This window comes from Sphingomonas prati (assembly GCF_014643515.1).
GTDB classification, from domain to species: Bacteria; Pseudomonadota; Alphaproteobacteria; order Sphingomonadales; family Sphingomonadaceae; genus Sphingomonas_R; species Sphingomonas_R prati.
This window is the reverse complement of the sequence record NZ_BMJP01000001.1, coordinates 1296421-1411763: the sequence shown is the minus strand read 5'-3', so window position 1 is coordinate 1411763 and position 115343 is coordinate 1296421. Positions and strand designations below refer to the sequence as shown.

Here is a 115343-nt window from a genome sequence, read left to right as displayed (position 1 = left end):
TCAGATCGCTGATGACGGCCTGCGTGCACAGGACGAGCATACCAAGCTGACCGACCCGGTTGATCAGCATGAATGGCTCGGTTCGTCGCTCGGTCGCAGCCAGGCCGCGATCAACTCGAAGCTGGGTAACGGTCTCGCCGTCCTCGCGACGGTCGGTTCGACCTCGCCGTTCATCGGCCTGTTCGGTACCGTGATCGGCATCTACCGCGCACTGATCAAGATCGGCGCGTCGGGTCAGGCATCGATCGACGCCGTTGCCGGCCCGGTGGGTGAGGCACTGATCATGACCGCCCTCGGTTTGGCCGTCGCGGTTCCAGCCGTGCTTGCCTACAACTGGCTGATCCGTCGCAACAAGGTGATCGCCGAGCAGCTCGGGTCGTTCTCGACCGATCTTCACGGGTACATGGTGTCGAACGGCGCGCTGAAGCCGGCAATCGCTTCGGCTCGCACCGCCCCGGTCGCTCCGGTTAAGACCGGCACGGCCACCATCACCAAATCCTGATCCCGAGGATACGACCCCGTCCCCTTCGCCGGTGCCAAGTGGCGCGGCGGCGGGGCGGGACCCTTCGGGCGGCGACATGCCGGCCATGACCCAGCTGATAGGATAATAGCCCATGGCCATGAGTGCAGGCCCAACCGAAGACGGCGCACCGCTGTCGGACATCAACACCACCCCGCTCGTGGACGTGATGCTGGTGCTCCTCATCATCTTCCTGATCACCGTCCCCGCGGCGATCCAGAGCATTCCGGTGCAGTTGCCCAAGGTCGTGTTCGAACCGACCGTGACGAAGCCCGAGAATGTGTCGCTGTCGATCCGCGGGAGCGGTGACAACTGTGAGATCTACTGGGGTAAGACCCAGGTCAACGCGCAGGAACTGATCGACCGTGCGGTCGTGAAGCTGAAAGCGGAAATCGACAAGCAGGGTGGCCCGAACGCTGCCGGCCTCGAGCTTCCCGAGGCGCACATCCGCGGTGACAGCAACACGCCTTACCGCTGCATCGGCGGCGCGATCTACCAGATGCAGCGTGCGGGTTTTGCCCGTGTCGGCTTCATCTCCGAACCGGCGCCCGGAACGGCACGCCCGCCGCGGCTGTAACCAGGCCGTTGAACGAACCAGTCCAGGAGTAAATTCGATGGCAATGGCCGCAGGCACCGCCGAAGGCGAGCCCATGATGGACGTTAACACCACGCCGTTGATCGACGTGATGTTGGTGTTGCTCATAATGTTCATCATCACCATCCCGATCCAGACGCACGCCGTGAAGCTGGATCTGCCGCAGGACTCGAATGATTCGACCCCGCCGCCGATCAACCCGGTCAAGAACAAGATCGTGATCACGCCGACCGGGCAGACGCTTTGGAACGGCGCGCCGCTCGATCTGGTGACGCTGCGTCAGTATCTGGACCAGACCCAGACGATGTCGCCGATCCCCGAGCTTCATCTCCAGCCCGACCCGCAGGCGAAGTACGCACTGGTCGACGAAGTGCTCGCAGTTACCAAGCGCGCCAAGGTCGAGAAGATGGGTTTCGTGGGGAACGAGGCTTATTCGAACTTCTGAGTTCCGACACGTGATCAATCTCAAGGCGGGCCGAAAGGTCCGCCTTTTTCTGTTGCGGCAGCGCTGGACCAAGGGCTGCCGTTCGATAAAAATTGAACTTTGGAGACTTCGAGCTTTCGAACAGCCGACCCGTGGGTGAATTGGCGTACATCTGCTGGACGCCAAGGACGCGAGGACGGGAGGATCCCGCTCGATGGTTCGAGTGATGTTTCCAATGAAGGATGCAACGGTTCGCACGCGGAGCGGCGTCAAACAACTGGCGCCTAAGTGTCACCGGTCTACATTTGCCTCTGACCGTGCCGCGGCGCGGCACGGTCAAAGGGGCTATGGTCAGGCCGCGGCGATCGAGCGTTCGATGTCGGCGGTGTCGTGACCGGTGAGGTCCTTGGAGATCTCGCCCAGCAATATGGCGCTCAGCGTCTTGTGGTAGTGCTTGCGTAGTTCGCCGAGTGTGCGGGGCGCGGCGATCACGATCAGCTTCTGCACTTTGTGGTCGAGGACCTGCTTGTTCAGCAGCGCCGCGATGCCGGCGGCAAAGGCGTCTTCGTTCTGCTGGCTGTCAGATGGGTTCGCCGAACTGCTCTGATGGCGGCCGCCCGAACCCATATTGTCGTCGTCGACCTTAACCTTCGGCAGACCGGTGAGGCTCGGGCTGCCGGCGTCGCCGTCGTTCCGGAAAAGGCGCAGCGTTTCGCCGTCCGCGACTGCGACCATGGTGCCCTTGGGAATATCCATCCTGATGTCCTCTGATGGTTGTGGAAGCCGCCTCAACGACCCACCGGCCGGTTCGGGCTCGTATCAACCGTCGCTGCTGGTCGGCCGGAGCACGGGCATCCTTTCGCCCGAATAGGCCGGCCGGCCTCCTGTTCCCCGGTGACGACTGAAGACTGGCCGGAGCCGACAATCGACGATGCGGTACTGTCCGCCCTCGCTACACTGTGATTTGAGGATAGGCAGCGCTTTCGCGCAAACTTGAAGCGCTGCGGAACCCCGGTCTGTGATGTCGTTGATCAAAGCCGGTCCAGAATGCACCCGAGTGCACAACCAATATGTCGCGAGCAAAGCGATCGTAGATCATCGTACAAGGGCAGCGTGGGACAATCACGTCGCTGCTCCATCATCACCCTGCGCGAAAAGCGGGCCAGGCTTTGCGGCGGATCGGCACATCGGTGTTGCATGGAAGCCGCGGTTGGCACCGTTACGCGGCGTGACGGAACCCTGTACGGCGCGGCGGGGGGTGTGGTAGCGCCGACGGCAGCAAAGTCGGGGGAACCGCGCTGCAGGCGTCCGATCCAGATCGGTGCGCAGGGCGGTGTTGCGGTTCGCGAGGGGGGGATGATGGAACACTGGCTGGAAAGCCTGGGGCAGGCGCTGTCCGGTGCGCTCGGTCCGCATGGGCCGGCGACGACGGCGATGGTGCAAAGCTATGCGCCGGGTGATTTCAGCATTCATTTCTTTCTGCAGCTGGCGGTGATCCTGGTCGCGTGCCGGGTCGTCGGATGGCTGGGGCAGCGGTTGCTCGGCCAGCCGCAGGTGGTGGGGGAAATGATCGCGGGCGTCGTGCTCGGGCCGTCGCTGCTCGGGTTGCTGGCGCCGGATGTGCAGGCGGCGATCTTCCCGGCGGCGACGCGCAACATTCTGTATAGCGGGGCGCAGCTGGGCGTCGGGCTTTACATGTTCCTGGTCGGCACCACGCTGCGTATCGATCATTTCCGCGCCAAGGCGAAGAGCGCGGTGGTGGTGTCGATAGCCGGGATCGCGGCGCCGTTCGCGATTGCCGTGCTGATCGCGCCGTGGCTGATGGGGGTGCCGGGGCTGTTCGCGGTCGGCATTTCGCAGTTCAACGCGTCGCTGTTCCTGGGGGCGTGCATCGCGCTGACCGCGTTTCCGATGCTGGCGCGGATCATCAACGAGCGCGGGCTGGCGGGGTCATCGCTCGGCACGTTGTCGCTGACTGCGGGCGCGTTCGACGACGCTGTTTCCTGGTGCGTGCTGGCGATCGTGCTGGCGACGTTCGGCGGTGGGCCGGGCGTGGCGATCCTGGCGATCGGTGGCGGTATCCTGTGGACGCTGGTCGTGCTGATCGTGGGCCCACGGCTGTTCGCGCCGCTGGGGCGGCAGGTGGAGCTCGAGGGGCAGTTGAGCCATGGCAGCCTGGCGCTGGTGCTGATCGCGTTTTGCGTGTCGGCGTTCGTGATGGACGCGATCGGCATTCACGCGATCTTCGGCGGGTTCATCATGGGTGTGGTGATGCCGCGCGGGCTGCTCGCGACGGAGGTGAAGCGGCTGGTGGAACCGGTAGCGGTCGTGCTGCTGCTGCCGATGTTCTTCACCTATTCCGGCCTGAATACGCGGATGGACATGGTCAATTCGGGGCCGCTGCTGCTGATCGCGATTGGCATCCTGGTCGCGTCTATCCTGGCGAAGGGGGGCGCATGTTATCTCGCGGCGCGCCTGACCGGGGAGGATCACCGGACCGCCATCGGGATCGGCGCGCTGATGAACTCGCGCGGGCTGATGGAGCTGATCATCATCAACATCGGGCTGCAGAAGGGGATCATCGGGCCGACATTGTTCGCGATGCTGGTGCTGATGGCGATCGTGACGACGATGATGGCGTCGCCGATGCTCAAGCTGTTCTACGATCGGCCGGAACCGGCGCTCTAATTACGCGTCAGGCCGCGGATGGTGCTTGCCATGGTCGGGGTGGCGGGGCGATGATGCGGCGAAGGCGCGAACCAAGCGCCACGTGCAGGGGGATGAGACCGATGACGCTGCTGGAAACCAATCGTCGCGAGATGTTGCTGGGAATCGGCGCGGGGGCCGCGTTGTCGGTGGGCAGCGCCGCGGTGGCGCAGGCCGGCGGCGGTGGGCGGAAGCTCGGCTATGCGATCGTCGGGCTGGGCAGCTATGCCACGAAGCAGATCATGCCGCGCTTCAAGGAATGCACGTCGTCGCAGTTGGTCGCGCTGGTCAGCGGGACGCCGGAGAAACTGACGCGTTATGCCGCGGAGTACGGCGTGCCGGCCGCGAACTGCTACAGCTACAAGGATTTCGACCGGATCCGCGACAATCCGGCGATCGACATCGTCTACATCGTGCTGCCCAACAGCATGCATGCTGAATACAGCATCCGCGCGGCGCGGGCGGGCAAGCATGTGATGTGCGAGAAGCCGATGGCGGTGAGTGTGGCCGAGTGCGAGGCGATGATCGCCGCGTCGCGCAAGGCGAACCGCAAGCTGATGATCGGATATCGCAGCCGGTTCGAGCCGTATAACCGCGAGGCGATCGCGCTGGCCCGCGGCGGCCATGTCGGGCCGACGAAGATCATCAACGCGGAACATGGGTTCACCGCAAAGCCGGACCAGTGGCGGCTGGACCGCGCCATGTCGGGCGGCGGGTCGCTGATGGATATCGGGATCTACAGCCTGAACGCGGCGCGCTACCTGACGGGTGAGGAGCCGATGACGGTGACCGCGGTGGAGTCGACCGACAAGAGCGATCCGCGATTCAAGACCGTCGAGGACCGGATCGATTTCATGCTGAAGTTCCCGTCGGGGATCATCGCGAACTGCGTTTCGAGCTACAACTCGAACCACAACCGCTACCGCATCGTCGGGCCGAACGGCTACATCGATGCGGAACCGGCCACGGCCTATGAGGGTCAGCGCATGACGATCCGCAAGGGTGACGCCACCATGCCGCGCGTGCTGCCCGCCGGGCAGAAGTCGCAGTTTGCGGGGCAGCTCGATCATCTGTCGGAATGCGTGTTGGCCGATCGCCAGCCGATCGTGGCGGGCGAGGAGGGGCTGGCGGACATGCGCGTGATCGAGGCGATCTACCGATCCGCGCGCGAGGGCCGGACCGTGCGGATGGACCGGGCATGACGTCGATGTGGTCGCGGCGGGCGCTGTGCGGGGCGGCGCTGGCGGTGCCGTTCGCGGGGCCGGCGCTGGGGCAGGCTGCGAAGCCGGATCGCGTGCTGCGCGTGACGGGGGGTGTGCGGCGGTTCGCGCCGGGGCTGGATGCGGTGATCGATGCCAAGGCGCCGGTCGAGGTGCTGGGCGAGGGCTATCGCTGGGCCGAGGGGCCGGTGTGGGTGCCGCAGCGCAACTGGCTGCTGTTCGCGGACGTGCCGGGCAACACGGTGTGGCGCTGGCGCGAGGGGGCGGGGATCGACCGGTTCCTGAAGCCGTCCGGGCTGGCCGAACCGGTACCGGCCGCATTCAACGAAGCAGGGCTGAACGGAATGGCGCTGGACGCCGCCGGGCGGCTGATCGCGGCGGACAGCGGGACGCGCGCGGTCGTGCGGGTCGACCTCTACACGAAGCGCAAGACGATCCTGGCGACGGGCTATCAGGGCAAGCGGTTCAACAGCCCCAATACGGTGGCGGTGGCGCAGAACGGCGCGATCTTCTTCACCGATCCGCCTTACGGGTTGAAGGAGCAGGACACGTCGCCGTTGCGCGAACTGACGTTCCAGGGGCTGTTCCGGCTCGATCCGGACGGCAGCGTGCATCTGCTCGATGCGCGGCAGCGGCGGCCGAACGGGCTGGGCCTGTCGCCGGACGGGCGGACGCTCTACCTCGCGCTGTCGGACGAGACGATGCCGCAGGTGCTGGCCTATCCGCTCGATGCGCGCGGCGACGTGGGGCCGGCGCGGGTGTTCCGGGACATGCGGCCGGAGCAGGCGGCGGGCGGCAGCGGATTGCCGGACGGGATCGCCGTGGATCGCGCCGGGCGGCTGTTCGCCACCGGGCCGGGCGGGGTGCATGTGCTGACGCCGAGCGGGGATCTGCTCGGCATCATCGCGACGGGCAAGACGATCGCGAACTGCTGCTTCGGCGGTCCGGATGGGCGGACGTTGTTCATGACGTCGAGCGACATGCTGGCGCGGGTGCGGACGCGGACTGCGGGATTGTAGCCGCGCGGACCGATCCGCGTTTGCCGGGGCGGTGCGGCGTGCTAGCCTTGGTATCAGCAGTGGGCGGCGGTCTGTCTAACAACGATAACGATACGCCAGGGGTAGGGTGACATGGGGAAGATCTTGAAGCGCACGGTAACGTTGCGTCCGATGCGGACTGCGGTCGGGGTCGCGGCCTTGTGCGGCGTGGTCGCGGCGGGCGCGGCTTCGGCACAGGGCCCGGCAGGCGTGGCCCATTCGGCGGAGTGGCCGGCGCAGGCGTCGCCGATCGCGCTCGATCCCGCGATGGAGGCGAAGATCACCGCGCTGATGGCGCGGATGTCGCTGGAGCAGAAGGTCGGCCAGGTGGTGCAGGGCGACATCGCGTCGACCACGCCGGCGGACCTGAAGAAATATCATCTCGGGTCGGTATTCAACGGCGGCAATTCCGATCCGGGCGGGCGGTACAATGCGCCTGCGGCGGACTGGCTGAAGCTGGCCGACGACTATTGGGATGCGTCGATCAGCGACGATCCGAAGCTGCCGCGGATTCCGTCGATCTGGGGGATCGATGCGGTGCATGGCCATTCGAACGTGGTCGGCGCGACGCTGTTTCCGCACAATATCGGGCTGGGCGCGATGCGCGACCCGGCGATCATGCGGCAGATCGGCGCGATCACCGCGATCGAGATGCGCGTGACGGGCATCGACTGGACGTTCGCGCCGACCATCGCGGTGGTGCGCGACGATCGCTGGGGACGGACCTATGAAGGGTTCGGCGAGACGGCGGAGATCGCGACGGGCTATGCCGGGCCGCTGGTCGAGGGGTTGCAGGGCAAGATCGGCGACCGAGACTGGTTGAAGGGGCCGCATATCATCGCAACCGCCAAGCATTTCCTGGGTGACGGCGGGACGGCCGGCGGCAAGGATCAGGGCGATGCGCAGATGAGCGAGGCGCAGCTGCGATCGCTGTTCGCGCCGCCATATTATGCCGCGCTGAAGGCCGGCGTGCAGTCGGTGATGGCCAGCTTCTCGAGCTGGAACGGCGTGAAGATGACGGGCAATCGCAGCCTGCTGACCGGTGTGCTTAAGGAGCGGATGGGCTTCGACGGGTTCGTGGTGGGCGACTGGAACGCCCATGGGCAGGTCGAGGGGTGCACCAACACGCGCTGTCCGCAGGCGCTGGCCGCCGGGCTGGACGTGTATATGGCGCCGGACAGCTGGAAGGGGATCTGGGAGTCCACGCTGGCGGGGGTGAAGGCCGGGACGATCCCGATGAACCAGCTGGACGATGCAGTCCGGCGGTTGCTGCGCGTGAAATATCGGGCGGGGATTTTCGATACGGTCAAGCCGTCGGCGCGGCCGCTGGCGGGGCGTTACGCCTTGCTAGGCGCGCCGGCCCACCGCGCGGTGGCGCGGGCGGCGGTGGCGGAATCACTGGTGCTGCTGAAGAATAGCGGGTCGGTGCTGCCGTTGAAGCCGGGGATGCGCATCCTGGTGGCGGGCGACGCGGCGGACGATGTCGCGCGGCAGGCGGGCGGTTGGACGCTGTCGTGGCAGGGGACGGGTACGAAGCCGACCGATTTTCCGAACGCGACGAGCATCTGGCGCGGGATCGCGGCGCAGGTGCAGGATGCGCGCGGGACGGCGACTTTGTCCGTCGACGGCAAGTACGAGACGAAGCCCGATGCGGCGATCGTGGTGTTCGGCGAGACGCCCTATGCGGAGTTCCAGGGCGACAAGCCCGACGTGGCGTTCGACGATACGGCCGACAATCTGGCGACGATGCAGCGCCTGCGCGCGGCGGGTATCCCGGTGGTGGCGGTGTTCCTGTCGGGCCGGCCGCTGTGGGTGAACCCGTATCTGAATGCGTCCGACGCGTTCGTCGCGGCGTGGCTGCCGGGGTCCGAGGGGGCGGGCGTCGCGGACGTGCTGTTCGGGGCGAAGCCGTTCCGGGGCAAGTTGCCCTATAGCTGGCCGGCGCGCTCGGACCAGACGCCGCTCAACGTGGGCGATGCGAATTATGCGCCGCTGTTTGCTTATGGATATGGGCTGACGGCGCGTGACAAGGGGGCGCTGGGGCCGTTGTCCGAGGTCCGCGCTGGGGCAGGGGGCAATCGCAACCTGCTGTTCGCGCGGGGCAAGGTGACCAACGGGCGGCGGTTGCTGCTCGGGTCCGGCACCACGCTGGCCGCCAATCCGGGGCCGGAACTGATCAGCCAGCGCGCGGCGGACCGCGTGGCGCAGGAGGATGCGGTGCAGATCGCATGGACCGGGCGCGGTGCGGCGAGCGCGGTGCTTGACGGCGATCCGGTCGACCTGACGCGCGAGGCGAATGGCGACGTCGCGCTGATCGTGGACGTGAAGGTGGATGCGGGGCCTGCGGGTCCGGTGACGCTGGGTGGGCGGAACGTGACGAATCGGCTGCGCGCGATCGCCAAGGCCGGTGGCTGGGGGCAGGTGGCGGTGCCGTTGCGCTGTCTGGTGGGCGCGGATCTGGCGAAGGTGCGGCAGCCGTTCGTGATGACCACGGCGGGGGCGCTGACGGTGACCGTGTCGCGGGTGCAGTTCGGGTCGGCTTCCGGGGGGTTGGTGGATTGTCGGTGAGGGGTGGTTGAAAGACCAACCCCCGTGCTGAGTAGAGACCGAGTAGCGCCGTTTGGCGCGTAACGAGGGCTCGTATCGAAGCACGGCCTCGCGGGCGGGGCTGATCCTTCGATACGGGTCTTCGACTTCGCTCAGTCCCTACTCAGGACGAACGGTTGGGGGTGGGCCGACAGGCTGACAGCCCTGCTCACGATGAACGGGCCGCTCAAACCCTCCATGCTGAGCGACGGTGAAGCACTTTCTCCGGAGGTCAGCCCAGGGGTGCTGTCGGCTTTTCGACTTCGCTCGAAGGGGCCCTCAACTTCGCTCGGGATGGGCGTGTCGGTGTTCGTGCGTCGGCGTTGTGGGTTGAGGCACGTTATATGCGAGCTTGGCTATCGCCCAGTAACGATAGGCCAGTGTCGCCCTGAAGCATAACAGCTCTTGTTTGTTTCCACCCCACCCCCGTTTGGTTCGAGCCTGTCGAGAACGCCGCGCGGGGTTCTCGACAGGCTCGAACTGAACGGGGTGGGGCGGGTGACCGGGTAAAATCATCCTACCCTGGGACCGCGCAATACGCTGCCGTTCGGTGCGTGAGAACGCGTAACAAACAAAACGGGCCCGGCTCGCTTATGCGTGCCGGGCCCGTCATGACGGCCGGGAGGTGCCCGGCCGGGAGTGATGCCGCTTACAGGAAGCGGTTGATCAGGTTTTCGAGGCGCTCCTGGCCGCCCGAGCGGGGCTGGGGGGCGATGTTGCGTTCGATGGCGAGGTCGGCGATGCCGGCGAGGTCGCGGGTGGCGATGGCTTCGCCGAATTCACCGTTCCAGCCGGCGTAGCGTTCCGTCTTGAACTGGTCGAGGCGACCGTCCTCGATCAGCGCGGCGGCGTTCAGCAGGCCCTTGGCGACGACGTCGATGCCGCCGACATGGCCGTGGAACAGATCGGCCGGGTCCATCGACTGGCGGCGGACCTTAGAGTCGAAGTTGAACCCGCCGGTGGTGAAGCCGCCTGCGCGGATGATCTCCAGATTGGCGAGCGTCAGTTCCTCGACCGAGTTCGGGAACTGGTCGGTATCCCAACCATTCTGCGGATCGCCGCGGTTGGCGTCGATCGAGCCGAAGATGCTGAGTGCCGCGGCCGTCGCGATCTCGTGTTCGAACGTGTGGCTGGCCAGCGTGGCGTGGTTCGCCTCGATGTTCACCTTCACCTCGTTTTCGAGACCGTAGCGCTTCAGGAAACCGTACACCGTGGCGGTGTCGAAGTCGTACTGGTGCTTGGTCGGCTCCATCGGCTTCGGCTCGATCAGGATCGTGCCCTTGAACCCGATCTTGTGCTTGTGCTCGACGACCAGGCTGAGGAAGCGGCCGAGATTGTCGAGTTCGCGCTTGAGATCGGTGTTGAGGAGCGTCTCGTAACCCTCGCGACCGCCCCACAGGACGTAGTTCGCGCCGCCGAGACGATGCGTCGCCTCGAGCGCGTCGCGGACCTGGACCGCGCCGAACGCGAACACTTCCGGATCGGGGTTCGTCGCGCCGCCGGCGGCGAAGCGCGGGTGGCTGAACAGGTTGGCGGTGCCCCAGAGGAGCTTGCGGCCGGACGATGCCTGGAGCTGTTCGAGATGATCGACAGCCTCGGCGAAGAAGCGGCGATGGTCGGTCAGGTTGTCGGCGTCGGCCATCACGTCGGCGTCGTGGAAGCAGTAATACGGCACGTCGAGCTTCTGGAAGAATTCGAACGCGACCTCGCGCTTCATTGCGGCGGCGGCGCTGTCATGCGGGCCGCGGTGCCACGGGCGATCGAACGTGCCGCCGCCGAACACGTCGGACCCCGGCCAGCAGAAGGTGTGCCAGAAGCAGGCGGCGAAGCGGAGATGATCCTCCATGCTCTTGCCGAGGACCATCCGGTCCTTGTCGTAGAAGCGGTAGGCGAGTTCGTTCTGGCTTTCGGGGCCTTCGAACTTGATTTGGGGAATGGCGTTGAAGAAATCTGACATCAGTGGTTCCTGCCGTCGGTTTCGAGGGGGGTGATACGGGAATAGGCCGCGCGGAACGCAGCCTTCTTCTCCGCAAGGGCATCCATGAGCGCGGCGTCGGGCGCCTGCGTGCGGGCGACGGGCGGCGCGGTGCAGACGCTGGCGACGTCGCCGCCGTCGACCGCGAGCTGCGCCAGCCGGGCCGCGCCGAGTGCAGGGCCAACCTCGCCACCCTGAAGGTAGACGAGTTCGACGCCCATCGCCGCGGCGAGCACGCGACCCCAGTAGCTGGATCGCGCGCCACCGCCGATGACGGATAGCCGTTCGACCGTCGTGCCGGCTTCGCGCAGCACGTCGAGCCCGTCGGCCAGCGCGAACGCGACGCCTTCGAGCACGGCCTGCGACAGGCGGGCGGCGTCGGTATCGTTGTCGAGCCGGAGGAACGCGCCGCGGACCTTTGCGTCGTTGTGCGGGGTCCGCTCGCCGGACAGGTAGGGCAGGAACAGCTCTGGGCCGCTCGCGGGACCTGCGGTTTCGGCACGCGCGAAGAGTTCGGCGGCACCGCTCGCGCCGGTGATCCGCGCGACCCAGTCGATGCAGGAAGCGGCGGAGAGGTGGACCGCCATCTGGTGCCACATGTTGGGCAGCGCGTGGCAGAAGGCGTGGACGGCGCGTGCCGGGTTGGGGCGGAAGTCCGCGGTGGCGACGAAGATGACGCCCGACGTGCCGAGCGAGAGCAGCGCATCGCCATCCGCCACGACGCCGACGCCGACCGCGCCCGCGGCATTGTCGCTGCCGCCCGCGGCGACGGGCACGCGTGGCATGCCCCAGGCTTCGGCGACGTCGGCGCCGAGCGTGCCGGTGATTTCCGACCCCTCGTAAAGCCGCGGCATCGCGCTTTCGTCCAGCCCGCTGGTGGCGAGCAGTTCGGGGCTCCAGTTACGCTTGGCCACGTCGAGCCAGAGCGTGCCGGCGGAATCGGACATGTCCGACGCCTTGTCGCCCGTCATGCGCAACCGGACATAGTCCTTGGGCAGCAGCACCGTCGCGATCTTGTCGAACGTTTCGCGCTCATGATCGCGGACCCAGCGAAGCTTGGGCGCGGTGAAGCCGGGCATCGCGATGTTGCCTGAGATATCGCGCAGCCGCGGTTCCTCGGCCTCCATCGCGGTGCATTCGGCGGCGCTGCGGCCGTCGTTCCACAGGATCGCGGGGCGCAGCGGGCGGTCGTCCGCGCCAAGCAGGGTCGCGCCGTGCATCTGTCCGGCGAGGCCAACGCCGCGGACGGCGCGGCGGACGGCCGGGTCGATCGCGAGGACCGCGGCGCTTGTCGCGCGCCACCAGGCCTCCGGATCCTGTTCCGACCAGAGCGGGTGCGGGCGCTGGACGGTCAGGGCGGCGGTGCCCTGTCCGGCGATCGCGCCGGCTTCGTCGAGGACGACCGCCTTGACGCCCGAGGTGCCGATATCGATGCCGAGAAACATGCTGCGATCAGTCCTGGAACGGGCTGATCGGACGGATGGTGCCGTCGGCGTTGAAGAACATCTCGGTCACCTTGGCGGAACGCAGGTGGTTCTTATTCGACAGCTGGGTGTCGGCGTAGAACAGGTACCAGCGGTTCTGGAACTGGATGATCGAGTGATGCGTGGTCCAGCCCTGCACCGGCGACAGGATGCGTCCGGTGTAGCGGAACGGGCCGGTCGGCTTGTCGCCAACGGCATAGGCGATGAAGTGCGTGTCGCCGGTCGAGTAGGTGAAGTAGTATTTGCCCTGGCGCTTGAAGACCCAGGACGCCTCGAAGAAGCGCCGGTCGTGATCGCCACCGAGGATCGGCTTGCCGGCCTCGTCGGTGATGACGACGTCGCGCGGGGGGGCGGCGAACTGCTTCATGTCGGCGGTCATCGGCGCCATCTTGGGCGCGAGTGCGGGCTTGTCGTCCTGACGCAGGTCGGTGTCGCCGGCGTTGGGGTCGAACTTGCCCTTCGCCCAGCGCTGGAGCTGGCCGCCCCATATGCCGCCGAAATACATGTAGCTCTTGCCGTCGTCGTCGGTGAACACCGCCGGATCGATCGAGAAGCTGCCGCGGATCGGGGCGGCCTCGGACTTGAACGGACCCATCGGTGACTTGGACGTAGCCACGCCGATGCGAAAGATGCCCTGCTTGTCGCGCACGGGCATGAAGAGAAAATAGGTGCCGTTCTCGTACGCGGCGTCGGGCGCCCAGGCTTGCTTGGAGGCCCAGGGGATGTCCTTCACGTCGATCGCGACGGGGCCGATCGTGACCGGGCCGCCGATGCGGTCCATGCTGAGTACGCGGTAATCGTGCATCGCATATTGGTTGCCGAGATCGTCGTCCGGGATGCCCGCGTCGACATCGTGGCTGGGGTAGACGTAGATCTTGCCGTTGAAGACGTGGGCGGAGGGGTCCGCGGCGAAGATCTGGGTCACGAGCGGGGCGGAGAGGTACCGCTTGCCCTCTGGGCTGCGCGCGTTGGGGCCCACATTCAGTGTGCCGGTGCCGGTGCCGGTCGTTGCGGCCGGGGTCGGCGGCGTCGTCGGAGCCTGGGCCAGCGCGACGGAGGCGAGCAGTGCCAGCGGCACGGCGGCGAGGGCGGAAGAGCGGGTGCCCATGATCATGATCCTTCCTGAAGCGATCTTCTGCGAGACCTGTGGCGGTGGCGAAGTGGTTAGCGCTCTCATAATCGAATGCCGGGGGGAGGCAAGTCCAACTCGCCTCCGCGCGAGGCGGGGCGCCGTCTTGCCACGACGGGCGCGTCAAAGCGGGACCGCGCGGAATGGACCGGAGCGATGCCCTCTTGCCGCGGGGGCCGTTTGCGATAAACCTACATCATGAGCCTCGACGGACCCGGTAAGACAAGAGCCTCCCGCCGCGCAGGCGGCGCCCCGACAATCAGCGATGTGGCGAAGCGTGCCGGCGTATCGCCGATGACCGTTTCGCGCGTCATCAACGGGGTGAACAACGTCCGGTTGGTGACGCGCGACGAGGTCAACAAGGCGATCTCAGCGCTGAACTACGCGCCCAACCCGGCGGCGCGGAGCCTGGCCGGGGCGGGGCAGACGCGGATCGGGCTGTTGTACAGCAACCCGAGTGCGGGGTTCCTGAGCGAGTTCCTGCTTGGTAGCCTGGACCAGGCCGCGCGCAGCGACGTGCAGATCATCGTCGAGAAATGCGAACTGGGCGACCACGAGATCGAGGTGACGCGCCATTTGATCGAGGGGGGGATCGACGGCGTGATCCTGCCACCGCCGCTCTGCGAGACGGACTCGATCCTCGACCTGCTGTCCGCCGCGGGCGTGCCGACAGTTTCGGTCGCGAGCGGCCTGCCGGCCGACGAACTGCTCGCGATCCGGATCGACGATCGCGAGGCGGCGCGGACGATGGTGCGGCACATCCTGGCGCTGGGCCACAGGCGGATCGGGTTCATCACCGGCAACCCGAACCTGTCGGCCAGCGCGCGGCGGCTGGAGGGCTATTCGGCCGCGCTCGAGGAGTCGCGGATCCCGCTCGACGAGAAGCTGATCGCGCATGGGCTCTATACCTACCGGTCGGGGCTGGACGCGGCGGAGCAGCTGCTGGAGCTGGACGATCCGCCGACCGCGATCTTCGCATCCAACGACGACATGGCGGCGGCGACCGTCGCGGCGGCGCATCGTCGCGGGCTAGACGTGCCGGGCGACCTGACGGTGTGCGGGTTCGACGATACGACGCTGTCGACCGCGATCTGGCCGGAACTGACGACGATCCATCAGCCGATCGCCGACATGTCGCGCGCGGCGGTGGCGCTGCTCGTCTCTACCATCCGCCAGCAGCGCGGCGGGGAAGTGATGGAGCGGCACCGCACGCTCGACTTCACGCTGATCCGTCGGCAGTCGGATGCGCCGCCGCGGCGCCGGCCGCGCGTCGGCGTGTCGCAGTAGCGACCGCCGCTTGACGATGGTCCTGTATCTGGTAGCGTTATCAGCGATACGGCAGGCCCGATGCGGGCGATGCCGGACGGGAGAGTAAAGAGTGCAACGTCAACCGGTTCGTCCCTTCCGTTCGCGGGACTGGTTCGCGGACCCGGCGCGGTCGGACATGACCGCGCTCTACCTCGAACGCTTCATGAATTACGGCCTGACGCCGGCCGAGCTCCGGTCCGGGCGGCCGATCATCGGTATCGCGCAGACCGGGTCGGACCTGAGCCCGTGCAACCGCATCCATCTGGACCTGGCGCGGCGCGTGCGCGACGGCATCCGCGACGCGGGCGGGATCGCGATGGAGTTCCCGGTCCACCCGATCTTCGAAAATTGCCGGCGGCCGACCGCGGCGCTCGATCGCAACCTGGCCTATCTCGGGCTCGTCGAGACGCTGTACGGCTATCCGATCGACGCGGTCGTGCTGACCACCGGGTGCGACAAGACGACGCCGTCGGGGATCATGGCGGCATCGACTGTCGATATTCCGGCGATCGTGCTGTCGGGCGGGCCGATGCTGGACGGCTGGCACGACGGCGAATTGGTCGGGTCGGGTACCGTCATCTGGCGGTCGCGGCGCAAGCTGGCGGCGGGCGAGATCGACGAGGAGGAGTTCCTCCAGCGCGCGACGGACAGCGCGCCGTCGGCGGGGCATTGCAACACGATGGGCACCGCATCGACGATGAACGCGGTGGCCGAGGCGCTTGGCCTGTCGCTGCCCGGGTGCGCGGCGATTCCCGCGCCGTATCGCGAGCGCGGCCAATATGCGTATGAGACCGGCCGGCGGATCGTCGAGATGGCGTATGAGGACCTGCGCCCGTCGAACATCCTGACGCGCGAAAGCTTCCTGAACGCGATCCGCGTGGTCACCGCGATCGGCGGATCGTCCAATGCGCAGCCGCATATCCACGCGATGGCCAAGCATGCCGGGGTCGAGATCGCGGCGTCCGACTGGTCCGAGTTTGGCTACGATTTGCCGCTGCTGGTGGACGTGCAGCCGGCCGGGCGGTTCCTGGGCGAGCGGTTCCACCGCGCGGGCGGCGTGCCGGCGGTGATGACTGAACTGCTCGGTGCGGGCAAGCTGGACGGCGCGTGCGCGACCGTGACTGGCCGGACGGTGGCGGAGAATATCCAGGGCCGCGGCGCGACCGACCGCGAGGTGATCCGCGCGTTCGACACCCCGCTGAAGGAGCAGGCCGGGTTCCTCGTGCTGACCGGCAACCTGTTCGATGTCGCGATCATGAAGACCAGCGTGATCTCGCCGGCGTTCCGCGAACGGTATCTCGAGCGGACCGGCATGGAGAATGTGTTCGAAGCGCGGGCGATCGTGTTCGAGGGATCGGACGATTATCACCACCGGATCAACGACCCGGCGCTCGATATCGACGAGAACTGCATCCTGGTGATCCGCGGCGCGGGACCGATCGGCTGGCCCGGTTCGGCCGAGGTCGTGAACATGCAGCCGCCGGATCACCTGATCCAGCGCGGGATCCTGGCGTTGCCGACGCTGGGTGACGGTCGTCAGTCCGGCACGTCGGACAGCCCGTCGATCCTGAACGCCAGCCCCGAAAGCGCGGTCGGCGGCGGTCTGTCCTGGCTGCACACCGGCGACATCATCCGGATCGACCTTTCCGCCGGGCGTTGCGACGCGCTGGTTGACGAGGCGGAGATCGCGCGCCGCCGCGGTGAGCCCGCCCCGCCGATCCCGGCGAGCAATACGCCGTGGGAAGAATTGTATCGCGAAAAGACCGGGCAATTGAGCGAGGGTGGGGTATTGGACTTCGCAGTCAAATATCGCGGCATCGCGGCCCGTACGCCGCGCCACAATCACTGACGCTACGACGACCAGGGACGATGAAGTCGGCAAAGCCGGCATGAGGAGAGAGAGACGATGAGCGAAACGACGCGGGGCCTCGCCGGGGACGGCGGCATGGTCAACCACGGGTTCATTGCCGCGATCGTCGCGGTGGCGACGATCGGTGGTTTCATGTTCGGCTATGACTCGGGGGTCATCAACGGCACCCAGAAGGGGCTGGAGGCCGCGTTCGGGCTCGGACGGTTGGGGATCGGCGTCAATGTTGGCGCGATCCTGGTCGGGTCGGCGATCGGCGCGTTCGGGGCGGGGCGGCTGTCCGACCGCATCGGCCGTCGCAACGTCATGATGATCTCCGCCGGGCTGTTCCTGTTCAGCGCATTGCTGGCCGGGGCGGCGACGGGCTCGGCGATCTTCATTTTCGCACGCATTATCGGTGGCCTCGGCGTCGGTGCGGCCAGCGTGATCTCGCCGGTCTACATCTCCGAAGTGACGCCCGCCTCGATCCGTGGGCGACTGTCCAGCGTGCAGCAGGTGATGATCATCACCGGGCTGACCGGTGCGTTCGTCGCGAACTTCGCGCTGGCACGTTATGCCGGCGGGTCGACCGCCGACTTCTGGCTCGGCTATCCGGCCTGGCGCTGGATGTTCTGGCTGCAGGCGATCCCGGCGGCGATCTACTTCTTCGCGCTGCTCGTGATTCCGGAAAGCCCGCGCTTCTTGGTCGCCAAGGGCCGCGACGCCGAGGCGCACACGGTACTGACCCGGCTGTTCGGCAAGGCCGAGGCGGACCGCAAGGTCGTCGAGATCCGCAACTCGCTCGCCGCCGATCACCACAAGCCGAAGCTGTCCGACCTGCGCGACAAGACCACCGGCAAGATCCGTCCCATCCTGTGGGCGGGTATCGGCCTGGCGATCTTCCAGCAGCTCGTCGGCATCAACGTCGTGTTCTATTACGGCGCGGTGTTGTGGGAAGCGGTCGGGTTCACGGAGGACAACGCGCTGCAGATCAACATCCTGTCGGGTGTCCTGTCGATCGCGGCGTGCATCTTCACGATCGGCACGGTCGATCGGATCGGGCGCAAGCCGCTGCTGCTCGTCGGTTCGGCCGGCATGGCGGTGACGCTGGCGACGGTGGCCTACGCCTTCTCGACCGCGGTGACCGGGGCGGATGGCGCGGTGTCGCTGCCCGGCAATTCGGGCATGATCGCGCTGATCGCGGCCAATCTGTACGTCATCTTCTTCAACGCCAGCTGGGGCCCCGTGATGTGGGTGATGCTGGGCGAGATGTTCCCGAACCAGATCCGCGGGTCGGGCTTGGCGGTGGCCGGTTTCGCGCAGTGGATTGCCAACGCGGCGATTTCGGTCAGCTTCCCGGCGCTGTCGGTCTCGCCGGGTCTGGCGGTCACCTACACGGGCTACGCGATCTTCGCGGCGCTCTCGTTCTTCTTCGTCAAGGCGATGATCAACGAAACGCGCGGACGCGAACTGGAAGACATGGAGGGCTGAGGCTTTTCTCTTCAGGCGACGAGGGGCGGGGGCATCCGGTGGGTGCCCCCGCTTTTTTTATGCCTGGGTGCGATTGGTTGGGGGCGTTCTTCAAGCGCAGGGACTACGCGGGGCCGTATCGGCCTACCTTTCCACATGACGGTTTGGGGGGAGGGGCTTGGGGTCGAAGCTGTTCGGTGTTCCGAGCCCTCAGGGTCGCAGACCGTAGACACAAAAACAGCCGGCGATGGGGATCGCCGGCTGTCGTTGTTTTGGTCGTTCAGCGGCCGGGCTTGATCCCCGACCGCTCACCACATCAGCGCCAGCCAGCGTCGACCCAGTAATTGTGGGCGGTGCACATGCGGGCGTCGTCGGAGGCGAGGAACATGGCCATGGCGGCGATGTCGTAGGGCTGGATGCGGCCGTCCATGCACTGCGACGAGACGATCTCGGCTTCGCCCTCCGGCGTGTACCATTTTTCCTGGCGGGGGGTCTGGACGTTGCCGGGGACGATGCAGTTGACGCGGATCTGGTCGCGACCGAGATCGCGGGCGAGGCTGCGCGTCAGGCCCTCGATCGCGGCCTTGGCGGTCTGGTAAAGGACCAGATCGGGCAACGCGAGGTGCCAGCTGATCGAGCCGAAGTTGATGATCGCGCCGCCCGCGGCCTTCATCGCCGGAACGACGGCCTGCGACGCGAAGAAGGCGTGGCGCAGGTTCACGTTCATGCGGCGATCCCAATAGTCGGGCGTCACCTCGGCCACCGTGTGACGATCGTCGTTCGCGGCGTTGTTGAGCAAGACGTCGCAGCCGCCCAGCTGCTCGATCATCGTGGCGAAGACGGTCGCCAGCGCATCGAGATCGGTCAGGTCGAGCCGGTGGAAGATCGGCACATGCGCCGCGTTGGGCGAAAGCCGTGCGATCAGCGCCTCCGCATCCGCCTCGACGATGTCGATGAACGCAACGCGCGCGCCCTGCCGGACGAAGCCTTCGACCAGGCCGGCACCGATGCCGGACGCGCCACCGGTGATGATGACGCGCTTGTCACGGAGCGAGGGATAGACGGCGGCCTGTGCCGGGTCGGGATGGGTCTGGGGCATGGGATCTTTCATCAGGTGCGTTTCGACAGCAGCCCGCGGGCCGCCAGGTTGCGGACCAGCGCGGTGACGCCGAACGTCCATTCGGGCGCCGCCTTGGACGTGGTGACCGGGTTAAGCAAGCGGCCGAGCCGCGGCGACGCGATCGAGACGGTGTCGCCGACCTTGTGCGTGAAGCCGCGGCCGGGTTCGTCACGGTCCTTGGTCGGCGCGAACAGCGTGCCGAGAAACAGGACGAAGCCGTCGGGATATTGATGCTCGCTCATCGTCTGACGGACCAGTTCCTCCGGGTCGCGGCTGATCTGGTCCATCGCGCTGGCGCCGTCGAGGACATAGCCGTCCTCACCCTCGATCCGCAGCGCGACGCTGGCGGAGCGGACGTCGTCCATCGTGAAGCTGTCGTCGAACAGCCGGACGAACGCGCCGAGCGAGCAGGAGGCGTTGTTGTCCTTCGCCTTACCGAGCAGGAGTGCCGAGCGCCCTTCGAAATCGCGCAGGTTGACGTCGTTGCCGAGCGTCGCGCCGACCGTGCGGCCGGTGGGGTCGACCAGCAGCACGACCTCCGGTTCCGGGTTGTTCCAGGTGGAGTCGGAGCGCACGCCGACGGCGCTGCCCCAGCCGACGGTCGAGAGCGACGCGGCCTTGGTGAACACTTCGGCATCGGGGCCGATCGCGACCTCGAGATATTGCGACCAGAGCCCTTCCTCGATCAGCGCAACCTTGAGCGCGGCGGCTTCTTCGGTACCCGGAACGACGGCGGCAAGACCGCCACCGACGCGCGTTTCGAGCCGTTCGCGGACCGCGGTCGCGGCACCGGGATCGCCGCGCGCCAGTTCCTCGATCACGCGTTCCAGCGCGGAGACGGCGAAGGTGACGCCGGCCGCCTTGACGCACTGGAAATCAATCGGGCTGAGCAGGCGCGGCGTGCCGTCGGGCGACAGGCCGAGTTTGGCGAGATCGCCGATTGGTTCGCCCGCGGTGTGATCGAGCAGGCCGTCGGCGACCAGTTCGGCGACGGTGGGGGCGACGCGGGACATGTCATGGACGATGCCGCCCACGACGAGCACGGGCGAGGGGCCGTCGCCGCGGTCGATACGGCCGAGCCAGCGGCCTTCGCGCCATTCGGTGCCGAGGGCGTCGGCGGGGTCGAAGATTGGGGTCACTGAAGCGATCTCCGTTGTCAGGTGCACAGGCCGGCAGGCGGCCTTGCGGGGGGCATGGTGGACGGGCCGGCCAGCGACAGGGTCGGACCGGGCAGGGAAAGGTCGTTCGCCGCGGCGTAATAAGGATCGGCCTGCGCCGCGGCGAGCGTGGTGAAGCGGAACCCCATCGAGCGGTAGAGCGCGAGCAGGCGTGGCAGCATGCGCGCGTCCATCGCACCGACGTGCATCAACAGGACGTAGGGCACGTCGCGCCCGAGCTGCGTCTGCGCGCGCGCACGGGCGGAGAGTGCCGCCGTACGAGCGCCGGCGAGGAAGCTGGCGTCGAGCTTCGCGATCGCGGCGCTGTCGTGACGGGTGGCGCAGGCGGCGTAGGGCGCGTTCCACGCATAGTCATCGAAGCTCATCGTCACGGCCGCGGCGCGGTAGCCGCGGGTGCGAAGGTCGGTGCGGATCGCGTCGCGAACGGCGGGCGTCGCGCCTTCCGACAGGAACGGGTAGCGGAACCAGTGCCAGTCGGTGGTGCCGGCCGCCGCCGCGAGCGGTGCCTCGTTCTGCGCGATGTCCGCGGCGAACCTGACGGGCCCGACCGCGTCGAGGTTCGGATGGGAATAGCTGTGATTGCCGAGCGGCAGGCCGGCGGCGCGCCAGGCGGCGGTGGCGCTCGCCGTGTCCGCATCGCGGTTGCTGGCGGCGTTGAGGAAACCGAAGGCCGGTGCCTTGGCGCGGGACAGTGCGGCGGTGATCGCGCGGATCACGCCGACGCGGGTTTCGCCGGGCGGGAGCGGGCCGTGCGAGGGGATGTCGTCGAAGGTCAGCGCGATGCTGGGGGGCGATGCCTTGGTGCGCGTTGCGGACACGGATGTGGCGAACAGCGTCAGCGGCACGGCCTCACCCATCGCGCGGTAGCCGGCGGGGGAGGGGTGGAGATGGTCGCCGGAGTCGAAGGCGGGGGCGAGCCGGTCGGGACGCACCGGATCGCGGACGATACGGTCGAAATCGATCACCGCGTCGAACGTGTCGGAGGTGCGGATGAAGCGGTTGATCGCCTGGCGGTCTGCCTCCGTTTCGGGGCCGGGATGGTAATACTCGTTGCCCATCAGCGGCGTGATCGTGCCGCCGATCAGGCGGATGCCGTGGGCGTGCGCGCGATCGGCCATCTGGCGATAGGCGGCGGTGACGCCGGCGACGAGCGCGGCATGCTGTGCCGGGGTGGCGGGTGCCTCGCGCGTCAGGACGCCGAGGTCGTTCACCCCCTCCAGCACGATCGCCCAGCGGACGCCGGTGCGGGCGATGACGTCGCGGTCGAACCGCGCGAGGAGGTTCGGGCCGAGCCCGTCGAGCAGCACACGGTTGCCGCCGATGCCGGCGTTGACGACGCCGATCGTGCGGGTCGACGCGTTGCCGCGCAGCCGCTGGGCCAGGACGTCGGACCAGCGCGCGTTGGTGTTGGGCAAAACCCCATAGCCGTCGGTGATCGAGTCGCCGATCGTGACGACGGTGCCCGCGCTGGCGGGATCGGAGACCTCGACATCGGCGATGACGTACCAGTGGGTGAGCGTGGCGGCACCGGCGAGGACCGGGTCGGCGACGTGCGCGCCGGGGAGGGTGAAGCTGTTTGCGCGGGAGCCGGGGTGGCCGGTCTGCGGCGTGGGGGCGGCCGGCAGATGGAGGCTGATCGCGAGGTCCGCGCCGGGTGCGACGGGCATGGTCACAGGGTCGGAGTAGAGTTCCGCGCCGGCCGGGATCGTGGCGCCGGGCCGGCCGGAGAAGGCGAGCAGGACGCCGGCGTCGGTGCGCGCCGTGCCGAGTGCGAGCGGCCGAGCCAGATGTGCGGCCGCGACGACGAGCGGCTGCTTGCCGAACGCGTTGGACAGCCGGACCCTGACCTGGCGGCCACCGGTGGACAGGCGCACGACCTGGCGCAGGGTGACACCCTCGGCGGGGATGGCGGGGAGCGCGTTGTCGCCGTCCGCGACCATTTGCGAGGTGCCCCAGCTGGCGATCCAGTCGGAGCGGCGCGGGGCATCGGGGGCGGCGCGTGCACCGACCAGAGCGGGGAACAGCGCGATTGCGACCAGGGCCGTGGACCACCGCTTCATCGCTCACCCTCTCCCGTTTGTCGTTAGCGCTATCAATACGCCGTCCGCCCTACAGACCGCAAGCGACGCCGTGCGTCAATCGCGTCCTATCTACGAACGCGATATCACCGGGGCCGGCGGAGCGCCAGAACGCAGGCAGGCGGTTGTTATCGTCGCTTTTTCGGCGCGCGGACTCGTACGGGATCGTGGCGTTCCCGTGGCGGCTGCGGTAGGTCGTCGGGATGAAGATCGACCATCCCGCGGCGACCGACGCCCGCGTAGACGCGCGCCCCGCCGTCGATGCCGCAACCTTTGCCGCGGAGGTGGCGCCACGCGGTACGCCGCTGGTGCTGCGTGGGCAGGTCGCGCACTGGGCGAGCGTTCGCGCGGCGGCGGGCGGCGACCGTGCGACCGCGGATTATCTGGCCGGGTTGGGCGATGGCGGGCGGCCGATGGAGGTGCTGATCGGCGGGCCGGAATATGGCGGGCGGTTCTTCTATCGCGGCGACCATCTGGAAGGGTTCAACTTCCACCGGGAGAAGGCGCCGCTGGGGGCGTTGCTGTCCGAACTGCTACGGCTGGCGACGGTGCCGGCGGGCGAGCGTCATACGCTGTATGCCAATGCCGCGACCGCGCCGGAACATCTGCCGGGCTGGCCGGCGGCGAACCCGCTCGACCTCCCGCTGGGTGGGGCGACGCCGCGGTTGTGGATCGGCAACGCGACGCAGACCGCGACGCATTATGACGGGTCGACCAACCTGGCCTGCGTCGTGGCGGGGCAGCGGCGCTTCACGCTGTTTCCGCCGGAACAGGTCGGCAATCTGTATATCGGGCCGCTCGACCGGACGCTGGCCGGGCCGCCGGCCAGCATGGTCGATCCGCTGGCGCCCGACCTCGATCGCTATCCGCGTTACGCCGCGGCGCTGGAGCATGCGCTGGTCGCGGACCTGGCGCCGGGCGATGCGTTGTTCGTGCCGGCGATCTGGTGGCATCATGTCCAGGCGTTCGGGACGTTGAACGTGCTGTGCAATTACTGGTGGACGTTCGATCCGGCCAATTCGGCGTTCCATGCGCTGGTCCACGCGCTGATGGCGGTGCGCGACCGGCCGGAGACGGAGAAGGCCGGGTGGCGCGCGTGGTTCGACCATTATGTGTTCGGGGACGATGCGGCGTCGGCGGGGGATCATTTGCCCGCGGCGGCGCGGGGCGTGCTTGGGCCAGGGAGCGACGAGCGGTCGGAGCGGATCCGGCGGTATCTGCTGACGGCGCTTGCGAAGCGGTGAGGGTGGGGGCTCGATAACCCGTTCGTGCCGAGTAGCGCCCGAGTAGTGCCCGCGGCGCGTATCGAGGGCTCGTGTCGAAGCATGGGGCCGATCCTTCGATACGGGCCTTCGGCTTCGCTCAGTCCCTACTCAGGACAAGCGGGTGGGGGGCGTAGGGGGCGGGGTCAGTTGGCCTTCTCGGTTGGAGCGCTCCCGCCCGCGTCCAGATATGCCGCCACCCAGACCAGCGGGGCGTTCCAGTTGATCGCCATCTCGTTGAGCGCATAGGCGTTGATGTCGTCGGCCCAGCAGCGTTGCGGAGCGCAACGGCCCTTAAGTTTGACCGCGACGGGATCGGCCATTGCCGTGTTGTTGGGGCCGCCGGACAGGACGCCGGGCGGTGGCGGGGGGAGTGCCGCGTCGACCTGGTGCGCCCAGAAGCGGTGGTGCGGGTTCTGAAGCGGTTTCCAGCCGGTGCCGGAGACGAACGACTGGCCGAGCGGGTTGCGGCCGAGCACATAGTCGGCGGCGTCGACCGCGCCGGCGCGGTAGCGGGCGGAGCCGGTGAAACGCGCGGCCAGGCCGAGCAGCACGGCGCGGTTGAGGATGTTGCTGTTCGAGCCCCAGTCATATTTCTGCGACGCGTAGGGGATGCGGTAGCCGCTGCGCGGGACCTCGGCCAGGAAGCCGTCGGCGGCGGTCACGATGCGGGCGCGGGCGTTGTCGCGGATCTTGGTGGGGACGCCGTCCGCGACCGCCAGCGTGATCGTGCCGAGCGTCGCGACGTCTGCCCAGCCGGGGACGGTGGCGGGGCCGTCGGAAAGCGCGGCGCGGTACGTCGCCTCGCCCGTGGTGGCGAATAGTTCGGCGGCGGCCCAGGCACGTTCGTCGGCGAGATTGTCGTCGCCGTAGCCGCCGCTGCCGGTGAAGGCGGTGGCGGCGCGGATGTCCGGGTTGCGGACCGCGGCGGTCCAGGCCTGTCGGGCGGCCGCGAGGCACCGCGCGGCGAAGGCGGGGTCGGTGGTGCGCCAGAGGCGGGCGGCCTGCGCAGCGACTGCGGCGAGGTTGAGCGTCGCGGCGGTGGAGGGCGGGTAAAGCACACGCGGCTGGCGGTCGTCGGCGGGGGCGGTGGGGATGGTGGTCCAGCGCGCGTCGGCGACCTTGTGGAACGCCATGCCGCCCGCGTCGACCGGGGTGAGCGTCAGCGGTGTCGATTTCGGTTGCGGGCCGATCGGGAGCGCCATGCGGGTGGCGGGCGGGACCTGCATCTTTAGCATCCATTCGACCTCCCACCGCGCTTCGTTGAGCAGGTCGTCGCGGCCGTTGCCCGACTCCGGCAGGCGGGCCTGGCCATCGGCGAACAGGCGTCGCGCGAAGCCGGTTTCGTAGAGGTTCTGGAGCGTCCAGGCGGAGATGCCGGCGTTGACGACGTACTTGCCGTGGTCGCCGGCATCGTACCAGCCGCCGGTCACGTCGCGCTTGGTCGGGCAGCCGGGCCAGACGGTGCCGGCCTCGTCCTTGCCGGCGAAGCAGGCGGCGATTTCGGGCGCGTGGCCAGCGGGGCGGGCCCAGCGGGCGCCGACGTAGCGCGCCTCGATCGGCGTGCCGGCGCGCTGGTGATAGAAGACGGCGAGCGCGTTGCGGGCGAGCGGGGCGTAGAGCGTGGGGGCGACCTGGAAGGTGCCGCTTTCGACGCCGGCGGCGCGCAGGCGGTAGGCGCCGGGCCTGGTCAGCGTGTCGAACGTCGCGATGTGGACGCGGTCGCCGGAGACGGCGTCGTCGGTGCCGGCCGTGGTTCTGCCGCGGAGCACGACGGTGCCGGTGGCGTCGAGGATCTGCCAGTCGAGCGGGGCGGGGGTGGGGGCGGCGACGATCGCCTGTTTCGGGTCGCCGGGCCGGAAGCCGAGCTGGTTCAGGTTGATCGTGGCGGCGGCCAGCAGGGCGAGCGCGGGGAGCATCGGGGTTCCGATCAGGAGGCCAGCCGCGCGAGGGCGTCGGCATGGGGGGGCATGTGGGTGAGCGCGGTGGCGACGACGCGTTCGATCGCCGCGATCCGCCGGGCGACGGCGTCGAGCGGCAGCGCGTCGCAGACCGGATCGTGACCGTCGAGCGGGGCGGATTGCCCGGCGAGCACGGCAAGCCAGCTCTGTTCGTTGAAGAGCTCGTCCGATTCGCGGAAGATGCGTCCGCCGCTGCGGTAGAGCGCCAGCTTTTCGGCGAGGCCGGCGGGCGGGGGGAGTGCCGCACGTTCGCGCCAGAAGGGTTCGGGGCGGGCGTTCAGATGGTAATGCGCGACGAGGAGGTCGCGGATGCGGGCGAACTCCGCGGTCATGATGCGGTTGTAGCGTGCGACGATCGCGTCGTCGGCGCCCGCGCCCGGCAGCATCTGAAGCAGGTGCTGGATGCCGCGCTGGACGAGGTGGATGCTGGTCGATTCGAGCGGTTCCATGAAGCCGGCGGCGAGCCCGAGCGCGACGCAGTTGCCCGACCAGAAATGCCGGCGGTGGCCGGTGGTGAAGCGCAGGACGCGGGGGGTGCCGACGGGCGAGCCCTCCAACCCGGCAAGCAGGATCGCGGTCGCCTCGTCTTCGCCCATGTGGCAGCTGGAGAAGACATGGCCGTTGCCGGTGCGATGGCGGAGCGGGATGCGCCATTGCCAGCCGGCTGCCTTTGCCGTGGAACGGGTGAGCGGCAGTGGGGCGACATCGGCGGCGGAGGCCACCGCGACGGCGCGGTCGCAGGGGAGCTGTTCGGACCAGTCGACCCAGCCGGCGGCGAGCGCACCCTCGATCAGCAGCGCGCGGAAGCCGGAGCAGTCGACGAACAGGTCGCCCTCGATGCTGCTGCCGTCCGCCAGCCGGACCGCGGCGATGCCGGCCGGGCCGCGGTCGACCGCGACGACGGTGCCCTCGCGCCGGACGACGCCGTTCGCCTCGGCATGCGCGCGGAGGAAGGCGGCGTAGCGGCCGGCATCGAAATGATAGGCGTAGCCGACCCGCGACAGCGGGGAGTCGCCGTTCGGGATGGGGCGGGCGAAGCGGCCGGCGGTCGCGGCGCGGGCCTCGAGCGAATAGTGCTCGAGTGGCTCGGCCAGGCCGGCCTGGCGGGCGCGGAGCCATTGGGCGGCGAAGGGGTGGCCGGCGATGTCGGTGCCGACCTGGCCGAACGGGTGGACGTAGGAGTCGCCGGGGCGCGACCAGCCTTCGAAGCGGATGCCGAGCTTGTAGCTGCCGCCGGTGGCGCGGAGGAAGGCGGCCTCGTCGATCCCGAGCATGGCGTGGAAGGTCTGGATCGGCGGAATCGTCGCCTCGCCCACGCCGACGGTGGCGATGTCATCCGACTCGATCAGCGTGACGTGCGTTCCTGCCGGCCCGAGCAGGCGGCCGAACGCGGCGGCGGCCATCCAGCCGGCGGTGCCGCCGCCGACGATGACGATCCGGCGCGACGTGGTCGGGCCGTCCGTCATGCGGCGCGGACTCGGGTGGGGCAGGTGTTGGCCAGATAGTCCTCGTGCCGCGGCATGCGGGCGGCGGCGTCGGCGAACATGGTACGCAGCCGGTCGAAGCGCGCATCGATCTCGCGCGTGGGGACGCCGTCGGCCAGCCGGTCCCAGCCCTCCGGCACGATGCCCTGGCCGAGCAGCACCGCGACCCAGCTGGGTTCGGCGAACAGGTCGTCCTCCCACCGGAACAGCCGGCCGCGGCGGCGCCAGAGCGCGATCTTTTCGGCCAGCGCGTCCGGGATCGCGCGGGTCTGCGCATCACGCCAGAAGGGCGAATCGGTGCGGCGGGTGGCGTGATAGTGGAGCACGAGGAAGTCGCGGACCTGATCGAACTGGACCTCCGCCAGCCGGTTGTAGGTCGCGATCTCGACGGGCGAGAAACCCTGGTCCGGGAACAGCGCGAGCAGTTTTGAGATGCCGGTCTGCACCATGTGGAGGCTGGTCGATTCGAGCGGTTCGGCGAACCCCGACGCAAGGCCGAGCGCCACGACGTTGCCGATCCATTGCCGCCGCCGCCGGCCCGCGGTGAAGCGCAGCACGCGCGGATCGGCAAGCGGGCGGCCGTCGACATTGGCGACCAGCGTGGCGGCGGCCTCGTCGTCCGAGACATAGGCGCTGGAATAGACATAGCCGTTGCCGGTGCGGTGCTGCAGCGGGATGCGCCATTGCCAGCCGGCGGGGCGCGCGGTGGAGCGCGTGAAGGGCGCGATTGCGCGGTCGGTGCGCGCGCTGGGCATCGCGACGGCGCGGTCGCACGGCAGCCAGCGTGTCCAGTCCTCGTAGCCCGCGCCGAGCGCCTCCTCGATCAGCAGGCCGCGGAAGCCCGAGCAGTCGATGAACAGGTCGCCCGCGACGATGCGGTCGCCGGCCAGCGCCACGTGGCGGACATGGCCGGTTTCGCCGTCGAGCGTGACCTCGACGATCTCGCCCTCGATCCGGCGGACGCCGCCGCGTTCGGCGCGGGCGCGGAGGAACTGCGCGTAGAGCCCGGCGTCGAAATGATAGGCGTGGTTCATCTGCGACAGGATCGAGGCAGGATCGGCGGAGGGCGGCGCGAACCGTCCGGCGCGGGCGGCAACGGCGCACAGCGCATAGTCGCCGATATCCTCGTCCACCCCGGCCGCACGGCGGCGGCGCCAATATTGGTGGAAGCGGACCCCCTCGATATCGAAGCCGAAGCCGCCGAACGGGTGGAGATAGCGTTCGCCAAGGGCGGCCCAGTCGACGAATTCGATGCCAAGCTTGAAGCTGCCGGCGGTGGCGGCGAGGAACTCCGCCTCGTCGATGCCGAGCATGGCGTTGAAGGCGCGGATCGGCGGGATCGTCGCCTCCCCCACGCCGACGGTGCCGATCGCGTCGGATTCGACGAGCGTGACGGCGGTGCCGGTGGGGACGAGCCGGGCGAGGGCGGCGGCGGTCATCCAGCCGGCGGTGCCGCCGCCGACGATGACGACGCTGCGGACGGGGGCGCCGATCGTCATGCGACGGCCCGGCGACGGGCGACGACCTGCGCATAGGGCGGCAGGCTGCGCACGCGGTCGATCATCGCGGCGCGGTGTGCGGCGAGATGGCGTTCGATCGCGGGGATGGGGAGTAAGTCCGCCAGCGCATCGTGGCGGCGCGGGACGACGCCCATCGCATCGAACATGGCGGCCCAGTCCTCCTCTTCGAAAGGTTCGTCGTCGAACATCGGCAGGCGGCCGCGGGCGGCGAACAGGTCGCGTTTGGCGACCACGGTGTCGGGTAGTTCGGTGGTTCGGCGTGCGTTCCAGAAGGCGCCGGGGCGGCCCGCGGCGGCATATTGCGCGATGACGAAATCGCGGGCGCGGGCCTGTTCGCCAGTGGTGCCGCGGTTGAACGCGGCGCTGGCGACCGGATCGGTGCGGTCCGCCGGCCAATACTGGATCAGCCGGACGAGCGCGTTCAGCAGCAGCGGCAGCGCGGTCGGGTGGAGCGGTTCGAGCAGGCAGGACGCGGCGCCGAGCGCGATGCGGTTGCCGGTCCAGGGGGCGGCCAGCGCGCCTTGGCGGAAGCTGCGCCCCGCGCCGTCGACGCTGCACGCGACGCGGACGTCGGCGCCGTCGAGCGGCCAGCCCATGACCCAGCCGGCGTCCTGTGCATCGACTTGCGCGAAGGGGGGGGGGGCGCCGTCGGCGGGGACGGTCTCGGTCGCGGTGCGGTTGCAGGGGAGCCAGTGCGACCAGTCCTCGAACGGGGCGTCCGTCGGGGCGGTGCCGGTGCAGTCGAGCAGCAGGAAGGGTTCGACTGTGGTGCCGTCGGTGAGCGTGAGGTGCGTCGCGATCGGGCCGTCGGTGGTGATATCGCGGAGGGGGGCGGACGCGTTTTCGGCGCCGTTGTTGCAGGCGATGCTGCGCAGCATTCGGGCGTACAGCGACGAGTCCAAGTGCAACCCACGATCGATCGGGGCGGCGGGATCGAAGCGGCCGGACTGGGCGGCGAGCGCGGCGATTGCGTGGTCTGCGAACCGGACGGTCTGGCCGGCCGAGCGGAGCCGCGCGGCGAGGTGGCGGAAGGCGATGCCGTCGAGCGGGGCACCGGTTTCGCCGTAGGACAGGAAGCCGGTCGCCCCGTCCGCGCGCCAGCCGGCGAGCACGGTGCCAAGCGCGTAGCCGCCGCCGGTGCCGTCGACGAGTTGCCGGTCGTCGAGCCCGAGATCGGCGTGGAAGGCGGCGAGCGCTGGCGGGACCGCGATCAGCGGCGCGAAGTCGCCGAGCCCGTCGCCACGCGCGCCGGTGTCGATCACCAGCACGCGGTATTCTGCGCGGGGCAGGCGGCGGGCGAGGGCCGCGGCGGCGATCCAGCCGCAAAGCGTGTCACCCAGGATCGCGACAGTCTCGATCATGCGGCGGCGCCGATCGCGGCGATGTGGTCGGCATGCCCCGGCATCGCATCGGCGGCGCGGCGGCAGGCGGCGGCGACCGCGGCGACATGGGCGGCGGACTGTTCGGGCGGGACGGCGGCGACCAGTGGGTGCGGGCGTTGCGGCACGATCCGCTGGCCATAATAGACGGCGAGCCAGCTGGCCGGCAGGAACATGCCCTCCCGGTACGCGGCGACGATGCCGCGATCCTGGAACTCGGCCATCTTCTCGACCAGCGAGGGCGGCAGTTCCATCGTGCGGACATGCCGCCAGAATGGCGTGTCGTCACGCTCTGTGGCGGTATAATGCAGGATCAGGAAGTCCCGCACGCGTTCATACTCCAGCGCCATCGCGCGGTTATACTCCGCGATGTCGACCGGATCGACGGCGCCGTCGGCGGGGAACAGCTCGATCAGCTTGCCGATCGCGAGCTGGATCAGGTGGATGCTGGTCGACTCGAGCGGTTCGAGGAAGCCCGCCGACAGGCCGATCGCGACTGTGTTGCCGATCCATTGCGACCGGCGGCGGCCGGTGCGGAAGCGCAGCATGCGCGGTTCGGCAAGTGCCTCGCCCTCCAGCGTGTCGAGCAGGCGGGCGCGGGCGACGTCCGGGTCGGTGAAGCGCGTCGAGAAGACATGGCCGTTGCCGGTCCGATGCTGCAACGGGATGCGCCATTGCCAGCCGGCCTCGCGCGCGGTGGCGCGGGTATAGGGGGTGAGCGGGCCGGTGTTGCTGCACGGCACGGCCCAGGCGGCGTCGCAGGGCAGCCAGTGCGACCAGTCCTCATAGCCCGCCTCCAGCGCGCCTTCGATCAGCAGGCCGCGGAAGCCCGAGCAGTCGACGAACAGGTCGCCCTTGATCCGCCGGCCGTCGGCCAGCCGGACCGCCGCGACGCCGGCGTCGCCGCGATCGACCGCGGTCACGCGCCCTTCGACGCGCGAGACGCCGCGTCGTTCGGAATAGTCGCGGAGGTAGGCGGCGTAGAGCGAGGCGTCGAACTGGTAGGCGTAGGAGAAGGTCGACCCGACCGCGCGCGGATCGGCGGAGGGCGGGGCGAAGCGGTTGGCGCGCGCCGCGACGATCGGCAGCGAGCAGGCCTCCAGCGAAGGCGCGGTGCCGGCGCGTGCCGCGTTCAGCCAGTGGTGGTGGAACGGCAATCCGGCGATGTCGTGGCCGAAATCGCCGAACGGGTGGATATAGCTGTCGCCGATCCGGCCCCAGTCGCGAAATTCGATGCCGAGCTTGAACGTCGCCTTGGTCCGGCGGACGAAATCGGCCTCGTCGATGCCCAGCCGCTGGTTGAAGTAGCGGATGTGCGGGACGGTCGCCTCGCCCACGCCGACGGTGCCGATTTCCTCCGATTCGATCAGCACGATGTCCGCGAGCCGGCCGGCGAAGGCCCAGGCCAATGTTGCGGCCGTCATCCACCCCGCCGTGCCGCCACCGACGACCACGATGCGCTGTCTCTTGTCCGCCACGATCACCCTCTCCGGTGCCGACTGTTACCGCTACGCCACAAATAGCGCGCTTTGGTACGTTTGTTACTCGATATGTCAGTTTTGAGACTAGCTGACTGACAAAACAAACAGTAGTGCTGATTTCAACGTGACGCCCGCCATTCTGGTAGCGATAACACGATGTAAGGGGATGACCGAGATGCAGACCGTTTGCGGAACGTCGCGTGTGTGCGATCGGGCGCTTGCGCTGAAAAGCGGCGCGTCGATCATGGTGCTGACGTTGCTCGCGGCACCGCAGATCGCCTTCGCACAGGCCAACCCGGCCGCCGCGCAGCCATCCGCCAACGCGCAGGTCCCGTCGGGCGGCGCCGTCGTGACCGAGGCCGAGGCCGCAACCGCGACGCCGCAGGAAGCCGCCGGCGCGCAGGACATCATCGTCACCGGCATCCGCCGCAGCCTGCAGAGCGCGCAGGCGATCAAGCGTAATTCCGAAGTGGTGGTCGACTCGATCTCCGCCGAAGACATCGGTGCCTTGCCCGACCGGTCCGTGACCGAAGCGTTGCAGCGCGTGCCCGGCGTGTCGATCAGCCGCTTCTCCGCCGGCGCCGACCCCGACCATTTCGCGACCGAAGGCTCGGGCGTCGTCGTCCGCGGCCTGACCTACACCCGGTCGGAGATCAACGGCCGCGACTCGTTCAGCGCCGGCAACGGCCGCGGCCTGTCGTTCGCCGACGTGCCGTCCGAACTGCTGGGCGGCGTGGACGTGTTCAAGAGCCCGTCCGCCGACATGATCGAGGGCGGCATCGCCGGCACGGTCAACCTGCGCACGCGCGTGCCGTTCGATTCCAACGGCTTCACATTCGGCGCGACGCTCGAGAACAACTACGGCGATTTCGTCAAGAAGTCCTCGCCGACGCTGTCCGCGCTGGTCAGCGATCGCTGGGCGACGGGCATCGGCGATTTCGGTCTGCTGGGCAGCTTCGTGCGCTCGCAGGTCCGGTCGCGCGCCGACAGCGTGCAGATCTCGAACTGGGGTGCGCGCGTCCTGACCGCGGACGGCCGGCTGTTGCAGCCGCTCGATGCGAACAACGTACCGAACGAAGGCACGACGGTCTATGTGCCGCGCGGTGCGGCCAGCCGCAGCCAGGAATTCAACCGCACGCGCTACGGTTACTCCGCCGCGGGTCAGTGGCGCAGCCTCGACCGGTCGATGACTGCGACGGCGCAGTTCCTGCGCACCGACTCGCGTGAGAACTGGACAGAGAATTCGATCGAAGTCGCGACCGACAACGTGCTGGCGGCGGGCGATTCACAGCCGTTCCCGGGCACCAGCTTCACGTTCGACGACGATAATGCGTTCACCAGCGGCCTGATCACCGGACCCAACGGCTTCCGCGCCGATTCGCAGCCGGGCGGCGACGGTCGCACGCCGGAGAACGGCCTGCAGAGCAACAACATCGCGCGCGGCAACCAGAGCCGGTTCGTGACGAACGACGCGAGCTTCAACTTCAAGTGGCAGCCGACCAAGCGGCTGGGCATCAGCGTCGACTATCAGCATGTTTGGTCGACCGTGAAGGTCACCGACCTGACCGTGTGGGGCACGACGTACCAGAATGCCGACATCAAACTGAACGGCAACAAGCCGGCGTTCGTCGATTTCGTGCCCGTCGCCAACAAGGGCACGAGCAACTATTTCGCGAACCCGAACTACACCGATCCGTCCAACAGCTTCTACCGGTCCGCGATGGATCATATCGAGGATAGCGAGGGCAACGAGGATTCGGCCCGGATCGATCTGGACTATTCCTTCCCGGAAGAAAGCTGGCTGAATTCGGTCCGTGTCGGCTATCGTTTCTCCGATCGCCAGAACCAGGCCCGGTCGTCCGCCTATAACTGGGGCGTGCTGAGCGAGATCTGGGGCGGTGGTGCACCTGATCCGGCTAATCCGGGTTCAAACCTTCCGGGTGCCGGTGGCGGCCCGGTTTGGTTCGACCGTCCGATCGACGGCAACCCGGCGACACGCACGACCGGGGCGACCGCGCCGCAGGAAGCGTTCCTGTACGAGAATTTCTTCCGCGGGCAGGCCAACGATCCGTCCAACGGCGGGCGGTTGTTCTACCCGGGATCGCAGCTGCAGAATTATGGCCAGGCGATCCAGCAGATCCAGCAGATCGCGCAGGAATGGCGGAGCTACACCTCGACCAATTCTGGTGCCGACGGCTGGGTGCCGCTGGCACAGCGCAGCGGCGTGCTTGCGGGAACGCCGTTCCGCCCGGGCGAGGTGAACCCGGTGTCGGAGCGGAACAACGCGGCCTATGTATCGGTACGGTTCGGCAACGACCTGTCGAACGGCTGGGACGTGAGCGGCAATGTCGGCGTGCGCTACACCGAGACGAAGCGCATCTCGTCGGGCTTCTTCGCGTTCCCCAACCAGTCGTTCAACTGCGTTGCGCCGACCGATGGCTCGGCGATCTCGCGCTTCTGCTCGCTGCCGGCGGCGACCCAGGCCGCGGCCGCGCTGTTCCAGAACGGCGCGCTGACGCCCAACGACGTCGAGCTCACCTACGACTATTTCCTGCCGAGCGTGAACCTGAAGCTGGGCGTCGGTGGCGGCCTGCAATTCCGCGTGGCGTTCGCCAAGAGCGTAGCGCCGCCGGACTTCCTGCTGACGCGTTCCTATTACAATGTCAGCCTGAACACGAGCGACCAGACAATCCTGTTCAACAACGGGCCGGTCGCGATCTTCGACGTGGGCAACCCGTTCCTGAAGCCGGTGACCGCGGACAATCTCGACCTAACCGCGGAGTGGTATTTCTCCAACGTGGGTCAGTTGACCTTCTCCGCCTTCGCCAAGAACCTGCACGGTGTGCAGTCGGTGGGGACGCAGCGGCAGACGTTCACCAACAACGGCGCATCGTTCGATGCGATCGTGACGACGCCGGTCAATTCGGACGAGACCGGCAAGGTCCGCGGGTTCGAGGTCGGCTACCAGCAGACTTACGACTTCCTGCCCGGTTTCCTGTCGGGGCTCGGCCTGTCCGCCAACTTCACCTATGTGAAGTCGTCGGGCGTATCGCAGCAGCAGCTCGACCCGAACGATCCCAACGTGGCGGCGGGCATCATTTCGTCGGTCGATACGGGTCGCCTGTCGTTGCAGGGGCTGTCCAAGTATCAGTATAATATCGGACCCTTCTATCAGAAGAACGGGCTCGAGCTGCGCGCGGCGTATAACTGGCGGTCGCGCAACCTGCTGACCATCCGCGACGTGATCGCGCCGAACGCGCCGGTCTATGCCGAGAAATACGGCCAGCTCGACGCCTCGATCTTCTACGCGGTGACGCCGGAGATCCGGATGGGCTTCCAGGGGGTGAACCTCGGCAAGTCGATCACCCGGACGTCCTACGTCATCAATTCGGACCTGCTGACCCGGCCACGCAACTGGTTCATCAACGATCGACGCTTCACCTTCTCGGTCCGCGCTTCGTTCAAGTAAGGTCTGTATCTGGCAGCCGTGCGGCCGTCCCCGAGCCAGGGGGCGGCCGTTCGCATGTCCGGGTCGGGTTGCTTTGCCGGCCACGCGCCCATAGCATTGCCGAGAGCGCTACCAGAGATGGCGCGAACGGGAGCGGCATGACGATGACGAAATATGGGCTAGCGCTGGCCGCGGCATTGCTGACCACCGCGGCGTCCTCCGTGCCGGAGGACCGGATCGCGCGGTTCGAGCAGTTCGTCTATTCGGGCGAGGATGGCGCCGCGCCGCCGGCCGGATCGTATCGCAACCCGGTGCTGGCCGGCTATTATCCCGATCCGAGCGTGACGCGCGTCGGGGACGACTTCTACCTCGTCAATTCGACATTCTCGTGGTTTCCGGGGATCCCGGTGTTCCACAGTCGCGATCTGGTGAACTGGCGGCAGATCGGCAACGCCATCGATCGGCCGGGGCAGCTCGACTACAAGCGGCTCGGCATGTCGCGCGGGATCTTCGCGCCGGACATCACCCATCATGACGGGCGGTTCTACATCGTCACGACCTGCGTCGATTGCGGCGGGAACTTCGTGATCACGGCGCGCGATCCGGCGGGGCCGTGGTCGGACCCGGTGTGGTTGCCGACGGTGGGCGGGATCGATCCGTCGCTGTTCTTCGATACCGATGGCAGCGCGTGGATCATCAACAACCGCGATCCGATCGGGCCGCCGCGCTATGACGGGCACCGTGCGCTGTGGATGGAGCGGTTCGATACGAAGACGATGAAGATGCTCGGCAACCCGAAGATGGTCGTCGACGGCGGCGTCGATCCGGCGGCCAAGCCGGTGTGGATCGAGGGGCCGCATATTCTGAAGGTGGACGGGCGCTACTACCTGACCGCGGCGGAGGGCGGCACGGCCGTCGCGCACAGCCAGGTCGTGTTCCGGTCGGACAAGGTCGATGGGCCGTATGTGCCCGCATCGAAATCGGTCAATCCGATCCTGACGCAGCGCGACCTGGACCCCGCACGGCCGAACCCGATCACCTCGGCGGGGCATGCGGACCTGGTGCAGCTGAAGGACGGCAGCTGGTGGGCTACGTTCCTGGCGACGCGGCCGTACGAGGGCGACCTGTATAATATCGGGCGCGAGACGTATCTGCTGCCGGTGACCTGGGCGAACGGGTGGCCGACGATCCTGCCGCGCGGGCGGGCGATCCCGACGATCGCACCGCGGCCGAAGCTGGCACCCGATCCGCGGCCGGCGCCGCCGATGACGGGCAGCTTCACGGTGCGGGATAACTTCCCGGGCAGCAAGCTGTCGCAGGCGTGGATGACGATGCGGACGCCGCGGACGCCGGGCTGGACGGTCGGTGGCGGTGCGCTGATGCTGGAGGCGCGGGCCGACGGGATCGGCGATCACGCCCAGCCGAGCTATGTCGCGCGGCGGCAGATGCACGATGTCGCGAGTGCGGCGGTGACGGTGACGTTCCGACCGAGGGAGGGCGCCGAGGCGGGGCTCGCCGCGGTGCAGGATGACGATCATTTCCTGGGCGTCGGGCTGACGCGGACGGGCGGGAAGCTGGCGGTGCGGGCGTTCCGGCGTGAGGACAAGGACGCGCCGGCGATCGGGCGGACTGTGGCCTCGGTGCCGATTGCTGCCGCCGTGGGCAGTCCCGTGCGGTTGCGGATTTCGGCGCGGGGGCCGGCTTATACTTTGGCGTACGCGGTGGGGTCAGGGGCCTGGCAGCAGGTTGCGGTGGTCGATGGGACGATCTTGAGTACCGCGAAGGCTGGTGGGTTCACGGGGACGATGATTGGGCCGTTTGCGCGGGCTGGGCGGTAGGAGTTTCGGGCTGGAGGTTCGGCCCTCCAGTTCCGTTTGGTTCGAGCTTGTCGAGAACTCTGCGTTGGGTTCGTCGCAGATTTGAGCTGAGAATGGGCTGTTCTTGGTGACGTGGTCGTCGCCAGCCTAAGCCCCCCACCCAACCCTCCCCCCGGTGGGGGGAGGGCTAAGAGACCTTCGCTTGTGGCCCCCCTCTCCCCGAGGGGAGAGAGCTTTTCTGTTGGTCTGGTGGCGACCTTTTGGCGTTAGCTGCGGACGGGTGCTGCGGTAATCGCCGCCGAGATGGCGGCGCGCATGGGTTTGGGGGCGAAGTCGGCGTCGTAGGGGCAGGGGCGGCGTTTGGCGCCGTCCTTGCGCGGTTCGAAGCCTTCGATCCAGCTGTAGCGGTCGGACATGCCCCAGAGCAGGACGTCGCGGAGCGCGGGGTAGGCGAACATGACGTCGAGATAGCCGCGCGTGAAATCGGCGACCGCGGTGTCGCGCGGGGCGATGTCGGCGGGCAGGTTGTTGTCGCGGACGTCGAGTTCGGTGATGACGAGCTTGTAGCCCATCGCCGTCACGGCATCGAGGAAACGCCGCCACTCGCCCTCGATCGCGGCGATACCGGTGCGGGCGTCCATCCCCTGCGTTACGAGGTGCGACTGGACGCCGAGCGCGTCGACGGGGACGCCGCGCCGCTTGAACCCTTCGAGCAGGCGCAGGACGCCGGCGCGGTGGTTCGCGTTGCCCGGCTCCCAGCTCATATAGTCGTTGTAGACGAGCTGAGCGCCGGGGGCGGCGGCACGGGCGGTGTGGAAGGCGAGGTCGAGCGTCGCCTCCGGCCCGCCGAGCGCGCGGGACAAAGCGGTCTGGTAGAGCGTGCCGTCGGCGGGGGTGACCGCTTCGTTGACGACGTCGTAGCTCGGAATGCGCGCGCCGTAGCGCCGGCACACGGTGTTGACATGCTCGACGAGCAGCCGCTCCGCCTCCCGCGACGGCGAGCTGCCGAAGTCGTGATTCTCCTCCCACGCGGGCATCCACTTGGGCTGGTGCCAGAGCAGGTTGTGGCCGCGGACGGGGAGGTTGTTGGCGGTCGCCCAGTCCATCATCGCATCGAAGCGGGTGAAGTCGAACTGCGTGGCGCTGGGGCGGATCGCCTGCCACTTCATCTCGTTTTCGCCGACCAGGATGCCGCAGTCACGCTTGAGCAGCGCGGCATAGGACGGGTTGGCGAACGAGCCGCGATCGGCACCGGGCGCACCCCAGGCGAAGCAGGACCCGACGCGCAGGCCGCGGGCCGTGGCGAGCGTGTTGAGCCCGACCGGTTCCGCAGGGGCGGCAGCGGGCGGGGTGGCGACGGGAGTGGGCGTCGGGGTGGGCGGGACCGATGCGGTCGGGGTCGGGGTGGCTTGCGTCGCGCCGCCGGCCCCGCCGCAGGCCGAGACGCCCATGCCGGCCAGCAGGACGAGACTGTCCCGTCGAGAGATATGCATTTCAGTCCGCTCCCAGCCTGTTCTTATACCGCTACCATGACAGCGGCGGGGCGGCTGTCAACCGCCGCCGCTCGGCTGTTTCCGGGCAGTTTCCCGCTGTTACTGCGGGTTTCCGGGCGGGTAGGGGAAGGTCTGCGCCTTGTACCAGGCCAGGTCGTGCGCGGGGGGCGGCGAGCCGGCCGGGAGCGGCAGGTTGTTGAGCGACATCCAGTAGGAGAGGCTGGCGTCGCGCCACCAGCGGGCCTCGCGTGCCTGGACGGCGAGAAACTCGTCGGTCTTCTGCCAGCGTTCGGGGTCGACCAGCGGCTTGGTCTGCTGCCACTGGGTGCGGAGCGTGTCGACCGTTGCGACGCCGCGGTCGTAATGCTGGACGAGCGTGTCCCACAGCGTCGCGCCGGAGGCCATGCGGTAGGTCCACGGCAGGTGGTGGAACCAGAGCAGTTCGTTCTCCGGCGTGGTCTTCGGATCGGCGTAGAGTTTCGCCAGCCCGGGGGCATATTGTGCGACCGCTTTGCTGCCCGTCTTCGTGCGATCGAAGCCGATCCCGGCGGCGTCCGCGCGGTGATAATAGACCGGGTTCCATTCGGGGCGCTTCAGGTCCGCGACCCAGGGGCCGGGGCCGTAATGATGGCCGGTCGCCATGAGGTGGGCGAGGCCGAGCGGGCCGGTATAGTCGACGACCGCCTCCCGCGAGGCCATCATCATCGCGACGACGGTATCGAGCAGTTTGGGGTCGGTGCCGAACGTCTGCATCGCCCATTCGCGCGCGATCGCCTGCGGCGTCAGCGACGGATCCCAGGCGAGCCGGCCGTAGGCGTACCAGTTGGCCTGGTTGAACGACGATCCGGTCCAGTCGCGGGAGTCGCCGATGTTGGCGACGCCGGCGATGGCGCTGAGGCGGTGCCTGTCGAGCGAGCCGTCGATGACCTGCGACACGCGGGCATGGCCGCGTGTGTGGGTGTCGGCGGTCAGCGTTTCGGAGAAGAGTGGGGCGAGGTAGGCGAGGTGCGTCGCGAAGCCGAGATATTCCTTCGTGATCTGGAATTCCGGGGCGATCGGGGTGCGGGGCATGGCGCCGAACAGCGGGTGGAACGGTTCGCGCGGCTGGAAATCGAGCGCGCCGTTCTTGACCTGGACGATCACGTTCTTGGCGAACTGCCCGTCGAGCGGCTTGAATTCGTCATAGGCCTGTTTCGCGCGGTCGTTGGGATCGGTGTCGGCATAGACGAACGCACGCCACAGCACGATGCCGCCATGCGGGCGGACCGCGGCGGCGAGCATGTTGGCACCGTCGGCATGGCTGGCGCCGTAGTCGCGCGGGCCGGGCTGCCCTTCGCTGTTGGCCTTCACCAGGAAGCCGCCGAAATCGGGGATGGCGCGGTAGATCTCGTCCGACTTCGCCGCCCACCAGGCGGCGACCGCCGGGTCCTTCGGGTTCGCGGTCTTCAGCCCGCCGAGTTCGACCGGGGCGGAAAAGCGCGCGGAAAGATAGACCTTGATGCCGTAGGGCCGGAAGATGTCGGCCAGCGCCGCCGCCTTGGCGATGTAGCGCGGGGTCAGGCTTTCGACCTTGGCGTTCACGTTGTTCAGGACGGTGCCGTTGATGCCGAGCGAGGCGTTGGCGCGCGCATAGTCGGTGTAGCGCGGATCGCGGTAGTCGGGCAGCGTCCACCAGTCCCACAGCGAGCGACCGGCATAGCCGCGTTCGACGACGCCATCGAGATTGTCCCAATGGTTGAGCATGCGCAGGCCGACGCGCGGACGCGACGTCAGGTCGATCCGCGTGGGGGCGGCGCCGGTGGCGAGGTGGCGGAGGAGCGCGAACGTGCCGTAGAGGATGCCGCGATCGGTGCCGGTGACCAAAGTGACGGGGCGGCCGTCGATCGTGACCGAGCGGACGAGATAGCCCTCGTCGCCGAGCGTCGCGACGGGGAGGCGGAGTGCGGTGACGGCCGGATCGTTCGCGTGGGCGAGCATGACGGGGCCGAGGCCGGCGGGGTTGGCGCGGCGCAGTTCGGCCGCGGCGGCGGCGAGCATCGGGGTCTGTTCACCGCGGACGGTGACGGGGTCGGCAGTCTGGCTCGCGGTTGCGGGCGCGTAGCGCATCCAGAGGCGGTAGCCGTCCTCCGCCTGGGCGGCCGTCGCGCAGGCGAGCAGCGAAAGCCCGAGATACCATCGTCCTGTACGCATCGTCTCTCCTTCGGCGGTGGCCGCGATCATTGACAGGCGCGGCGCGTCCCGGTCATGATAACGTTATCATGGTGACGGCGTCCCGAGCAACGCCGCACCGCAGGGAGAGTGACACTTGGGCGACCACATCCACAAGACCGCGCATGATCAGACCGCCGCCGGGACCCGTCGCGACATATTGCGCTGGGGTGGCGGGGTGTCGTTGCTCGCGTTCCTGCCGGGGGCCGGGCTGTCCGCCACGGGCAAGGCGGCGGTGGTGTACCGCGATCCGCGCGCGCCGGTGGACCTGCGCGTCCGCGACCTGATGGCGCGGATGACGCTGGAGGAGAAGGTGGCGCAGACGATCGCGCTGTGGGGCACCAAGGCGGGCGTGATGCGCGACGGTGGGCTGGATTTCGATCCGGCCAAGGCACGCGCCGCCTACCCGAACGGGTTCGGACAGGTGACGCGGCCGTCCGACCGGCGCGGCGGGCCGGAGGTGGCGGAGGTCGCCGGCGGCACGGGTGCGCGCTGGCGCGGGACGGCGTCCACCGTGGCGTTCGTGAACGCGGTGCAGAAGTGGGCGCGTGAGGATACGCGGCTGGGCATCCCGGTGCTGTTCCACGAGGAGGCGCTGCACGGCTATATGGCGCCCGACGCGACGAGTTTTCCGCAGGCGATCGCGCTGGCGGGCAGTTTCGACCGCGACCTGATGCGGCGTGTGCAGTCCGTGATCGGGCGCGAGGTGCGTGCGCATGGCAGCCATTTGGCGCTGTCGCCGGTCGTCGATATCGCGCGCGACCCGCGCTGGGGGCGGATCGAGGAGACGTTCGGCGAGGACCCGTATCTGTGCGGCGAGATGGGTGTGGCCGCGGTCGAGGGATTGCAGGGCGACAGCGCGACGCTGGGCGCGGGCAAGGTGTTCGCGACGCTGAAGCACATGACCGGACACGGGCAACCGCAGGCGGGCAACAACATCGCCCCTGCGCCGATCGCGATGCGCGAGTTGCACGAATCCTTCTTCCCGCCGTTCCGCGCGGTGGTGGAGCGGACGAAGATCGCGGCGGTGATGCCGTCGTACAACGAGATTGACGGGGTGCCGTCACACGCCAATCGCTGGTTGCTGGGTGAAATCCTGCGCGGTGACTGGGGGTTCGACGGGGTCGTGGTGAGCGATTACGGCGCGGTCGAGGAGCTGGAGCGCATCCATCATGTCGCCGCCGATCGCCAGGCCGCGGCGCGGCTGGCGCTGGCCGCGGGGGTCGATTCCGAGCTGCCGGACGGGACCGCGTTCCGCACGCTGGCCGACCAGGTGCGGCGGGGCTTGGTGGCGCAGGCCGATGTCGACCGGGCGTGTGCGCGGATCCTGAAGCTGAAATTCCGTGCCGGTCTGTTCGAGCAGCCGTTCGCCGATGCGCAGGCGGCGGCGGGGCTGACCGGGAATGCGGAGGCCCGCGCGCTGGCGCTGGAGGCGGCGCGCAAGTCGGTGTGCCTGCTGACGAACAACGGGGCGCTGCCGCTGGCGGCGGGCAGGCGGATCGCGGTGATCGGGCCGAACGCGGCGGTCGCGCGGCTGGGCGGATATTCGTCCGAACCGCGCCGGACGGTCAGCCTGCTGGAGGGCATGCGCGCGGTGGCGGGCGCCGGTACGACGATCCTGCATGCGCAGGGCGTGTTCATCACCAGTGCCGAGAACCGGTCGGACGATGCGGTGGTGCTGGCCGATCCGGCGCGCAATCGGGCGCTGATCGCGGAGGCTGTCACGCTGGCTCAAACCGCCGATGTCGTCGTGCTGGCGATCGGCGATACGGAGCAGACGAGCCGCGAGGGGTTCGCGGCGAACCATCTGGGCGACCGGACCGAACTGGACCTGGTCGGCGAGCAGAATGCGTTGTTCGACGCGCTGAAGGCGACCGGCAAGCCGGTGGTGGTGGCCGCGATCAACGGGCGGCCGCCGAGCTGGCCCGACGTGGTCAAGCGCGCCGATGCGTTGCTGGAGTGCTGGTACGGCGGCCAGGAGGGCGGCACCGCGATGGCGGAGGCATTGTTCGGGCGGATCAATCCGGGTGCCAAGTTGCCCGTCACGGTGGTGCGCGAAGTGGGGCAGGTGCCGCTCTACTACAACGCGAAGCCGTCGGTCGGGCGCGGGTATCTGTTCGCGGAGACCGTGCCGCTGTTCCCGTTCGGGCATGGGCTGAGCTACACGAAGTTCGAGATCGGGGCGCCGGTGCTGTCGGCGCCGCGGATCGGGAATGCGGGCAGCGTCACGGTCTCGGTCGAGGTCGCTAATGTCGGGCCGCGGGCGGGCGACGAGGTGGTGCAGGTCTATGTCCACGACCAGGTCGCGTCGGTGGCGCGGCCGGTGCGCGAGCTGAAGGGGTTCGAGCGCGTGACCCTGGCACCCGGCGAGCGCCGGACGGTGAAGTTCGTGCTGGGGCCGGAGGCGTTCCGGTTCTTCGACATCGACATGCGCGAAGTGGTCGAGCCGGGGCTGTTCGACATTGCGGTGGGGAACAGTTCGACGGCGCTGAAGACGGCGACGCTGGAGATTGCGTGATCGCCGTCGAGGCGTGACCGGATCATGTTTCGCCACATGCCCAACCGAACGGGGTGGTGGCTAAGTTCTGATTGGTGCGGTCGTGCCTCCGTCGCGGATAGCGTTCGCCCGCGTCCGGTTGAGGACCATGCGGTCGTGCAAACGGGCGATCGCTTCGCTGCCGGTGCGGACGAAGAGCGCGGGGAACAGCGCGTGGATCAGGCAGGCGGTGCCGGCGAGCAGCATCGTGCCCGCGAACCAGGCCGCGGTGCGGAGATGTTCGAAGTAGGTTTCGCCCACCGCGTGCGGATGGTCGGTGAAGTGATGCCTCATGCGCGCGTCCTTTTGATGCGGCGAGGATAGTCGACGGGGACGCGAACAGGTTTCTTTTCTGGCGGCAATGAGGCAGTTTGGCGGTTCGAATTTGCTACCTGGAGCCGGTTATGGAGAATATCGTTCTCGATGCGGTTGATCGGCGACTGCTGGCGGTCCTGCAGGAGGATGCGACGGTGGCGATCGCGGAGCTGGCGGAACGCGTCGGGCTGTCGACGACGCCGTGCTGGAAACGGATCAAGCGGCTGGAGCGGCTGGGCGTGATCGAGCGGCGCGTCGCTATCCTGAACCGCGAGACGCTGGGGCTGGGCGTGACGGTGATCGTCGCGGTGCGGACCGCGCGGCATAGCGACGAGTGGTTGCAGACATTTTCGGACGAAGTGGCGCGGATGCCGGAGGTGGTCGAGTTCTATCGGATGAGCGGGGAGATCGACTATCTCCTCAAGATCGTGGCGCGCGATATCGCGGATTACGACCGGATTTACCGCAAGCTGACCAAGGTCGCGGACCTGCACGACGTGACGTCGTCGTTCGCGATGCAGGAGATCAAGTCAACGACCGCGCTGCCGCTGCTCGACTGAGATCAGACCGCTGGCGTGGCGGCGGGCGGGCGGTTAGGCTGTCCGGCGGGCATGGGGGGCGATCGATGCGGCGACTGTGGTACGGTCTTGTGTTGGGCATGCTCGCGTTGGCCGGGTGCGGGAAGCCGCCGGTGCTGTCGGTGGATCCCGCCGCGTTCGACGACCGGCATTGCGCGGGTGCCGGGATGCGCGAGTGCACGCTGCTGGCGACCGGCGATGGGCGGTTCGTGCTCGCCGTGCCGGGGCAGGTGACGCGGCCGTCGAGGGCGGCGGTCAAGGCGAAGGTGGCGGCGGCGGAGCTGGCGCGGGCGCGGCGGCAGGGGCTGCGCGTGCTGGTCAGCCTGCCGCAGCAGAAGCTCTATGTGTTTCGCGATGCCAAGCTGCTTCATACCGCGCCGGTGTCGACCGGGACGCCCGATCACCGGACGCCGACCGGCACGTTCCGGGTGATGGAGAAGGCGGTGACGCACCATTCGAACCGGTACAGCAACGCCCCGATGCCGTTCATGCACCGGCTGACAAGTTACGGCATCGCGATCCATGCGGGGGCGTTGCCGGGATATCCGGCGTCGCATGGCTGCATCCGGGTGCCGCGCGGGTTTGCGCGGACGTTGTACGGGCTGACGCGCGTGGGGACGGTGGTCACGATCACGCGGGCGCGGCCGGCGAGCGCCGCGCGGGCGCTGACGCTGATCTAACGGGGTTGCGTCGCGGGGCGTTTTGGTTCGTAGCGGCGTCATGATGCGAGTGGCGGAGGCGGCATGACGATCGACAGACGGCGTTTCGAGGATGGCGGGCTGATCCTGTTCGTCGTGCTGGTCACCATCGCGACGGGTGCGGTGGTGTCGAGCTTTGCCGGGGCGCTGCTGTGGAGCATGCTGGCGGCGATCCTGTTCCAGCCGCTGTATCGCCGGTTGCTGGCGCGCAATCCGAAGCGCGAGAACCGCGCCGCGGGGCTGACGATGCTGATCATCACGGTGGCGGTGGTGATCCCCGCGCTGGTGATCGGGACGATGGTCGTCGATCAGGCGAGTTCGGTCTACACCAGCATCCGATCGGGGCAGATCAACTTCGCGTCCTACTTCGCGCAGGTGCATGACGCGCTGCCGGGGCGGTTGCGGCGGTTGATGGACGGCGCGGGGCTCGGCAGTTTCGAGCGGACGCAGGCGCAGGCGTCGAACCTGATCGGTAGCCGGGTGAGTTCGATCGCGTCGCAGGCGTTGTCGATCGGGCGCGATGCGGCGGCGTTCGTGCTGGCGTTCGGCATCGCGCTGTACGTCACCTTCTTCCTGCTGCGCGACGGGCAGCGGCTGGGCGCGGTCGTTAAGCGGTCGTTGCCGCTGGAGCCGTCCGTGTCCGAACGGCTGGTCAGCAAGTTCGTGGCGGTGGTGCGCGCGACGATCAAGGGATCGGTGATCGTCGGGCTGGTGCAGGGCGGGCTGGGCGCGATCACATTCTGGATCGTGGGCGTGCCGGCGGCGTTGCTGTGGGGACTGTTGATGGCGGTGACGGCGTTGCTGCCCGCGGTGGGGCCGGCGATCATCTGGGTTCCGGTCGCGATCTACCTGCTCGCCACCAACGCGATCTGGCAGGGGATCGTGGTGATCATCAGCGGCGTGGTGGTGATCGGGATGGCGGACAATATCCTGCGGCCGATCCTCGTCGGGCGCGATACGGGTATTCCGGATTGGGTTGTGCTGGTGACGACGCTGGGCGGGATCGAGCTGTTCGGGCTGAGCGGGATCGTGGTCGGGCCGGTGATCGCGGCGCTGTTCATCACCGGGTGGCAGATCTTGAGCGAGCAGCGCGGTGTGGCGGTGGAGGACGACGCGGCGGCGGCTTAGGCGGTGACGATATTGCCGTCGGCGACTGTGACGGGCCAGGGGGTGAGACGCTGGCCGGTGCAGGGGCCGCCGACGCAGAGGCCGGTGTCGATTTCGAACAGTGCCGAATGCCAGCTGCAGGCGATGAGGTCGCCGCGCGGGGTCAGGTAGCCGTCGAGTTCCTTGGCGAGCGAGACGCCCAGGTGCGGGCAGCGGTCGACATAGCCGAACAAGTCCGTGCCGTGCCGCACGACGAAGCCGTGGAAGCGGCCGGCGCGGAGTTGCAGGACGAAGTTGCGCGCGGTGCCGTCGGCGATGAGGTCGACTTCGCCGAGTTTTACGCCGGGGGGCGTTGCGAAGATGCGTTCGCTGGACGTCATGCGTGGTCGGCGTCGGGTTGGCGGTCGGGATGCGCGCTTTTGAACGCATCAAGATCGGCGGCGCGGGCGTCGGCGGCGACGAGTGCGGGATAGGGTGTGAGATCGACCGCGAAGCGGCGTGCCGCGTAGAGTTGCGGAACGAGGTGACAGTCCGCGATCGTAGGGATGTTGCCGTAGGCGAAGCCGTCGCCGTGACGTTGGACCAGGACCTCGAGCGCGGTGAAGCCGTCGCCGATCCAGCGGGCGATCCAGCGCTTGATGGCATCCGGTGTCGCGTCGAACTCGGTGCGGAGCGTGTCGAGCACGCGGAGGTTGTTGAGCGGGTGGATGTCGCACGCGACGATCGCGGCCATGGCGCGGACGATCGCGCGGGCGTCCGCGCTGGCGGGGAGCAGCGGCGGGTCGGGATGACGCTCGTCGAGCCATTCGAGGATGGCGGGGCTTTGCGTCAGGACCATGCCGTCGACGTTGAGCGCCGGTACGAGTGGTTGCGGGTTCAGCGCGGCATAGTCGGGCGCGCGCTGTTCGCCGCGGCGCAGGTCGTGCGTGACCTGGTCGTACGCCAACCCCTTCAGCGCGAGCGCGATGCGGACGCGGTAGGCGGTGCCCGAGCGCCAGTAGCCGTGCAGGATCATTCGGGTAGCTGCGCCTTGGCGAAGCCGGTCCAGACCGCGTCGTAATCAAGCTGCATCGTCGGGGTTTGGACCGCCCAGCGGGTCGGGCGGACGACGTGGCGCGTTTCGAACATGAACGCCATCGTGTCGGCAATGCGGTGGGGGGCGAGCTCGGCGGCGATCGCCTTGTCGTAACTGGCGCGGTCGGGGCCGTGGCCGTTCATCTGATTGTGGAGCGACGCGCCGCCGGGGGCGAAGCCGCCTTCCTTTGCGTCGTAGGCGCCCAGGATGAGGCCCATGAACTCGCTCATGACGTTGCGGTGGAACCAGGGCGGGCGGAACGTGCCCTCCGCCACCATCCAGCGTGGCGGGAAGATAACGAAGTCGCAGTTCGCGGTGCCGGGCGTGTCGCTGGGCGCGGTGAGGACGGTGAAGATCGACGGATCGGGATGATCGAAGCTGACCGTGTTGATGGCGTTGAAGCGGGTCAGGTCGTAGCGGCAGGGGGCGAGGTTGCCGTGCCAGGCGACGACGTCGAACGGCGAATGATCGAGCGTGGTGGTCCAGAGCCGGCCCTGGAATTTCTGGACGACCTCGCACGGCGCGTCGCTGTCCTCATACCATGCGATCGGCGTTTCGAAATCGCGCGGGTTGGCGAGGCCGTTGGCGCCGATCGGGCCGAGATCGGGGAGCCGGAACAGCGCGCCGTAATTTTCGCAGACATAGCCACGCGCCTGACCGTCGGGCAGCGCGATGCGGAACCGGACGCCGCGCGGGATGATCGCGATCTGGAGCGGGGCGAGGTCGATGCGGCCGAGTTCGGTGTCGATCGCGAGCCGCCCCTGTTCGGGGACGATCAGCAGTTCGCCGTCGGCGGAGAAGAAGGCGCGGTCCATGTCGCGGTTCGCGGCATAGAGGTGGATGCCGACGCCGCTCTGGTCCGCGACACTGCCGGTGCCGCCGTAGCTGACGAGACCGTCGAGCCAGTCGAGTGGCTCGGTGGGCAGGGGTAGGGGGTCCCAGCGCAGGCGGTTGGGGGAGGGCGGGATATCGTTGTAGGGAGCGGACTTGAAGCGGGGCGCGCCGGCGTAGGGGGTGAAGGCGGGGTGGTTGGCGGTCGGGCGCAGGCGGTAGAGCCAGCTGCGGCGGTTCTCGCTGCGCGGCGCGGTGAAGGCGGTGCCGGAGAGTTGCTCGGCATAGAGCCCGAACGGGACGTGCTGCGGCGAGTTGCGGCCGATCGGGAGCGCGCCGGGGACGGCCTCACTGGAGACGTGGTTGCCGAAGCCGGGTTGGTAGGTGGGTGCTTGCGTCATGGTGTTTCCCTTTCCTCCGGCCGGTCTCCAGCGAGACTTACATAGAAACCCGTCCATGCCGAGCGGCGTCTAGGTACGCTTCCCCCCGAGCGTAGCCGAGGGGCGCTGTTGGCTTATCGACTTCGCTCGAAGGATCCCTCGAATTCGCTCGGAATAAGCGAGTTTGGTTGGGTTAGGCGTCGACGGTTATCACGCCCCGGCGAATCTGGTCGAGCTCAATACTCTCGTACAAAGCCTGGAAATTCCCGTTGCCGAAGCCTTCGTTGCCCTTGCGCTGGATGATCTCAAAGAAGATCGGGCCGAACATCGGTTCGGTGAAGATCTGGAGCAGCAGGCCTTCCTCGCCGACGTTGCCGTCGATCAGGATGCGGTTGCGGCGCAGGCGTTCCAGGTCGTGGCCGTGGCCGGGGACGCGTTTGTCGACCAGTTCGTAATAGGTCTCGATCGTGTCCTGCAGCTTCACGCCGCGGGCGCGGAGCTTTTCGACGGTGGCGAAGATGTCGTCGGTGGTGAGTGCGAGGTGCTGGATCCCCTCGCCATTATAGTCGCGCAGGAATTCCTCGATCTGGCTGTGATCGTCTTGGCTTTCGTTCAGCGGGATGCGGATCGCGCGGTCGGGGGCGATCATCGCCTGGCTGAACAGGCCGGTCGCCTTGCCCTTGATGTCGAAGAACTTCTGTTCCTCGAACCCGAAGATGCGACCGTAGAATTCGGCCCAGGTCTTCATCTGGCCGCGGCGGACATTGTGGGTGAGGTGGTCGAGCAGGTCGAGCCCGACGCCGTTGGCGGCCTCCGCCTCCGCCGCACCCGGGACCGGGGTCCAGTCGTCGTAGAGCGAGCCGCGCGCGCCGTGCCGGTCGACGAGGTAGAGGATCGAGCCGCCGATCCCCTCGACCGCGGGCACGCCGTCGAGCGCCGCACCCTCGGGCGCGGGCTTCGCGCCGGCGGCGATCGCGTTGTCGTAGGCGGCGCGGGCGTCCTGCACGCGGAACGCCATCGCGCTGGCCGACGGGCCGTGCGCGGCGTGAAAGGAGGCGGCGTGGCTGTCGGGCTCGCGGTTGAGCAGCAGGTTGATGCGGCCCTGCTTGTAGCGTGTGACGGCGCGGGTCGGGTGGACCGAGGCGGGGACGAAACCGAACTGTTCGAACTGGTCCGCCAGACGGTCCGGATCGGCCGAGGTGAATTCCGCGAACTCGAACCCGTCGAGCCCCATCGGGTTGACGTCCATATGCTCCATCGCCGGTATCCTCATCCAAACTGGTATCTTATGACACTAAGATGCAGCTGTCGTGCCATCGTGTCAACTGATACGACCCGAGGGATGGACCGCCCGACGCTCGCCCTCGACGACTTCATTCCGTACCGCCTGTCGTTCACGTCGAACCTGGTCAGCGATACGATCGCGGGGACGTACGAGGCGCTGTTCGGGCTGACGATCCCGGAATGGCGGCTGATCGCGGTGGTTGCGGAGACGGGCGGGATCACCCAAGCGGCGATCGGGACGCGGACGCGGATGGACAAGGTGACGGTCAGTCGCGCGGCGATCGCACTGGTCGGGCGCGGGTTGCTGGGGCGGGCGCTCAACCCGGACGACGGCCGGTCGCACCTGCTGAGCCTGACCGATGCGGGGCGGGAGTTGCACGCGCAGATTGCGCCCAAGGCAATGGAGCTGGAGAGCCGAATCTTCGCGCGGTTTGATCGTGACGAGGTGGAGCGGTTCGTGGCGATGCTGCGGCGGATCGATGCGATCACGCTGGCGATCGGAACGCCTGGCGGCACGGAGCCGGGCGACGATTGATTCGCCGATCGGGCGTGAGACTCTATGGCTACCCCGTCGGAACGAGGCAGCATCGAGCCAAAGCGATCAGCGGCCGTAACATCCTTTAAAGTCTACCTACAATATGTTCGGTATCGTCGGCACGTCTGCGTCGCGGACGTGAGTTGCGCGTTGAGCGACGCAACAATGCCCTCCCGAAAGTGACCGATGCACATAGAGTTACCTGTTCTGCGCGCCGACGATGCCATCGATCCGGCTTATGACGTCGGCTCCCAATCCGCGCGTCTGGGGGTGTTCGAAGCGATTGTGGAACAGGCGGCGCGGGCGACCGCCTGTTCGACGGCGATGATCTGCGCCATGCGAGACGGCGAACTGGTGCCGCTGGCCGTCAACCGGACCGCCGCGTTGCCGACCGTAATACCCTATCGGATGGGTGCCGACGGCAGCGTCGTGCCGGATGTGGCAATCTGCGTCGACGGATCGCCGATCGCACTGGGATTCCGCGGCGAGGGCGGCGACGACGTGCGGTTTGCCGCAGCGGCGCCGATCGGGGGTACGGACGGCGCGTTGCTGATTGTCCTCGATACGCAGCCGCGGGCGGGGCTGAGCGCGGCGCAGACCTATGTCCTGCGATCGCACACGGCGCATCTTGCGACACTGTTCGACCTGATATTCCTGCAGGACCGGGTGGATAATCGTGCGGGCAAGGCGTCGCTGGAGCGGTTACGGCTACTGGAGTCGGTGGCGGTCCATGCGCGCGATTCGATCGTCATTACCGAAGCGCAGCCGGTCGACCTGCCCGGGCCGTGCATCATCTACTGCAACGCGGCGTTCACCCGGACGACGGGCTACACCGCGGAGGAGGTGATCGGGCTGACGCCGCGTGTGCTGCAGGGGCCGAAGACCGACCCGAAGTCGCGGGCGCTGCTGCGCCGTGCGCTTGAGACGTGGCAGCCGATCGAGATCGAGATCATCAACTACCGTCGCGACGGCAGCGAGTTTTGGGTCGAGTTGAGCATCGTGCCGGTGGCGAACGAGCGCGGCTGGTTCACGCATTGGGTGTCCGTCCAGCGCGATATCACCGAGCGCAAGGCAGCGCAGGAACTGAGCGCGCGGGTGCGCGTGGCGGAACTGGAGAACCAGGCGCTGGCCGGCGAGATACTGGAGCGCAAGCGGATCGAGGCGGAACTGCTCTACACCGCGTTCCACGATAACCTGACGCGGTTGCGCAACCGGGCGTTCTTCATGGAACGGCTGTCGAAGGCGCTCGACCGCGAGCGGTTGCAGGGGGCGACGACCTGCTCGGTGCTGTTTCTGGACCTCGATCGATTCAAGGTCGTCAATGACAGCCTGGGGCATCTGGCCGGCGACGCGCTGATGAAGGAGGTTGCGCAGCGGCTGCGGCGGTGCGTGCGTCCGCAGGATACGCTGGCGCGGATTGGCGGCGACGAGTTCGCGATCCTGATCGAGGATGCTGCCGACCTGAACACCCCGGTGAGGATCGCGGAGGCGATCATCGAGGCGTTGCGCGCGCCGGTACAGCTCGGGCGGCAGAGCGTGTTTCCGTCGGCAAGTATCGGCGTGGTGCCGGCGGGCGAGCCGGGCGTGGTGCCGGACGACCTGATGCGCGACGCCGATATCGCGATGTATCAGGCCAAGCGCGCGGGCGGCGGCGACTATGCGATCTTCGACGCGACGATGCACGACGATGCGGTCAGCCAGCTGACGTTGCAGACCGACCTGCGTCAGGCGGTGGAACGCGGGGAGTTCCACCTGGCCTATCAACCGATCGTCGATCCGGCGAGCGGCGCGATCCAAAGTTTCGAGGCGCTGTTGCGCTGGACGCATCCCGTCCGCGGGCCGATCAGCCCGGCGGACTTCGTGCCGGTCGCCGAGGAGATCGGGCTGATCCGCCAGATCGACCGATGGGTGATGCACGAAGCCTGCGCCCAGCTTGCGCAGTGGCAGCGCCGGTTCGACGATCCGGCGTTGCGGTTGAGCATCAACGTGTCGGCCGCCGGGTTCGTGGACCGTGATTTCGTGACCGCGTTGTCGGACGTGCTGGACGAGTTCGGGCTAAGACCGCAGACGCTGGAGCTGGAGATCACCGAGGGCATCTTCCTGCATCCATCGGCTGAGATCGCAGGCGCGATCGGCGCGGTGCGCGACATGGGCGTGCGGATTGCGCTCGACGATTTCGGGACGGGCTACTCGTCGCTGAGCTACATCAACCGCTATCCGATCGACACGATCAAGATCGACAAGTCGTTCATCGACGGGGTCGGCAGCAACCGCGAGACGCGCGCGATCGTCGAGCTGATCGTAAAGCTGGGCGCGACGCTGGACCTGAACATCATCGCGGAGGGCGTCGAGACGCAGGCTCAGACCGACATTCTGATGCAGATCGGATGCCGCGCGATCCAAGGCTATCATTTCGCCAAACCGCTGACACCGGAGGATGCGACGCGGGTGCTGGCCGCGGGGGGTGCCGCCGCGCCCTGAGACCAACGGGACGAACCGTACTGATCCGCTCTTGATATTGCAAATCGCTCGCATTATCAGCGCCCCAACGAATTTGGGGGGTTTCAAGAATGCGAGTGATCAAGCCGTTGCTGCTGTCCGTGACCATGCTTGCCGGGACACCCGCGCTGGCGCAGTCGGCCGATCGCGATGCCGATATCGTCGTGACGGGGCAGGCGCGCGCGGGGAATGCAGCGACCAAGACGGACACCCCGGCGATCCAGGTGCCGCAGCCGGTCACGATCATTCCGGCCGAATTGTACCAGGCGCAGGGTGCGGTCTCGATCTCTGACACGCTGAACTACGTCGCGGGCGTGCAGTCCAATCCGTACGGGCCGGACAGCCGGGTCGACAGCGCGACGATCCGCGGGCTGACGGCGTTGCAGTTCCGCGACGGGATGCGCGACATCTACAGCTTCTACGCCAGCATCCGGGCGGACCCATATAATTTCGACAGCGTGCAGGTGCTGCGCGGGCCGTCGTCGATGCTGTTCGGGCAGGGGTCGCTGGGCGGGCTGATCAACCTGAATTCCAAGCTGCCGTCCGCGGCACCCGCGGGCGAGATCGCGGTGCGGTACGGATCGTTCGATCGCAAGGAGGTGCTGGCCGACCTGACCGGGCCGATCGCGAGCAACCTGACCGGGCGGATCGTCGCGCGGGTTCGCGATGCGGGGACGCAGACCGACCATGTGCCCGACGACCGCGTGATGATCGCGCCGTCGCTGACCTGGTCGCCGGGGGCGGACACCGACCTGACGCTGCTCGGCCTGTATCAGGAGGACGATGGCGGTTCGACGGCGCAGTTCCTGCCGCTGGTCGGCACGATCCTGCCGAACAGCGCCGGCAAGATCCCGAGCGACCGGTTCGTCGGCAAGCCGGGCTGGGATCGGTATGACGGGCGGTTGCTGCAGGGGACCGCGTTGCTGACGCACCGGTTCGGGGAGACCGCGAAGCTCAGCATGAAGGCGCGCTATATCGACAGCGACCTGACGTACCTGACGCATTATCCGGACAGCTATTCCAACCCGACCAATCCGTATGTGGAGCTGGACGCCACGGGGACGCCGGTCAGCGATCCGGATGGCCGCTCGATCGGGCTGTATGCCGACGGCAGCAAGGCGCGGATGGAGGTGTTTTCGACCGACAACAATGTGACGCTGAACTTCCGCACCGGGGCGGCGATCCAGCATGTTGTGCTGGGCGGCGTCGACTACAGTCGGAGCCATGTCCGCAAGGTCGCCGGGTTCGGGTTCGAATATGTCGACATTTACGATCCGGATTATGCCGCGCTGTCCGATTATGGCGGGGGCCTGCCCGAGTCGGCGGTGCCGTCGGAGGATACCGAGCAGACGCAGCTTGGTTTTTACGTGCAGGACCAGATGCGGTTGTGGGACCGTGTGTCGGTCGTGGTCGGCGCTCGGCGCGATCGGGTGACGTCGCAAAGCTTTGCCGCGGATCGTACGGTGCAGCATGCGACGACGTTCCGCGCGGGCGTGATCGGCGAGATCGTGCCGGGGCTGTCGCCGTTCTTCAGCTATACCGAGAGTTTCGAGCCGATCGCGGGGACGGCGAGCAACGGCAACCCGTTCCTGCCGAAAGCCGGCCATCAATATGAAGCCGGGCTGAAGTACCAGCCGAACGATGCGAGCATGGTGTCGGTTACGGGATACCGGATCAAGGAGACGAACCGGCCGGTCGACGACCCCACCACGGCCGATCCGTTCGACCAGCGCCAGGCTGGGTCGCTGACGTCGAAGGGCGTCGAGTTCGAGGCGCGCACGCTGCTGCCGGGGCAGGTTCAGCTGATCGCCAACTACAGCTACAACGAGGCGGAGATCGACGGGACGAACCAGCAGCTGGAGAATGTGCCGAAGCATAATGCGTCGTTGTGGGCGGCGCGGTCGTTCGCGCTGACCGACGATGTCAGCCTGCGGATCGGCAGCGGCGTGCGCTATTCGGGCAAGAACCGGTCCTATGGCCCGGCGTTTCCGGACGGAATCGTGACGCCGGACTATACGCTGGTCGACGGGTTCGCCGAGGTGCGGTGGCAGCGCTGGGGGCTGGCGATCAATGCGACGAACATGCTGGGCAAGGACTATTACTCGGCCTGCCTGGCGCGCGGCGACTGCTTCGTCGGGGCGGAGCGGAACGTGTTCGGTACGCTGAGCTACCGCCTGTGATGGACGATGCGTCGCTTGGTCTGTGGGTGGCATGCGCGCTGGGGGCGGGCGCGGTCGGCGTGCTGCGCGGGGCGCGGTCACTGGAGCGTCGGGCGAGCGGGTGGAATTCGCTCGGTTGGGGCCTTATCGTCGCTTCGGTCCTGTCCGGTTGGGCGGCGGCGGGCGCTTGGGGCGTTTCGGTTGCGGCGCTGGTGACGATGGGGGCAGCGTTCGTTGCGCTGACTGTCGCGGCGATCCGGTGTCCGCGGGGTCGAGCGGTGGCGGCGGGGCGGCGGGTCGCGGTGCAGGCGCGGGAGCCGCGGGCGATCGGGCGGCGGGTGACGACGTTCGTGATGGTCATGCCGGGCGGGTTCGCTGCGGCGATCCTGCTGGCGCTTGGGCTGCGCTGGCTCGGGCTGGCGGTCGGTTGGGGGGAGGCGAATGCCAATGTCGCGGCGCTGTATGCGGTACCGGTCGGCTGGGCGGTGCTGATCACCATCCTGTTGATGCAGGTGCGCCGGCGTAGTCAGGTCGCAACGTTGCTCGTCAGCGGTGCGACCGGGTTGCCGATGCTGATGGGGGCCGTCGCGTGACGATCGCACCGGGGGCCTCGACCGTCCGATCCGCCCTGTCCGCGCATGCCGCGATGGGGTTGCTGGCTGGGGCGTTGCTGTATCTCGTGTGCCTCAGCGGGACGGTGCTGGTGTTCTACCAGGAATGGCAGCGCATCGAACAACGCGACGCGCCGGAGATGGCGCGGATCGATCCGCAGGCGGTGCAGCGCGGCGTGGCGGCGGTGCTGGCCAAGGAACAGGGCAAGCCGGCCAGCGCGCATCTCTATGTCCACATGCCGGTGCCCGAACTGCCGCGGGCGACGATCACGACTGATCATCAGGCGGTGCATCTGGACGCGCAGGGGCGGATCGCGGCGCCCGAGCTGAACCACTGGTCCGAGTTTCTGTACGCGCTGCATTATACGCTGAACGTGCCGGGGGTGGTCGGCATGACGATCGTCGGGGCGCTGGGGATGCTGATGGTGGCGCTGTCGGTGACCGGGCTGATCGCGCATCCGCGGATCTTTCGCGACGCGTTTCGGCTGCGTGCGCGGCACGGCGGCGGCGTGGGCATGGCGGACTGGCACAACCGGCTGAGCGTCTGGACGCTGCCGTTCGGGCTGGCGATCGCGATTACCGGCGCGGTGATCGGGCTGGCCGGGGTCGGGACCGCGGTGCTGGCGCGGGTCGCTTATGGCGGCGATATCGCGGCGGTCTATGCGCCGATCTTCGGCAAGGAAGCGAAGCCCAACGCGGCGAGGGCACCGGTTGCGGATGTCGCTGCCGCGCTCGTCCAAATGGAGCGCGTCTATCCGGACATCGCGGTTACTTACGTGACGCTGCACGATCCGGGGACGGCGGGGCAGCATGTCCAAATCGTCGGGCGGCATGCGCGCCGGCTGATCTTCGGGGAATATTACGACTTCGACGCGGCGGGGCTTTTTACTGGAACTGCCAGGCTGGCGGACGGGGCGATCGGGCAGCAGGCGGCGGCGTCGAACTACAATTTGCATTTCGGCAACTATGGCGGGCTGCCGGTGAAGATCTGCTATGTCATGTTCGGGCTGGCGCTGACGATCGTCAGTGCGACGGGCGTCTATATCTGGCTGGGCAAGCGGCGGCGGCGCGGGTTGCGTGAGCCCTGGCTGCGCGGTGCGTGGCATGGGGTGGTGTGGGGTGCGCCGGTTGCGCTGATCGGGACGCTTGGGGTGCGGTTGGTTGCCGGGGACGCGGCGCCGTTCACGGCGATCTTCTGGACCGGCTTGCTGCTGGCGGTGATAGGCGGGGCGGTTCTTGCGGGGCGTCGCGAGCGCGCGCTGACGGCCTAGCGTGCGGGGCTGGTGGAGCTGAGCGGAATCGAACCGCTGGCCTCTGCAGTGCGATTGCAGCGCTCTCCCATCTGAGCTACAGCCCCAGACCCGACAGGCCGCCTCTAGCGAAGCCGTCGGGCGCTGGCAACGGGCCGGATCATATTTTTGAGGACGATCGCGAGACGTCACCGAGATGCGGTGGTGGTGGGCATGTTGCGGTGAGCCCGTGCCGGCGCGGGACCGGGCGCACGCCGCATGATCCAGATTGCTTTACGTTCGCGGAAGGGGGGCGTAGGCCCGCGGCATCACATCTGAGGAGATACCGATATGGCCCGCGCCTGGACCCTGACGTCGCGCCCGAACGGCATGCCTGCCGCCGACAATTTCGCGCTGACCGACGTCGCGTTGCCGCCGATCGAGGACGGCATGATCCGTGTTCGCAACAGCTGGCTGTCGGTCGACCCGTACATGCGCGGGCGGATGAACGACACGAAAAGCTATGTCCCGCCGTTCGCGATCGGCGAGCCGTTGCAGGGCGGCGCCGTGGGCGAGGTGGTGGAAAGCCGCGCGGACGGCTTCGCGGTGGGCGACCATGTCGTCCACATGGCGGGCTGGCGCGACGAGGCGGTGCTGCCGGTGGCGGGCGTGCAGAAGATCCCGGCGAGCGACATTCCGGTGCAGCGTTATCTGGGGCATCTCGGCATGCCGGGGATGACCGCGTGGTTCGGTCTGCTGGCGGTGGCCGAGGCCAAGGCGGGCGAGACGGTGTTCGTGTCGGCTGCGGCCGGGGCGGTCGGCTCCGCAGTGGTACAGATCGCCAAGGCGAAGGGCATGACGGTCGTCGGATCGGCGGGGGGTGCGGCGAAGGTCGCGCTGGTCGAGTCGCTCGGGGCGGACGCGGCGATCGACTACAAGTCGGACGGGTCGTTGGTGAAGAAGCTGATGGCCGCCGCACCGCAGGGGATCGACGTGTATTTCGACAATGTCGGTGGCGGGCACCTGGATGCGGCGCTGGCGACGGCGCGCGACGGGGCGCGGTTCGCGATGTGCGGGATGATCGAGGGCTACAATGCGACCGACCCGGTGGAGCTGCGCTACCTGATGCGGATCGTGGCGGCGCGGATCCGGCTGCGCGGGTTCATCGTGACCGATTTCCAGGCCCAGGCCGACGAATTCCAGCGCGAAATGGGCGCGCTGGTGAAGGCGGGGAAGATCCGCAGCGAAGAGACTGTGCACGACGGGCTGAAGTCGACGCCGGAGGCGTTCATGGCGCTGTTCAGCGGTGGGAACAGCGGGAAGATGCTCGTTCGGCTGTAATCTGGCGCTTAATGAGCGGGGTCCTGGCTCAAGTCCGGATGACGGGGGAGGGTGACGGTGTGTCATCCTCCCCCGCTTCGTTTTACGCTTCGGCGAAAGTGTCGCACTGGGCGGGGTCGCCGGTTTCGAGACCGCGTTGCAACCACTTCTGGCGCTGTGCCGAACTGCCGTGGGTGAAGCTGTCGGGGCGGGCGCGGTTACCCTGGAGTTTGTCGTCGCCGATCGCGGCGGCGGCCGTGAGCCCTTCCTGCACGTCGCCGGGCGACATCAGGTTCGGGTTACGCGCAGCCCAGACGCCGGCATAGCAGTCGGCCTGCAGCTCCACCTTGACCTGCACGGCGTTGCCGCCGGTCTCGGACGTGGCCTGCTGAGCCTTCTGTGCCTGTGCCAGCGTGCCTTCGAGATCCTGGATGTGATGGCCAACCTCGTGCGCGATGACATAGGCCTGTGCGAAATCACCGGGCGCACCGAACTTCTGCTGGAGTTCCGTGTAGAAGGTGGTGTCGAGGTAGATCTTCTTGTCGGTCGGGCAATAGAACGGGCCCATCGCGGATTGCGCCTGACCGCAGCCGGAGTTGCCGGAGCCGTCGTAGAAGCTCAGGCCGGCGGGCGTGTATTGCTGGTTGCGTTCGGCGAACAGCTTGGTCCAGGTATCTTCGGTGCTGGCGAGAACCTGGCACGAGAATTTCTGCGCGGCGTCGGCGGAGCAGGCCTCGGCGGCGTTCGTGGTCGCACCCTCGCGCGGGCCGCTGGACGTCGTGGTGCCGCCGCCGGTCAGCATCGACAATGGGTTCATGCCGAACAGCATGGCGCCGAGCGCCAGCACGACGATGCCGCCGATGCCGAACCGGCTGGCCACGATGCCGAACAGCAGGCCGAAGATGCCCCCGCCCCCACCGCCGCCGCCGCCGCCGCCGCCGAAGCCGCCGCCACCCCCGCCGGACCCCTGGTCCTCGACATTGTCGCTGGTCCGATAATCGTCGAGCCGCATGATGAAACCCCTTTCGCTGCCGTCACAATGTCCGGGCCGCCTATGCGGTTGCATGCCCGTCGCATGCAACGCCGACGCGGTCGCAGCACCGCTTGTCGCGGCGGGTAACCCGGATTAGGCAAGACTATCCACGGTAATCGTCCCACGATTGCCGTCCTGCCATATGGGAATGACCATCCGATGAAATCCTACGCCCGGCTGTCCGCCCTGCTTCTCGCCTCCGTCACGCTGGTCGGGGCCGCGCCCGCGCCGCTGCCGGCGGTGGGTGTGCAGCAGCCGGGGCGGTTGCCGCCGGGGGTGACGCCGCTGCACTACGAAATCTCGGTCGAACCCGATGCGCAGAAGCTGAACTTCACCGGCAGCGAGACGGTGACGATCGCGGTGACGCGGCCGACGACGCGGATCGTGCTGAACGCCGCGGAGCTGGCGGTAGGCTATGCCAAGCTGGACGACAGCACGACGCCGTCGAAGCTGACGCTGGACGCCGCGGCGCAGACGCTGACGCTCGATTTCGCGAAGCCCGTCGCGGCCGGCACGCACCGGCTGGCGATGAGTTTCTCCGGCAAGATCAACGAGAGCGCGGCGGGGATGTTCGCGGTCGATTACCAGGATGGCAACACGCCCAAGCGGATGGTCGTGACGCAGTTCGAGCCGGCCGACGCGCGGCGCTTCGCACCGATGTGGGACGAGCCGGGCGCGAAGGCGACGTTCAGCCTGACCGCGGTGACGCCGAAGGGTCAGTCGAGCTTTTCCAACATGCCGATCGCGAGCCAGGCCAAGCGCGCCGACGGCAAGACGGTGGTGACGTTCGCCAAGAGCCCGAAGATGTCGAGCTACCTGCTGTTCCTGGGGCAGGGGGAGATCGAGCGGAAGGCGCGGATGGTGGGCAACACTGAAATCGGCGTGATCACGCGCAAGGGCGCGCTGGCGCAGGCGGACTATGCGCTCGATGCCGCGGCGCGCATCCTGCCTTATTATAACGACTATTTCGGCGTGCCGTATCCGCTGCCGAAGATGGACATGATCGCGGCGCCGGGGTCGAGCCAGTTCTTCTCTGCAATGGAGAATTGGGGGGCGATCCTGTATTTCGACCGGGCGGTGCTGCTCGACCCGAAGCTGTCGACCGAGACGCAGCGCCAGGACATCTTCAACGTCGTGGCGCATGAGATGGCGCACCAGTGGTTCGGCGACCTCGTCACGATGGGCTGGTGGGACGACCTGTGGCTGAACGAGGGTTTCGCATCGTGGATGGCGGCGAAGGTGACGGGCGACCTGAACCCCGACTGGAACGTGCCGGCGCAGGACGTGGCGGGCGCGCGGCAGGCGGCGTTCGGCGTCGACGCGCGCGCATCGACGCACCCGATCGTGCAGAAGATCGGGACGGTGGACGAGGTTTCGCAGGCGTTCGACACGATCACGTACCAGAAGGGTCAGGCGGTGATCCGCATGCTGGAGGGTGCCGTGGGGCCGGACCCGTTCCGCAACGGCGTGCGCGCGTACATGGCCAAGCACCAGTACGGCAACACGGTGACGGACGATCTGTGGCAGTCGATTTCGGCGTCGGCCGGGCGGCCCGTAAAGCCGTTCATGGACAGTTTCACGTTGCAGGGCGGCGTGCCGCTGATCACGGGTACGGAGCCGGTGTGCAGCGGCGGGAAGACGCGGATCGGCCTGTCGCAGGGGCGGTTCGGGCTGGATGCCGCATCGAAGACGGCGCAGCGCTGGATCGTGCCGGTCGAGATGACGACGGGCGGCGCGTCGACCACGACGACGGTGAGCGGGCCTGCGCGGCAGAGCGCGACGGCGGCGGGTTGCGGTCCGCTGGTCATCAATCCGCGCCAGCAGGGCTATTACCGCACGCTGACCGCGCCGAAGCATTTCGAGACGTTGTCGCGCGGGTTCGGGCAGCTGGCGCTGACCGATCAGCTGGGGCTGATGGGTGACAGCGTCGCGCTGGCCAATGGCGGTTATGCGCCGCTGAGCCGGTATCTGACGCTGCTCGACCGCATTCCGCAGAACGCGTCGCCCATCGTGTGGGACCTGGCGGCGACGCAGCTCGGTTCGCTCGATGGGTTGCTCGACGGCGATCCCGTGCAGGCGGCGTTCCGGACGCGGGCGCGCGGGTTGCTCGCGCCGCAGTTCCGGCGGGTCGGGTTCGTGGCTCGCACGGGTGAGACGCCGTCCGACAGCATCCTGCGCGAGACGCTGATCCAGGTGCTGGGCGGCATGGGCGATCCGGAGGTCGTGGCGGGCGCACGCAAGCTGGTCGCCGGCGGGCTGGACGATATTCCGGGTGCGGTGCGCGAGCCGGTGACGACGGTGTACCTGTCCAACGCGACGCCGGCGCAGTGGGAGGCGATGCGCAAGCTGGCCGCGTCGTCCAAGGACGCGGGCGTGCGGCGGAGCCTCTATTCGCGGCTCGGCAATGTGGCCGATCCGGCGCTGGCGCAGCGCGCGCTGGACCTGGCGCTGACCAACGAGGCGACTGTGCCGGACCGCGCGAACCTGATCCGCGGGGCGGCCTATGCCCATCCGGGGATGACGTTCGACTGGGCGGCGGCGCACAAGGACCAGGTGAACGCACTGGTCGAGGCGAGTTCGCGGCCGCGTTACATCGTTGGTCTCGCGGGGCAGGCGTCCGACCCGGCGGTCGCGACGCGGGTTGAGGCCTATGCGCAGGCCAATCTGCCGCCGGCATCGCGGCAGGGGGCGGTGACGTCCGTGTCGCAGATCCGGTACCGCGCCGGGTTGAAGGCGGCGCAGCGTGCGCCGCTGGCGGCGTGGTCGCAGTCCGCGCCGGCGCGCTGAGCATGGCGGATCGCGATCCGGGCTTGCGACCCCGCGCGGCACGGCGGAAGGACGCCGCGCTGCCGTTGCCGGACGAGGTCGCGCTCGTCCTGCAGGGTGGTGGTGCGCTCGGGTCGTATCAGGCGGGCGTGTACGAGGCGCTCGACGAGGCGGGGATCTCGGTCGACCATGTCGCGGGGATCTCGATTGGTGCGGTGAACGCGGCGATCATCGCGGGCAATCCGCCGGAGAAGCGCGTCGAGCGGCTGCGGCAGTTCTGGACGATGCTGTCGGGGATGCTGCCGAGCTTCCCGATCTGGCAGACGACCGATGCGCGCGAATGGCTGCACGAATGGTCGGCGGGCATGGTCGCGACGTTCGGCGTGCCGGGCTTCTTTCGTCCGCGGATGGTGCCGCCGATGCTGGCGATGCCGGGCACGCCCGACGCACTGAGCTTCTATGACACCGCACCGCTGGCCGAGACGCTGAACAACCTCATCGACTGGGACCTGCTGAACGACGGGCCGGTGCGGGTTTCGGTGGGCGCGGTCGATGTCGACAGCGGCAATTTCCGCTATTTCGACAGCGCCACCGAGCGGCTCGATGCGCGCCATATCATGGCATCGGGCGCGCTGCCGCCGGGCCTGCCGCCGGTCGAGATCGACGGACGTTGTTACTGGGACGGCGGGCTGGTGTCGAACACGCCGCTGAGCCATGTGCTGGATACGCAGTCGGCCGACATGCTGGTGTTCCAGGTCGACCTGTTCCCCGCGTCGAACGAGCATCCGCGCACGATCATGGACGTGGCGGCGCGCGCGAAGGAGATCCAGTTCAGCAGCCGGACGCGGCAGGTGTCGGACATGATGATCCGCCTGCGCCGCGAGCGCGAGCTGATCCGCGCGGTGCTGGTGAAGCTGCCCGCGGAGCTGGTGGACGATCCGGATGTTGCCGCGCTGCGCGATGCGGCGCGGGACTATGCGGCCAATGTCGTCCAGCTGATCTACCGCGCGAATGCGTGGGAGGGCGGGTCGCGCGACTATGAGTTTTCCGCGCGGACGATGGACGAGCATTGGGCGGCGGGCCATGTCGCAGTGGCGGAGGTGATGACGCACGCCGGGCTGGTGGCGAAGAACATCCTCGACGGGAAGACCGCGGCGTTCGATCTGGGCAAGAAATAAGCGCAACCATATTGGGAGTCGGCAGCATGTTCCTTCAAGGCAAGACCGCGCTCGTCACCGGGTCCACGTCGGGCATCGGCCTGGCTTACGCCAAGGCGCTGGCCGCGGAGGGCGCCGCGGTGATGATCAACGGGTTCGGCGAGGCCGCGGCGATCGAGACGGAGCGCGCGGGGCTGGAGGCACTGTCGGGCGCGAAGGCGGCGTACAGCGCGGCGGACATGACCAAGCCCGATCAGATCGCGGCGATGGTGGCGGAGTGCGCCGCGACGCTGGGCGGGCCGGACATCGTGATCAACAATGCGGGCATCCAGTATGTCGCGCCGATCGACGAATTCCCGTTGGAGAAGTGGGACGCGATCCTGGCGATCAACCTGTCGTCGGCGTTCCACGTGATGCGCGCGGCGGTGCCAGGGATGAAGGCTAAGGGCTGGGGGCGAATCATCAACACCGCGTCGGCGCACTCGCTGGTCGCGAGCCCCAACAAGGGGGCTTATGTCGCTGCCAAGCACGGGCTGAACGGGCTGACCAAGACGGTGGCGCTGGAGGTGGCGGAGCACGGCATCACCGCGAACTGCATCAGCCCCGGCTATGTCTGGACCCCGCTGGTCGAGAACCAGATCCCGGACACGATGAAGGCGCGCGGCATGACGCGCGAGCAGGTGATGGAGGATGTCCTGCTGGCCGCGCAGCCGACGAAGGAGTTCGTCACGGCGGAGCAGGTCGCGGCGCTGGCGCTGTTCCTGTGCGGGGATGCGGCCAAGGCGATCACGGGCGCGAACCTGTCGATGGACGGTGGCTGGACCGCGGCCTGACGCGATCGGTTGCGCGGGCGTCGCTTACGGCTATGTTCGGGTCAGGGAGTTTCCATGCGTCCGACCGCCTTCGTCCTGCCGATCCTGTCCGTGTTGGTGGCCGGTTGTGCCACGGTGACCGCGCCCGTGGGCGGTGCGTTGCCGGCCGTCGGCGTCGCGGACGACATGGCGCGGATCGCGCCGGTCGCCCCGGCGGTACCGGGCGGGTGGCGTGCGGTGATCAGCAGCGAGGACCGCGCGCGGCTGCATAACTGGCGCGAGAGCTGGGTCGCGGCGCTGGACCGCGCCAACCGGTCGAGCGCGCAGGCCAAGATCGCGGCGGAGGGTGCGTTGCTGCACCCCGACCGCGCGGTGCCGGGGGTGGTGCCGCCGGTCGGGGCCTATCGTTGCCGCACGACGAAACTGGGCGCGCGTGGGCCGGGGCTGCTCGACTATGTCGCCTATCCGGCGTTCGACTGCCGGATCGCGGCGGGGCCGGGGGGCACGTTGCGGCTGACCAAGCTTAACGGATCGCAGCGGCCGGTCGGGGTGCTCTATCCGCAGAACGATCTTCGCATGGTGTTCCTGGGTACGATGATGCTGGGGGATGAGCGGCGTGCGCTGGAATATGGGCGCGACCCGGAACGCGATCTGGTGGGTGGGCTGGAACGGATCGGGCCGAACCGGTGGCGGCTGTTGCTGCCCGCGCCACGCTGGGAATCGCTGTTCGACGTAATGGAGCTGGTGCCGGCCTGATCCGTGCTGGGGGGAATGATGATGACGGGACCGGTTCGGGCGTGTGTGGCCGCGTTGCTGGCGGCGATCGCGGTGCCGGCGGCGGCGGACCCGCTGGCGAGCGCGGTGCAGGACGACATGCCGCAGCTGCTGACGATCTACCGCGACCTGCATGCGCATCCGGAACTGAGTTTCGAAGAGGTGCGGAGTGCCGCGATCCTGGCCGCGGAGGCGAAGCGACTGGGCTTCACCGTGACGACCGGGGTCGGCAAGACGGGCGTCGTGGCGGTGATGAAGAACGGGCCGGGGCCGGTGGTGCTGCTGCGTGCCGACATGGACGCGCTGCCGCTGGTCGAGCGGACCGGACTGGCGTTTGCGAGCAAGGCGACGTCGCGGACGCGCGAGGGGGCGACGACCGGCGTCATGCACGCGTGTGGCCACGACACGCACATGACCGCGTGGATCGGGACGGCGCGACGGATGGCGGCGATGAAGGATCGCTGGTCGGGCACGCTGGTGATGGTCGCGCAACCGGCGGAGGAGATCGGGTCCGGCGCGAAAGCGATGCTGGACGACGGGCTGTACACGCGGTTCCCGAAGCCGGCGTTCGCGGTGGCGTTCCACGACAGTGCGGCGTTGCCGGCCGGCACGATCGGTTATGCCGACGGGTACACGATGGCGAACGTCGATTCGGTCGATCTGCTGGTGAAGGGGGTGGGCGGGCACGGCGCCTATCCGCAGCTGGCGAAGGACCCGATCGTGCTGGCGGCGCGGATCGTGACCGCGCTGCAGACGCTGGTCGCGCGCGAAATCGATGCGCAGGATGCGGGCGTGGTGACGGTGGGCAGCTTCCTGGCGGGGACGAAGCACAACATCATCCCGGACGAGGCGCGACTGCAGCTGACGGTACGGAGCTATACGCCCGCGGTGCGCAAGACGCTGCTCGACGGGATCGCGCGGATTGCGAAGGGCGAGGCGATCGCGGCGGGGATGCCGGACGACCGGATGCCGGTGATGGTGGTGAAGGACGAATTCACGCCCGCGACGCTGAACACGCAGCCGATGACGGGGCGGCTGACGCAGGCGTTCGCCGCGCGCTTCGGCAAGGACCGCGTGACGCAGCAGCGCGCGCAGATGGGCGGCGAGGATTTCAGCCGGTTCAGCCTGGACCAGGACGGGGTGCAGAGCCTGCTGTTCTGGGTGGGCGGCGTGCCGCAGGCGAAGTGGGATGCGGCGGGGGGCGACACGACGAAGCTGGCGTCGATCCACAGCCCGTTCTGGGCGCCGGATGCCGCGGTAACGATCTCGACCGCGACCGAGGCGATGGTGACGGCTGCGTTGGAGTTGATGCCGAAGGGGTGAGGCCGGGGTGCGCGTGCCGGCGTCCTGTTTGTGTTGAGTAGAGTCTGAGCAGCGCTGTTGCGCGTATCGAGGGTTCGTATCGAAGCGGGGTTCGAGGGGGGGGGGACCTGCCTTTCCGAGCTGCCTACTGATCCGTTGGGTTCGAGCCTGTCGAGAACGCTGCGCAGGGTTCTCGACAGGCTCGAACCCAACGGGTTTTGGGGTGGGGCGAGTCAGAAGCTTTTATGATTCAGGTGGGTCCGTCTTTCGATACGGGCCTTCGACTTCGCTTAGCCCCAACTTAGGATTGGCGGTTTGGGGTTGGGTTAAGTTTGAGATGCCGGAGTCAGTTTCTCCGCTACGGTTCATTCCAGCCGCCGGATCAGGTCTGGGACGTTCCTCGCCATATTAGGCGCGACCTGGCACTAGGCTCATCGGGTTCGTCAGGCCTAAGCCCCTCTCCCCAACCCACTCCCCGGCGGGGAGAGGCAGCGCTGTTGTGATCGTGACGCGGCTGCACTTCGCACAAACGAGAACGGGCGCCGTTTCCGGAGAAACCGCGCCCGTGTCTATCAGGTACGCGACCCTTGCGGGCCGCGTGCTTGATTACAGGTGGAAAACCACACCGGCCATCGGACGGATGCTGTGGAAGTCGTAGGTCGTGGCTTCGAGGCGGAGACGCGCACCCGAGTTGCCGGTCAGGCCGCCGAGACCGATGTCCTTCGGACCGACTTCGACGCCCATGCCGTAGGCCCAGTTGTCGTCCTTGCCCTTGTCCTTGGTGTCGACCCACTGGTAGCCGAACTTGCCGTAGATCAGACCGGATTCACCGGCGCGGGCGCCGACGCGGCCCATCACGCCATATTCCCAATCGAGGCCCTCGAAACCCTTGGCAACGTTGCCTTCGACGCCGACGAAGCCGGGGCCGACCGCGACGTTCGCGCCAGCGAAGCCTTCGACCAGGCCGCCATCGGGGCAACCCGACGCGCCGTTGCAGTTGGACGTCAGCGGACCGCGGTTGTCGCTGTCGAAGTCATGGTAGCCGCCCTGGATACCGAAGTAAGGCTCGATCGCGAACGCCGCGGTCCCGTCGGGAGCAGTGTCCTGCGCGAAGGCAGCGGCCGGGATCATCGTGGCGCCAACGAGCGCGGCGAGGAGGAGTTTCTTCATCGGATAACCTTCCGTACTAAGCCAAATACATAGCCACCGGCAGAACTGTTCGTTCGGTGGCAGCCTCGTCGAAACAGACCAGTCACGCTGCGGTTGCGACCCCGAACGGAACAATTTCTGAGTGTTGCAACAAGAGCACATTCTTTCCGTGGACGCGTCGAATCGGCTCGTCCGGAAGAGGGCCAGCTAGCATCCAATTTGTAACAAAGCGACCCACCGACATGCGACATGTTGGTCAGGTGTGGCAATCAGGCAACGTCTGACTGCGCGTGGCCGCCGTTTTGCCACCGTCATTTGGCCCTACCGGCGGGGCTAGAGAACCGTCGAAGCCGATTTCTCAGCGGCATCCGACCCGTGACACTACGGCATCCGAGGCGGTTTTCTTGCGGTCGGCGAGTACGCGACATGCGCGCGGAAAGTTGCAGTCCGTTTAGTCGCGGACGCGCGGTGCGGCGTCGCTGGCCGCGGCGAGGAAGCGTGTCGGTTCGTCCATCGGCGTGCTTTCAGAGCCACACCGTCGGTCAGCCTCCGGCGGCGTCCAGCGCGGCGATGTCGTCCGCGGTCAGTGTGATGTGCATTGCGGCAACAAGGTCGGTGACCTGCGCGGCGCTGGTCGCGCTGGCGATCGGGGCAGTGATGCACGGCTTGGCCATCAGCCAGGCGAGCGCGATGCGCGCCGGGTTCGCGGCATGACGGGCGGCGACGAGATCGAGCGCGCCGAGGACCGCGAGGCCCCGCGCGTTGAGGTACTGGCCCGCCCCGGCACCCCGCACGCCGGTCAGGTCGACCGTTCGCCGATACTTGCCGGTGAGGAACCCGGCGGCGAGGCCGTAATAGGGCATCACGCCGAGGCCGCGTTCGCGCACGACGGGCAGCAGCGTGGTTTCGAAGTCCGTCCGTTCGAGCAGGTTGTAGTGCGGCTGGACGACGCTGAACGCGGTAAGCCCGTTCGCGGCGGCGACGTTGGCGGCCTCGTCCAGCCGAGGGCCGGTGAAGTTGGAGGCGCCGATCGCGCGGACCTTGCCGGCGCGGACGAGCCGGTCGAACGCGTCGAGCGGCTCGGCCAGCGGCACGGCCGGATCGTCACGGTGCGCGAAATACAGGTCGATCCGGTCGGTGCCCAACCGGCGGAGCGAGGCGTCGACCGCGGCCGCGATCCGCGCGGGCGCAAGGCCGTCGCCACCGTCGCCTGCGAGCATCCCAACCTTGGTCGCGATCAACACATCGTCGCGCCGGCCGGAGTGGCGCAACCATTCGCCGATCAACGTTTCCGATTCGCCGCCGACATGGCCGGGCACCCAGGCGGAATAGACATCGGCCGTATCGATCATCGTGCCGCCGCCAGCGACGAACGCGTCGAGAACCGCGAAGCCGGCCGCGCGGTCCGCCGTCCAGCCGAAGACGTTGCCACCGAGCACGAGCGGCGCGATCGCCAGGCCGCTGTTTCCCAAGACTCTTTTTGCGGGGGGTGTGGTCGTTGTCATGCGCGAGGCTCCGTTCGGGGGAAGGAACGAGGCGGGCGGCGCCGCCGTTCCGGGCCGCGGGCCGCAGCCCGCACGCCGGCACCGGTTCGTCGCGATCGGGTGGCGAAACCGTTTCTAAGGGAATTGTTCGCAAAGTTCGGGCAGGAGGGCGGGGGCAACGGGCAGGGGCGCGGCGGACAAGACATGTGATCAGACTTTTCAAACATTACGTACCCTATGCGGTGCTGTTCCTCGCGCTCATCGAGTTCGGGCTGCTCGTCGCGTGTGCCGAGGCGGGCTGGGTCCTGCGGATCTGGCAGCTGGGGTCGAAGGTCCTGCCGATCCACACGCGGATCGCGCAGCTCTTCAGCTTTGCGGTAGCGGTTCAGCTGGCGATGATGGCGGTAGGTGCATACGGCCCGCAAGCGTTGCAATCGATGCGGTTCGCCGCGGCGCGGTTGCTCGTGGCGATGACGCTAGGGCTGGCGTTTCTGGCGCTGCTGTTCTTTCTGATGCCGGGGCTCACGCTATGGCGGTCGAACTCGGTCTATGCGGTGGGCGTCGCGTTCGTGGTGCTGATGCTGTTCCGCGCAATCTTCGCCGGCATGATCGGCGGACATGCGTTTAAGCGGCGGATCATGGTACTGGGTGCCGGGCGGCGCGCGGAACGGATCCGCGACCTGGCGAAAATCCCGGGATCGAGTTTCCTGGTGGTCGGCTATATCGGCATGACGCAGGACCCGCCGCGCATCTCGTCGGCGATCCACCGCGATGCGATCGAAAGCCTGGCCGAGCATGTGGTCAATCTGAACGCGAGCGAGGTCGTGCTGGCGTTGGACGAGCGGCGCAATGCGTTGCCGCTGGCCGATCTGCTGCGCATCAAGACGACCGGCGTGCACGTGAACGAATTGTCGAGCTTCTTCGAGCGTGAGACCGGTCGCGTCGACCTGGACAGCGTGAACCCGTCTTGGCTGATCTTTTCGGACGGGTTTTCCTCCGGGCAGCGGCTGTTCAAGGTCGCCAAGCGGATCTTCGATCTGGTCGTCAGCCTGATTCTGCTGGTGGTGACCGCGCCGATCGTGCTGCTGTTCGCCGCGATCGTTAAGATGGAGAGCAAGGGGCCGGCCTTCTACCGCCAGCACCGCGTCGGGCTGTACGGTGTCGAGTTTCCGATCGTAAAGTTGCGATCGATGCGGCAGGACGCCGAGGTTGCCGGCATGGCGGTATGGGCGGAAAAGGACGATCCGCGCATCACGCGCGTGGGACGGATCCTGCGAAAACTCAGGATCGACGAATTGCCACAGGTGTGGACCGTCCTGATGGGCGACATGAGCTTCGTCGGGCCGCGGCCGGAGCGACAGCAGTTCGTGACGGACCTCGAATCCAAGCTGCCATTCTATGCCGAGCGGCACATGATGAAGCCGGGCATCACCGGCTGGGCGCAGATCAACTATCCGTACGGCGCAAGCCTGGAGGATGCACGGCACAAGCTGGAATATGACCTGTATTACGCGAAGAACTATACGCCGTTCCTCGACCTGCTGATCCTGTTGCAGACGGTGCGCGTGCTGTTGTGGAACGACGGCGCACGGTGAGGGAGGGCTGGAGCGGGGGCGGGTTCAAACCCGGCACCGGAACCGCTAGAGGCATGGCGATGCGCCTGTTGTTCGTCCTGCTGATGATGCTGTCCTTCGCCGGGCCGCTGGCCGCGCAGGTGACGGTGCGGACCGACGCCGCAGAGGCGAGCCTGGTCGCGGCGACCACGGAACTGAAAGAGATCGACGCCGCGTTCGATGCGTCGGCCAGCGCGGAAGTGCAGGCGACGCTGCGCGACCGAGCGAGCGCGGTGAAGGCGCGGGCGGACGAAGCGGTGACGCAGCTGACCCCCGAACTGGCGCTGGTCGACGCCCGGATCGCCGAACTGGGGCCGAAGCCGTCGACTGCGGAGGCCGCCGACATCGCAGCGCAACGCCGATCGCTGGCCGCGTCGCATGCCGCGATCGACGGGGCGATCAAGCGCGGGCGGCTGCTGTCGGTCGAGGCCGCGCAGCTTACCGACGAGATCGCGGGCGCACGGGCCGAGCAGTTCGGCGAACGTGTGTCGGCGCGAGTGGCGTCGCCGCTCAGCCCCGCGCTCTGGGCAAGTATCTGGCGCGACCTGCCGCGCGACATGCGCCGCGTGATGCGGTTTGTGGACGAGACGGGCGCGACGTTCGGCCGTGCGATGCGCGGGCGGAATGCCTGGATGATGCTCGTCGGGTTGGTGCTGGCGGTGGCGATCGCGTTTCCGGTGCGGCTGTGGCTGCGCAGGGCTGGGCGCCGCTATGCGATCACGAGTGCGCCGGGAAGCCGCGCGCGGCGGACGGGGCTGGCGCTGTGGTTCCTGCTGGTCGGCACGCTGGCCAATGCGCTGGCGGCGGCGGCCCTGGTGCTCGGGCTGCGCTGGGCCGGCGCGCTGGGGCCGCGGACGGACCAGTTGGCGACCGCGTTGCAAGTGGGCGGCAGCGTGGCGGGGTTCATCATCGCGCTCTGCGGATGTCTGCTGTTGCGGCGGCAACCGTCGTGGCGGCTGTTGCCGATCGGCGACGATGCGGCGCAGGCGTTGCGCCCGTGGGGCTGGGGTGCCGGGCTCATCATCGTACTCGACACGATCCTGAACGGAGGCAGCCGGATTATTGGGCTGTCGACCTCCGCGCGCGTGGCGGGGGAGGGGGTGACGGCGTTGGCCTACGCCGCGGTGATCGGCGGTGTACTGGTGACGATCGCGCGGTTGCGCGCGGCGCGTGATGCGGAGCGCGTGGCGAACAGCAAGGGTGACGTGGCCGAGCCGCCGCGGCGGGCGGCGCTGACGCTGGTCCTGCTGGCGGCGTGGAGCGTCGTGGCGGTGGCGCTGGTCGCGATCCTGGCGGGTTATGTACCGTTCGCGCTGTTCCTCATGCGGCAGACGTTGTGGATTTCGGTGGTGTCGGGGGCGGTCACGCTGCTGCTCGCCGGGATCGATGATATCGTCACGACTTTGTTGTCGTCGGGCAGCCGGCTGGGCCGTGCGGCGCAGGCGGGGGTCGGCGTGCGCGGGCAGACGATCGACCAGATCGGCGTGCTGCTGTCTGCGTTGCTGCGGCTGGCGCTGATCGTGCTGGCGATCGCAGCGGTAGCGGTCGGGTTCCAGTCCGATCTGCTGTCGATGGTCGATCAGGTGCGCGATGCTGCGGCAGGCATCACCGTGGGGCAGGTGACGATCGCGCCGGGGGCGATCCTGCGGTCGCTGGTCGTGCTGTTGCTGGCCCTGACGGCGATGCGCGCGCTGGGGCGTTGGCTGGAGACGAAATATCTGCCGGCGACCGCGCTGGATGCGGGCGCGCGGAACTCGGTGGCGACGGTGGTGCGGTATGCCGGGATTTTGCTCGCGGTGCTGTGGTCGCTGGCGTCGCTCGGTATCGGGATGGAGCGGATCGCGCTGGTGCTGTCCGCGCTGTCGGTGGGGATCGGGTTCGGTCTGCAGGCGATCACGCAGAATTTCGTGTCGGGCCTCATCCTGCTGGCGGAACGGCCGGTGAAGATCGGCGATCTCGTCCGGATCGGCGACCAGGAGGGCGACGTGCGCAAAATCAGCGTGCGGGCGACCGAGATCCAGATCGCGGACCGGTCGACGCTGATCGTACCCAATTCGGAACTGATCACCAAGACGATCCGCAACATGACGCTGGCCGACCCGATCGGCCGGATGCAGATCGATTTCGCGGTGCCGGTCGGGACCGATGCGAAGGCGGTGCGCGATATCCTGTCGGCGATCTACGAGGACAATCCGGCGGTGCTCGACGAGCCAGCGCCATTGATCTTCATCGATTCGCTGGCGGGCGGGCAGGTGACGTTCAAGAGCTTCGCCTATGTCAGCGGGCCACGGGCGGCCTATCCGGCGCGCAGTGCGGTGCTGTTCGAGATGATCGACCGGTTCGCGCAGGCCGCGATCCACCTGGAGACGCCGGCGCAGGAGGTGCGATTGACGCGCGCGCCGGCGGGGAAGGACGAGCCGGCGGGGGGTTGAGGTTTCTTCCTTCGTTCGGGTGCAGGTTTCCGGGGTGCTGTTGGCTTCTCGGCTGCGCTCGAAGGGCTTCTTGGCTCGGGCTTGTCGCGACGGTGGCGTGGAGTTCTCGACAAGCTTGAACCAAACGGGTTGAGTGGGGCGTCTGTGGTGCCCGCCCTCAGCTCGCCTTGGTGATCATGATGCCGAAGCAGGTGGAGACGAAGCCGTCCACGCCGATCTTCAGGTGGTAGGGCTGGCCGAGGTTGGCGCTGAGCGTCTCGAGCACGCCGTCCTGCCAGGGCGGGAGGTCGATGAAGCGGTCGAGCGGCTTGTCACCCGGGTCGAAGTCGAACGGCGCGACAACGTGGCCCTGTTCGGCGAGGCGGGCGGCCAGTTCCTCGAAATGGCGGCGTTGGAACAGGACGGTCGGCCAGTTGTCGATCGTGCCGCCGTTCGGGTTGATGTTAAACTCGGTCGTGTGGACCGCGATTCCGCCGGGACGCAGCGTCTTGAGCGAGTTCGCGACGAAATCGACGCCCTGCTGGATCGAACCCAGATGTTCGAACGCGCACATCGACCAGCAGAAATCGTAGCCGACCAGATCGTCGGGGATCGCGTTCATGTCCGCGGTGCGATAGTCGACGAGCCGGTCGAACGTCGCGCGATCGACGAGATTGGCATGGAAGGCGGCGTCGACCTGCGCGGCGTGCTGGTTGGTGCCCGACCAGTCCAGTGCGCGGCTGTCGTCAGCCGCCAGATCGGTGACGGTCGATGCCACGCCGTACGATGCGAAGTAGCTGGCCATCGGTTCGTTGCCGCAGCCGAAGCCGACCCCCCGCGCACCCGGGCGCAGGTTGCCGGTTTCGTAGAGGGCCTGCAGGATATAGCTCAGTTCCCACAGCTTGCGGTGAAAGACCACAGGAACCTTCAGCTCGGAACACCAGTGCGCGACCCAGTCGCTTTCCAGATCGGCCTGCGTCGACATCTTGCTGGACAGGCCGACGTGGCGCGCGACGGTATCGGTCCGGACCGGCAAGGCCGCGCCGAGTGCCTTGGCGAGATCGTAGCCCAGCGTCTTGATGTTCAGCGCCATCAGATCGATGTTCCGCACCAGGACGCTCAGTGCGTTGATGTTCGGCTGCGACTTGTCGTTGAGCAGCGCCGTCAGCAGCGCCATTCGGTCATGGTCGCTTAACACCGGTTCGGCCGGTGCCGGTTTCGGTTTCCGCCAAAGCGCGCTGATCTTCATTCCGCATTCCAATTGTTCATCGCTGTCAGGCCCGCATGGCCGCGACAGCATAGAAGAAACCGTTGCCCGTCTTCGGACTACGGTCGAATGTCACGAAACCGCGCCGGAGCAGGGGATCGATCAGCGTCGCCTGGCTCTTGCCGTCGAACACACGGTGCCATTCGACCATGAACGCGGTGACTTGCTCGAGCAAGCCCGCCCTCTCGAGCGACTCGAAGATCGTGAACTCGGACCCTTCGCAGTCGACCTTGACGATGATCTGGCGACCCTTGGCGGCCGCAGCGGCGATGATCGGGCCGAGCATGCCGGCGGCGTCACGGATCCGTAGTTCCGCCGGGACGCCTTCGCCCAGCGTGCGGATCGACATGGAGCCCGAATCCCGTTCGTCGGGGACGAGGAATGTGCCGTCTACATCATGGTCCGACAGGGCGACCTGGTAGGTCGTGATCTTCCCCGCCAGATGCGGGTTGATAGCGATGTTGGCGCAGGCGCGGGCGTGGGTTTCGGCAAATGGTTCGAAGGCATGGACCTCCTTCACCGCGTCGCGCTGCGCCATCAGCAGGGTGACGAGGCCGGAATTCATGCCAATGTCGATCACGCAGGCATCACCGGGCGTGCCGATATTATAGGCCTGTTCGAAGAAGATCTCGTTAACGAAGTTGAGGTCGTCCGAAACGCGCGCGAGAAACGACACGCCGTCCGCGTCCAGCACCACGTCACCGTCCTGCACTCGGACGCCGAATCCGCTGGTGTGAAGCCGCCGCAGGACGTCGCGGTGTTCGGCGAGGAACGACGGGGCGTCGGCCAGGTCGACGTCCGGGAAGCGGGCGTGCGCGAGCAGCGGCTCGACGTCGGTGCTCTCGTCGGTCAGCCTCACCAGCGGACGTGCGTCGGCGATAACGAGCGGCACGACGCCGTTCACGCCGACCCGGAACTGCAACCGGCCGGGTTCGTCCAGCCGGAACGTGAGCACGAAGCGGGTCGTGCCACCGGTCAGGTCCGAAAGGTGGATGCCGCGGCGCGCAAGCTGGATCGTCTCGTTGCCGAGGACGGCATCGACCTCGGCGACATACTGGTCCGGGTCGAACGCCTGTCCGGCGATCGGTGCGATCTGGAATTCGACGGCGTAGTGACCCGCCGGATGGTCGTGATAATCACCGAACACTGCATGGCCGGCCACGCCGGGATGGGTCAGGATACAGGCGGCGCCGTCGACGTCGACAGCCGACCCGATCGTCCAGTTAAGCAAAACAGACTCCGCGCTTGGAAAATTGAGGACGCGCGATGCCATGACTGGCCCGCGGTGACAATAACCAGCGGGGAGTGCGAAAAGTCGCATCGCCGGGCGCTGCGGACTGCGACACGAACCGATCGGTTCGTCGCCATCGCGCGCCCGGCGACCGGATCAGGCGACCTTGGCGACCGGCGCTTCTTCCGGGTCGCGGAGCACGTAGCCGCGGCCCCAGACGGTTTCGATGTAGTTTTCACCGCCGCAGGCCAGGCTGAGCTTCTTGCGCAGCTTGCAGATGAAGACGTCGATGATCTTCAGTTCCGGCTCGTCCATGCCGCCATAGAGGTGGTTGAGGAACATTTCCTTGGTCAGCGTCGTGCTCTTGCGCAGCGAGAGCAGCTCCAGCATCGCATATTCCTTGCCGGTCAGATGGACGCGGCTGCCGTCGACCTCGACCGTCTTGGCGTCGAGGTTGACCGCCAGCTTGCCGGTGCGGATGACCGACTGGCTGTGGCCCTTGGACCGGCGGACGACCGCATGGATGCGGGCGATCAGCTCCTCGCGGTGGAACGGCTTGGTGATATAGTCGTCGGCGCCGAAGCCGAGCGCGCGGACCTTCGAGTCCATCTCGCCGATGCCGGACAGGATGACGACGGGCGTTTGGACCTTGGCGACGCGCAGCTTCTTCAGCACGTCGTAGCCGTGCATGTCCGGCAGGTTCAGGTCGAGACAGATGATGTCGTAGTCGTAGAGCTTGCCGAGATCGACACCCTCTTCGCCCAGGTCTGTGACGTAGACGTTGAAGCCCTCGCCGTGCAGCATCAGTTCGATCGCCTTGGCGGTCGTCGGCTCGTCTTCGATCAACAGCACGCGCATGGTTCAGCCCCTGTCAGCGCGCGGGTGTCTTCCGGACTGCCGCGCATTGTCTCGTTTATTAACCATCCAACAAATGAAGGCAAAAGGTTAACAGCAATTTAAACGCGGGGGTTCGATCCTTACAAACATGATCGTAAGTGCGGTTTTTGGGTCGCAGCGACGGCGAAAGGCAACGGAAGGCGCCGGCAAAGGTTACGGGGGGTGACCGTTCGGCATCGATGGGTTGCCGAGCTTTCCGTTTTCAAACGCGGCCGTGGCAGACATGCTGTGCCGGACGATCCAAGAGAAGGAATATCCGATGGCGAAGGTCCTGGTGCTCTATTATTCTGCTTACGGCCATGTCGAGACGATGGCGGAGGCGATCGCCGAGGGCGCGCGCGCCGCGGGTGCGACGGCCGACGTGAAGCGCGTGCCCGAACTGGTCCCCGAAGAGGTGGCGCGCAACAGCCACTACAAGCTGGACCAGGCCGCGCCGATCGCGACCGTGGACGAGCTGGTAAACTATGACGCGATCATCGTCGGCGTGGGGACGCGTTACGGCCGGATGGCGTCGCAGATGTCGAACTTCTGGGACCAGACCGGCGGCCTCTGGGCGACCGGCGCGCTGAACGGCAAGGTCGGCGCGGCGTTCACCTCCACCGCCAGCCAGCATGGCGGGCAGGAGACGACTTTGTTCTCGATCATCACCAACCTGATGCACATGGGAATGACGATCGTCGGGCTCGACTACGGGTTCCAGGGCCAGATGGGCCATGAGAAGGTCGTCGGCGGCGCGCCTTATGGTGCGACCACGATCGCGGGCGGCGACGGCAGCCGTGCGGTCGGCCCGGAGGAGCTGGACGGTGCGCGTTACCTCGGCAAGCGCGTCGCAGAGGTCGCAACGAAGCTGCACGGGTGAGGTGTGGGGCGGGGGGCCGAGGTCCCCCGCCCGTTCCTGTCGCCCGCTCAGGTTGCGCAGTCGCGCGAACGCGACCATAGGCGCGGCATGTTATCCGACAATGTCCTGTTCATCGACGCCGAGGCGATCGTGGTCGACAAGCCGTCCGGCCTGCCGGTCGACGAGCCGCGCGACGGGGTGACTTCGGTCGCCAACCATCTCGAAAGCCTGCGCTTCACGTTCCTGCGCTGGCCGACGATCGTCCACCGGCTGGACCGCGATACGTCGGGCTGCCTGCTGCTCGCCCGCACGCCGCGCGCGCACAAGCAGTTCCAGCAGGCGTTCGAGGCCGGGTCGGTCGAGAAGCGCTATCTGGCGGTGGTCGAGGGTGTGACCGAGACGGAGGCTGGCGAAATCTCGCTGCCGCTCGCCAAGGTGTCGACCGCGGAGGCCGGCTGGCGGATGGTCATCGACGAACGGCGCGGCAAGGGCAAGGCGGCGGTCACGATGTGGCAGCGGATCGCGGTCCGCGACGGGCGGTCGCTGATCCTGTTCACGCCGAAGACCGGGCGGACGCACCAGTTGCGCGTCCATGCCGCGACCGGGCTCGGCCTGCCGATCGTCGGCGATCCGGTGTACGGCAAGCATGGCCAGCACGGGCCGCGGATGATGTTGCACGCCTGGACGATCAAGGTGCCACGCGCGGGCAAGCCGCCGGTGTCGGCGGTGTCGCCGTTGCCCGCCGCATTCGCCGGGTGGGAAGCGCCTGCGCTGGACGACATGGCCGGACCCGACGCCGCCTGAGCGTATGGCGTCCGCCGCTCAACCGGGATATCGCAACGCGATGGTCGCCGTTCCCATCACCCGCATGATCGCGATCGACAGCGACGAGATGGTGGAGTCGTTCACCCGATCGTCCGGGCCGGGCGGGCAGCATGTGAACACAACCGACAGCGCGGTGCTGCTGCGGTTCGACATCGCCAATTCGCCGAACCTGCCGGATGTGGTGAAGCACCGGCTGGCGGCGCTGGCCGGATCGCGCATGACGCGCGAGGGCGTGCTGGTGCTGCGTAGCGAGGGGTCGCGGTCGCAACTGCTCAACCGGCAGGAGGTGCGCGACCGGCTGGTCGCGATGATCAAGGAAGCGACGATCATCCCGAAGAAGCGTCGGCCGACCAAGCCGACGAAGGGGTCGCAAACGCGGCGGATGGAGGGCAAGGCGATCCGTGGTGCCGTGAAGCGCGACCGCGGGCGGCCGAGCCACGACTGATGGGCAGGAAGGAAGACGCGGATGTTCACGTTCGATATCGACGGGGGCGGCGACAGTGCGGCGCTGTACCGCGACCTTGGGCAGGCGCTCGACGCGCTGACCGCGGATGAGCCGGATGCGATCGCCAACATGGCGAATGCGGCGGCATTGCTGTGGGAATATCTGCCCGACCTGAACTGGGCGGGGTTCTACCGCGTCGACGGGGCGCGGCCGGACGAGCTGGTGCTCGGGCCGTTCCAGGGAAAGGCGGCGTGCATCCGCATCCCGTTCGGCAAGGGCGTGTGCGGCGCGGCCGCCGCGACCGGCACGACTCAGCGGGTGGACGATGTCCATGCCTTTCCGGGCCATATCGCGTGCGATGCGGCGTCGGCGGCGGAGCTGGTCGTGCCGATCATGGTCGACGGGCGGCTGATTGGGGTGCTGGATCTGGACAGCCCGCGGGCCGGGCGGTTCGATGCCGCGGACCAGGCGGGGTGTGAGGCGCTGATGGCGATGCTGGGGCCGCGGATCGCCGGCTGAGCCTGCCCCGATTCGGGACGCGGCCGGGCGTAGTTGCGGAGCGCGCGCGCTGGTACGCAACCGAGGACGTTGCGCGTCCGTTTCTTTTGGATTGGACGGCAGGGCAGGGAGCGTGGGCATGGCGAATTTCGATCGAGTGCGGTGTGGGGTCGCGCTGGTGGCGGCGGCGCTCGGGCTTGCCTCGCCTGCTTTGGCGCAGACTCAGACCGGTGGTGGCTGGAATGGCGAGGGCTGGTCGAGCCAGCCGTGGAAGGGACCGGCGGGCGGCGGTACGGTTACGCAGCCGGCGGTGCGCGCAGGCAACGCGGCGCAGGCCGAGTTTACCGGATCCTATGTCCGGCTCGATCGCGGCGGGACGATGCCGGCACGGTTCGCGGCGCCGGTGTTCCGGGTGCGCGACGGCGGGCGCTGGGGGTTGAGTGCGCCGGGCACGGGGCAGAACTGGGTCCGTTATTATGACGACGCGGTGCTGGTCGGGGCGGACGGGCGGATCGCCGATGTGCGGTACGGCGTGGACTGGAACCGGCCGGGGGTCGCTTCGCAGGCGACTGCTGCGGTGCCGACGCGGCCGCGCGGGACCGTGCTGGAGCGGGCCTATGACGACGGATATCAGAAGGGGTTTGCCGAGGGACGCGAGCTAAGCGGCGACGGGGTGACCGTGCAGGCGAACCGCAGCGGCTATGCGCCGGGGACCGTGGTGACGACCACGACGCCGGGCGTGCGGACCACAGTCACGACGGTTACGGAAGAGATCGTGCCGGCGCGGCGTTCGGGGACTCGGCGGCGGCGCTGAGTCTGCGGCGGTGCGGACAGTTCGGACCGGCACGCCCCTCGGCTGCGCTCGGCAAAAGCGGGGCTAAAGAATCGGCCTAGCTCAGCATGTCGATCGCGGAGTCGTCGAGCGAGCCGGGGACGATCATCAGCGGGCAGCTGAGCGTACCGGCGTCGGCGCCGGCGAAGTGGGTGACGAGCGCGCCGGGGCCGGGGCCGACCGCGGCGCCGAGCACAAGGGCGGCGATCGGCGGTTCGTGACGCAGCCGTTCGCGGACGCAGGCGACCGGTTCGCCCTGCACCACGGTGACCGCCGGACGCAGGCCGGTTTCCTCGATCAGTTCGCCCGCGACCTGCGCGATCAATGCGTCGATGCGGATGCGGGTCTCCTCCTCCATCGCGGACTGCACAGCACCCCACTGCACGAAATCGGGCGGGGCGATGGGGGCGAGGATTTCGATGCCACCGCCCGTCTTGGCCGCGCGGCGCGCCGCAAAGCGCAGCGCGACACGGGCTTCCGCGCTTTCGTCGATCACCACAAGGTAGGTCCGCATCGGTAATTTTCCTTCGTCTTCGCGGCAAATCGTGCGCGATCGGAGGCCGCTTCGCAAGGTCCGCGGGGAGGCTCGGGCCTTGACCGGTGCCCCCCCTATGGCGGATGGACGGGGCCACAGTCTGCCCCAAGAGGTTTTCCGCATGCCCATCGAGCTGAAAATGCCCGCACTGTCCCCCACGATGGAGGAGGGCACGCTGGCCAGATGGCTGGTGAAAGAGGGCGATACCGTCGCGTCGGGCGACCTGATCGCCGAGATCGAGACCGACAAGGCGACGATGGAATTCGAAGCCGTCGACGAAGGCGTGATCGTGAAGCTGCTGGTGGCGGAGGGCGCCGACGGCGTGAAGGTCGGCACCGTGATCGCGATCATCGCCGAAGAGGGCGAGGATGCGTCCGCCGCGGCCGCTTCGGCGTCCGCGCCGGCTGCTGCACCTGCGCCGGCGGCCGCATCGTCCGGCGGTGCCGAGCCGGTCGCAGCGGCGTCCGCGTCGTCCCCGCCGGTGGCCGAGAAGGGTTACGGCGCGAACCCGGAGACCGACACGCCGACCGCGACGAAGGAAGAGGTCGCCGCTGCGGCTCCCGCAGGTGCGGCCCCGCAGGCGGCCGCCGGCGACCGGATCAAGGCGAGCCCGTTGGCGCGTCGCCTGGCGGAAAGCTCCGGCGTGGATCTCGCCTCGCTGACCGGGTCGGGGCCGAAGGGTCGCATCGTGAAGGCTGACGTGGAAGCCGGGCCGAAGGCCAAGCCGGCGGCAGCTGCTGCGCCGGCCGCGAAGCCTGCCGAGGCGAAGGCTGCTCCGGCGGCGCCCGTGGCGGCTGCTGCTCCCGCCGCCGCGCCGGCGGGTGTGCCGTCCGAGACGATCAAGCTGTCCAACATGCGCAAGACGATCGCGCGGCGACTGGCCGAGTCGAAGCAGACGGTGCCGCATTTCTACCTGACGGTGGACTGCAACCTGGACGCGCTGCTCAAGCTGCGCGGCGAGCTGAATGCCGGGCTGGAAAGCCGCGGGATCAAGCTGTCGGTCAACGACCTGCTGATCAAGGCGCTGGGCGTGGCGCTGGTTGAGGTGCCGGACGCGAACGTGCAGTTTGCCGGCGATACGCTGATCAAGTTCGGGCGCGCCGACGTGTCGATGGCCGTCGCGATCCCGGGCGGCCTCATCACGCCGGTGATCACCGACGTGGCGAACAAGCCGCTGTCGAAGATCGCTAGCGAAGCCAAGGACGTGGCGGCCCGCGCGCGGGACGGGAAGCTGGCCCCGGAGGAATATCAGGGCGGCACCGCGTCGATCTCGAACCTCGGCATGTTCGGGATCAAGCAGTTCGACGCGGTGATCAACCCGCCGCAGGCGATGATCCTGGCGGTTGGTGCGGGCGAGCCGCGCCCGTATGTGGTCGGCAAGGAACTCGCGATCGCGACCGTGATGACCGCGACGGGCAGCTTCGATCACCGCGCCATCGACGGCGCGGTGGGCGCGCAGCTGATGGCGGCGTTCAAGCGGCTCGTCGAGAAGCCGTTGGGCATGCTGGCCTGAGCCTCGGCTCCTTCTCCGTCGTCCCGGCACGCGCCGGGATGACGGAGTCGCTTCGCAAGCGGCGTTCTCACGTCGAACCGGACCGGTCGGCGGACTCGCGAACCACATGGGCAAATTGCCGCAGTACGGCATTTCGTCTTTAACCGCGGCGTGTTCGTCGCTATCTGATGTCCAGACACAAGGACGCATGCCCGATGGCCGAATTCGCGCTACCCAAGAACAGCAAGATCCGATCGAAGGGGAAGGTGCACAAAGCGGCACCCGACGCGACGGCGGTCAAACCGTTCAAGGTGTATCGGTACGATCCGGAAACGGGCGAGAACCCGCGTTACGACACGTTCGAGGTCGATACCGCGACGTGTGGCCCGATGGTGCTCGACGCGCTCATCAAGATGAAGAGCGAGCAGGACCCGACGCTTACGTTCCGGCGGTCGTGCCGCGAGGGTATCTGCGGTTCCTGCTCGATGAACATCGACGGCCGCAACACCCTGGCCTGCACCAAGGCGATCGCCGATGTGAAGGGCGAGGTGAAGATCACCCCGCTGCCGCACATGGACGTGATCAAGGATTTGGTCCCCGACTTCACGCATTTCTACGCGCAGTACAGCTCGATCAAGCCGTGGCTGCAGACGGTGACGCCGCCGCCTTCGGGCAAGGAGCGGCTGCAGAGCCCGGAGGATCGCGCGAAGGTCGTCCTGCCCGTCCTACTGGTGGAACAGCGACAAGTTCCTCGGGCCGGCGATCCTGTTGCAGGCCTATCGCTGGCTGGCCGACAGCCGCGACGAGATGACCGGCGAGCGTCTCGACGAGTTGGAGGATCCGTTCCGGCTCTATCGCTGCCACACGATCATGAACTGCGCCAATGTGTGCCCGAAGGGGCTGAACCCGGCCAAGGCGATTGCCGAGGTCAAGAAGATGGTTGTCGAGCGGCAGGTCTGAGCGTGACGTTCACGACCGCCGGCGATGGGGCCGGCGAGGGCGGCGGGGCACAGGTCGAACGGCTTGTCCTCGCCGACGATGTCGATAGCGACGGGTTTCGAGCGTTCCTGCCGATCGCGGCGGGGCGGTTCCTTGACAGTTTCGGGACGATCCGGGTGCGCGTCGAGGGTCCGGTCGTGCGGTGCCGGGTCGAAACCGGGCGGGCGCATTCGAACGTGTCCGACAATGTTCACGGCGGTTTCATCCTGGCGTTCGTCGATCAGGTGATGTTCTGCGCGCTGCTGGCGCAGGAGCGGTTGCCGCGCGGTGGGGCCGTGACGTTGCAGGCCGGGATGAACTTCATCGGCGCGGCGAAGGCAGGGCTGCCAATCGACGCGTTGGTCGAGATCACCGGCGAGACCGGGCGGATGCTGTTCCTGCGCGGGTTGATCGAGCAGGACGGCGCGACGATCGGGTCGTTCGACGGGACGCTGCGCAAGGTCAAATGGGCGGGCGCGACATGAGCCGGGTTGCTGCGCGCTATGCGGAATTGCTGGCCGGGGGCGAGCTGAAGCCCGATCCGGATCAGGCGGGGACGGTCCGCCGGCTGGATGCGCTGGCCGATACGCTGGAGGCGGCGCCGGCACCGAAGACCGGGCTGTTCGGGCGGTTGTTCGGGGGAACGCGGCCGGTTGCGCCGCGCGGGCTCTACATGTGGGGCGGGGTCGGGCGCGGCAAGTCTATGCTGATGGACTTGTTCTTCGACTGCGTCGACGTGAAGCCGAAGCGGCGAGTCCACTTCCACGAATTCATGCTCGACGTGCATGACCGGCTGCGGATCGAGCGGGCGGAAGAGAAGGGCGACCCGATTGCACCGGTGGTCGACGACCTCGTCGCGCAGGCGCGGCTGCTGTGTTTCGACGAGATGGTCGTCAACAACATGGCGGACGCGGCGATCCTGTCGCGGCTGTTCACCGGCCTGATCGAGCGCGGTGTGACGGTGGTCACGACGTCGAACCGGCCGCCGAGCGATCTCTACAAGGACGGGCTGAACCGCCAACTATTTTTGCCGTTCATCGCGCTGATCGAGGCGCGGCTGGACGTGTTGCCGCTCAACGGCGCGACCGATTACCGGCTGGAGCGGCTCGGCGGGTTCCCGACCTGGTATGTGCCGAATGGTCCGGCGGCGACCGAGGCGCTGAGCCGCGCATTTTTCCGGTTGACCGATTTCCCGGTCGAGGATCGGGCCAACGTGCCGTCCGAACAGATTGCGGTGCCGGGCGGGCGGACGTTGCGCGTGCCGAAATCGATCAAGGGCGTCGGGGTGTTCTCCTTCTCCAAGCTGTGCGGCGATGCGCGCGGGGTGGCGGATTATCTGGCGATCGCGCGGCGCTATCACACGGTGATCATCGTCGGGATTCCGGTGCTCGGGCCGGACAAGCGCAACGAGGCGGCGCGGTTCAAGCTGCTGATCGATGCGCTGTACGAGTTCCGCGTGAAGCTACTCGCCGCGGCCGATGCGGCCCCTGTAGAACTGTATCCGGCGGGGGACGGGGCGTTCGAGTTCGAGCGGACCGTGTCGCGGCTGATGGAGATGCAGTCCGCCGAGTATCTGGCCGCGGGGCACGGCGCCGACTGACGATATCGTGCGTCACGAGCCGGTCGAAGGCGCGTATAGTTCTGTTACAGACCATGTCCGGGGCGCTTTTCTGAACGTCCACGGTTGCCCCGATGCTGCCATGCAGCTAAGCGACGCGGCGACGATTGGTGGCCGCGGCCTTGGGGCATGCGACTCCCGCTATCGGAATCTTGGACGGTCGAGGACATTCTCCACATGGCTCGTAAGAAGATCGCGCTGATCGGCGCTGGCAACATCGGCGGCACGCTCGCGCATCTCGCGGCGCTGAAGGGGCTGGGCGATATCGTCCTGTTCGACGTGGCCGAGGGTGTGCCGCAGGGCAAGGCGCTCGACCTGTCGCAGTGCGGCCCGGTCGAAGGCTTCGACGCGACGATCACCGGATCGAACGACTATGCCGACATTGCGGGCGCGGACGTCATCATCGTGACGGCCGGCGTGGCGCGCAAGCCGGGCATGAGCCGCGACGACCTGCTCGGCATCAACCTGAAGGTCATGAAGGCCGTGGGCGAGGGCATCAAGGCCAACGCGCCGGACGCGTTCGTGATCTGCATCACCAACCCGCTCGACGCGATGGTGTGGGCGCTGCGCGAATTCTCCGGCCTGCCGCATCACATGGTGGTCGGCATGGCGGGCGTGCTCGACAGTTCGCGGTTCAGCCATTTCCTGGCGGACGAATTCAAGGTGTCGGTCAAGGACGTGACGAGCTTCGTGCTCGGCGGGCATGGCGACACGATGGTCCCGGTGATCAGCTACTCGACCGTGTCGGGCATCCCGATCCCCGACCTGATCGCGATGGGCATGTCCACGCAGGAGAAGATCGACGCGATCGTGCAGCGCACCCGTTCGGGTGGCGGCGAGATCGTGGCACTGCTCAAGACCGGTTCGGCCTACTATGCGCCGGCGACGAGCGGCATCGCGATGGCGGAAGCGTTTCTGTACGATCAGAAGCGCGTCCTGCCGGCGGCGGCCTATGTCTCGGGTGAATATGGTCTCAACGATCTCTACGTCGGCGTGCCGGTGGTGATCGGTGCGGGCGGCGTCGAGAAGATCGTCGAGATCAAGCTGGACGAGGAGGCGAAGGCCAACCTCACGGTGTCGGTCGACGCGGTGAAGGAGTTGCTTGTGGCGTGCCGCGGGATCGATGGGACTTTGGCCTGACATCCGCCGCGGGCTCTCCGCGACGCCGTTGTGCCCCGGCGAAGGCCGGGGCCTAGGTGAAGCGGTGGCGTCTAGGCCCCGGCCTTCGCCGGGGAACGGCAGGGCGGGATGGAAAAGCCGGGCTTCGTCTACATCGTTACGAACAAGCGTGCCGGAACGTTGTATATCGGGGTCACTAGTGATCTTGTCCGTCGGATCTACGCCCACCGTGAAGCGCTGATCGACGGTTACAGCAAGCGTCACGGCTGCAGGATTTTAGTCTGGTACCAAGCGTTCGAGATGATCGAAGACGCCCGGTACCGTGAAGTGCAGATGAAGGAATGGCAACGGGCCTGGAAGATACGGTTGATCGAAGTGATGAACCCCGACTGGTCCGATCTGTACCCTTCGCTGCTATGATATTTGGATCCGCTTCGGCGGACGATTTGAGAAGGACGGCAGGACACCCATGAGCATCCTCGTCAACAAGAATACCCGGGTCATCACCCAGGGCATGACCGGCAACACCGGCACGTTTCATACGGAACAGGCGCTGGCGTACGGCACGCAGATGGTCGGCGGCGTCACGCCGGGCAAGGGCGGCACGACCCATATTGGTCTGCCGATCTTCGACTCGGTGGCCGAAGCCGTGCAGAAGACGCAGGCCGATGCGACCGTGGTCTATGTGCCGCCGCCCTTCGCCGCGGACTCCATCCTGGAGGCGATCGACGCCAAGGTGCCACTGATCGTGTGCATCACCGAAGGCATTCCGGTGCTCGACATGGTCCGGGTGAAGCGCGCGCTGCAGGGTTCGTCGTCGCGGCTGATCGGGCCGAACTGCCCGGGCGTGCTGACGCCGAACGAGTGCAAGATCGGCATCATGCCGGGTTCGATCTTCTCCAAGGGGTCGGTCGGGGTCGTGTCGCGGTCCGGTACGCTGACCTACGAAGCCGTGTTCCAGACGACGAACGAGGGCCTTGGCCAGTCGACCGCGGTCGGCATCGGCGGCGATCCGGTCAACGGCACGAACTTCATCGACGTGCTGGAACTGTTCCTGGCGGACGACGAGACCAAGTCGATCATCATGATCGGCGAGATCGGCGGTTCCGCCGAGGAAGAAGCCGCACAATTCCTGATGGACGAGGCCAAGCGCGGTCGCAGCAAGCCGATGGCCGGCTTCATCGCCGGGCGCAGCGCCCCTCCGGGCCGTCGCATGGGTCATGCCGGCGCGATCGTGAGCGGCGGCAAGGGCGGTGCTGAGGACAAGATCGCGGCGATGGAAGCCGCCGGGATCCGCGTCGCGGCAAGCCCGTCCGAGCTTGGCACGACCCTGTCCGCCTTGCTGAAAGGCTGATGAAAGGCTGAACTTTTACGGCACGGTCCCATATGAGGGGCCGTGCCGCCGGTTCACCGGTCGAAGAATGGGAAGGCCCGAAGTGGGAAATGAAGCTGTGGATGTAGCCGAAGTGGAGGGCGTGAGCCCGTCTTTCGTGGAGGCGCTGTACCGCCGCTATCAGGAGGCACCGGACGCGGTCGACGCGGGTTGGCGCACCTATTTCTCCGGTCTGGAAGAGACCGTTTCCGGCCCGAGCTGGGCGCGAAAGAACTGGCCGCCGACCGAAACCGACGCGCTGACCGCAGGGCTCGACCCAACGCAGATGCAGCCCGCGCCGAAGCCGGCCAAGGGTGGCAAGCCTGCCGCTGCGGCTGCGCCCGCCGCCGCCCCGGCCGGTATTTCCGACGCCGCGCTGAAGCAGGCGGTGGACGATTCGATCCGCGCGATGATGCTGATCCGCACGTACCGCGTGCGCGGGCATCTGGCCGCCGAACTCGATCCGCTCGGTCTGGCACGGCGCGACCTGCCGTCCGATCTGAGCCCTGAATATCATGGTTTCTCCGGTGCCGACCTCGATCGGCCGGTGCATCTGGGCGGTACGCTCGGGCTGGAGCGCGCGACGGTGCGCGAGCTGGTCGAGATCCTGCGCCGCAATTACTGCGGGCCGATCGGCCTGGAATATATGCACATCGGCGACATCGAAGAGCGCCGGTTTCTGCAGGAGCGGATGGAGGGTCGCGACAAGGCAATCACGTTCAGCCCCGAGGGCAAGAAGGCGATCCTGTCGAAGGTCATCGAGGCCGAGCAGTGGGAGAAGTTCCTCGGCCGGAAATATGTCGGGACCAAGCGGTTCGGGCTGGACGGCGGCGAATCAATGATCCCGGCGCTCGAGAATGTGATCAAAACCGGCGGCGCTGTCGGCGTGCGCGAGATCGTGATCGGCATGGCGCATCGCGGCCGGCTGAACGTGCTCGCGAACGTGATGCAGAAGCCGTACCGCGCGATCTTCTCGGAATTCGCGGGTGGTTCCGCGAACCCCGAGGATGTCGGTGGGTCGGGCGACGTGAAATATCACCTCGGTACCTCGACGGACCGCGAGTTCGACGGCAACCGCGTCCACCTGTCGCTGGCGCCGAACCCGTCGCATCTGGAGGCGGTCAATCCGGTCGTGCTGGGCAAGGCGCGCGCCAAGCAGACCGCGCTCGACGATATCGAGCGGTCGCAGGTCCTGCCGGTGCTGCTGCACGGCGATGCCGCATTTGCGGGCCAGGGCATCATCATGGAATGCTTCGGCTTTTCTGGGCTGGTCGGTTATTCGACCGGCGGGACGCTGCATTTCGTCATCAACAACCAGGTCGGTTTCACGACGAGTCCGCAGTTCGCGCGTTCCTCGCCTTACCCGTCCGACATCGCCAAGATGGTGCAGGCGCCGATCCTGCACGTGAACGGCGACGATCCGGAAGCGGTGGCGTTCGCGACGCGGCTGGCGACCGAGTTCCGGCACGAGTTCAAGCGCGACGTCGTGGTCGACATGTGGTGCTATCGCCGCTTCGGGCATAACGAGGGCGACGAGCCGGGCTTCACGCAGCCGCTGATGTACGACGCGATCCGGTCGCATCCGCCGGTGTCGTCGGTCTATGGCGCGCGGCTGAAGGCCGAGGGCGTCGTCGACGATGCCTGGATCGACGGGGCGGTCTCCGCCTTCGTCGGCACGCTGGAGGCCGATTTCGACGCGGCCAAGGGTTACAAGGTCAACAAGGCCGACTGGTTCGAGGGCGTGTGGAGCGGCTTTGCCGCACCGCGCGAGAAGATCACGGAACGCCGCGCGGCGGCCACCGGGATCGCGCAGGAGCGGGTCGATGCCCTGGCCGAGGTGCTGACCACGGCGCCGGCGGACCTGACGATCCACAAGACGCTGGCGCGCATCCTCGATGCGAAGAAGCAGATGTTCGCGAGCGGCGAGGGCGTCGACTGGGCGACGGCGGAAGCGCTGGCGTTCGGGTCGCTGTTGCAGGACGACTACGGCGTCCGCCTGTCGGGCCAGGATGTCGGGCGCGGCACGTTCAGCCAGCGTCATGCCGTCTGGGTCGACCAGAAGGACGCGCACAAGTACATTCCGCTGTCGACGATGAACCGCAAGTTCCAGGTGCTCGACAGCCCGCTGTCCGAGTTCGGCGTGCTGGGCTTCGAATATGGCTATTCCGGCCAGTCGCCGAATACACTGGTGCTGTGGGAGGCGCAGTTCGGCGATTTCGCCAACGGTGCTCAGGTCATCATCGACCAGTTCATCGCGGCGGGCGAGGCCAAGTGGCTGCGCGCCAACGGGCTCGTGATGCTGTTGCCGCATGGCTATGAAGGCCAGGGGCCGGAGCATTCGTCGGCACGGATGGAGCGGTATCTCCAGTTGTGTGCCGAGGACAACATGCAGGTCGCGAACTGCACGACGCCGGCGAACTATTTCCACATCCTGCGCCGGCAGATGCTGCGGAACTTCCGCAAGCCGCTGATCATGATGACGCCGAAGTCGCTCCTGCGGCACAAGTCGGCGGTGTCGAGTATCGCGGACTTCACGGGCGACAGCCATTTCCGGCGGATCCTGTCCGACACCAACGCACCGGCCGATCAGGACGTGCGCCGGCTCGTGCTGTGTTCGGGCAAGGTCTATTACGACCTCGCCGAAGCGCGCGATGCGTCGGGTGACAAGAACACCACGATCGTGCGGATCGAGCAGATCTATCCGTTCCCGTCCGACGCGCTCGTCAAGCGGCTGGCGCGGATGCCCAACCTCGAAACCGTGGTGTGGGCACAGGAAGAGCCGAAGAACAACGGATCGTGGTTCTTCGTCGAGGAGCTGATCGAACAGTCGCTGAAGGATGCAGGCAAGCCGATCCGTCCGGTCTATGCCGGGCGCAAGGCGTCGGCCGCGACCGCGACCGGCCTCGCCCGCAACCACGCCAAGCAGCAGCAGATGCTGGTGGCCGAGGCGCTGGGTGAGCCGCAGGGCGAGGTGGCCGAGGCGATCGGCGCAGGTGTCCAGTCGAAGCAGCAGGCCGGCTGAACCGCCCGTCCGCGACAGAATCGAACGATAAGGAAGACGACATGGCGACCGAAGTAACCGTTCCCACGCTGGGCGAATCGATCACCGAAGCCACCCTTGGCCAGTGGCTGAAGAAGCCGGGCGAGGCGGTGAAGGCCGACGAGCCGATCGCCAGCCTGGAGACCGACAAGGTCGCCGTGGACGTGCCGTCGCCGGTCGACGGCGTGATGGGCGAGCAGGCCGTGGCCGAGGGCGACACCGTCCTGGTCGGCGCGCTGATCGCGCTGATCGAGGCGGGGTCGGCATCGACGTCCGCAACGCCGGCGGCCGAGGACAAGACCGCGGTAGCGCAGGCCGAGAAGGCTGCCCCACCGGAGCCGGGTGCGGCGCCCGCGACGAGCGGTGGCAACAACGACGCGCTGTCGCCGTCGGCACGCCGTGCGGTGCAGGAGACCGGGATCGATCCGGCGACGGTCGACGGTTCGGGCCGTGACGGTCGCGTGACGAAGATGGATGTGCAGGCCGCCGCCGCCAAGCCCGCCCCGTCGGTGTCCGCGCCGGCCCCCGCCGCCGCAGCGCCCGCATCGAGCGCGAATGGTCGCAAGGAAGAGCGCGTCCGCATGACGCGCCTGCGCCAGACCGTCGCGCGCCGCCTGAAGGAAGCGCAGAACACCGCGGCGATGCTGACGACGTTCAACGACGTCGACATGACCAACGTCATGGCCGCGCGCGCCAAGTATAAGGATCTGTTCGAGAAGAAGCACGACGTCCGGCTGGGCTTCATGGGCTTCTTCGTGAAGGCCGCGGTCCAGGCGCTTCGCGACGTGCCGTCGGTCAACGCATCGATCGAAGGCGACGAGATCGTGTACCGCGACTATGTCGACGTGTCGGTCGCGGTGTCCGCGCCGAACGGGCTCGTCGTGCCGGTCATCCGCGACGCGCAGCATCTGTCGGTTGCCGGGATCGAGAAGACGATCGGCGATTTCGGCAAGCGCGCCAAGGACGGTTCGCTGAAGATGGACGAGATGAAGGGCGGTACCTTCACCATCTCCAACGGCGGCGTGTTCGGGTCGCTGATGTCGACGCCGATCATCAACCCGCCGCAGTCCGCGGTGCTGGGCCTCCACCGCATCGACCAGCGCCCCGTGGTGCTGGACGGGCAGATCGTGGCGCGGCCGATGATGTATCTTGCGCTGAGCTACGATCACCGCCTGATCGATGGGCGCGAGGCGGTCACCTTCCTGGTCGCGATCAAGAATGCGATCGAAGATCCGACGCGCCTGCTGATCGACCTGTAAGAGACTATGGGGGCGTTGGACTTTGGTTCGGCGTCCCCATTTATCGTGAAGACTATTGAGCCGCTCTGGGCACCGATCGAGATGGCGTCGCGGCAGAACCGAACCGCTTGAAAGGCGAGCTTACCCATGGCTGATTATGATTTTGACGTTCTGGTCATCGGCGCCGGCCCCGGCGGCTATGTCGCGGCGATCCGCGCGGCGCAGCTGGGCCTGAAGACCGCTTGCGTCGAGAGCCGCGAGACGCTGGGCGGGACCTGCCTGAACGTCGGATGCATCCCGTCGAAGGCGATGCTGCACGCATCCGAACTGTACCAGGAGGCGTCGTCGGGCGCGCTGGCCAAGTTCGGGATTGACATTTCGGGCTCGTCGCTGAACCTTGACCAGATGCATGCCGAGAAGGCGAAGGCGGTCAAGGAGCTGACCGGCGGGATCGAAGGGCTGTTCCGCAAGAACAAGGTCGAGTGGCTGAAGGGCCGCGCGACGTTCACCGCCGCCGATACGGTCGAGGTCGCTGGGCGGAGCGTGCGGGCGAAGAACATCGTGATCGCGACCGGGTCGTCGGTGACCCCGCTGCCGGGTGTCGAGGTCGACCAGAAGGTCGTCGTCGATTCGACCGGTGCGCTCGCGCTGCCCACCGTGCCGAAGCATATGGTCGTGATCGGTGGCGGCGTGATCGGGCTGGAGCTCGGCTCGGTCTGGAAGCGGCTCGGTGCCGAAGTGACGGTCGTCGAATATCTCGACCAGATCCTGCCTGGCATGGACGGCGACGTCCGCAAGGAAGCCAACAAGCTGTTCAAGAAGCAGGGTTTCACGCTGCGTACGTCGACCAAGGTGACCGGGGTTGCTGTGCACGGCGATGGCGCGAAGCTGACCGTCGAGCCGGCGGCCGGTGGCGCGTCGGAGACGATCGAGGCGGACGTCGTGCTGTTGGCGATCGGTCGTAAGCCGAACGTGGACGGGCTGGCGCTCGACAAGGCGGGGCTGGAGCTGAACGCACGTGGTCAGGTGGCGGTCGACCATGACTTCCGCACCGCGACGGCGGGCGTGTGGGCGATCGGCGATGTGACGCCGGGCCCGATGCTGGCGCACAAGGCGGAGGACGAGGGCATCGCGGTGGCCGAGAACATCGCCGGGCAGACCGGCATCGTGAACCATGCCGTGATCCCGAGCGTGGTCTACACGCATCCGGAATATGCGAGTGTCGGCCAGACCGAGGAAGCGTTGCGCGAGGGCGGCACCGAAATCAAGATCGGCAAGTTCCCGTTCCTGGCGAACAGCCGCGCGAAGACCAACCGCGACACCGACGGCTTCGTGAAGGTGATCGCGGATGCCAAGACCGACCGCGTGTTGGGCGTGCACATTGTGTCCTCGCTGGCGGGCGTCCTGATCGGCCAGGCGGCGCAGGCTATGGAATTCGGCGCGACCAGCGAGGACATCGCTTACACCTGCCACGCGCATCCGACGCACTCGGAAGCACTGAAGGAAGCCGCGATGGCGGTGACCGGCAAGCCGATCCATATGTGATGCTTAGGAAGCGGATCGGGACGTCGTCGCCGGAGCTAGGATCGGGTGTTACGGTTGACGTAACTTCGACCCGTTAAGATGTCGGGATGGCGGCGTCCTTCCAGAACGAAGCCGAGATGTTAGGGTCGGTCCCGCCTTATCGCCGAACTTTATGGCTAGCCGGCGTCGCAGGCTTGTGGTGCTGGTGCGACATCATGTTCGCGCCGACCATCTTGGTTACGCCCATCTCGCCGTTCGTTTGGTGGATCGGGACGCTGGGTGGCGCGGCCGCCGGAACCCGGGTCGGATATCAGTTCGGTATCCGGCAACCGCTCCTTCGCGCCGACCGCGAGCCTGTTTCCTGGCGCGCGCAGGTCATCTTGTTCGTTGCTTTAACGATGCCGTTCGGGGCATTCATCGGCAACCGGGCGGTCTGGCGCGAGTCGAGTATCCTGCTGTTCTGGAACAGCGCGGCGCCGATCTCGACCCTGCGATTCCCGATCCGTGAGGTCCGACAGACACGAGCTGGCGCGGTCGTTTCGATTGGGTCGGCGGGCGAACAAGCGTTGTTCTCGATAACGCCGAAGGACATGCTTCTGCTCGAAGGGTCGCGGTTCCTGCACCGGCCGTGGAAGCATTGCCTGCGACTGCGTCGTCAGGTCGAGGGAGACGCCGTTCGTGTCTGGCTGTCACCGCACGCACGGCAAACGACGCCCGGCCGCACGATCGTACCGTGCCCGGCTGACGTCGCCTGGATCTAGACGCTGCCCAACTCTCCTTTGCTGCTGTCCTGCGCGGCGGGTAGCAGTTGGTGGTGACGTTGACATACGGACTGAGCTACGGTCGGACGCGGCTCCAGCGAGCAACCACCCTCGGGGGAGTGAGCAATGATCGCAGCCACACCGAATGCCGTCGCGGCAGCCTTGCCGGGGGCGTTTGCCGTGCTGGATCTGGCCGGGCTCGCCGTGTTTGCGGCGTCGGGGGCGCTGGCGGCGGCGGCGCGGCGGCAGACTTTGGTGACGTTTGCGTTCTTTGCCGCGGTGACGGGCACGGGCGGGGGGACGTTGCGCGATCTGTTGATCGGGGCGCCGGTGTTCTGGTTGCAGAATGCGCGGGCGATCGGGGTGTGCCTGGGGGTCGCGGTGCTGGTGTGGTTTACGCCGCAGCGGATCTGGAGCCCCAAGGCGCTCGACTGGTTCGATGCGGTCGGGCTGGCGGCCTATGCGGTTTATGGTGCGGCGAAGGCATTGCGGTACGGGGTGCCGCCGTTGCCGGCTGCGGTGATGGGGGTCGTGACGGCGTGCATGGGCGGGGTGATCCGCGACGTGCTGGCGGGGGAGCCGTCGATCATCCTGCGGCCAGAGATCTATGTGACGGCGGCGGCGCTGGCGTCGGTGTTGTTCGTCGGGCTGGCGCTCGTCGGGTTGCCGTTCTGGGCGGCGGCCTTGGTGGGGGCGGGGGCCGGGTTCCTGTTGCGCGCTATGGCGATTGCGCGGGGGTTGGCGCTGCCGGTTTATCGGGGGTGAGGTGCGCTGCACTGAGGTTTTGAGCGGGTTTAAAATGGCTGGCTGCGATGGGGTAAGTTCGATACCGACGTAGCGTTTGAGTTGCTGTCGGCGTCTCGGCTACGCTCGACGGGTCCCTCGACTTCGCTCGGGATGGGCGGACTTTCTCAGGCTAACCCCGTCACTGACCCGTTTGGTCCAGGTCGAGCGAAAACCTCGTGCGGGGTTCTCGACAAGCTCGAACCAAACGGGTGGGGCTTGGTGCGCAACCGATACGCTGTTCCGCCCGCCTCGGCGCTACATCCCCAGCTTCGTCAGGATCAGCCTCGCCAAGACGCCGTCGCTGCGCGGGGCGGCGGTCGCTTCGACCGGGCATTCGAGGCAGCGGACCTGGATGGCGGGGCCGGCGGCGATGCGGCGGGCGTCGCCGAGGGCCTGACCCATCAGGCGTTCGGGGTTGCCGGCGAGTTTGGACCAGGGATCGGTCGCGGCCTGATCGCCCATTTCGCCGTCGTTGCGGAACAGTTCGGTGACCATCTGCTTGAACGGGTTGGGTTCGCGTTCGATGAACAGCGGGTAGGCGGCGTCCGGCTTCACCTTGGCAAGGCGGGCGGCGTAGGCCACCGCATCGTCGAGGCCGCCGAACTGGTCGACGAGGCCGATCTGTCGCGCGACGCCGCCGGGCCAGACGCGACCCTGGCCGATCTGGTCGACGCGGGCCTGTGGCAGGCGGCGGGACGTTGCGACGAGGCCGGTGAAGCGGCGATAGGCGTCTTCGATCCCGAGCTGGATCAGCTGGTCGAACTGCGGGCTGGTGCCGCGCAGGACGTCGGGCTGGCCGGAGAGGGGCGTGGTTGCGACGCCGTCCGCGGACAAGCCGAGCTTGGCGAGCGCGCCTTGGAAGGTCGGGATGATGCCGAACACGCCGATCGAACCGGTGATGGTCGACGGTTCGGCAAAGATCCGGGCGCCGGGGGTCGAGACCCAGTAGCCGCCGGATGCCGCGACGTTGCCCATCGACACGACGATCGGCAGCTTGCGGCGCTTCGCCTCCAGGATCGCCTGGCGGATCTGTTCGGAAGCGGTGACCGAGCCCCCCGGGCTGTCGACGCGGACGACGAGCGCCTTGATGCGGCCCTTGGCCAGTTCCTTCAGAATCAGGTCGGAGATCGTGGTGCCGGCGGCGGTGCCGGGGCCGGCCTTGCCGTCGACGATCTCGCCCGCGATGGTGACGACGCCGATCGGGGTGCCGCTGCTCTTTTCAGGATGGCCGGAAACCCAGTTTTCGAACGGGATCGCGGGGAAGGAGCCGGCGATCTTCGAGTCGGCCATACCGGTGCCGGTGACCTGCGCCACGCGGCGGCCGAAGGCGATGCGGTCGCCGAGTTTGTCGACGAGGCCTGCGCGCAACGCGGCCTGCGCCATGTCTCCACCGGTGGCGGCGGCGATCTGCTCGGGATGAGCGAGATAGGGGGCGAGCTGCGCCTTGGGGCGGGCCTGCGACACGTTCTGCGTCCAGTCGGCCCAGAGCGCGTCGGCGAGCAGCTGGTTGGCGGCGCGGGCGGCGGGCGACTGATCGGTGCGGGTGAAGGGTTCGACCGCGGACTTGAACTCGCCGACACGGTAGACCTTGGGCGTCACGCCGATCTTGTCGAGCAGGCCCTTATAGTAGAGCCGCGATCCGCCCGGGCCGGTGAGAAGGACGGGGCCGATCGGGTTGAGCCAGATCTCGCTGGCGTGCGCGGCGAGCAGGTAGCTGTCATCGGTATAGCCGGTGGCGTAGGCGAGGACGGGCTTTCCGGCGCGGCGGACGCGGTCCATCGCCTCGCCCAGCGTGGCGAGGCCGGCCTGGCCGCCGCCGGTAAAACGATCGAGATCGAGCACGACCCCCTTCACATTGGCGTCGCGGGCGGCGGCATCGACCGCGCGGGTCACGTCGCGCAGCCGGTATTCGCGGGTGACCGGGCCGGAGCCGGCCAGTGCCGCGAACGGGTCGGCGTCCGAAGGCTGTTCGACCAGCGATCCGTTCAGCGCCACGACCAGCGTGCCGTTGCCCGGCACGCGCGGGTTGCCGCCGACCGACAGCGCCGCGAACAACGCGCCGAAGAACAGCAGCATCAGGAGCAGGACGAGACCGTCCTTGATGGCGACGAGCAGTTTCCAGAAACCGCGGAGGATGCGCATGGGCCGGCTTTCGATAGGGTCCTATTCGGCTATCGCGTCGGCGGGTGGAACGCCAGCGCGAACGTTCGCAGAACGGTTTCGGGGGGCCGGACGCGTCTGGCGACCATCCTGTCACGCGTCTGAAAAAGTCTGGGCGCATATGCTTGACCCCACGGCGGGGAGGTCCATATGCCGTGTGCTGGCACTCACCAATGGAGAGTGCCAATAATTTCGACCTGTGGACCGGGGCGGGCCGTGCGATGTCGCCGCGCCAGCCCAAGTCCGAAGAGGAGACAGACGCCATGAACTTCCGTCCGTTGCACGACCGCGTGCTCGTCAAGCGTATCGAAGCCGAGGAAAAGACCGCCGGCGGGATCATCATTCCCGACAGCGCGAAGGAAAAGCCGCAGGAAGGCGAAGTCGTCGCCGCCGGCACGGGCCTCCGTTCCGACGATGGCAAGATCACGCCGCTCGACGTCAAGGCCGGCGACAAGATCCTGTTCGGCAAATGGTCCGGCACCGAGGTCAAGGTCGACGGCCAGGACCTGATCATCATGAAGGAAAGCGACATTCTGGGCATCGTCGGCTGACGCTGACCGGCTCGGCATCATCGCCTGAGCCACCCCGGAACATCGACGACCTGATCCATTCCACTTACTGAAAGGGTTTCCATCATGGCAGCCAAAGACGTCAAATTTTCCCGCGACGCCCGTGAGCGCATTCTCCGCGGTGTCGACATCCTGGCCGATGCGGTCAAGGTGACGCTCGGCCCCAAGGGCCGCAACGTCGTGATCGACAAGTCGTTCGGCGCGCCGCGCATCACCAAGGACGGCGTCACCGTCGCTAAGGAAATCGAACTCAAGGACAAGTTCGAGAACATGGGCGCGCAGATGCTGCGCGAAGTCGCGTCGAAGACGAACGACATCGCCGGCGACGGCACCACCACCGCGACCGTGCTGGCCCAGGCCATCGTGCGCGAAGGCATGAAGTCGGTTGCGGCCGGCATGAACCCGATGGACTTGAAGCGCGGCATCGACCTCGCCGTCCTGAAGGTCGTCGAGGACCTGAAGGCGCGTTCCAAGCCCGTCGCAGGCAGCCATGAAGTCGCACAGGTCGGCATCATCTCCGCCAACGGCGACACCGTCGTCGGCGAGAAGATCGCCGAAGCGATGGACAAGGTCGGCAAGGAAGGCGTCATCACCGTCGAGGAGGCCAAGGGTCTCGAGTTCGAACTCGATGTCGTCGAAGGCATGCAGTTCGATCGCGGCTACCTGTCGCCTTACTTCATCACCAATCCCGAGAAGATGGTGACCGAGCTTCAGGATCCCTACATCCTGATCCACGAGAAGAAGCTGTCGAACCTGCAGGCGATGCTCCCGATCCTGGAAGCAGTCGTGCAGTCGGGTCGTCCGCTGCTCATCATCGCAGAGGACATCGAGGGCGAGGCGCTTGCCACGCTGGTCGTGAACAAGCTGCGCGGTGGCCTGAAGGTCGCTGCGGTCAAGGCGCCCGGTTTCGGCGATCGTCGCAAGGCGATGCTGGAAGACATCGCGATCCTGACGAAGGGCGAGATGATTTCCGAGGACCTCGGCATCAAGCTCGAGAACGTCACGATCGAGATGCTCGGCACCGCCAAGCGCGTCACGATCGACAAGGACAACACCGTCATCGTCGACGGTGCCGGTGACAGCGAGAACATCAAGGGCCGCGTCGACGCGATCCGTCGCCAGATCGAGAACACGTCGAGCGACTACGACAAGGAGAAGCTGCAGGAGCGTCTGGCCAAGCTGGCCGGTGGTGTTGCAGTGATCAAGGTCGGTGGTTCGACCGAAGTCGAAGTCAAGGAGCGCAAGGACCGCGTCGACGACGCCCTGCACGCCACGCGCGCAGCCGTCGAAGAAGGCATCGTCCCCGGTGGTGGTACGGCTCTGCTGTACGCGACCAAGGCGCTTGAGGGCATGAAGGGCGTCAACGACGACCAGACCCGCGGCATCGACATCATCCGTCGCGCGCTGCAGACGCCGCTTCGCCAGATCGCACAGAATGCAGGCTTCGACGGCGCCGTCGTCGCAGGCAACCTGCTCCGCGAGAATGACGAGACGATGGGCTTCAACGCATCGACCGACGTGTACGAGAACCTGGTTGCGGCCGGCGTGATCGACCCGACCAAGGTCGTTCGTACGGCGCTCCAGGATGCGGCCTCGGTCGCCGGCCTGCTGATCACGACCGAAGCGGCCGTTTCGGACGCGGCGGAAGACAAGCCTTCGTCGGGCGGCATGCCCGGCGGCGGCATGGGCGGAATGGGTGGCATGGGCGGCATGGACTTCTAAGTCCCGCCAACCAAATACCCAACCGACAGGAAGGGCCGGGGAGCGATCCCCGGCCCTTCTTGCGTCCGGTTCGGCGCAGGCCGCCGCACCATTATCCGCGCGTTAACCCTTTTCGGCCAAGCATGCCCACCAAGCGGGCAAGCGGAGCCGGACGATGACCAGAACCACGAAGCTGCAACGATATGGCGCCGCGCTGCTCGGCTGTACGGCCATGCTCGCGCTGGACGGGTGCGCGGTGCAGAAGGCGCCGGTGGCGGTCGCGATGGCGCCGGCGCCGGTGGCGGACCTGCCGCGGCCGGTGCTGCCGGCGGGGTTGCCGGAGAAGCTGAACGTGCCGATCCAGGATGCGGCCGGCACGTACCGCACGATCAACTATGCGCTGAGCCCCGATCAGGTGGCGTGGCATGTCCGCTCCGCGCTGAACGTCGCTGTGCTGTCCTGCCGCGGACCGGGCGAGGCGGTGATCGCGGCCGACTATAACGCACTGCTGAAGCGGCAGAAGGCCACGCTGGCCGCGGCGTATGACCGGGTGCAGGCGCAGTTCCGCCAGACCGGCGGTGCCACGTGGCAGTCCGCGCAGGACGCGCATTCGACGCGGGTCTACAACTTCTTCGCGCTGCCGCCCGCCAAGCCGGGCTTCTGCGCGGCGGCCACCGAGGTGCTGACCGAGTCGCGCACCGTCGAGCCGGTGGCGTTCGTGACGTTCGCGCAGGGCGCGCTGCCGCGGCTGGAGGCGCCGTTCACCGACGTGTATCGCAGCTATGACGGCTATCGTCGCGAGCTGGCGGCGTGGGAGGCGCGGCAGCCAGGCGCGACGATGCTGGCGCAGGCTCTGCCGACCCCGGCGCCGGCTGCGCCGCCGGCCGTAGCGGCAAAGCCGGTTACGCGAGCGGTGGTGGCTCGTGTCGCGCCCACGCCGGCGCCACGGCTGGAGTATGTTGGGCTAGAGACGCTGATCGACTGGCAGCCCATGGCGGTCCGCCGCAACCAGCAGCTCGCCGCGATTCGCTGACGTTTCATCCGCATGTGAACCCGGCGAGGCGTGCAGCGTTCTGGCCGGCATGAAGAACAGTATTTCTATGTCCCGCCGCGCGCCGGATCGGCAACGCGCGAAGCTTCGGCTTCGCGCGGGCAAACGCGCTTCACTGACGATGGTCGTGGACTTCAGCAACGTCGGGCTGTTGTCGGTCGGCGTGCTCGTCTCCAGCAAATTGCTCTCGACCGCGATCTTGGTCCGCGCGTCTGCGGCGCGTTCAGACACTCGGTCAAACGTGGATTGAACTCGGGCCGAAGCTGGGTTGCCCGTCCGATGTTCAGACGTTGGCGATCCGCTGGTGTGACCGTCCATATTGTCCGCGTACGTGCGCCGCGTCGTTGTTGCGGTCGTACGCACTTCGCGCTTGTCACCATGGATTGCCAACGTCTTTCGCCCTGGTCCAGCTTGTCGTGCTGGCGGTAACCCCCGTCAGGGAGCACCCGGCGCGGACTCAACTTCTTTCCGTCCGCTCGCCGCAACGGGCCAAGGGGTTAGGCCAGCGTGTGATCCGGAGTGCGCCGCATATGGAAAGGGCCGACGGCATCCACTGCCGCCGGCCCTTGCCGTTAAAAGGTCAGATCGTCCGGATCAGAAGCCGACCGAGAAGCTGCCCACGACGGCGCGCGGAGCACCGATCTGGACGTTCGGGATGGCCGTGCTCAGGAGCGACCCGCCGTTGAAGCCACCGACATACAGCTTGTCGAACAGGTTGGTCACGTTGAGCTGGAAGAAGCTCTTGGCCAGACCGAACTGCGCCAGCGAGAAACGGATGTCGAGATCGACCAGCGTGTAGGCAGGCGTCTTCGCACTGTACAGGATTGCGCCGGCATTGCTATTCAGCGAGGTGACCGAGTTCGCCGAAATCGCGATGTTCTGATCGTTCACGTAGCGTGGCCCGGTCCGCTTGGCCTGAACGCCGACCGTGAGCGGGCCGAAATTGCCCTGTGCACGACCGCCGAAGCTGTAGACCGACGCACCCGATTCACGCTTGCCCTTGGTGTTGGCATAGATCGTCTGGCCAATGGCGGTGCAACCCGTCGTGGCGGAGACGGCGGTGCATTCGCCGATGACGACGTCGTTCTTGATCTCCGACTGGAGGTACGAGCCCATGACGTACAGCGTTGCTTCCGGGATCGGCGTGTAGGCGATGCTGCCGTCCACGCCGTATTTGTCGACCCGGCCGAGGTTGCGATAGACGGTCTGGTCGAGTTCGGCGTCGTAGGCCGATGCCAGACGATTTTCGAAGCGGGTGAACCAGCCGGAAATCTGAGCCTGGATCTTGCTGCTCCGGAACCGGCCGCCGAGATCGAAATTGTCCGTCTGTTCCGGCACAGGGCTGGCCTGTGCGGTGCCTTCCGCGAAGTAGAACGAGTTGTAGAGATTGTCCGTGCCGGGGACCTGGAGACCCTTCGAATAGCTGCCGAACAGGGTGGCTTGCGGCGTGATGGCGACGGTGATGCCGCCGCTTGGCAGAACCTTGTCATACTTAAGCACGCGCTGCTGCGGGCTGGATGCCGACGGCACCAGGCTGTCATAGGCGGCCGCATCGACGGTGTTGCTGCCGTAGCATTCCACGAAACCGCCGGCGCTGCTGGTGAAGCAGTTGTTGGTCAGGTCACGCTTGAAGAAGGGCAGGCGGACACCGGCGTTTACGGTCAGAATGTCGTTCAGGAACGTGCCGCGATATTCGCCCGATGCCTGGTTCAGGATCGCATAGGACAGGCGGTCACGCTTCTGCAGGATGTCACCGGTCTTGGAAGTCAGCGGATCGTTGACCGGGAAGACGTCGTTCGGGATGCCGTTGACGCCGAGCAGGCCAGTCTCGCCGGTTTGGCGATGGCGGGCATGATCGAGCGTGTAGGACGCGCGGACCGTCTGCGTATCGCTGAAATCGTAGCGCAGGCCGGCAATGACGCCGTAACGCTTCGTGCGGGTCTGGCTGGGTGCCAGCACGCGCACGCCGTCGATCGTGTCACCGTCGCCGTTCAGGTCGACGCCACCGAAATAGGGGACGCCCGCAAGGTAGCCCGACGCGTTGTAGACGCCGGCGGCACTTGGATCGATGTCGCGGAAACCTTCCTGTGCGACGACGGTGCCACCCCCATTCGCCTTCACCGACTGGAAGCTCGGATCGACCGTCAGCACGAGCCCGTCAGCCAGCGTGAACTTCGAGTTCACGCGGATGTTACCGGTGTTGGATGGGTTGAACCGTTCTTCATAAAGCGAACCGCACGTGTTTGCAGTGTCGACCACGCCGGGGCGCGCCGCAGCCACGGTGCAATCCGGGATCGTGAAATCGCGTTCGTCCCGGGTCAGCGGGAAACGGTTGGTCGAACCCGAACCGACGACCCGACCACCGGTGGTGTCGGTGCGCAACGGCACGGAGCCAAAGAAGCCGTTGCGGCTCTGGCTGTAGTGGCCGGCGACCGAGATGAAATCGCCTTCGGTGCCGATCGGCTGATAGACCTTGACGTTATACTGCTGCTTCTTGATCTGGCCCTTGTTGCCATAGACCGCATCGTTGATCGATGTGCTGCCGGAGAAGAAGGCGCGCGTGCCGAACGGCGTGAAGACGCCGGTGTCGAGAACACCGAAGACACGGTGAAAATCGAAATCGCCGAGCGAGGCGACGATCTGGCCACCAAGCGTTTCGGACGGGTTGCGCGTGCGATAGTTCACGGTGCTGCCCGATGCACCGGCGGTCGGACTGTCGACGTCGGTCGAACCGTAGTTGACGTTAACCTGTTCGATAAGTTCGGGGTCGAGTTGCTGGCTCGAGTAGATTGCGTAGTTGCCGGAGTCGTTCAGCGGAATACCGTCAAACGTCTGCGAAATGCGCGAGCTGTCGAAGCCCCGGATGTTCAGCGTGCCGCCAGCCGAACCGAACGGGTCGTTATTCTGGAAGTTGACACCCGGAAGGTAGTTGATGACGTCATTAATCGACTGACCCGGCGTCTGGCGCTGGATGAATTCGCTGGTCAGGACGCCGCGCGACTTGGAGCCTTCCGGAGAGACGAAACCACCGACGTCGGTGGTGCGGGCACCCGTGACGACGATCGCGTCAGCATCGAAATCCACCGAACCCGTCGATTGGGCATAGGCGCCAGACGTGGCAAGCGCGCTGACGGCGCAGCCGATCAGAAACTTTTTCATGTGCGTGCATTCCCCAAGCGTGTCCCGCGACATCGGCCGATCTGGCTTCGGTTCCGCGCTCTCCAATGTTCCGACACGACAGTCACGGGACATTTGGTGACGCAAACCACGACGTGGCGGTGCAACGACGCGGCCGGTAGCGGAGTAAATGCTGCGAACCAAGGACTGTGAACGCAGAGTGATTCGAGGGTCTTGGCGAGGTCGAGCAAGGTTGGGACGATGAGATTGACGCAAATCCGGCGTTTTTCATCGCTGTCATCCGGACGTCACAAAATCCCTTATGAGAGCAGGGTTACGCAGGCCGCCGCTTGGTTCCGAGGTCCGGATTCGAATTTATGACCCTGTGATTTCAGCGCAACACACGGCTTCGCTGTTTGCCATCCTCGCGGGTTGCGTCGGGCTTGTTATCGGTAGTCATCTGGCCACGATCGCGTTGCGCTGGCCGGCCGGGCGGTCCTCCGCGACCGGGCGGTCACACTGTGACGGATGTGACCGGGTGCTCGCCGCCTACGAACTCGTTCCGTTGCTGTCTTGGCTGGTCCTGCGCGGTCGGTGTCGACGGTGTGGCGCGCGGATCGACTGGCGGCATCCTGCGGTCGAGGCGGCCGCCGGGGTCCTTGCGGTGGCGCTTGCGGTCGCGTTGCCGCCTGCGGCCGCAATCGCGGGGATGGGGCTGGCGTGGACGTTGTTGTTGCTGACGGTGCTCGACCTGGATCATTATTGGCTGCCGGATCGGCTGACCCTGCCGCTGTTGGCAGCCGGCCTGCTGGTCGGTGCCGCGGGGATCGGTCCGGTACTGACGGATCGGATCATCGGGGCGGCGGTCGGGTGGGGCGTGCTCGCGCTAGTCGCACTGATCTATGTCCGCGTTCGCGGGCGCATCGGGCTGGGGGGTGGCGATCCCAAGCTGTTCGCCGCGGCGGGGGCTTGGCTCGGATGGCGGATGCTGCCGGTGACGCTGCTGATCGCCAGTGCGGCCGGACTGGCGCTGGTCCTGGCGGCGGTAATCGTGCGTCGGCAGGTCTCGGCGACGACGCGGGTGCCGTTCGCGCCGATGATCGCGTTTGCCACGATCATCGGCTGGATATGGGTCGCGCGATAAGCGTCGCCGTCAGGAGGCTACCGGGAAGCAGGCCGGCGCGCGCGAGGCGGCGCAGATGCGGTTGGCGGCGGCGCGATCGGCGATCGGGCCGAGTTGCAGGCGCACGACGGCACCCGCCTTCTGATAGGTCGGCGTGAGGTTTGCGAGCGCGGGGCTGCGGGTGCGGAGCGCGGTCCAGGCGGTGCGCGCGCCGGCCTCGTTGCCATACGCGCCGACCTGGACCCGCCAGCGGCCGCCGGCCGCGGGTGCGACGGCCTTCGCCGGGGCGGGGCGCGATGCGGCGGGTTTCGGGGTCGGCAAGGGGGCGCGCTGTGCGGTCTGGACAGGGGCGGGTCGTGGTGGCGCGGCGGCGGGGCGTTCGATCCGGGCGGTGGACGCGGTTCGGACGGGGGCCTGAACCGCACCCTTGCGCAGGTCGGCAGCCATCTTCAGCCCGCGGTTGCGTTCGGCGGCGGGGATAAACTGGTTCATCTGTTGCAGCGTGGCGGTCGCCTGCGGGAGGCCGGCTGCGGCGGATGCGGTCATGAGCGCGTAGGCGCGAGGCCAGTCTTTGGCGACATTCTCGCCGTTAAACAGCGCGGTGCCGTAGAGGTATTGCGCGCGCGGATCGCCGCGGTCGGACGCCTTGGACAGCCAGGGGAGCGCGCCGGCGCGATCGCCGTTCTGGAACATGATGAGACCGAGATAGCCGCCGGCCTGTTCATGGCCCTGTTCGGCGGCCTTGCGGTACCAGCTTTCGGCCATGCGCTGGTCGGTGGGGACGCCGCGACCGAGTTTGTAGGCCTGCGCCATGTTGAACTGCGCATCGGCATCGCCGCGCTCGGCGGGACCACGCCAGGCGGCGATCGCGCCGGCATAGTCGCCGTTCTGCCAAAGATCGACGCCGCGCTTGACGACCGGATCGGCCGGAACCGGTTCGGGCGCGGTGGTCGGCGCGCGCGGCGCCTGCGCAGGTGCGGCCGTGGCGGAGAGCGCGATCAGCGTCGCGGCGAGACGGGCAGGATTCATGGAAGTCCCCAGAGAAGCGGGTGTGTTGCCAGGCAAATCGCATAGCCAACGCGCGGTTAACAGTCCGTTTGTCTGGCCGTTCCAGTGTCTTTAACCATTTGTTCGGCTTCGGTGTGCGATCAGCAGAGCTAGGAAAAGCGCGGGGCATGGGTGCGAACCGCGCCGCCGTCGCTTGTCGGAAGGCGCTTGCATGAACAGCCGATATTTGAACCACGTCGCGGTCTGCACGCTAGCGACGGCGTTGCTGGTGGTCGGGTGCAAGCCCGCCGGCCAGACGCGCGTCGCATCGGCATCGGGGCGAGTGCCGTCGGGCAAGACCGCCGCGGCGCAGTTCGCCACGATGGGCGAAACCGCGATGCGCAACCGCAATGGTGCGCTGGCCGTCGCGATGGCGGAACGCGCGGTGTCGGTGGAGCCGGGCAATGCGCGCTACCGGGCGCAGTTGGGGCAGTCCTATCTCTTGGCCGGGCGCTTCGCGTCGGCGATCGATGCGTTCCGCGATGCGGCAGCGGTTGCGCCGGAGGATGGCCGGACGTTGCTGGGGCTGGCGCTGGCGCAGGGTGCGCTCGATCGACAGGATGCGGCGCGTGCGTCGGTTGCGGCGGCGGACGGGCGGATCGGGGCGGCGGACCGCGGGCTGGCGCTGGCGTTGGCCGGGGACAATGCGGGGGCGATCGCGCTGCTGGAGCCCGCGGCGCGGATGGCGGATGCGACCCCGAAGACGCGGCAGAACCTGGCGCTGGCCTATGCGCTGGACGGGCGGTGGGACCTGTCGCGCGCGACCGCCGCGCAGGATCTGTCCGCCGACCGGGTTGATGCGCGGATGCAGGCGTGGGCGGTACTGGCGAAGCCGCAACCGACGATGGACCGGGTTGCGGCGTTCCTGGGCGTGACGCCGGTGATGGTGGATCAGGGTATGCCGACGCAACTAGCGCTGGGTGCTGCGCCGACGATCGCGCCGGCCTTGATGCCGGTTGCTCCGGTCGCTGTGGCGGCGGTGGAGCGTTCGGTGGCGGCGGTGCCGGAGCCGGTGGCGATGGTGACCGAAGATGTGGCCGAGTCGGCGCCGCTGGTGACGCGCGCAGTCGTTCCGGATCCGATGGTCGCACCGGAGCCGGCGCAGGTGCAGGTCATGCCGGAGCGGGTCGCGCCGCGTGCGCGGCCGGCGACGCTGCCGCCGGCGATGCTGATGCGGGCGACCTATGCCGCGCCGGTCCCGAAGCGTGGGCAATGGGCGGTGCAGCTGGGTGCGTTTTCGAGTGGACGGTCGATCGAGGCCGCGTGGGACAGGGTGAGCCGGACGGTGCGGCCGGTGGCGGGGATGGTGCCGCTGTCGTCGACCGTGCGGGCGCGGGGGATGTTGTTCCAGCGGCTTGCGGTCGGTGGTTTGGGAAGCCGCGGGGAAGCGGTCGCGCTGTGCGAGCAGGTGCGGGCTGCGCGCGGTGTGTGCTTCGTCCGGATGACGAGTGGCGAGGCGCCGGTGCAGATGGCGGCGGCTCGGCGGGCGGCGACGCGGTTGGCTTCACGTTGAGGCTGACGGCTGACGGCTGACGGCTGACGGCTGGCGCAGCTTGGCGCGGGGTGTTCTACCGAGTGTAGCTTTTGAGGTGCGGTTGGCCGTCTCGGCTGCGTTCGACGGGGTCCCTCGACGTCGCTCGGGATGGACGGGTTAGAGTCGGGTCCCGGCGCGTTACAGGACCCGGCCGCCCTTGATGACGGTGCGGACGCGGCCCTGGACGGGGAGGCCGTCGAAGGGGGTGTTGCCGGCGGTGGCGGCCATCGCGTCGGCGCGGATCCGCCAGGGGGCGTGTTCGTCAACGAGTATCAGGTCGGCCTCCGCGCCTGGGGCCATCGATCCACCGGGGAGGTTGAAGCGGCGGGCGGGGCCGGTGGAGAGCAGGTGGAACAGCCGCGGCAGCGTGATCAGGCCGTCGCGGACGAGGCCGAGCGAGAGGGTGAGCAATGTCTCCGCACCGGCCATGCCGGGTTCCGATTCGGCGAAGGGCAGGCGCTTGGCCTCTGATCCGCGCGGGTCGTGGCCGGAGCAGAGCATGTCCACGGTGCCGTCGGCGACCGCTTGACGGGCGGCCTGGCGGTCGGCCTCGCAGCGGAGTGGCGGGGACAGGCGCGCGAAGGTGCGGAACGGGCCAATCTCGGCATCCGACAAGTAGAGATGCGCAGGTGTTATGCCGCAGGTGACGGGGACACCGCGGGCCTTGGCGGCGCGGACGAGGTCGAACGCGGCGGCCGTCGTGAGTTGGCGGAAATGAATGGGGGCGCCGGTGTCCTCGGCGAGCATCAGGTCGCGCGCGACGGCCATCGCCTCGGACATTGCGGGGGCGGAGGGAAGGCCGAGCCGGGTCGCGGTTTCGCCGTCGGTGGCGACGGTGCCGCGGACCATCGCCTCGTCCTCGGCATGGACGATGGTGACGAGGTCAAGCGCGGCAGCATAGCCGAGCACGCGGTGCATGACGCGCGCATCGGCGATCCGCGTGCGGCCGGTGGCGACCGCGACCGCGCCGGCGGCGGCCATGAGGCCGATCTCGGCCAGTTCGGTGCCGTTCAGGCCGTGCGTCGCGGCGGCGATGGGGTGGACCCACAGCGCCGGCTTGCCCGCCGCGAGCGCGCGCTGGACCAAGGCGCCGTCGTCGATCGGCGGCGACTGATCGGGCATCAGCGCGGTGCGGGTGATGCCGCCCGCGGCGAACGCCGGCATGTCGATCGCGAAACAGCCGATATCGACGATGCCGGGCGCGATCAGGCTGCCGCGCGCGTCGAGCGTTTCGGCACCGGGCGGCATGTCGATCATGCCGACCTCCGCAATCCTGCCGTCGCGGATCAGGACGCCGCCGGCGCTGACCGAGCCGGTCGCGGGATCGACCACCCGGCCGTTGAGGATGGCGAGGATGGTCATGCCCAGCCCTCGATCCCGCGGCGGCCGCGGGTGAGCACGTCGAGGCAGGCCATCCGGACCGCGACGCCCATTTCGACCTGTTCGGTGATCGCCGAGCGGTTGAGATCGTCCGCCACGCTGGAGGCGATTTCGACGCCGCGGTTCATTGGACCGGGGTGCATGACGAGCGCGTCGGGCTTCGCGCGCTTCAGCCGTTCTGGGGTGAGGCCATAGAGCGCGTGATATTCGCGCGGCGACGGGACGAAGCCGCCGGCCATCCGCTCGCGTTGCAGGCGGAGCATCATGACGACGTCCGCCCCCGCCAACCCGGCGTCGAAATCGGTGTGGCGGGTCACGTTCATCCGTTCGATCGCGGGCGGCAGCAGCGTGGGCGGCCCCACGACGCGAACGTCGGCACCGAGCGCGGTGAGCGCAAGGATATTGGAGCGCGCGACCCGGCTGTGCAGCACGTCGCCGCAGATCGCCACGACCTGCCCCGCGATGCTGCCGCGGCGGCGGCGGATGGTGAGTGCGTCGAGCAGGCCCTGGGTCGGATGCTCGTGCTGCCCGTCGCCGGCGTTCAGGACGGGGCAGTCGACCTTGTCGGCGATCAGCTGGACCGCGCCGGATGCGTCGTGGCGGATGACGATCACGTCGGCGCGCATCGCGTTGAGCGTGACCGCGGTGTCGATCAGCGTCTCGCCCTTCTTCGTGCTCGACGTCGCGGCGTGCATGTTGACGACGTCCGCGCCGAGCCGCTTGCCGGCGATTTCGAACGACAGGAGCGTGCGCGTGCTGTTTTCGAAGAAGGCGTTGATCTGGGTCAGGCCGGCGAGGCGGCCGTCATGCTTCGACGCACCGCCGCGGTTGAGCGCGATCCAGTGTTCGGCCTCGTCGAGCAGAAAGGTGATCTCGTGCGGCTGGAGCCCGGCGATGCCGGTCAGATCGCGGTGCGGAAACATGGGATTCCCCGGTTTCGCGGGGGGCGGGGCCGATCGGCTGGCGGCGGGCGGCTGTTCCATCGGCGCGCGGTGTAGCCGGGTGGGGCGGGGGGCTCAAGCCGTCCCGGTGCCGCCATCGATTTCGTCGAGCCGGACCATCGTCGACAGCCGGTCGATCGCGCCCTGCAGGATGTAGCTGGCGGCGAGTTTGTCGACCAGTTCGCGGCGGCGCGCGCGGCTGGCGTCGGCGGCGATCAGCGTGCGGGTGACCGCGGCGGTCGACCAGCGTTCGTCCCAGAGCAGGATCGGCAGGTCGAGCCCGTCGAGGTTGCGCGTGAAGGCGCGGACCGACTGGGTGCGCGGCGAATCGGTGCCGTCGAGGTTGAGCGGCAGGCCGACGACGAGGCCCTTCGCACGTTGCTTGAGCAGGATGGCCTTGAGGAGCGCGAGGTCGATCGCGAACTTGGTGCGACGGATGGTTTCGGCGGGACTGGCGATGTTCCACATGGCGTCGCAGATCGCGATGCCGATCGTCTTGGTGCCGACGTCGAGGCCCGCCAGCCGCCCACCGTGGGGGACAAGTTCGCCGAACGCGAACGGATCGGTCGTGGCGATCATGACGGGCGGGCACCCAGCCGGGTTGCGACATCGGCGCGGATGTTCGCCCAGAACATGGCGTAGTCGAACACATGGTAGTTGTTGCCGGGCAGGATGAAGCGGCCGAACCCCTCCGGTTCGGAACCGACCGACAGGAGTCCGTCGGGGCGGCAGGCGGCGGGAACGCGGCCGGCGACGACCTCCGCACTGTTCATGGTGGCGTCGGGGACCAGTGCGCCGCGGTTCGCCGTGGCGGGGGCGCTGCCGCCGCGGGTGCCGGTCAGCGGGTTGGTGCAGAGCATCGGCGTGCCACGACGGGGGCGGCCGGTGAAGCCGGTGGTGCGGTCGTAGATGGCGAGGATCTGCGACGGATCGGCAGGTTCGGCGAAGCTCTGCCACGACAGGATGCAGCCGCTGTCGGTCGCGGCGGTGCAGGCGGGCAGGCCGAGTGCGGGCAGGTCCGCGGTGACCGAGACGGGCCAGCCAATCACGTAGGCCGCGACGATCCGGCGGGCGAGCGGTTTGCCGGCGACGCGGTCATGGAGCAGGCGGGTGAGGTGGAGCGAGCCCTGGCTGTGTCCGGCCAGGATGATCGGGGCGTCGGTCGGCACCTGCGCGACGAACGCGTCGAATGCGCGCAGCACGTCGCGGTAGGCGAACTCAAGTGCGCGGGTGGCGTCGGCCTTGTCCGTCAGGAACGCGCCGATCGTGGCCTGGCGGTAGCGCGGTGCCCAGACCTGCGCGCTGCCGTTGAAGGCGCTCGCCTGGCTGGAGGCGAACAGGTTGAGCCGGCCGTTGGCGGCGGCATCGTTCAGGTCGCCGTTCCAGCGGCTGCGGTCGAGCGCGGTGGTGGGGGTGATGAAGAAGGCCTGTGCCTTGGGGGACTCAGCGAGTGCGTAGCCGGGCGCGGTCCAGCGCGACGGGTCGTTCAGCAGGCCGGGGCGCGAGAGCCAGGCGGCGGGCTTGGCATAGTCGGGCGCGGAGGCATCGGGTTGCGGGGTGAACGGTACGGTGGGGACGAGTGCGGCGCTCATCAGCTGTTTCTGGAACAGCGCCCAGCCGATGCCGGCGACGATGACCAGCGTGATGAGGGCGGCGATGACGTAAAGGAACTTGCGGACCACCGATGCGATCTCCCGACGCGGTATATCCGGCGCTTAGCAGTCGTATCCTGCGCACGCCACGGGGACACCAGCGGACAGCGGCCTTGAAGCCACGCGGTGGCGGTGATAGCCGGACGGCCATGTCAATCGATGCTACAACCGTCCGCAAGATCGCCGGGCTCGCGCGCATTGCCGTCACCGAACAGGAGACGGCCGCGATGGTCCCCGAACTCAACAATATCCTCGGCTGGATCGAGCAGCTGGGCGAGGTCGACGTGACCGGCGTCGAGCCGCTCGCCGCGGTGATCCCGAACCATCTGCGGCTGCGCGACGACGTGGTGACCGATGGCGGCATCCGCGACGCCGTGCTGGCTAACGCACCGCAGGCCGAACATGGCTTCTTTGCGGTTCCCAAGGTGATCGAATGATGACGGACCTGACCGACCTGGGGATCGTGGAGCTGCGCGACGGGTTCGCGGCGGGCGATTTTTCCGCGCGCGAAGTGGCGACGGCTTTCTCCACCGCGGTGAGCGCGGGCAAGGCGCTGAATGCGTGGATCGTCGAGACGCCGGAGCATGCGCTGGCGGCGGCGGATGCGGCCGATGCGGACCGTGCGGCAGGCACGCTGAAACCGCTGTCGGGCGTGCCGCTGGGCATCAAGGACCTGTTCTGCACCAAGGGCGTGCAGACGACCGCGGCAAGCCATATCCTCGGCGGGTTCGTGCCGGAGTATGAGTCGACGATCACGGCGAAGCTGTTCGCGGCAGGCGCGGGGATGCTGGGCAAGCTGAACCTCGACCAGTTCGCAATGGGATCGTCGAACGAGACCAGCGCGTATGGCAATGTCTTGTCGCCTTGGCAGCGCGCGGGTAGCAACGCGGCGATGGCACCGGGCGGATCGTCGGGCGGATCGTCTTCGGCGGTCGCGGCGCGGATGGCGCCGGGCGCGACGGGGACCGACACGGGCGGTTCGATCCGTCAGCCGGCGGCGTTCGTGGGCATTTCGGGCATCAAGCCGACCTATGGTCGCTGCTCGCGCTGGGGCGTGGTGGCGTTCGCGTCCTCGCTCGACCAGGCTGGGCCGATGGCGCGATCGGTCCGCGATTGCGCCGCGTTCCTGGAACAGATGGCCGGGTTCGATCAGAGGGACTCGACTTCGCTCGACCTGCCCGTGCCCAAGTGGGAAGTGGGCTTGTCCGGCGACCTGCGCGGCAAGCGGATCGGCGTGCCGAAGGAGTACCGCGTCGACGGGATGCCGGCGGAGATCGATGCGTTGTGGGAGCAGGGTATCGCGTATCTGCGCGATGCGGGGGCGGAGATCGTCGACGTTTCGCTGCCGCATACGAAGTACGCGCTGCCCACTTACTACATCATCGCGCCGGCGGAGGCGTCGTCCAACCTCGCGCGCTATGACGGCGTGCGGTACGGCGAGCGGGAACTGCCGGACGGTGCGAACCTGCAGGAAATGTATGCCGCGACGCGGGCCGCCGGGTTCGGGCCGGAGGTTAAACGCCGCATCCTGATCGGCACCTATGTGCTGTCGGCGGGCTATTACGACGCCTATTACACGCAGGCGCAGAAGGTGCGGACGCTGATCGCGCGTGACTTCGAGCGCGCCTGGGCGACGTGCGACCTGCTGCTGACCCCGACCGCGCCGTCGGCGGCGTTCGCGCTGGGCGATAAGTCGGACGATCCACTGGCGATGTACCTGAACGACGTCTTCACCGTGCCGTCTTCGCTGGCCGGGTTGCCGGCGATGTCGGTGCCGGGCGGGCTGGATGCGGCCGGGCTGCCGCTCGGGTTGCAGATCATCGGCAAGCCGCTGGACGAGCAGGGCGTGCTGAACGCCGGGCTGGCGATCGAGGAGCGCGCGGGCTTCACGGCGCGGCCGGGGGCCTGGTGGTAAACGACGCCAGGTTTCGCAGGCGCAATGCAGAGACGCTGCGCGAGGCGCAGAACGCGCTGAACGTCGCGTTCGGGGCGATCCTGTCGGCCTATATCGGCAATTCGCTGGCCGAGATCGACAACCGGCCGTTCGACCATGTCCGGCTGGCGGGATTCTTCGTTCTGATCGCGGTGTTCATTCTCGGGCTGTGCGTCAGCAACGTGATGGTGATGCGGCGGGAGTGGGCGCTGGGCGGGTTCTTCCTGGCGGGCGGCCTGACCGCGGCGGTGTTCGCCCACGAACTTGGCGGCGCGGTTGGGTTCGAGGTTGTCGTGTTGCGCATCCTGACGGTGTGCTGGGTGGTGGCGCTGCTGGGCAGCAACATGCTGCTGACGCTGATCGTCTGGCTGCACCACAAGCGGGGATGATGCGGTTGTCGCAGCGGACCACGGCTCCTATGATCCGGGCGGGGCGTGGAGGCCTAGAGATGAACATGCACGTGAATGTCTCCGATGTGGTGACCGTCCGCATGGGGGATGACGGCATGATCCAGCTGCCGGCTGCGGTCATGCGGGCCGTCGGGATCGTACCGGGCCGCCCCGTCATGCTCGGCCGTAATGATCGAGGTGAAGTGGTCATCTTTCCGGAAACGCCCGAAGAACGCTCCACGCGGCGTGCGACTGTAATCAACGACCTGTCCTCGAAGCACTCCACGGGCCAGACGACCGAGAAGTATATGGACCTTATCCGTTGGCGTGACGCGCCCCTGTGACCTTTTCCGATACGAACCTTCTTTCTGATCGGTGCCCATGCCGTCAGCCTTTCGGTCCCGCTGGTCACCCGCGACGCCGGCATCTACCGGACCTATTCTCCCGAACTCACCCTGATCACACCCGAGGACGAGCATGACTGACGCATCCCCCTACACCGTCAAGGGTGCCACCGGCGACTGGGAGGTCGTGATCGGGCTGGAGGTCCATGCCCAGATCACGTCGCAGGCCAAGCTGTTTTCCGGCGCGTCGACCGCGTTCGGATCGGAACCCAATGCCAATGTCTCGCTAGTCGATGCGGCGATGCCGGGGATGCTGCCGACGTTGAACGCGGAATGCGTGCGGCAGGCGGTGCGGACCGGGATGGCGCTGGGCGCCCACATCCACCGCCGGTCGCAGTTCGATCGCAAGAACTATTTCTACGCCGATCTGCCGCAGGGGTATCAGATCAGCCAGCTGTACCACCCGATCGTGGGCGAGGGCGTGCTGGAGATCGAGCCGGCCGATGCTGCGCCCAAGCATATCGGCATCGAGCGGATCCATATCGAACAGGACGCCGGCAAGCTGATCCATGACCAGCATCCGACGCAGTCCTATGTCGACCTAAATCGGTCGGGCGTGGCGCTGATGGAGATCGTGTCGAAGCCGGACATGACCTCGCCCGAGGAGGCCGGGGCGTATGTGAAGAAGCTGCGCTCGATCCTGCGCTATGTCGGGTCGTGCGACGGCAATATGGACCAGGGATCGATGCGTGCCGACGTGAACGTCTCGGTCCGCCGGCCGGGCGAGGGGCTGGGCACGCGGACCGAGACGAAGAATGTTAATTCGGTGCGGTTCGTGATGGCCGCGATCGAACATGAGGCGCGCCGCCAGGTCGACCTGATCGAGGAGGGCGGGACCGTGGTGCAGGAGACGCGGCTGTTCGATCCGGACCGCGGCGTGACCCGGTCGATGCGGTCGAAGGAGGATGCGCATGACTATCGCTATTTCCCCGACCCGGACCTGCTACCGCTCGAGCTGAGCGAAGAGTTCCTCGCGGAGTGCAAGGCGAGCCTCCCCGAGCTGCCCGATGCCAAGCGGGCGCGTTACGTCGCGGCCGGGGTGCCCGTCTACAACGCGGCGGTGATCACGGCGGATGTCGAGACGGCACGGTGGTTCGAGGCGCTGGTCGAGGCGAGCCCGAAGTCGTTCGAGGAGATCGCGAAGCCGGCGTCGAACTGGTTGATCTCCGACCTGTTCGGGGCGCTCAACCGGCTGGGGCGCGACATCGCGGACAGCCCGGTGTCGCCGCGGCAGGGTGGCGAACTGCTGTCGCTGGTGGCGGACGGGACGTTGTCCGGGTCGCTGGCCAAGCAGGTATTCGAGATCATGCTGGAGACCGGTGAGGATGCCGGCGCGATCGTCGAGGCGCGCGGGCTGAAGCAGACCAGCGACACCGGTGCGATCGAGGCGGTGGTGGCCGGGATCATGGCGGCCAATGCCGACAAGGTGGCGGATTATCGTGGTGGCAAGGACAAGCTGTTCGGCTTCTTCGTCGGCCAGACGATGAAGGCGATGGGGGGCAAGGCGAACCCGGGCGTCGTGAACGATGTGTTGAAGACGATGCTGGGGTAAAACGAGTGACCCCATCGCGGTTTTTGCCGGGATGGGGTCGGGACGGTCGGACGTTCAGTGCGCCGCCGACGTGTCCGCGTCGCGCTTCGGGCGGGGGGCGAACCAGACGGTGATCGCGGCGATGCCGAACAGCGCCGCCGCGGCCAGGAAGACCTGATCGACGGAGAGTGTGGCGGCCTGGACCTCGACGAGGCGGTCGAGGACCGAGCGCGACTGGTCGGGGGTCATGCCGCCGGCCTGCAGGTTGGACAGCAGGCTGCCCGGGTCGTTGAGCGTCGAGACGAGGTCGCTGCGGTTGAGCCGCTCGCGTTGTTCCCAGATCGTCTGAGCCACCGATGCCCCGATTGCCGCCGACAGTGTGCGCAGAAAGCTGAGTAGCCCCGCGGCCGAGGTCGTCTCGCGCGGCAGGACGGAGCCCAGCGCGAGCGTGGTGATGCCGATGAAGAAGAACGGCATGCCGAGCCCCTGGACCAGTTGCGGCATGGCGAGCGTCCAGAAGTCCGAGTCCGCCGACCAGCGCGCACGCATGAGGGAGGTGGCGCCGAGCCAGACGATTCCGAAGCAGATCAGCAGCCGGACGTCGAGCTTGGGGATCAGCCGCGCGGCGATCGGTGACATGACAACCGCGAACACCCCGACGAAGGCGGTGACATGGCCGGAGTCCGTGGCGGTGTAGCCGAGCACGCCTTGCAGCCAGAGCGGGATCAGCACGATGGTGGCGAAGAAGGTGCCGAACGCCAGCGCCATGGTGACCGTCGCCATGCTGAAGCCCAGATGGCGGAAGATGCGCAGGTCGACGATCGGGTTCTTCTCGGTCAGTTCCCAGATCACGAACGCGACGAAGCCGACCGCCGCGACGATCGCGCCGCCGGTGACGACGGGGGAGGCGAACCAGTCATGTTCGCGGCCGGTATCGAGCACGATCTGGAACGCCGCGACCCAGGTGACGAGCAAGGCCAGGCCGACGACGTCGATCGGTTGCCGTTCGGTGGGCGTTTCGAACGCGCGCAGCTTCGGCACCGCGACCGACAGGCAGACCGCGACGATCGGCACGTTGATGTAAAAAATCCACGGCCAGGACCAGTTGTCGCTTATCGACCCGCCGAG

General features: G+C 67.6%; 91 protein-coding genes, 1 tRNA gene and 1 pseudogene (2 of these 93 only partly in view). 58 read left to right on the top strand and 35 right to left on the bottom strand.

What is annotated here, in order from left to right:
* From IEX50_RS06470 to IEX50_RS06460, 3 genes are all read left to right on the top strand, one after another.
* A protein-coding gene (locus IEX50_RS06470; protein ID WP_157175118.1) for a MotA/TolQ/ExbB proton channel family protein crosses the window boundary here: on the top strand, positions 1–502 show its 3' portion. It extends 254 nt beyond the left edge of the window; 502 of the gene's 756 nt are visible here — the last part of the coding sequence; its start codon lies off the left edge, out of view; it ends in the stop codon at positions 500–502.
* 112 nt (positions 503–614) lie between these two features.
* Positions 615–1097 (top strand): ExbD/TolR family protein, encoded by a 483-nt coding sequence (locus IEX50_RS06465; protein WP_157175119.1) that lies wholly within the window; start codon positions 615–617, stop codon positions 1095–1097.
* 37 nt (positions 1098–1134) lie between these two features.
* The gene (locus IEX50_RS06460) at positions 1135–1560 is read left to right on the top strand and encodes an ExbD/TolR family protein (RefSeq protein ID WP_157175120.1); all 426 of its coding nucleotides are present in this window, start codon (positions 1135–1137) and stop codon (positions 1558–1560) included.
* A gap of 330 nt (positions 1561–1890) precedes the next feature.
* Here the strand turns inward: IEX50_RS06460 and IEX50_RS06455 are convergent, their stop codons facing one another.
* On the bottom strand, positions 1891–2295 hold the full coding sequence (locus tag IEX50_RS06455; protein ID WP_157175121.1) for a host attachment family protein: 405 nt from the start codon (positions 2293–2295) through the stop codon (positions 1891–1893).
* A gap of 603 nt (positions 2296–2898) precedes the next feature.
* Between IEX50_RS06455 and IEX50_RS06450 the strand changes: the two genes are divergently transcribed.
* The 4 genes from IEX50_RS06450 (at position 2899) to IEX50_RS06435 (ending at position 9070) form a co-directional block, all read left to right on the top strand.
* A complete protein-coding gene (locus tag IEX50_RS06450; RefSeq protein ID WP_198350624.1) occupies positions 2899–4227 on the top strand; it encodes a cation:proton antiporter in 1329 nt (442 codons plus the stop codon).
* A 110-nt stretch (positions 4228–4337) separates the two neighbouring features.
* Positions 4338–5447, top strand: a complete 1110-nt coding sequence (locus IEX50_RS06445) for a Gfo/Idh/MocA family protein (protein ID WP_229673797.1) — start codon at positions 4338–4340, stop codon at positions 5445–5447.
* Entirely contained in the window at positions 5444–6484 is a 1041-nt protein-coding gene (locus tag IEX50_RS06440) for an SMP-30/gluconolactonase/LRE family protein (protein ID WP_268237754.1), read from the top strand. Before IEX50_RS06445 ends, IEX50_RS06440 begins: the two co-directional genes overlap by 4 nt.
* Before the next feature lie 111 nt (positions 6485–6595).
* Positions 6596–9070, top strand: a complete 2475-nt coding sequence (locus IEX50_RS06435) for a glycoside hydrolase family 3 protein (protein WP_157175123.1) — start codon at positions 6596–6598, stop codon at positions 9068–9070.
* Between the two features lie 667 nt (positions 9071–9737).
* Here the strand turns inward: IEX50_RS06435 and xylA are convergent.
* The 3 genes from xylA to IEX50_RS06420 are packed head-to-tail and all read right to left on the bottom strand — an operon-like array spanning position 9738 to position 13655.
* Positions 9738–11048, bottom strand: a complete 1311-nt coding sequence (xylA, locus tag IEX50_RS06430; protein WP_157175836.1) for a xylose isomerase — start codon at positions 11046–11048, stop codon at positions 9738–9740.
* Positions 11045–12508 (bottom strand): xylulokinase, encoded by a 1464-nt coding sequence (xylB, locus tag IEX50_RS06425; RefSeq protein ID WP_157175124.1) that lies wholly within the window; start codon positions 12506–12508, stop codon positions 11045–11047. The genes xylA and xylB (IEX50_RS06425) overlap by 4 nt, the downstream gene beginning before the upstream one ends.
* A 7-nt stretch (positions 12509–12515) precedes the next feature.
* Complete coding sequence (locus IEX50_RS06420) at positions 12516–13655, bottom strand: glycoside hydrolase family 43 protein (protein WP_157175125.1); 1140 nt, start codon at positions 13653–13655, stop codon at positions 12516–12518.
* A 219-nt stretch (positions 13656–13874) separates the two neighbouring features.
* Here IEX50_RS06420 and IEX50_RS06415 point away from each other — a divergent pair, with 219 nt between their 5' ends.
* The 3 genes from IEX50_RS06415 (at position 13875) to IEX50_RS06405 (ending at position 18321) form a co-directional block, all read left to right on the top strand.
* Complete coding sequence (locus tag IEX50_RS06415) at positions 13875–14963, top strand: LacI family DNA-binding transcriptional regulator (protein ID WP_157175126.1); 1089 nt, start codon at positions 13875–13877, stop codon at positions 14961–14963.
* A gap of 91 nt (positions 14964–15054) precedes the next feature.
* Positions 15055–16833, top strand: a complete 1779-nt coding sequence (locus tag IEX50_RS06410; RefSeq protein ID WP_157175127.1) for an IlvD/Edd family dehydratase — start codon at positions 15055–15057, stop codon at positions 16831–16833.
* Between the two features lie 57 nt (positions 16834–16890).
* Positions 16891–18321: a sugar porter family MFS transporter gene (locus IEX50_RS06405; protein WP_157175128.1), complete on the top strand. Its 1431-nt coding sequence runs from the start codon at positions 16891–16893 to the stop codon at positions 18319–18321.
* A 295-nt stretch (positions 18322–18616) separates the two neighbouring features.
* Here IEX50_RS06405 and xylB (IEX50_RS06400) read toward each other — a convergent pair whose 3' ends face one another.
* Genes xylB (IEX50_RS06400) through IEX50_RS06390 form a run of 3 tightly spaced genes read right to left on the bottom strand, consistent with a single transcriptional unit; the run spans position 18617 to position 22658 of the window.
* The gene (gene xylB, locus IEX50_RS06400; RefSeq protein WP_157175129.1) at positions 18617–19399 is read right to left on the bottom strand and encodes a D-xylose 1-dehydrogenase; all 783 of its coding nucleotides are present in this window, start codon (positions 19397–19399) and stop codon (positions 18617–18619) included.
* Positions 19400–19410: 11 nt separating this feature from the next.
* Positions 19411–20550 carry a fumarylacetoacetate hydrolase family protein gene (locus tag IEX50_RS06395; RefSeq protein ID WP_184075050.1) on the bottom strand — a complete coding sequence of 380 codons (1140 nt, stop codon included), beginning with the start codon at positions 20548–20550 and terminating at the stop codon, positions 19411–19413.
* Positions 20551–20576: 26 nt separating this feature from the next.
* A complete protein-coding gene (locus IEX50_RS06390) occupies positions 20577–22658 on the bottom strand; it encodes a GDSL-type esterase/lipase family protein (protein ID WP_157175131.1) in 2082 nt (693 codons plus the stop codon).
* 221 nt (positions 22659–22879) lie between these two features.
* Between IEX50_RS06390 and IEX50_RS06385 the strand changes: the two genes are divergently transcribed.
* Positions 22880–23920, top strand: a complete 1041-nt coding sequence (locus IEX50_RS06385; RefSeq protein WP_157175132.1) for a cupin-like domain-containing protein — start codon at positions 22880–22882, stop codon at positions 23918–23920.
* A 164-nt stretch (positions 23921–24084) separates the two neighbouring features.
* Here IEX50_RS06385 and IEX50_RS06380 read toward each other — a convergent pair whose 3' ends face one another.
* The 5 genes from IEX50_RS06380 to IEX50_RS06360 are packed head-to-tail and all read right to left on the bottom strand — an operon-like array spanning position 24085 to position 31760.
* Positions 24085–25857, bottom strand: a complete 1773-nt coding sequence (locus IEX50_RS06380) for a glycoside hydrolase family 9 protein (protein WP_157175133.1) — start codon at positions 25855–25857, stop codon at positions 24085–24087.
* Between the two features lie 11 nt (positions 25858–25868).
* Positions 25869–27365: a tryptophan halogenase family protein gene (locus tag IEX50_RS06375; RefSeq protein ID WP_157175134.1), complete on the bottom strand. Its 1497-nt coding sequence runs from the start codon at positions 27363–27365 to the stop codon at positions 25869–25871.
* Positions 27362–28882: a tryptophan halogenase family protein gene (locus IEX50_RS06370; RefSeq protein WP_157175135.1), complete on the bottom strand. Its 1521-nt coding sequence runs from the start codon at positions 28880–28882 to the stop codon at positions 27362–27364. Before IEX50_RS06370 ends, IEX50_RS06375 begins: the two co-directional genes overlap by 4 nt.
* Positions 28879–30264, bottom strand: coding sequence for a tryptophan 7-halogenase (locus IEX50_RS06365; RefSeq protein ID WP_157175136.1), 1386 nt, complete (start codon positions 30262–30264; stop codon positions 28879–28881). The genes IEX50_RS06370 and IEX50_RS06365 overlap by 4 nt, the downstream gene beginning before the upstream one ends.
* Entirely contained in the window at positions 30261–31760 is a 1500-nt protein-coding gene (locus IEX50_RS06360) for a tryptophan halogenase family protein (RefSeq protein WP_198350608.1), read from the bottom strand. The genes IEX50_RS06365 and IEX50_RS06360 overlap by 4 nt, the downstream gene beginning before the upstream one ends.
* A gap of 169 nt (positions 31761–31929) precedes the next feature.
* On the opposite strand from IEX50_RS06360, the gene IEX50_RS06355 reads away from it, so the two are divergent.
* Positions 31930–35232: a TonB-dependent receptor gene (locus tag IEX50_RS06355; RefSeq protein WP_157175137.1), complete on the top strand. Its 3303-nt coding sequence runs from the start codon at positions 31930–31932 to the stop codon at positions 35230–35232.
* Positions 35233–35369: 137 nt separating this feature from the next.
* Positions 35370–37049 carry a glycoside hydrolase family 43 protein gene (locus IEX50_RS06350; RefSeq protein WP_198350609.1) on the top strand — a complete coding sequence of 560 codons (1680 nt, stop codon included), beginning with the start codon at positions 35370–35372 and terminating at the stop codon, positions 37047–37049.
* 245 nt (positions 37050–37294) lie between these two features.
* On the opposite strand, the gene IEX50_RS06345 is transcribed toward IEX50_RS06350, so the two are convergent.
* Both IEX50_RS06345 and IEX50_RS06340 read right to left on the bottom strand, forming a co-directional pair.
* Positions 37295–38521 (bottom strand): endo-1,4-beta-xylanase, encoded by a 1227-nt coding sequence (locus IEX50_RS06345; protein ID WP_229673688.1) that lies wholly within the window; start codon positions 38519–38521, stop codon positions 37295–37297.
* A gap of 99 nt (positions 38522–38620) precedes the next feature.
* On the bottom strand, positions 38621–40711 hold the full coding sequence (locus tag IEX50_RS06340; protein ID WP_157175138.1) for an alpha-glucuronidase family glycosyl hydrolase: 2091 nt from the start codon (positions 40709–40711) through the stop codon (positions 38621–38623).
* A 115-nt stretch (positions 40712–40826) separates the two neighbouring features.
* Between IEX50_RS06340 and IEX50_RS06335 the strand changes: the two genes are divergently transcribed.
* Positions 40827–43247 (top strand): glycoside hydrolase family 3 N-terminal domain-containing protein, encoded by a 2421-nt coding sequence (locus IEX50_RS06335; RefSeq protein ID WP_373285281.1) that lies wholly within the window; start codon positions 40827–40829, stop codon positions 43245–43247.
* Between the two features lie 60 nt (positions 43248–43307).
* Here IEX50_RS06335 and IEX50_RS06330 read toward each other — a convergent pair whose 3' ends face one another.
* On the bottom strand, positions 43308–43559 hold the full coding sequence (locus IEX50_RS06330) for a DUF6356 family protein (RefSeq protein WP_157175139.1): 252 nt from the start codon (positions 43557–43559) through the stop codon (positions 43308–43310).
* A 110-nt stretch (positions 43560–43669) separates the two neighbouring features.
* On the opposite strand from IEX50_RS06330, the gene IEX50_RS06325 reads away from it, so the two are divergent.
* The 3 genes from IEX50_RS06325 to IEX50_RS06315 all read left to right on the top strand — a co-directional run bounded on the left by IEX50_RS06325 (position 43670) and on the right by IEX50_RS06315 (position 45984).
* Complete coding sequence (locus tag IEX50_RS06325; protein ID WP_157175140.1) at positions 43670–44140, top strand: Lrp/AsnC family transcriptional regulator; 471 nt, start codon at positions 43670–43672, stop codon at positions 44138–44140.
* Positions 44141–44205: 65 nt separating this feature from the next.
* Positions 44206–44838 (top strand): L,D-transpeptidase family protein, encoded by a 633-nt coding sequence (locus tag IEX50_RS06320; protein WP_157175141.1) that lies wholly within the window; start codon positions 44206–44208, stop codon positions 44836–44838.
* Positions 44839–44901: 63 nt separating this feature from the next.
* Entirely contained in the window at positions 44902–45984 is a 1083-nt protein-coding gene (locus IEX50_RS06315) for an AI-2E family transporter (RefSeq protein ID WP_157175142.1), read from the top strand.
* On the opposite strand, the gene IEX50_RS06310 is transcribed toward IEX50_RS06315, so the two are convergent.
* The 4 genes from IEX50_RS06310 to hppD form a co-directional block, all read right to left on the bottom strand.
* Positions 45981–46343 carry a Rieske (2Fe-2S) protein gene (locus IEX50_RS06310; RefSeq protein WP_157175143.1) on the bottom strand — a complete coding sequence of 121 codons (363 nt, stop codon included), beginning with the start codon at positions 46341–46343 and terminating at the stop codon, positions 45981–45983. The genes IEX50_RS06315 and IEX50_RS06310 overlap by 4 nt on opposite strands.
* On the bottom strand, positions 46340–46978 hold the full coding sequence (gene maiA / locus IEX50_RS06305) for a maleylacetoacetate isomerase (protein ID WP_157175144.1): 639 nt from the start codon (positions 46976–46978) through the stop codon (positions 46340–46342). Before maiA ends, IEX50_RS06310 begins: the two co-directional genes overlap by 4 nt.
* Positions 46975–48270 carry a homogentisate 1,2-dioxygenase gene (gene hmgA, locus IEX50_RS06300; protein ID WP_157175145.1) on the bottom strand — a complete coding sequence of 432 codons (1296 nt, stop codon included), beginning with the start codon at positions 48268–48270 and terminating at the stop codon, positions 46975–46977. The genes maiA and hmgA overlap by 4 nt, the downstream gene beginning before the upstream one ends.
* A gap of 172 nt (positions 48271–48442) precedes the next feature.
* Positions 48443–49507: a 4-hydroxyphenylpyruvate dioxygenase gene (gene hppD, locus IEX50_RS06295; RefSeq protein ID WP_157175146.1), complete on the bottom strand. Its 1065-nt coding sequence runs from the start codon at positions 49505–49507 to the stop codon at positions 48443–48445.
* Between the two features lie 84 nt (positions 49508–49591).
* Here hppD and IEX50_RS06290 point away from each other — a divergent pair, with 84 nt between their 5' ends.
* From IEX50_RS06290 to IEX50_RS06270, 5 genes are all read left to right on the top strand, one after another.
* Positions 49592–50068 carry a MarR family winged helix-turn-helix transcriptional regulator gene (locus tag IEX50_RS06290; RefSeq protein WP_157175147.1) on the top strand — a complete coding sequence of 159 codons (477 nt, stop codon included), beginning with the start codon at positions 49592–49594 and terminating at the stop codon, positions 50066–50068.
* A 186-nt stretch (positions 50069–50254) separates the two neighbouring features.
* Entirely contained in the window at positions 50255–52549 is a 2295-nt protein-coding gene (locus tag IEX50_RS06285; protein ID WP_229673686.1) for a putative bifunctional diguanylate cyclase/phosphodiesterase, read from the top strand.
* Between the two features lie 89 nt (positions 52550–52638).
* Positions 52639–54747, top strand: coding sequence for a TonB-dependent siderophore receptor (locus IEX50_RS06280; protein WP_157175148.1), 2109 nt, complete (start codon positions 52639–52641; stop codon positions 54745–54747).
* Positions 54747–55319: a hypothetical protein gene (locus IEX50_RS06275; protein ID WP_157175149.1), complete on the top strand. Its 573-nt coding sequence runs from the start codon at positions 54747–54749 to the stop codon at positions 55317–55319. The genes IEX50_RS06280 and IEX50_RS06275 overlap by 1 nt, the downstream gene beginning before the upstream one ends.
* Positions 55316–56608 (top strand): PepSY-associated TM helix domain-containing protein, encoded by a 1293-nt coding sequence (locus IEX50_RS06270; RefSeq protein WP_268237753.1) that lies wholly within the window; start codon positions 55316–55318, stop codon positions 56606–56608. Before IEX50_RS06275 ends, IEX50_RS06270 begins: the two co-directional genes overlap by 4 nt.
* A gap of 10 nt (positions 56609–56618) precedes the next feature.
* On the opposite strand, the gene IEX50_RS06265 is transcribed toward IEX50_RS06270, so the two are convergent.
* Positions 56619–56694, bottom strand: a tRNA-Ala gene (locus IEX50_RS06265).
* 223 nt (positions 56695–56917) lie between these two features.
* On the opposite strand from IEX50_RS06265, the gene IEX50_RS06260 reads away from it, so the two are divergent.
* Positions 56918–57907 (top strand): NADP-dependent oxidoreductase, encoded by a 990-nt coding sequence (locus tag IEX50_RS06260; protein ID WP_157175150.1) that lies wholly within the window; start codon positions 56918–56920, stop codon positions 57905–57907.
* 82 nt (positions 57908–57989) lie between these two features.
* Here IEX50_RS06260 and ypfJ read toward each other — a convergent pair whose 3' ends face one another.
* Complete coding sequence (gene ypfJ / locus IEX50_RS06255) at positions 57990–58898, bottom strand: KPN_02809 family neutral zinc metallopeptidase (RefSeq protein ID WP_157175151.1); 909 nt, start codon at positions 58896–58898, stop codon at positions 57990–57992.
* A gap of 180 nt (positions 58899–59078) precedes the next feature.
* Between ypfJ and IEX50_RS06250 the strand changes: the two genes are divergently transcribed.
* Genes IEX50_RS06250 through IEX50_RS06230 form a run of 5 tightly spaced genes read left to right on the top strand, consistent with a single transcriptional unit; the run spans position 59079 to position 65751 of the window.
* The gene (locus IEX50_RS06250; protein ID WP_157175152.1) at positions 59079–61706 is read left to right on the top strand and encodes a M1 family metallopeptidase; all 2628 of its coding nucleotides are present in this window, start codon (positions 59079–59081) and stop codon (positions 61704–61706) included.
* 2 nt (positions 61707–61708) lie between these two features.
* Positions 61709–62863: a patatin-like phospholipase family protein gene (locus tag IEX50_RS06245; RefSeq protein WP_157175843.1), complete on the top strand. Its 1155-nt coding sequence runs from the start codon at positions 61709–61711 to the stop codon at positions 62861–62863.
* A 26-nt stretch (positions 62864–62889) separates the two neighbouring features.
* Positions 62890–63675: a 3-hydroxybutyrate dehydrogenase gene (locus tag IEX50_RS06240; protein ID WP_157175153.1), complete on the top strand. Its 786-nt coding sequence runs from the start codon at positions 62890–62892 to the stop codon at positions 63673–63675.
* Between the two features lie 54 nt (positions 63676–63729).
* Entirely contained in the window at positions 63730–64410 is a 681-nt protein-coding gene (locus IEX50_RS06235) for a DUF4893 domain-containing protein (protein WP_157175154.1), read from the top strand.
* Between the two features lie 21 nt (positions 64411–64431).
* Entirely contained in the window at positions 64432–65751 is a 1320-nt protein-coding gene (locus IEX50_RS06230) for an amidohydrolase (RefSeq protein WP_157175155.1), read from the top strand.
* A gap of 585 nt (positions 65752–66336) precedes the next feature.
* On the opposite strand, the gene IEX50_RS06225 is transcribed toward IEX50_RS06230, so the two are convergent.
* Together IEX50_RS06225 and IEX50_RS06220 are read right to left on the bottom strand one after the other, a co-directional pair.
* Complete coding sequence (locus IEX50_RS06225; protein ID WP_157175156.1) at positions 66337–66900, bottom strand: outer membrane beta-barrel protein; 564 nt, start codon at positions 66898–66900, stop codon at positions 66337–66339.
* 521 nt (positions 66901–67421) lie between these two features.
* Positions 67422–68384 (bottom strand): aldo/keto reductase, encoded by a 963-nt coding sequence (locus tag IEX50_RS06220; RefSeq protein ID WP_157175157.1) that lies wholly within the window; start codon positions 68382–68384, stop codon positions 67422–67424.
* Positions 68385–68569: 185 nt separating this feature from the next.
* On the opposite strand from IEX50_RS06220, the gene IEX50_RS06215 reads away from it, so the two are divergent.
* Together IEX50_RS06215 and IEX50_RS06210 are read left to right on the top strand one after the other, a co-directional pair.
* Complete coding sequence (locus IEX50_RS06215) at positions 68570–69958, top strand: TIGR03013 family XrtA/PEP-CTERM system glycosyltransferase (protein WP_157175158.1); 1389 nt, start codon at positions 68570–68572, stop codon at positions 69956–69958.
* Between the two features lie 59 nt (positions 69959–70017).
* A complete protein-coding gene (locus IEX50_RS06210) occupies positions 70018–72408 on the top strand; it encodes a DUF3772 domain-containing protein (protein ID WP_188699423.1) in 2391 nt (796 codons plus the stop codon).
* 157 nt (positions 72409–72565) lie between these two features.
* Here IEX50_RS06210 and IEX50_RS06205 read toward each other — a convergent pair whose 3' ends face one another.
* From IEX50_RS06205 to ctrA, 3 genes are all read right to left on the bottom strand, one after another.
* Positions 72566–73636 carry an SAM-dependent methyltransferase gene (locus IEX50_RS06205; RefSeq protein ID WP_157175160.1) on the bottom strand — a complete coding sequence of 357 codons (1071 nt, stop codon included), beginning with the start codon at positions 73634–73636 and terminating at the stop codon, positions 72566–72568.
* A 25-nt stretch (positions 73637–73661) separates the two neighbouring features.
* Positions 73662–74885: an FkbM family methyltransferase gene (locus tag IEX50_RS06200; protein WP_157175161.1), complete on the bottom strand. Its 1224-nt coding sequence runs from the start codon at positions 74883–74885 to the stop codon at positions 73662–73664.
* 156 nt (positions 74886–75041) lie between these two features.
* Positions 75042–75743 (bottom strand): response regulator transcription factor CtrA, encoded by a 702-nt coding sequence (gene ctrA / locus IEX50_RS06195; protein WP_157175162.1) that lies wholly within the window; start codon positions 75741–75743, stop codon positions 75042–75044.
* Positions 75744–76041: 298 nt separating this feature from the next.
* On the opposite strand from ctrA, the gene wrbA reads away from it, so the two are divergent.
* The 5 genes from wrbA (at position 76042) to IEX50_RS06170 (ending at position 79202) form a co-directional block, all read left to right on the top strand.
* Complete coding sequence (gene wrbA, locus IEX50_RS06190) at positions 76042–76641, top strand: NAD(P)H:quinone oxidoreductase (protein ID WP_157175163.1); 600 nt, start codon at positions 76042–76044, stop codon at positions 76639–76641.
* Between the two features lie 87 nt (positions 76642–76728).
* Positions 76729–77424 carry an RluA family pseudouridine synthase gene (locus IEX50_RS06185; protein ID WP_157175164.1) on the top strand — a complete coding sequence of 232 codons (696 nt, stop codon included), beginning with the start codon at positions 76729–76731 and terminating at the stop codon, positions 77422–77424.
* Between the two features lie 40 nt (positions 77425–77464).
* A complete protein-coding gene (gene arfB, locus IEX50_RS06180; RefSeq protein WP_157175165.1) occupies positions 77465–77890 on the top strand; it encodes an alternative ribosome rescue aminoacyl-tRNA hydrolase ArfB in 426 nt (141 codons plus the stop codon).
* Positions 77891–77911: 21 nt separating this feature from the next.
* A complete protein-coding gene (msrC, locus tag IEX50_RS06175; protein ID WP_157175166.1) occupies positions 77912–78409 on the top strand; it encodes a free L-methionine (R)-S-oxide reductase MsrC in 498 nt (165 codons plus the stop codon).
* A 118-nt stretch (positions 78410–78527) separates the two neighbouring features.
* Positions 78528–79202, top strand: a complete 675-nt coding sequence (locus IEX50_RS06170) for an RcnB family protein (protein WP_157175167.1) — start codon at positions 78528–78530, stop codon at positions 79200–79202.
* Between the two features lie 76 nt (positions 79203–79278).
* Here IEX50_RS06170 and IEX50_RS06165 read toward each other — a convergent pair whose 3' ends face one another.
* On the bottom strand, positions 79279–79734 hold the full coding sequence (locus IEX50_RS06165) for a universal stress protein (protein WP_157175168.1): 456 nt from the start codon (positions 79732–79734) through the stop codon (positions 79279–79281).
* Between the two features lie 142 nt (positions 79735–79876).
* Here IEX50_RS06165 and IEX50_RS06160 point away from each other — a divergent pair, with 142 nt between their 5' ends.
* The 12 genes and pseudogenes from IEX50_RS06160 (at position 79877) to IEX50_RS06105 (ending at position 93662) form a co-directional block, all read left to right on the top strand.
* Positions 79877–81268 (top strand): pyruvate dehydrogenase complex dihydrolipoamide acetyltransferase, encoded by a 1392-nt coding sequence (locus IEX50_RS06160; RefSeq protein WP_157175169.1) that lies wholly within the window; start codon positions 79877–79879, stop codon positions 81266–81268.
* A gap of 194 nt (positions 81269–81462) precedes the next feature.
* Positions 81463–82207: pseudogene (locus IEX50_RS06155) on the top strand (succinate dehydrogenase iron-sulfur subunit).
* Positions 82208–82209: 2 nt separating this feature from the next.
* Positions 82210–82710: a PaaI family thioesterase gene (locus IEX50_RS06150; protein ID WP_157175171.1), complete on the top strand. Its 501-nt coding sequence runs from the start codon at positions 82210–82212 to the stop codon at positions 82708–82710.
* Entirely contained in the window at positions 82707–83825 is a 1119-nt protein-coding gene (zapE, locus tag IEX50_RS06145) for a cell division protein ZapE (protein WP_157175172.1), read from the top strand. Before IEX50_RS06150 ends, zapE begins: the two co-directional genes overlap by 4 nt.
* Before the next feature lie 195 nt (positions 83826–84020).
* Positions 84021–84983, top strand: coding sequence for a malate dehydrogenase (gene mdh, locus IEX50_RS06140; protein ID WP_157175173.1), 963 nt, complete (start codon positions 84021–84023; stop codon positions 84981–84983).
* Between the two features lie 108 nt (positions 84984–85091).
* Entirely contained in the window at positions 85092–85382 is a 291-nt protein-coding gene (locus IEX50_RS06135) for a GIY-YIG nuclease family protein (RefSeq protein WP_157175174.1), read from the top strand.
* Between the two features lie 49 nt (positions 85383–85431).
* Positions 85432–86316: a succinate--CoA ligase subunit alpha gene (gene sucD, locus IEX50_RS06130; RefSeq protein WP_076073168.1), complete on the top strand. Its 885-nt coding sequence runs from the start codon at positions 85432–85434 to the stop codon at positions 86314–86316.
* A 67-nt stretch (positions 86317–86383) separates the two neighbouring features.
* On the top strand, positions 86384–89356 hold the full coding sequence (locus IEX50_RS06125) for a 2-oxoglutarate dehydrogenase E1 component (RefSeq protein WP_157175175.1): 2973 nt from the start codon (positions 86384–86386) through the stop codon (positions 89354–89356).
* Positions 89357–89397: 41 nt separating this feature from the next.
* Complete coding sequence (gene odhB / locus IEX50_RS06120) at positions 89398–90633, top strand: 2-oxoglutarate dehydrogenase complex dihydrolipoyllysine-residue succinyltransferase (protein WP_157175176.1); 1236 nt, start codon at positions 89398–89400, stop codon at positions 90631–90633.
* Between the two features lie 126 nt (positions 90634–90759).
* Positions 90760–92157 carry a dihydrolipoyl dehydrogenase gene (lpdA, locus tag IEX50_RS06115; RefSeq protein ID WP_157175177.1) on the top strand — a complete coding sequence of 466 codons (1398 nt, stop codon included), beginning with the start codon at positions 90760–90762 and terminating at the stop codon, positions 92155–92157.
* 194 nt (positions 92158–92351) lie between these two features.
* Positions 92352–92897, top strand: a complete 546-nt coding sequence (locus IEX50_RS06110; RefSeq protein WP_157175178.1) for a hypothetical protein — start codon at positions 92352–92354, stop codon at positions 92895–92897.
* Between the two features lie 126 nt (positions 92898–93023).
* Complete coding sequence (locus tag IEX50_RS06105) at positions 93024–93662, top strand: trimeric intracellular cation channel family protein (RefSeq protein WP_157175179.1); 639 nt, start codon at positions 93024–93026, stop codon at positions 93660–93662.
* Between the two features lie 276 nt (positions 93663–93938).
* Here IEX50_RS06105 and sppA read toward each other — a convergent pair whose 3' ends face one another.
* Positions 93939–95825 (bottom strand): signal peptide peptidase SppA, encoded by a 1887-nt coding sequence (sppA, locus tag IEX50_RS06100; protein ID WP_157175180.1) that lies wholly within the window; start codon positions 95823–95825, stop codon positions 93939–93941.
* A 281-nt stretch (positions 95826–96106) separates the two neighbouring features.
* Here sppA and groES point away from each other — a divergent pair, with 281 nt between their 5' ends.
* The 4 genes from groES (at position 96107) to IEX50_RS06080 (ending at position 99414) form a co-directional block, all read left to right on the top strand.
* Positions 96107–96394 (top strand): co-chaperone GroES, encoded by a 288-nt coding sequence (gene groES, locus IEX50_RS06095; protein ID WP_157175844.1) that lies wholly within the window; start codon positions 96107–96109, stop codon positions 96392–96394.
* An 84-nt stretch (positions 96395–96478) separates the two neighbouring features.
* Positions 96479–98134: a chaperonin GroEL gene (gene groL / locus IEX50_RS06090; protein WP_157175181.1), complete on the top strand. Its 1656-nt coding sequence runs from the start codon at positions 96479–96481 to the stop codon at positions 98132–98134.
* 154 nt (positions 98135–98288) lie between these two features.
* Positions 98289–99146, top strand: coding sequence for a hypothetical protein (locus IEX50_RS06085; protein WP_157175182.1), 858 nt, complete (start codon positions 98289–98291; stop codon positions 99144–99146).
* 49 nt (positions 99147–99195) lie between these two features.
* Entirely contained in the window at positions 99196–99414 is a 219-nt protein-coding gene (locus tag IEX50_RS06080; RefSeq protein WP_184075030.1) for a hypothetical protein, read from the top strand.
* A gap of 344 nt (positions 99415–99758) precedes the next feature.
* Here IEX50_RS06080 and IEX50_RS06075 read toward each other — a convergent pair whose 3' ends face one another.
* Positions 99759–102323 carry a TonB-dependent receptor gene (locus IEX50_RS06075; RefSeq protein ID WP_157175183.1) on the bottom strand — a complete coding sequence of 855 codons (2565 nt, stop codon included), beginning with the start codon at positions 102321–102323 and terminating at the stop codon, positions 99759–99761.
* Between the two features lie 343 nt (positions 102324–102666).
* Here IEX50_RS06075 and IEX50_RS06070 point away from each other — a divergent pair, with 343 nt between their 5' ends.
* The gene (locus IEX50_RS06070; RefSeq protein WP_229673684.1) at positions 102667–103425 is read left to right on the top strand and encodes a prepilin peptidase; all 759 of its coding nucleotides are present in this window, start codon (positions 102667–102669) and stop codon (positions 103423–103425) included.
* Positions 103426–103434: 9 nt separating this feature from the next.
* Here the strand turns inward: IEX50_RS06070 and IEX50_RS17650 are convergent, their stop codons facing one another.
* A complete protein-coding gene (locus tag IEX50_RS17650; RefSeq protein ID WP_157175185.1) occupies positions 103435–104433 on the bottom strand; it encodes an SPOR domain-containing protein in 999 nt (332 codons plus the stop codon).
* Between the two features lie 190 nt (positions 104434–104623).
* Here IEX50_RS17650 and IEX50_RS06060 point away from each other — a divergent pair, with 190 nt between their 5' ends.
* Positions 104624–105964 carry an SPOR domain-containing protein gene (locus IEX50_RS06060; RefSeq protein WP_157175186.1) on the top strand — a complete coding sequence of 447 codons (1341 nt, stop codon included), beginning with the start codon at positions 104624–104626 and terminating at the stop codon, positions 105962–105964.
* 159 nt (positions 105965–106123) lie between these two features.
* On the opposite strand, the gene IEX50_RS06055 is transcribed toward IEX50_RS06060, so the two are convergent.
* From IEX50_RS06055 to IEX50_RS06040, 4 genes are all read right to left on the bottom strand, one after another.
* A complete protein-coding gene (locus tag IEX50_RS06055; protein ID WP_157175187.1) occupies positions 106124–107347 on the bottom strand; it encodes a dihydroorotase in 1224 nt (407 codons plus the stop codon).
* Positions 107344–108288 carry an aspartate carbamoyltransferase catalytic subunit gene (locus IEX50_RS06050; protein WP_157175188.1) on the bottom strand — a complete coding sequence of 315 codons (945 nt, stop codon included), beginning with the start codon at positions 108286–108288 and terminating at the stop codon, positions 107344–107346. The genes IEX50_RS06055 and IEX50_RS06050 overlap by 4 nt, the downstream gene beginning before the upstream one ends.
* 93 nt (positions 108289–108381) lie before the next feature.
* A complete protein-coding gene (gene ruvX / locus IEX50_RS06045; RefSeq protein WP_157175189.1) occupies positions 108382–108885 on the bottom strand; it encodes a Holliday junction resolvase RuvX in 504 nt (167 codons plus the stop codon).
* A complete protein-coding gene (locus IEX50_RS06040) occupies positions 108882–109988 on the bottom strand; it encodes a DUF3089 domain-containing protein (protein ID WP_157175190.1) in 1107 nt (368 codons plus the stop codon). The genes ruvX and IEX50_RS06040 overlap by 4 nt, the downstream gene beginning before the upstream one ends.
* Positions 109989–110107: 119 nt before the next feature.
* Here IEX50_RS06040 and gatC point away from each other — a divergent pair, with 119 nt between their 5' ends.
* The 5 genes from gatC to gatB all read left to right on the top strand — a co-directional run bounded on the left by gatC (position 110108) and on the right by gatB (position 114236).
* Positions 110108–110395: an Asp-tRNA(Asn)/Glu-tRNA(Gln) amidotransferase subunit GatC gene (gene gatC / locus IEX50_RS06035; protein ID WP_076073184.1), complete on the top strand. Its 288-nt coding sequence runs from the start codon at positions 110108–110110 to the stop codon at positions 110393–110395.
* On the top strand, positions 110395–111873 hold the full coding sequence (gatA, locus tag IEX50_RS06030; protein ID WP_157175191.1) for an Asp-tRNA(Asn)/Glu-tRNA(Gln) amidotransferase subunit GatA: 1479 nt from the start codon (positions 110395–110397) through the stop codon (positions 111871–111873). The genes gatC and gatA overlap by 1 nt, the downstream gene beginning before the upstream one ends.
* Entirely contained in the window at positions 111867–112280 is a 414-nt protein-coding gene (locus IEX50_RS06025; RefSeq protein ID WP_184075028.1) for a hypothetical protein, read from the top strand. The genes gatA and IEX50_RS06025 overlap by 7 nt, the downstream gene beginning before the upstream one ends.
* Positions 112281–112339: 59 nt before the next feature.
* Positions 112340–112624, top strand: a complete 285-nt coding sequence (locus tag IEX50_RS06020) for a hypothetical protein (RefSeq protein ID WP_157175192.1) — start codon at positions 112340–112342, stop codon at positions 112622–112624.
* A 133-nt stretch (positions 112625–112757) separates the two neighbouring features.
* Entirely contained in the window at positions 112758–114236 is a 1479-nt protein-coding gene (gene gatB / locus IEX50_RS06015) for an Asp-tRNA(Asn)/Glu-tRNA(Gln) amidotransferase subunit GatB (RefSeq protein WP_157175193.1), read from the top strand.
* 54 nt (positions 114237–114290) lie between these two features.
* Here gatB and IEX50_RS06010 read toward each other — a convergent pair whose 3' ends face one another.
* Positions 114291–115343: the 3' portion of a DHA2 family efflux MFS transporter permease subunit gene (locus tag IEX50_RS06010; protein WP_157175194.1), read on the bottom strand. 477 nt of this gene lie beyond the right edge of the window; 1053 of the gene's 1530 nt are visible here — the last part of the coding sequence; its start codon lies off the right edge, out of view — the gene reads right to left on this strand; the stop codon is at positions 114291–114293.

Bases quoted from the DNA above. Each gene is read 5' to 3' on its own strand.
- IEX50_RS06465 (WP_157175119.1), top strand. From the start codon at position 615: ATGGCCATGAGTGCAGGCCCAACCGAAGACGGCGCACCGCTGTCGGAC.
- IEX50_RS06460 (WP_157175120.1), top strand. From the start codon at position 1,135: ATGGCAATGGCCGCAGGCACCGCCGAAGGCGAGCCCATGATGGACGTT.
- IEX50_RS06455 (WP_157175121.1), bottom strand. From the start codon at position 2,295: ATGGATATTCCCAAGGGCACCATGGTCGCAGTCGCGGACGGCGAAACG.
- IEX50_RS06450 (WP_198350624.1), top strand. From the start codon at position 2,899: ATGGAACACTGGCTGGAAAGCCTGGGGCAGGCGCTGTCCGGTGCGCTC.
- IEX50_RS06440 (WP_268237754.1), top strand. From the start codon at position 5,444: ATGACGTCGATGTGGTCGCGGCGGGCGCTGTGCGGGGCGGCGCTGGCG.
- IEX50_RS06435 (WP_157175123.1), top strand. From the start codon at position 6,596: ATGGGGAAGATCTTGAAGCGCACGGTAACGTTGCGTCCGATGCGGACT.
- xylB (WP_157175124.1), bottom strand. From the start codon at position 12,508: ATGTTTCTCGGCATCGATATCGGCACCTCGGGCGTCAAGGCGGTCGTC.
- IEX50_RS06420 (WP_157175125.1), bottom strand. From the start codon at position 13,655: ATGGGCACCCGCTCTTCCGCCCTCGCCGCCGTGCCGCTGGCACTGCTC.
- IEX50_RS06415 (WP_157175126.1), top strand. From the start codon at position 13,875: ATGAGCCTCGACGGACCCGGTAAGACAAGAGCCTCCCGCCGCGCAGGC.
- IEX50_RS06405 (WP_157175128.1), top strand. From the start codon at position 16,891: ATGAGCGAAACGACGCGGGGCCTCGCCGGGGACGGCGGCATGGTCAAC.
- xylB (WP_157175129.1), bottom strand. From the start codon at position 19,399: ATGCCCCAGACCCATCCCGACCCGGCACAGGCCGCCGTCTATCCCTCG.
- IEX50_RS06390 (WP_157175131.1), bottom strand. From the start codon at position 22,658: ATGAAGCGGTGGTCCACGGCCCTGGTCGCAATCGCGCTGTTCCCCGCT.
- IEX50_RS06385 (WP_157175132.1), top strand. From the start codon at position 22,880: ATGAAGATCGACCATCCCGCGGCGACCGACGCCCGCGTAGACGCGCGC.
- IEX50_RS06380 (WP_157175133.1), bottom strand. From the start codon at position 25,857: ATGCTCCCCGCGCTCGCCCTGCTGGCCGCCGCCACGATCAACCTGAAC.
- IEX50_RS06375 (WP_157175134.1), bottom strand. From the start codon at position 27,365: ATGACGGACGGCCCGACCACGTCGCGCCGGATCGTCATCGTCGGCGGC.
- IEX50_RS06370 (WP_157175135.1), bottom strand. From the start codon at position 28,882: ATGACGATCGGCGCCCCCGTCCGCAGCGTCGTCATCGTCGGCGGCGGC.
- IEX50_RS06365 (WP_157175136.1), bottom strand. From the start codon at position 30,264: ATGATCGAGACTGTCGCGATCCTGGGTGACACGCTTTGCGGCTGGATC.
- IEX50_RS06355 (WP_157175137.1), top strand. From the start codon at position 31,930: ATGACCGAGATGCAGACCGTTTGCGGAACGTCGCGTGTGTGCGATCGG.
- IEX50_RS06350 (WP_198350609.1), top strand. From the start codon at position 35,370: ATGACGATGACGAAATATGGGCTAGCGCTGGCCGCGGCATTGCTGACC.
- IEX50_RS06345 (WP_229673688.1), bottom strand. From the start codon at position 38,521: ATGCATATCTCTCGACGGGACAGTCTCGTCCTGCTGGCCGGCATGGGC.
- IEX50_RS06340 (WP_157175138.1), bottom strand. From the start codon at position 40,711: ATGCGTACAGGACGATGGTATCTCGGGCTTTCGCTGCTCGCCTGCGCG.
- IEX50_RS06330 (WP_157175139.1), bottom strand. From the start codon at position 43,559: ATGAGGCATCACTTCACCGACCATCCGCACGCGGTGGGCGAAACCTAC.
- IEX50_RS06325 (WP_157175140.1), top strand. From the start codon at position 43,670: ATGGAGAATATCGTTCTCGATGCGGTTGATCGGCGACTGCTGGCGGTC.
- IEX50_RS06320 (WP_157175141.1), top strand. From the start codon at position 44,206: ATGCGGCGACTGTGGTACGGTCTTGTGTTGGGCATGCTCGCGTTGGCC.
- IEX50_RS06315 (WP_157175142.1), top strand. From the start codon at position 44,902: ATGACGATCGACAGACGGCGTTTCGAGGATGGCGGGCTGATCCTGTTC.
- IEX50_RS06310 (WP_157175143.1), bottom strand. From the start codon at position 46,343: ATGACGTCCAGCGAACGCATCTTCGCAACGCCCCCCGGCGTAAAACTC.
- maiA (WP_157175144.1), bottom strand. From the start codon at position 46,978: ATGATCCTGCACGGCTACTGGCGCTCGGGCACCGCCTACCGCGTCCGC.
- hmgA (WP_157175145.1), bottom strand. From the start codon at position 48,270: ATGACGCAAGCACCCACCTACCAACCCGGCTTCGGCAACCACGTCTCC.
- hppD (WP_157175146.1), bottom strand. From the start codon at position 49,507: ATGGAGCATATGGACGTCAACCCGATGGGGCTCGACGGGTTCGAGTTC.
- IEX50_RS06290 (WP_157175147.1), top strand. From the start codon at position 49,592: ATGGACCGCCCGACGCTCGCCCTCGACGACTTCATTCCGTACCGCCTG.
- IEX50_RS06285 (WP_229673686.1), top strand. From the start codon at position 50,255: ATGCACATAGAGTTACCTGTTCTGCGCGCCGACGATGCCATCGATCCG.
- IEX50_RS06280 (WP_157175148.1), top strand. From the start codon at position 52,639: ATGCGAGTGATCAAGCCGTTGCTGCTGTCCGTGACCATGCTTGCCGGG.
- IEX50_RS06275 (WP_157175149.1), top strand. From the start codon at position 54,747: ATGGACGATGCGTCGCTTGGTCTGTGGGTGGCATGCGCGCTGGGGGCG.
- IEX50_RS06260 (WP_157175150.1), top strand. From the start codon at position 56,918: ATGGCCCGCGCCTGGACCCTGACGTCGCGCCCGAACGGCATGCCTGCC.
- ypfJ (WP_157175151.1), bottom strand. From the start codon at position 58,898: ATGCGGCTCGACGATTATCGGACCAGCGACAATGTCGAGGACCAGGGG.
- IEX50_RS06250 (WP_157175152.1), top strand. From the start codon at position 59,079: ATGAAATCCTACGCCCGGCTGTCCGCCCTGCTTCTCGCCTCCGTCACG.
- IEX50_RS06245 (WP_157175843.1), top strand. From the start codon at position 61,709: ATGGCGGATCGCGATCCGGGCTTGCGACCCCGCGCGGCACGGCGGAAG.
- IEX50_RS06240 (WP_157175153.1), top strand. From the start codon at position 62,890: ATGTTCCTTCAAGGCAAGACCGCGCTCGTCACCGGGTCCACGTCGGGC.
- IEX50_RS06235 (WP_157175154.1), top strand. From the start codon at position 63,730: ATGCGTCCGACCGCCTTCGTCCTGCCGATCCTGTCCGTGTTGGTGGCC.
- IEX50_RS06230 (WP_157175155.1), top strand. From the start codon at position 64,432: ATGACGGGACCGGTTCGGGCGTGTGTGGCCGCGTTGCTGGCGGCGATC.
- IEX50_RS06225 (WP_157175156.1), bottom strand. From the start codon at position 66,900: ATGAAGAAACTCCTCCTCGCCGCGCTCGTTGGCGCCACGATGATCCCG.
- IEX50_RS06220 (WP_157175157.1), bottom strand. From the start codon at position 68,384: ATGACAACGACCACACCCCCCGCAAAAAGAGTCTTGGGAAACAGCGGC.
- IEX50_RS06210 (WP_188699423.1), top strand. From the start codon at position 70,018: ATGCGCCTGTTGTTCGTCCTGCTGATGATGCTGTCCTTCGCCGGGCCG.
- IEX50_RS06205 (WP_157175160.1), bottom strand. From the start codon at position 73,636: ATGAAGATCAGCGCGCTTTGGCGGAAACCGAAACCGGCACCGGCCGAA.
- ctrA (WP_157175162.1), bottom strand. From the start codon at position 75,743: ATGCGCGTGCTGTTGATCGAAGACGAGCCGACGACCGCCAAGGCGATC.
- wrbA (WP_157175163.1), top strand. From the start codon at position 76,042: ATGGCGAAGGTCCTGGTGCTCTATTATTCTGCTTACGGCCATGTCGAG.
- IEX50_RS06185 (WP_157175164.1), top strand. From the start codon at position 76,729: ATGTTATCCGACAATGTCCTGTTCATCGACGCCGAGGCGATCGTGGTC.
- arfB (WP_157175165.1), top strand. From the start codon at position 77,465: ATGGTCGCCGTTCCCATCACCCGCATGATCGCGATCGACAGCGACGAG.
- msrC (WP_157175166.1), top strand. From the start codon at position 77,912: ATGTTCACGTTCGATATCGACGGGGGCGGCGACAGTGCGGCGCTGTAC.
- IEX50_RS06170 (WP_157175167.1), top strand. From the start codon at position 78,528: ATGGCGAATTTCGATCGAGTGCGGTGTGGGGTCGCGCTGGTGGCGGCG.
- IEX50_RS06165 (WP_157175168.1), bottom strand. From the start codon at position 79,734: ATGCGGACCTACCTTGTGGTGATCGACGAAAGCGCGGAAGCCCGTGTC.
- IEX50_RS06160 (WP_157175169.1), top strand. From the start codon at position 79,877: ATGCCCATCGAGCTGAAAATGCCCGCACTGTCCCCCACGATGGAGGAG.
- zapE (WP_157175172.1), top strand. From the start codon at position 82,707: ATGAGCCGGGTTGCTGCGCGCTATGCGGAATTGCTGGCCGGGGGCGAG.
- mdh (WP_157175173.1), top strand. From the start codon at position 84,021: ATGGCTCGTAAGAAGATCGCGCTGATCGGCGCTGGCAACATCGGCGGC.
- IEX50_RS06135 (WP_157175174.1), top strand. From the start codon at position 85,092: ATGGAAAAGCCGGGCTTCGTCTACATCGTTACGAACAAGCGTGCCGGA.
- sucD (WP_076073168.1), top strand. From the start codon at position 85,432: ATGAGCATCCTCGTCAACAAGAATACCCGGGTCATCACCCAGGGCATG.
- IEX50_RS06125 (WP_157175175.1), top strand. From the start codon at position 86,384: ATGGGAAGGCCCGAAGTGGGAAATGAAGCTGTGGATGTAGCCGAAGTG.
- odhB (WP_157175176.1), top strand. From the start codon at position 89,398: ATGGCGACCGAAGTAACCGTTCCCACGCTGGGCGAATCGATCACCGAA.
- lpdA (WP_157175177.1), top strand. From the start codon at position 90,760: ATGGCTGATTATGATTTTGACGTTCTGGTCATCGGCGCCGGCCCCGGC.
- IEX50_RS06110 (WP_157175178.1), top strand. From the start codon at position 92,352: ATGTTCGCGCCGACCATCTTGGTTACGCCCATCTCGCCGTTCGTTTGG.
- IEX50_RS06105 (WP_157175179.1), top strand. From the start codon at position 93,024: ATGATCGCAGCCACACCGAATGCCGTCGCGGCAGCCTTGCCGGGGGCG.
- sppA (WP_157175180.1), bottom strand. From the start codon at position 95,825: ATGCGCATCCTCCGCGGTTTCTGGAAACTGCTCGTCGCCATCAAGGAC.
- groES (WP_157175844.1), top strand. From the start codon at position 96,107: ATGAACTTCCGTCCGTTGCACGACCGCGTGCTCGTCAAGCGTATCGAA.
- groL (WP_157175181.1), top strand. From the start codon at position 96,479: ATGGCAGCCAAAGACGTCAAATTTTCCCGCGACGCCCGTGAGCGCATT.
- IEX50_RS06085 (WP_157175182.1), top strand. From the start codon at position 98,289: ATGACCAGAACCACGAAGCTGCAACGATATGGCGCCGCGCTGCTCGGC.
- IEX50_RS06080 (WP_184075030.1), top strand. From the start codon at position 99,196: ATGAAGAACAGTATTTCTATGTCCCGCCGCGCGCCGGATCGGCAACGC.
- IEX50_RS06075 (WP_157175183.1), bottom strand. From the start codon at position 102,323: ATGAAAAAGTTTCTGATCGGCTGCGCCGTCAGCGCGCTTGCCACGTCT.
- IEX50_RS17650 (WP_157175185.1), bottom strand. From the start codon at position 104,433: ATGAATCCTGCCCGTCTCGCCGCGACGCTGATCGCGCTCTCCGCCACG.
- IEX50_RS06060 (WP_157175186.1), top strand. From the start codon at position 104,624: ATGAACAGCCGATATTTGAACCACGTCGCGGTCTGCACGCTAGCGACG.
- IEX50_RS06055 (WP_157175187.1), bottom strand. From the start codon at position 107,347: ATGACCATCCTCGCCATCCTCAACGGCCGGGTGGTCGATCCCGCGACC.
- IEX50_RS06050 (WP_157175188.1), bottom strand. From the start codon at position 108,288: ATGTTTCCGCACCGCGATCTGACCGGCATCGCCGGGCTCCAGCCGCAC.
- ruvX (WP_157175189.1), bottom strand. From the start codon at position 108,885: ATGATCGCCACGACCGATCCGTTCGCGTTCGGCGAACTTGTCCCCCAC.
- gatC (WP_076073184.1), top strand. From the start codon at position 110,108: ATGTCAATCGATGCTACAACCGTCCGCAAGATCGCCGGGCTCGCGCGC.
- gatA (WP_157175191.1), top strand. From the start codon at position 110,395: ATGACGGACCTGACCGACCTGGGGATCGTGGAGCTGCGCGACGGGTTC.
- IEX50_RS06020 (WP_157175192.1), top strand. From the start codon at position 112,340: ATGAACATGCACGTGAATGTCTCCGATGTGGTGACCGTCCGCATGGGG.
- gatB (WP_157175193.1), top strand. From the start codon at position 112,758: ATGACTGACGCATCCCCCTACACCGTCAAGGGTGCCACCGGCGACTGG.